Origin of the sequence: Micromonospora sp. RHAY321 (genome assembly GCF_023896955.1) — a bacterium.
Lineage (GTDB): Bacteria > Actinomycetota > Actinomycetes > Mycobacteriales > Micromonosporaceae > Micromonospora.
This window is the reverse complement of sequence record NZ_JAMHIW010000014.1, coordinates 1-113696: the sequence shown is the minus strand read 5'-3', so window position 1 is coordinate 113696 and position 113696 is coordinate 1. Positions and strand designations below refer to the sequence as shown.

Here is a 113696-nt window from a genome sequence, read left to right as displayed (position 1 = left end):
CACCTTGCTCGGGAAGTAGGCCTCGAGGTCCTGGCCGTTGCAGGTGATCTTGCCGGTGCCCGGGACGATACGGACCCGGACGATGGCCTCCTTGCGGCGGCCCACGGTCTGGATCGGCCGGTCACCACGAGGCGCGCGGGCGACGGGCGCCGGCGCCTCGGTGACCTCGGTGGCCTCGGTGGCCTCGGGGGCAACCTCGGTCGTCTCGGTGATGTCGGTCATGCTGCTTCCTTCGCCCGCGCTCACTGCGCGATCTGCTTGATCTCGAACGGCACCGGCTGCTGCGCGAGGTGCGGGTGCTCGGCGCCGGCGTAGACCTTCAGCTTCTTGATCAGCTGACGGCCGAGCTTGTTGTGCGGGAGCATCCCCTTCACAGCCAGCTCGATGGCCCGCTCGGGGCGCTTGGTCAGCAGCTCGTCGTAGCCGACCTGCTTCAGACCACCCGGGTAACCGGAGTGGCGGTAAGCGACCTTGGTCTGGCGCTTGTTGCCGGTCAGCGCAACCTTGCCCGCGTTCACGATGACGACGAAGTCGCCCGTGTCGACGTGCGGCGCGAAAGTCGGCTTGTGCTTACCACGCAGCAACGTGGCGGCGTGGGTGGCCAGGCGGCCCAGCACGACATCAGAGGCGTCGATGACGTGCCACTGACGCTCGATCTCACCCGGCTTCGGGCTGTACGTACGCACAGGTCTACCTTGTCTCGTCGTCGGTCTGGGGTCGCGCGCCGAGGTGACCAGATCTTGCAGGCCGGACCAGCGCGCACGAACGACCAAGCGTACCTGATAGGGCACGCCTCTGGATGTCGTACAACAGCAGGCAACGATACCCGGCGCCCCATCGGCAGGTCAAAACGGGGGTACGGCCGCGCGCGCCGGCAGCACCATCATGGCACAGGTCACACGCCGGCCAGCCGGGCCGGCCCCGGGCGGCGGTAGACGAACCAGGTCACCGCGAAACAGAGCGCGTACCACCCGATGAACGCGAGGTAGGCGGCGTCGGCGGTGCCGGAGGTGAGGAACGACTGGCGGAACGCGACGTTGACCAGGACCCCACCGGAGGCGCCCACCGCGCCCGCGATGCCGATGAGCGCGCCGGTCATCCGCCGCGCCCGGCGCGCGGCCGCCTCCAGGTCGGACCGGCCGTCGGCCACCGCGCTCGCCGCCCGGGCCCGGAAGATCGCCGGGATCATCTTGTACGTGGAGCCGTTGCCGACGCCGGAGAAGACGAACAGCGCGAGGAACCCGGTCAGGTAGAGCCCGAACGAGTGCTCCCGGGCCGCGTAGAGGACGACCCCCGCGCCGGCCGCCATCGCCACGAAGTTCCAGAAGGTCACCCGCGCCCCGCCCAGCCGGTCGGCGAGGTGCCCGCCCAGCGGCCGGATCAGTGAGCCGATCAGCGGGCCGAGGAACGTCAGCCAGGCGGCGTCGACCGGGGTGGGAAAGCGTTCGGCGAACTGGAGTTGGAGCACCTGGCCGAAGGCGAAGCCGAACCCGATGAACGACCCGAAGGTGCCGATGTACAGCAGCGACATGACCCAGGTGTGCGGGTCGCGGGCCGCCTCGCGCAGCGCACCGGGCTCGTTGCGGGCACCGGGGACGGTGTCCAGCCAGCGGGTCGCCGCCAGGGCGGCCAGCACGATCAGCGGCAGGTAGACCGCCGGCACCAGCCGGGGGTACGCGGCCCCGGCGGTGGCCAGCACCGCCAGCCCGACCAGCTGTACCGCCGGTACGCCCAGGTTGCCGCCGCCGGCGTTGAGCCCGAGGGCCCGACCCTTGAGCCGCTGTGGATAGAACAGGTTGATGTTCGCCATCGAGGAGGCGAAGTTGCCGCCGCCGACCCCGGTCAGGCACGCCAGCACCATCAGGGTCGCGTACGACACCCCCGGTTCGAGCAGTATCGCCATCGGCACGGTGGGCACCAGCAGCAGCAGGGCGCTGACGGTCGTCCACCGCCGTCCGCCGAAGCGGGCCACGGCCAGCGTGTACGGCAGTCGCAGCACCGCGCCCAGCGCGGCCGGCACGGCGGTGAGCAGGAACTTGCCGGCCGGGTCGATGCCGTACTCGGGACCGAGGAAGAGAACGGTCACGGACCAGAGGCTCCACACCGAGAAGCCGACGTGCTCGGCGAAGATCGAGACCCAGAGGTTGCGCCGGGCGATCGGCGCGCCGGTCGTCCGCCAGAAGTCGGGGTCCTCGGGGCGCCAGTCGTCGAGCTCGCGCCCGCGTCCGGCGGCGGCCGGCGGCGCGGTGGTGACTGCGGTGCTGGTGAGGGTGCTCACGGTGGCTCCTCCTCGTCGATGTGACCAGGGGGAACGCTAGGAACACCGGGTTACCGGGCAGTGCCCGTCGCGGGTCGGTGGGGAAACGGGGGCCGCACCGCGGCCCGGCGGCGGTGGTGAGGCTGGCGTGCGGACGGGGCTGGGCGGGCAGCGGCGGCGGCGCTCAGAGCTGCTGGAGGATGCGCAGCGCGCGGCCGACGCGGAGCATGGTGTCGGTGTCGGCGACGTCCACGCAGTCGGTGAACCACTTCTTCATCGGGGAGGAGAGCCGGTCGGGCATCACCACGTACCGGCCCATCGACACGGCGAGCGGAGAGTCGCGCAGCAGCGACTCCTCGACCACCTCCACCACGATCACGATGGGCACGTCGGTGGAGTTGTAGACGTCCGAGCTGATCACGAGTCCGAGGCGTTCCCGAGCGCCCTCGATGCGCCAGATCTCACCTCTACGCAGCACGCGGCCTGCCGCGGAAGAGCAGGTCGTCGACCATGCCCACCTCGCGGGCATCGGCGAGGGCGGCGGATTCCAGGTCCAGACCGGCGCGGCCCACGGCGGCGGCGTGCGCGGTGAAGACCTCGCGCAGTGCCTTCTCGCGGGCGGCCTGGTCCATCCACGCGGAGAGCGACAGCCCCTCGCGCTTGGCGAACCGCCTGGCCTCCTCGATCGTCTCGTCTGTGAACGACAGGGTCACCTTGGCAGTCATGCCGCTGAGACTACCCAGTGGTATGACTGTCAGTCATCCATGAATGCCGTCAGCCCACCGCAGGCGTCGAAAAGCACTCCGGTGATGTTTCCGGCACCCGGCCCGTCGCCACCGTCAGGCCCGGCCGCCGAGCACCGCGAAACGCCACTCCTTGAAGAAGCAGTCGACGTCGACCAGGCCGGCCTCGGTGAGCCACCGGCACTGGTCGGCCACGGTCGCCGGCCGGTCGTGTCGCATCCGCTCCCGGGCGGCCGCGATCTCGGCCGGGTCCGAGCCCAGCTCGGTGATCCGCGCGGTCCACACCTCGTCGTAGCGCCGGTCCAGGGCCGGCGTCGGGCCGGCGACCTGCTCGGCGTTGACGAACACCCCGCCGGGCGCCAGCGCGGCGGCCGCCCGCCGGTAGAGGGCACGCTTGCCGGCGTCGTCCAGGTGGTGGATCGCCAGCGCGCTGACCACCGCGTCGTACCGGCCGGCCGGCAGCGGGTCGGCCAGGTCGGCCCGCACCGTGCGGTGCGGCACGGACCGGGCGTTCAGCTCGTCGGCGGCGCGGGCGAGCATCGCCGGAGCGGCGTCCACAAGGGTCAGCCGCACCCCCGGCACGGCGGCGGCGAGCAGCAGCGAGAGCAGGCCGGTGCCGGCGCCCAGGTCCAGCACCTCCGGGGTACGACCGGCGGCGAGCGCGGCGCGCAGTGGTGGCGTGGCCACCTGCACGGCGGTGCCGTAGAAGGCGTCGAAGCAGGGCACCAGCCGTCGGCGGGCCTCGTCGTAGCTGCCGGCCACCGCGTCGAAGGCGTCCGCCACACTCATCGCACTCTCCCAATTGTTGAGACAGTTTTCTCATATTCTAGGCCAAGGTGCCGTCCCGCGACCGTTCCCCCTGCCCCGGTGCGGTGTGAGGCCCACTTGACAGGACCGAAACAGAAGGGACCCGGACCGGAAACCGCCCGACGGCACGCTTTCCCGACATGACAGACGGTGCGCGGTTGGCAACGCGACCGGGGCGTCCACCCCGGGAGGTCGCGACGCACTGCCCGTACTGCGCCCTGCAGTGCGGGATGGTGCTGCGCGAGGACGCCGGCGCGGTGACGGTGCTTCCCCGCCAGTTCCCCACCAACCGGGGCGGGCTCTGCCAGAAGGGCTGGACCGCCGCCGAGCTGCTCGACCACCCGGAGCGGCTGACCACCCCGTTGCTGCGCGACCCGCACACCGGCGAGCTGCGCCCCGCGACCTGGGACGCCGCGCTCGACCGGATCGTCACCGGCATCCGTGCCATCCAGCGCGAGTCCGGCCGGGACGCGGTCGCCGTGTTCGGCGGCGGTGGGCTGACCAACGAGAAGGCGTACACGCTGGGGAAGTTCGCCCGGATCGCGCTGCGCACCCGGCACATCGACTACAACGGACGGTTCTGCATGTCCTCCGCCGCGGCCGCCGGGCTGCGCGCCTTCGGCGTCGACCGCGGACTGCCGTTCCCCCTGGCCGACCTGGCCCGGGCCGACACCGTGCTGCTGGTCGGCGCCAACCCGGCGGAGACCATGCCACCGATGGTCCGCTGGCTGACCGAGCAGCGCCGCAACGGCGGCCGGCTCATCGTGGTCGACCCCCGGGCCACCGCCACCGCCCGCCAGGCCGACCTGCACCTGCAACCACTGCCGGGCACCGACCTCGCGGTCGCCAACGCGCTGCTGCACATCGCGCTGACCGAGGGTTGGATCGAGCAGGCGTACGTGGCCGAGCGGACCACCGGCTTCCCGGCGGTGCGGCGCAGCGTGGCGGCCTGGTGGCCGGCCCGCGCCGAACAGCTCTCCGGTGTGCCGGTGGCCGACCTGGAGGCGACTGCCCGGGCCCTCGGCACCGCCGGGCGGGCGGTCATCCTCACCGCTCGCGGGGCCGAACAGCACGCCAAGGGCGTGGACACCGTCACGGCGTACGTCAACCTCGCCCTCGCCCTGGGCCTGCCCGGCCGCCCCGGCTCCGGGTACGGCTGCCTCACCGGCCAGGGCAACGGCCAGGGTGGACGGGAGCACGGGCAGAAGGCCGACCAGCTGCCCGGGTACCGGCACATCGACGACCCCGTCGCGCGGGAGCACGTCGCCGGTGTCTGGGGCGTACCGGCCGACGAGCTGCCCGGTCCGGGCGTGCCGGCGTACCAGTTGCTCGACTCGCTCGGCACTCCGGACGGGCCACGGGCGCTGCTGGTGTTCGGCTCCAACCCGGTGGTGTCCGCGCCTCGGGCCGCCCGGGTCGAGGGCCGGCTGCGCGGGCTCGACCTGCTGGTCGTGGCCGACCTGTTGCTCTCCGAGACCGCCGCGCTGGCCGACGTGGTGCTGCCCACCGCGCAGTGGGCCGAGGAGGACGGCACGATGACCAATCTGGAGGGCCGGGTCCTGCGCCGCCGGGCGCTCCGCCAGCCCCCGCCGGGAGTCCGTACCGACCTGGCCATCCTCGCCGACCTGGCAACCCGGTTGGCCGCCGCCGAACCGGCCACGGGACCGGCCGCCGCGGACCCGGTCGCCACCGCTGCGGCCCGGTTCCCGACCGACCCGGCCGCCGTCTTCGCGGAGCTGCGGCGGGCCTCCGCCGGAGGGCCGGCGGACTACGCCGGGATCAGCTGGTCCCGGATCGACGACGCCGACGGCGTCTTCTGGCCCTGCCCCACCGAGGACGGGCCGGACACCCCCCGGCTCTTCACCGACCGGTTCGCCACCCCGGACGGACGGGCCCGGTTCCATCCGGTGGACCACCGCCCCGCCGCCGAGCCGGTCTGCGCCGACTACCCGCTGCACTTCACCACCGGCCGCGTGCTCGCCCAGTACCAGTCCGGCACCCAGACCCGCCGGGTGGACGCGCTGCGCCGGGCCGCCCCGGGCGCCTTCGTCGAGCTGCACCCCGACCTGGCCGCCCGGCTCGGCATCGACGACGGCGACCCGGTACGGGTCACCTCCCGGCGGGGTGACCTGCGGGCGCCGGCGCGGCTCAGCCCGACCATCCGGCCGGACACGGTCTTCGCGCCGTTCCACTGGTCGGGCCCCGCCCGGGCCAACTCCGTCACCAACGACGCCGTGGACCCGATTTCCGGCATGCCGGAGTTCAAGATCTGCGCCGTCCGGGTGGAGAAGGCATGACCGAGCGCGTGGTGATCATCGGCAACGGGATGGCGGGCGCCCGGCTCGCCACCGAGCTGCACGCCCACGGAGGCGACCGGAAGGTCACCGTGCTCGGGGCCGAACCGCACCGGGCGTACAACCGGATCATGCTCTCCACCCTGCTGGCCGGCCGGATCGGCGAGGCGGACGTGGAGCTGGCCGAGGCCGCCGGGCACGGCACCGACCTGCGTACGGGCGTGCCGGTCACCGGCATCGACCGGGTCGGCCGGGCGGTCCGGACCGTCGACGGCGACCGGATCGGCTACGACCACCTGGTGCTTGCCACCGGCAGCCGGGCGGCGGTGCCGCCGCTGCCCGGCCTGGACTCCGGAGAGCTGCCACACCGCGTGGTGCCGTTCCGGACCCTGGACGACTGCCGGCGGATCCTCGCGGTCGCCGACGGCGCGCGCAGCGCGCTGGTCCTCGGCGGCGGACTGCTCGGCCTGGAGGCCGCCCGTGGGCTGGCCACCAGAGGCCTGGCGACCACCGTGGTCCACCCCACCGGGCACCTGATGGAACGTCAGCTCGACCCGGCGGCCGGCGCGGTGCTCGCCGGCACGCTGGCCGGCCTCGGTGTCCGCATCCAGTTGGCCGTGCCGGCGACCGGCGTGGCCGCGGATTCCGCCGGCGTCCGCCTCGAGCTGGCCGACGGCCGCTCGCTCCACGCCGACCTGCTGGTGCTCTCCTGCGGAGTACGCCCCGACACCGCACTCGCCGCCGAAGCCGGCCTGGTCGTACGCCGTGGCGTCGTGGTGGACGACCGGCTGCGCACCAACGACCGGCGGATCTCCGCGATCGGCGACTGCGCGGAGCACGACGGCGTCCTCACCGGGCTGGTCGCGCCGGCCTGGGCCCAGGCACGGGTGCTGGCCGAGGTGCTCAGCGGAGCGGACCCGCTGGCCCGGTACCGTCCCCGGCCGTCGGTGACCCGGCTCAAGGCGGCCGGGATCGACCTGGCCGCGATGGGCGACGCCACCGACGGCGGGCCGGGCGAGGAGCTGACGTTCACCGACCCGACCCGGGGCACCTACGCCCGGCTGCGCATCCACGACGAGCGGCTGACCGGCGCGATCCTGCTCGGCGACAACCCGGCGGTCGGCACCGTGATCCAGCTCTTCGACCGGGGCCAGCCGGTCCCGGCGGACCGGCGGTCACTGCTGCTGGGCCGGGCATCGGGCGCCGCCGTCGCGGCGCCGGCGGCATCCCCCGCGCTGATGCCGGACGCGGCCACGGTCTGCCAGTGCAACAACGTGACCAAGGGTGCGTTGGTGACGTGCTGGCGCGCCGGCGCCCGGAGCGTCGACGCCGTCCTGGCGGCGACCCGGGCCGGCACCGGCTGCGGCGGCTGCCGGGACGCCGTCGCGGGGATCGTCGACTGGCTCTCCCAGGCAGACTCGGTGGAGGTGACGCGATGAACGGCGACCTGGTCGTCATCGGCAACGGCATGGTCGGGCAGCGTTTCGTGGACGCCCTCCGCGCCCGCGACCCGCACGGACGGTGGCGGGTGACGGTGCTCGCCGAGGAGGGTCGCCCGGCGTACGACCGGGTGCGGCTCTCGGCGTTCTTCGACGGCGTGGACGCGGACGCGTTGAACCTGCACACGCCGCACGAGGGGGTACGGCTGCGCCTCGGCGAACCGGCCACCGCGATCGACCGCGACCGGCGGGTGGTCAGCACGGCCACCGGCGAGCACCGGTACGACGCGCTGGTGCTCGCCACCGGGTCGTACCCGTTCGTGCCACCGGTGCCCGGCGCGGACCTGCCCGGGGTCTTCGTCTACCGCACGCTAGACGACCTGGCGGCGATCCGGGAGTACGCGCGGGGCCGGCGGGCCGGTGCGGTGATCGGCGGCGGGCTGCTCGGGCTGGAGGCGGCGAACGCGCTGCGGTTGCTCGGCCTGAGCACCGACGTGGTCGAGTTCGCGCCCCGGCTGATGCCGGTGCAGGTGGACCCGGCCGGCGGCGCGATGCTCCGCCGGTACGTCGAGGAGCTGGGCGTACGGACCCACCTCGGGGTCGCCACCACCGCGATCCGGCCCGGCCCCGACGGCGCCGTGGCCGCCCTGGAACTCTCCGACGGTCGCACCGTCGACGCGGAACTGGTGGTGGTGGCCGCCGGCATCCGGCCCCGGGACGAGCTGGCCCGGGCCGCCGGCCTGACACTGGGACCGCGTGGCGGGGTGCTGGTCGACGACACCTGCCGCAGCGCCGACGAGCGGATCTGGGCCGTCGGCGAGTGTGCGGCGGTGGACGGCACCTGCCACGGCCTGGTCGCTCCGGGATACGCGACGGCCGAGGTGGTGGCGGACCGCCTGGTCGGCGGCGCGGCGACCTTCCCGGGCGCGGACACCGCCACCAAGCTGAAACTGCTCGGCGTCGACGTGGCCTCGTTCGGCGACGCGCACGGCACGACCCCGGGCTGCCTGGACGTCACGTTCACCGACCCGGCCACCCGGGTCTACGCCAAGCTGGTCCTCTCCGACGACGCGCGCACCCTGCTCGGCGGGGTGCTGGTCGGCGACGCGAGCGCGTACCCGACGTTGCGGGCCAGCGTCGGTGGCCCCCTGCCGGCTGCCCCGCTGGCGCTGCTCGCGCCGGACGGCGGCGGCGCGGACGCGGGTGCCCTGCCCGCCACCGCCCAGGTGTGTTCGTGCAACGCGGTGACCCGGGGCGACGTGGACGCCGCCATCGCCGGTGGCTGCGCGGACGTGCCGTCGTTGAAGGCGTGCACCAGGGCCGGCACCAGTTGCGGTTCCTGTGTGCCGATGCTGAAGCAGCTCCTCGACGCGGCCGGGGTGGCGCAGTCCACCGCGCTCTGCGAGCACTTCGACGCCACCCGGCGCGAGCTGTTCGAGATCGTCCGGGTACGCCGCATCCGCACCTTCTCCCGGCTGGTCGCCGAACACGGCCGGGGGCGCGGCTGCGACATCTGCAAGCCGGTGGTCGCGTCGATCCTCGCCTCGTTGGGGGCCGGGCACGTGCTCGACGGCGAGCAGGCGTCGTTGCAGGACACCAACGACCACTTCCTGGCGAACCTGCAACGCGACGGCAGCTACTCGGTGGTGCCCCGGATCCCCGGTGGTGAGATCACCCCGGAGAAGCTGATCGTCATCGGCGAGGTGGCCCGGGACTTCAAGCTCTACACGAAGATCACGGGCGGCCAGCGGATCGACCTGTTCGGGGCCCGGGTGGAGCAGTTGCCGCAGATCTGGCGGCGGCTGGTCGACGCGGGCTTCGAGTCGGGCCACGCGTACGGCAAGGCGCTGCGCACGGTGAAGTCCTGCGTCGGCGAGACCTGGTGCCGGTACGGGGTGCAGGACTCGGTGGGCCTGGCCGTCGCCCTGGAACTGCGCTACCGGGGGTTGCGCGCCCCGCACAAGATCAAGTCCGCGGTCTCCGGGTGCGCCCGTGAGTGCGCCGAGGCGCGCAGCAAGGACTTCGGCATCATCGCCACCGAGACCGGCTGGAACCTGTACGTCGGCGGCAACGGCGGCTTCCGACCCCGGCACGCCGACCTGTTCGCCTCTGACCTGTCCACGGACGCGCTGATCCAACTGATCGACAGGTTCCTGATCTACTACATCCGCACGGCCGACCGGCTGCAACGAACCGCCGCCTGGATCGAGGCCATGGACGGCGGCCTCGACCACCTGCGCGCGGTGATCGTCGACGACTCGCTGGGGCTCTGCGCCGACCTCGACGCGGCGATGGCCCACCACGTCGGGTCGTACTCCGACGAGTGGCGGGACGTGCTGGACGACCCGGAGCGCCTGCGCCGGTTCACCTCGTTCGTCAACGCCCCGGACGTGCCCGACCCGTCGATCACCTTCGCGCTGGAGCGGGGCCAGCCGGTGCCGATACGCGGCGGCACGCCCACCGCGCGGGACGACGAGCGGAGCGGTCGGGAACGCGAGCCCGTCGAAGCCGGTCGGCGGCGGCAGCAGGTGGCGCTCGGCCTGCCGGAGGTGCGGCGGTGAACGGCACCCTGACCTGGACCCCGGTCTGCCGGCTCGACCGGCTGGAACCCGACCGGGGCGTCGCCGCCCTCGTCGACGGCGTGCAGGTGGCGCTCTTCCGGACCGCCGACGGGCTGTTCGCCATCGACAACCACGACCCCGTCAGCGGCGCGTACGTGCTGTCCCGGGGCATCGTGGGCAGCCGCGGCGACGTGCCGACGGTCGCCTCACCGCTGCACAAGCAGGTGTACGACCTGCGCACCGGGCGCTGCCTCGACCTGCCCGGAGTGTCGGTGACCCGGCACGCCGTGCGCTGCCGGGACGGGCTGGTCGAGGTGCGGCTGCGACAGGAGGACTGATGCGGGAGGAACTGGCCGGCTTCACCATCGGGGTGACCGCCGACCGGCGGCGCGACGAACTGGCCGCGCTGCTGCAGCGGCGGGGCGCCCGGGTGGTGCTCGCTCCGGCGCTGCGGATCGTGCCGCTGTCCGACGACACCGAGCTGCGCGAGGCGACCCGCGCCTGCCTGGACCAGCCGCCGGACATCCTGATGGCCAACACCGGCATCGGCATGCGCGGTTGGCTGGAGGCCGCCGAGGGCTGGGGGCTGGCCGAGTCGCTGCGCTCGGTGCTGGCCAGCTCGTACGTGGTGGCCAGGGGTCCCAAGGCGCGCGGCGCGATCCGGGCCGCCGGGCTGCACGACCAGTGGTCGCCGACCTCGGAGAGCTGCGACGAGGTGGTCGACCACCTGCGCCGGCGCGGCGTGGCCGGGCAGGTGATCGCCATGCAGCTGCACGGCGAGCGGCAGCCCGAGTGCACGCTGGCGCTGGAGGCGGCCGGCGCCACGGTGATCGAGGTGCCCGTCTACCGCTGGGCTCCCCCCACCGATCCCGCGCCGCTGCACCGGCTGGTCGACCTCATCGCCGGCCGGCTGGTGGACGCCGTGACGTTCACCTCGGCGCCGGCGGCCGAGGCGCTGCTGCGGGCGGCCGGGGACCGCACCGAGGCCGTGCTGTCCGCGTTCCGCGGCGACGTGCTGGCAAGCTGCGTCGGTCCGGTGACCGCCGAGCCGCTGCTACGGCGCGGAGTGCCGGTCAGCGCGCCGGGTCGGGCCCGACTGGGCGCGCTGGTACGGACCATCGTCGACGAGCTGCCGCGCCGGACGACGACACTCAAGGCCGGCGGTCACCTGCTCACCCTGCGCGGGCACGCCGCGGTGATCGACGGTGAGCTGCGCCCGCTCGCCCCCGCCCCGATGGCGGTGCTGCGGGCACTGGCCCAGTCCCCCGGCCGGGTGCTGTCCCGCACGGCGCTGCTGCGGACTTTGCCCCGGGGCGCCGACGAGCACGCGGTGGAGATGGCCGTGGCCCGCCTCCGGGCCGGCCTGCGCGCCCCCCGCGTGGTGCAGACCGTGGTCAAGCGCGGCTACCGGCTGCGGGTCGACTGACGGGTCGTGGCCGGCCGGTGCGTGCACCGGCCGGCCACCCGGATCAGCCGACCGGCGTGGGGAAGCCCCGACCGTGCTCGGCCTGGAGCCGGAGCATGGCGTGCTCGACCACCGTCACGAGCACCTGCTTGACCGAGTCCCGGTGCCGGGCGTCGGTCATCACCAGCGGCACCTGCGACGAGATGGCCAGCGCCTCGCGGATCTCCTCCAGCTCGTACTCCGGAGCGCCGTCGAACCGGTTCAGCGCCACCACGTACGGCAGGTTGCGGTTCTCGAAGTAGTCCAGCGGGGCGAACGCGTCGGTGATCCGGCGGGTGTCCACCAGCACGGCCGCACCCACCGCACCCCGGATGATCTCGTCCCACATGAACCAGAACCGGGTCTGGCCGGGTGTGCCGAAGAGGTACAGGATCAGGTCCTGGGCCATGGTGATACGGCCGAAGTCCATGGCGACCGTCGTGGTCTCCTTGCCCGGCACCTTGGACGGGTCGTCGATGCCGACACCGGCCGCGGTCATCACCGCCTCGGTGGTCAGCGGTGTGATCTCGGAGATCGAACCGACCAGGGTCGTCTTGCCGACGCCGAAGCCGCCCGCGACGACGATCTTCGCCGAGACGATTCCCCGGCTCTGCCGCCCCCCAGCGGGGTCATAGCCTGCGAAGTCCACTTAGCACCCTACCAAGCAGTTCCATCCGCTCCTCGAATCCCTCGGCGGGAGCAGCAGTGTGTAACGTCAGCAGGCTCTCGGCCACCATGTCGGCGACCAACACCCGGGCGACGCCCAGCGGCATCCGGGTGTACGCGGCGATCTCCGCCAGCGACTGTGCCCGGCCTTCGCAGACCGTGGCGATGCGGTGCTTGTCATGCCCGGCGAAGCGGGACTCGGCGACCTGGGTGGGAGAAGCCGTGAGGACCGCCTCGAGGGCGATGTCCTGCCGGGGTTCGGTACGACCACGGGTGACCGCGTACGGACGCACCAGAGCGCCGCGCGGGTCAGCGCGTCGTTGGTCCATCCCCGATCACCTCCTCGTCCCCTGCGGAGCCGGTCCACACCGCCTCCCGTCCCTGGTCCGGCGCGCGAACCGCGCGCCGTGTCTAGGTGCTACGAGCGCACCGCGTCGCGGGGCAGCGGCACCAGCGCGGCGCCCACCCGTTCGACCAGCAGCGCCATCTCGTAGCCCACCTGGCCCACGTCGCAGCTACGCGCCGCGAGCACGGCCATCGACGAGCCGTCGCTGATCGACATGAGGAAGAGGTAGCCGCTGTCCATCTCGATGACGGTCTGCAACACCCCGCCCGCGCTGAACATCCGGGCCGCGCCCTCGGTCAGGCTCACCACACCCGAAGTGATCGCGGCGAGCTGGTCGGCCCGGTCCCCCGGAAGATCCCGGGAGGAGGCGAGCAGCAGCCCGTCGGCGGACACCGCCACCACGTGGGCGATACCCGCCACGCTGTCGGCGAAGTTGGTGAGCAGCCAACCCATGTCCTGCATGGCAGCTGGCCTGTTCATCGGCTCTCCTTGGTCGAGGTGCTGTTCAGGTCCGTTCCGGCCGTCCGGCCGCGCTGCACGCCGCGGTGGTAGGCCGACAACAGGCCGCGTACTTCATCGGGGGTCCGCCGGCTGCGGTCCCGGCCACCCTTCGGTTCGATGCCGCCCGGCACGAGTTGCGCCTGCGGCACCCGCTTGGGCAGCCCGGAGCGGGTCGTCCCGGCGGGGGCCGGCTCGGCGGCCCTGCTGGCCCGGGACCAGCCCTCGTCGGCCGCCGTCCGCCAGGAGTTCGTGTCCGTGGCCGGCGCGGCGGGCGTGGCCGGGGCGGCGGGTGCACTCGGGGCGGCGGGTACGGGCGGCGCCGTCCGGGCCGGCGGCGGGGTGTACGACGGCGGCGCCGTGCCCGCCCCGCTCGTGCCGAACCCGTTGGTGCTCCCGGTGCTGCCCGACGTTCCGATGCCGTCGGCGTTGGAGCTGCCCGGAGTGCGGGTGGGCAGTGGCGGTCGGGCCGGCGCCTTGGCCGGCGCGGACGCCGCGGTCTGCTGACCGCTGTTGCCCGCACGCGCGTCGGTCGGGGCGGCGCTGGCGACGGGCGGGGGCCCGTCGAACTTCGGCCGGGTGAAGATCGCGGTGGCGTCGTCGCCGTGCGACCGGAACCAGACCGCCTCCATCTCCCGGAAGATCGGCGCCTCGGCGGGGAACTCGGGCCGGGTGCTGACCGGGGCGGCCGGCACCGTCGGCGCCGGTGGAGGCGCGACCGCGCCGGGGCCGGCGACCGGCCCGACCGGCAGCACCGGTGCGTTCCGCCCGTCGGTGGCGTCCGCCGAGCCGCGCCGGGGCAGCGGGTCGATGGTCGGGTAGGCCACCGTGGGGCTGCCCGTCGAGAGACCCGAGCCGGTGCCGAACGAGGGTCGGGCGGGCGGGACCGGGGCGGGCGGAGCCGCGGCGGGCGGCACCGTCGCGTGCGTACCGGTGAATCCGCCAGCCTGCACGGCCGGGGTGGTGTCGCGCGCGTCCAGCGGGGACTGCCACTGCGCCGGGGCCGGCGCGTTGGTCCGCCACTGGTCCGGCAGCGTTGCCGCCGCGGTGGTGGCGCCGGCGAACGGCTCGGCGTGGCCGATCGGGGTGAGCGGCGTCTGCTCGACCGCCATGGGCTGGCGCGGCCGGGTGAGCACCTGCTCGCGGCCCCGGTTGGCCGGCAGCACCACGGTCGCGGCGGGCAGCGTCACCTGGGCAACGGTGCCGCCCTCGACGTTGCGGCGCAACTCCACCCGGATGCCGTACCGGGAGGCGAGCCGGCTCACCACGGCCAGACCCATCAGCCGGAACGCGGCGACGTCCACGCTCGGTGGCGCGGCCAGCCGCCGGTTGAGCGAGTCGAGCTGCTCGTCGGTGAGGCCGAGCCCACGGTCCTCGATCTGGATGAGCACGTAGTCGCGGATCCGGCGACCGTCGGCGACCACGGTGGTGTTCGGTGGCGAGAACCGGGTGGCGTTGTCGAGCAGCTCGGCGACGAGCCGCACGACGTCGTTGACGGCGTGCGCGGCGACCGAGATGTCGGTGTCGACGGTGCCGAACTCGATGCGGTTGTAGAGCTCCACCTCGGACTGGGCGGCGCGCAGCACGTCCACCACCAGCGCGTCGTCGCGACGCGGTACGGCGGAGTCGGCGCCGGCCAGGACCAGCAGGTTCTCGTCGTTGCGGCGCATCCGGGTGGCGAGGTGGTCCAGCTCGAAGAGCTGCGCCAGCCGCTTCGGGTCCTCCTCGCCGCGCTCGATCGCGTCCAGCTCGCCGATCATCCGGTCGACCAGGGTCTGGCTGCGGCGGGCCAGGTTGAGGAACATCGCCGAGACGCTGGTCCGCAGCGCGGCCTGCTCGGCGGCGACACGCACCGCCTCCCGGTGTACGACGTTGAAGGCCAACGCCACCTGGCCGACCTCGTCGCGGTTGGTGAGCTGGATCGGGTCGCGGACCTGCCGGACGATCTCCTCGACCCCGCCGTCGCCCACGCTGCCCATGTTCTGCAGCCGCTTCACGGCGTCGGGCAGGTCGTGGTTGGCCACCGAGAGCGCGCCCTCACGCAGCCGGCGCAGCGAGTGGTTGAGCGAGCGGGCCAGCACCACGGCCAGCGACACGGCGATGAGCAGGGTCAGCAGCACCAGCACCGACTCGACCACGGCCTGCCGGATGACGTTCGTGCGTGCCGCGTCGGCCTGCTCCAGCAGCCGGTTCTGCAGTTGCACCTCGGCCCAGCGCATCAGGTCGTTGACCGCACCGATGGCGGCGGTGGCGTCCTGCACGCTGACCAGCGGGCGCTGCCCGACCGAGCGGGTGATGTCGGTGGCGACCCGGTCGGCCAGGCCGACCGCGTCACCGGAGACGGTGCTGTCGACCAGGGACCGCTGCGCCGGGTCGGCGGCGAGCGAGAAGGCGAGCAGGGCCTCCTGCTGGCTGGTCAGCGTCGCCACGAAGGACGAGAACTGCTCCGAGTCGAGCTGACCGGCGGACAGCGCCGTGAAGGCGACCGCCTGCTCCTCGGCGACGGACGCCTTGGCCCGCGCGAACGCGGCGACCGCACGGCGGCTGTCGGACAGGCGCTCCTCGCCGGGCAGCTGGGCCAGCCCGTCGCCGTACGCGACCAGGTCGGTCAGGATGACGCCGTAGCGCAGCACCGCCTCGGCGACGGCCATCTGCCGGCGGTCCAGCACCTCCTGACGGGTGCCGTCCAGCGTGGCGAGGTGGTCGTCGATGGCCGCCAGCCGGTCCCGCAGCGCCGCCGGCACCTCGCCGATCCGGCCCCGCTCGGCGCGGTACTCGTCGACCCGCTGCTGCGTCTGGCGGACCCGCAGGTTGTAGGCGTCGGCCGGCTGCTGCGGCGTGGCCAGGTAGGCCGCCGCGGCTATCCGCTCGGAATGGAGGTCCTGCGTCAGCGCGCTGACGTCGATGGAGAGCGCGGTGAGCGACCGTGCCCGGGTGGCGTCGAGGGCGCCCTCGCCGACCGAGATGAGCCGGACCGTGGCCAGTGCGATCACCGCCGCCACCGGGACGACCAGGATCAGCGCCAGCTTGGACCGGATCCGGGCGTCGCGCAGTCTCGGCAACCGTCGGCGCGTACGCCCGGCACTGTCGCCGAGCGCGGGCAGGGTCGTCGGTCCGGTGCTCACGACATCGCCTCCGTCGTTTCTTCCCCGCCTGACCCGCCGAACCATGCCGAGGGCGGAGGGGACCACGCGCGGCACGGCCGCGATTTCATCAGAGAAGACACTCTTTGGGAAGCCGCAGTGGGGCAGGAAACGGTCGGACGGCGCGCATCCCGTGATCCGGTCAACTGATACCTTCATTTCCGCAAGCCCCTGAACAGGGCATGTAACTCCAGAGTGGTCGCGCGTGTATGCAAAGTGAGCTTTTGCAAACATTGCGTTACCCCAGCATGTGGGATGGCCGTCCCGAAAATGCGACCAACGTCCGCGCTTGACCACAGCGCTGGCCATTGGCAAGGTTTTGCAGGCTTCGCGCACACCGTACGGCAGAGGAGATCCCGTCCTCCACTGAGGACGGATTAGCGGCGGTGACCGGGCAGCGCCCGCGCCCGCACCTGGAGGACTGAGTTGAGCCCCATCCGCTCCGCGACCATTGCGGCGCTCGCATCGGCCGTTGTGGCCACCACGCTCACCGGCTGCCAGTTCGGCGGGGACGACAAGGACACGAGTCCGATCGTGATCGCTGCGGACCTCGAACTCTCCGGCGCCGCCGCACCGGTGGGCCGGGCATACCAGAGGGCCCTGGATCTCAAGGTCGAGCAGTTGAACTCCTCCGGAGCACTGAACGACCGGAAGATCAAGCTGAAGGTGAAGGACAACCGTTCCGACGCCGCCGAGTCACTGCGCAACATCGCCGACTTCAGCAGCGATTCCCAAGTCAGCGCCATCATCATGGGCGGCTGTAACGAATGTGCGGTCGGCGCGGTCGGCACCATCAACGAGAAGCGGATTCCCACCATTGCGCTCGCCGCTTCCGGGGCCATCGCCAGCCCGGTCGCCGAACGGCGCTACGTGTTCAAGCTGGGCCCGAACGCCGCGGACAGCGCCGCCGCGCTCACCACCGAACTGCGCCGCAAGAACGTCCGCAAGGTGGGCCTGCTCTACAGCGACGACGACTACGGCCGGGAGGGCGCGCTCGCGCTCCGCCGCGAGCTGGACAAGACCTCCATCAAGGCGGTCGGTGAGGAGTCGGTGAAGACCACCGACACCGAGGTCGGCCAGCAGGTCACGCGACTGACCAAGCTCAAGCCCGACGCCCTGGTCATCTGGACCCCGCCGGAGCAGGCGACGCTCGCCGCGAACAGCGCCCAGCAGGCCGCCTTCCGTGGGTCGCTCTTCTTCGACGCGGGCGCGGCCGGCGACCTGTTCCTCGGTGCGGCGGCCCGGGCCACCGAGCGGGCCACGCTGATCTTCACCCAGACCATGGTGATCGACGACGTCATCGCCACCACGCCGGCGAAGGCGGCCCGGCGGCAGTGGTTCCAGGACTACACCGCACGCTTCGGCGGCTACAACGGGTCCTCCTCGTTCGCCGCCGACGCGGTCCAGCTGATCGCCGACGCCGAGCTGCGCGCCGGGGGTGCGGCCGGGCAGGTCGACCGCGACGGCATCCGGGACGTGCTGGAGACGTCCCAGATGGACGGACTCTCCGGCCCTATCCGGATGACGCCGGACAACCACTCCGGGCTGATGCCACAGGCGCTCACCACGCTGGTCGCCCGTAACGGCCGCTGGCGACTGGCCGGATAGCGCGAGGGTGTGGCCCGCCGTACCCGGCGGGCCACACCGCTCAGCGGCTGGTGGTCTCCCGCACCCAGGGCAGCGCGAGCCGCTCGACCAGGACCAGCGCCGAGTAGAGCAGGATGCTCACCAGCGCCACCAGCATGATCGCCGCCCAGGCGGTGGCGGTGTCGCCGACGCCGGCGTACTGGAGGATCACGTAGCCCAGGCCGCTCTCGCCGGCCTGGAACTCACCGATCACCGCGCCGATCGCGGCCAGCGGCATGGCCACCTTGAGCCCCACGAAGATCTGCGGCAGCGCGGCCGGGAAGCGCACCTTGCGGAACGCCTGCCAACGGGAGGCGTTCCAGGAGCGCACCAACTCGGCCAGGTCGGCCGGGGTGGTGGTCAGGCCGGTCGCGGTGGACAGCACGATCGGAAAGAAACAGAGCAGGAACACCATGGTCAGGATCGGCTTCTGACCCCAGCCGAGCGCCACCACCAGCAGCGGACCCAGGGTGATCTTGGGCACCGCGTTGATGGCGACCAGCAGCGGGGTGAACATCCGCTCCACCGTGCGGGAGCTGGCCAGGGAGAGTCCGATCAGGACACCGGCCGCCGCCGACAGGGCGAAGCCGATCAGGATCTCCAACAGGGTGTCCCAGGTGTGCTCCAGCATCCGGGCAGGCTTGTCGACGAACGCGGCGAGCACGTCGCCCGGCGGTGGCAGCGCGGCCGGGTGGACCAGCTCCAGCCGGGCGATCAGCCACCACGCCGCGAGGGCGACCAGGAGGCCGGCCACGGGCAGCAGCGCCGCCCCGGTCCCCGCGCGGAGGCCGACACCCCTACCCGCCCGCCCCGCCTCGGGGCCGGCGCCCGGGGCTGCGGGCACCCCCGCCACCGGCTCCGCTGACCGGACGTCGGTCATCTTGTCCTCCTCGATATCCGACGGCCGCGAGGGCCGACGAGCGACGGGGGTACGCCCCACCGGATCGGCGGAACGTACCCCCTGGTGACGACCGGACGATCAGGCCTTCGGCGCGAGGCTGAAGTCGATGATCTGCTCGGGGGTGACGTTCTGCTTCAGCGCGCCAGCGCCCTGCAGGATCGCGATGCTCTTGGCCACCCGGCCGCTGTCCAGGGTGCCGATGGCGGTGCCGGAGTTGCCGGAACGGACGTACGCGGCCATCAGGTCCAGCTCGGCGGCGGCCGCGACCGGGTTGGTGGCGTCGACGTTCTTCTTCAGGATGTCGGCGGCCTCCTTGGAGTTCGCCAGGCTGTACTCCAGGCCCTTGAGCAGCGCGGCGGTGAACCGCTTCACCATCTCGGGCTTCTCCTTGGCGATCTTCGCCGAGGTGATGAGCACGTTGCCGTAGAGGTCCTGCATCACGTTGCTGTACGGCAGCATGACGGCCTTCTTCTTGGCCACCGCCTCGATGGTCGGCTGACCCACGACGAACTGGCCGATGCCGTCCACCGAACCCGAAGCCAGCGTGCCGATGAGCGCCTGCGCCTCACCGTTGACCCAGGTCACCTTGCTGGCGTCCACACCGGCGAGCCGGGCGTACGTCGGGAAGAGGTTGCGGACCACGGACCCGGGGGTGTCGGCGAGCTTCTTGCCCTCCAGGTCCTTCGGGGAGGCGATGTTCTTGCCCTCGACGGTGGCGATGCCGGCCATGGTGCGCTGCTGGATCGCGGCCACCGCGATGAAGTCCTTCGCCTGGCCGTTGCCGAGCTGGAGAAGACCACCGGTGAGGTCGATCGGCCCGAAGTCGGCCTGGCCACCGACGACGGTCTGGATCACGCCGCCGGTGCCCTGGCCGGCCTTGATCTCGACGTCGAAGCCGGCCTCCTTGAAGAAGCCCTTCTCCTTCGCCACCCAGGCGTAGGAGTCACGGCCGAAGTTGCCGAAGGAGGTGAGGTAGGTCACCTTCTCCAACGCCCCGCCGTTGCCGCCCTTGGCGTCGTCGGCCGAGTCCGACCCGCTGCTGCAGGCGGAGACGAGGGCGAGGGCGGTGGCCAGCGCGGCCGTAGCGACCGTACGGGTCAGCCTTCTCATCAGTGCACCATGTCCTTTCCGACCGGGGCCGCTGGCCACCGGAGGGGGTTGTCGTGGCGGGACCGGAGGGAGGGGTGGAAGCCGGGCACCGCCGTCGTGAGGGGACTCTTCGCGGGCACAGCGTACGAGAAACCCACCTTTGCGACGCCAGGCGTATCGGGTTGCGGAACGGATACAACCTGACGACCGACCCCGGACGGTGCGTTACGCAGACGAGCCGGCTAGCCTTTGCCGGATTCCTGACCGTCCACTCAGCGGAGGTCCGCCCGAGATGATCCGACTGTCCGGGGTGTCCCGTACCTTCGAAGGCCGGTCCGGCCGGGTGGAGGCGCTGCGGGGCATCGACCTCGACGTCGCCGAGGGTGAGTTCGTCGCCGTGCTCGGGCGCTCGGGCTGCGGCAAGTCCACCCTGCTGCGGCTGATCGCCGGGCTCCTCCCGCTGAGTGCCGGCGAGATCACCGTGGCCGGTACGCCGATCACCCGGCCCCGCCGGGACATCGCCATGCTGTTCCAGAAGCCGGCGCTGCTGCCCTGGCGCACCGTGCTGGACAACGTCCTGCTCCCGGTGGAGATCTTCGGCTGGAGCCGCGCCAAGCACCGCGAACGGGCCCGGCAACTGCTCGACGTGGCCGGGCTGGCCGGCTTCGAGAAGCGGCTGCCGCACGAGCTGTCCGGCGGCATGCAGCAGCGGGTGTCGCTGTGCCGGTCGCTCATCGGCGAGCCCCGGGTGATGCTGATGGACGAGCCGTTCTCCGCGCTCGACGCGCTCACCCGTGAGGAACTCTCCGGCGAACTCCAGCGGGTGCACATGGAGAACAAGCCGACCATCGTCTTCGTCACCCACTCGATCGACGAGGCCGTGCTGCTCGCCGACCGGGTGGTCGTGCTGAGCCCCCGCCCCGGTCGGATCCGCAAGGTCGTCGAGGTGACCATCCCCCGGCCCCGCACTCTGGGCCGCAACGCCCACCTCGCCGACGTCGCCCAGGTCAGCGCCGACCTGCACGAGCTGTTGATGGAACGCGACCAGCCGGCCGCGGCCGCCGCGGAAGGACGATGACCATGCGGGTGTCGGTCTTCACCGAGCCACACCGGGGCGCCAGCTACGACGACCAGCTCCGGTTCGCCCGGCTCGTCGAGGCCGGCGGCTTCGAGGGGTTCCTCCGCGCCGACCACTACCAGTCGATGGGCGCCGACCCCGGCCTGCCCGGCCCCACGGACGCCTGGCTGACCCTCGCCGCGCTGGCCCGCGAGACCGAACGGATCCGGCTCGGCACCCTGGTGACGTCGGCCACCTTCCGTCTGCCCGGTCCGCTGGCGGTGATGGTCGCGCAGGTCGACCAGATGAGCGGCGGCCGGGTCGAACTGGGCATCGGCGCCGGCTGGTACGAGCGCGAGCACACCTCGTACGGCATCCCGTTCCCGGCCGTGGCCGAGCGCTTCGACCGGCTGGCCGAGCAGCTTGAGGTCATCACCGGGCTGTGGCGGACCCCGCCGGGCGAGACGTACAGCTACACCGGCGACCACTACCGGCTGGTGGACGCCCCGGCCCTGCCCAAGCCCGTGCAGGTGCCCGGACCGCCGATCATCGTGGGCGGGCGCGGGCCCAAGCGCACTCCGGAACTGGCCGCCCGGTACGCCGACGAGTTCAACATGCCGTTCAAGTCGGTGGAGCAGACCGCCGGGGCGTACGACCGGGTGCGCGAGGCGTGCGACCGCACCGGCCGGGCCGAGTCCGGGCGCGCTCCCCTGGTGCTCTCCGCCGGGATCGTGGTGGCCATCGGCCGGACCGACTCGGAGGCACAGCGGCGGGCCGCACCACTGCACGAGAAGAGCGCGCTGCCGCCGGAGGACCCGGTGGTCGGCTCGCCCGCGCAGCTCGTGCAGCGGATCGGCGAGTTCGCCGCGGTCGGCGCCACCCGGGTCCACCTGCGCCTGATCGACTTCGCTGACCTCGACCACCTTGAGCTGATCGCCGCCGAGGTGCTCCCGCAACTGGACGGAGAACGATGAGCGACGTGACCGACGGGATCGAACTCGGCCCGGTGGGCCAGGAGATCGTGTACGAGAACGACCGGGTCAGGGTCTGGCACATCCGGCTCGAACCGGGCGAGCGCCAGCCGCTGCACCGGCACGACCACCCCTATCTGGTGGTGGCGATCGAGGGCGCGAAGAACGTCGTACAGACGGTCGACGGCACCCGGATCGACGCCGACGAACCCACCGGCGGAGTGGTCTACCGGGACCCCGGAGCCGTACACATGCTGACCAATGTCGGGGACACGACTTACCTGGCTCGGCTGGTCGAACTCAAGTAGACCCGCCGACGGCGGGCCGCCACGCCGCGCGGCGCGCCGGTGGCGATCCGGTGTACCAGGTGCGTAACGTGCCGGACATGGCCTTTCGGACCTGGGGCAGACTGCTGCTCACGGCGCTCGGGGTGAGCGTGCTGGCCGGAGCCGGCCAGCTCGGCGTCGCGTACGGATTCGGCATCATCCGGCTCACCGGCGCCTTCACCGGTACGACCGTCAACCAGTGGCCGGCCCAGCTCGTCTGGGTGGGCTGGTTCGCCGCGAACGCCGCGGTGGCCGGCGCCGTCCTGACCGGACGCCTGGCCCGCCGGGACGGGCTGCCGGCCAGCACCGGACGGCAGTTGGCCGTCGGCGCCGCCGCCGCGCTCGGCGCCACCGTCGTCGCCCCGCTCTGCATGCAGCCAGCCCGGGCCGCCGAGTTGATCTCAATCGACCCGGTCTGGGCGGTCGGCATCTGCGCGGTGCTCGGCGCGCTGATCGGGGCCGGCGCGGCCATCGCCGTCCTGCTCCGACCCGAGCTGGGCTGGAACGTGGCGGCCATGGCCGGCATCGTGTGGGTGCTGGCGCTGGTCTCCGTCCTGCCGTCGCTCGGCACCACCGGCCCGCTGCCCACGGTGCGGCTCGGCGTGCTCGAACCGACCTGGCTCGACGACGGCGCGGCACAGCGGCTGGCGTTGCTCCTGCTGCCCATCGGGGCGCTGCTCGCCGGTGCGGCGACCGCCGGGCTGGCCCGCTGGCGGGGCCAGGTGCCGCTGATCAGCGGGGCCACCGGGGTCGCCGGCCCGGTGCTGGTGGCGTTCGCCTATCTGACCGCCGGCCCCGGCGACGCGGTCGACCGCTACCAGACCACCCCCTACTACGGCGCGCTGATCGCCGTCCTCGCCGGCGCGCTCGGCGCGGCCGCCGCCGCGCTGCTGCGCTGGCCGGTGCGTGCCCGCGCCACCGACGCGCAGCCGATCGAGCCCACCGACATCCTGCGCCCGCTGCCCGCCGGCCCAGTCCTGCCCGGCACCGAGTCGGTGGGCTCGGCGGACTCCGCCGAGCCGACCGCCGCCGCCGAGCCCACCGCCGCCACCGCGAAGCCGACCGCCGCAGCCGTGGAGCCCGCCGGGATCGGGCGCGCCCCGAGCGACGGCGACACGACCACCACCGTCCGCACCGTCCCGGCCCACTGGGACTGGCCGGCGACCACGGCGAGCGGCCAGCACGGCCCGAGCCCCGCCGACCCGACCGCCACCGAGGACGTCGCCGTTTCCCGACCGGCCGAGGGCCGGTCACCGCGCCGCACCGGTGGTCACACCCCGACCGCCCCCGCCGCCTGGCTGACCGAGCCGACCGGCGAGTTCACCGCCGCACGACACGGGACGAGCCCGAGCCGCGACGACGAGACGATTGCTTCCCCCGTCGTCGAGCCCGAGCCGACCGTTCCTGCCAGCCGCCCGGATGTCGCACCGACCGGCACCGAGTCGGCCCCGACCACCAGCGACGCCACCCTCCCGAGCGAGCCGACCCCGGTGTCGACCCCCGCCACGGCGACGCGCACCAGGGCCGACGGCCCGACGCGCAACGATGACGACGCAGCCAGCACCGCGGCGACGGCCACGAACGGCTCGGCCCAGCCAACCAGCACGGCCACGACCAGCACGGCCACGACCAGCACGGCCACGACCAGCGCCGCCACGGCCGGCGCGGCTGCAAGCGACACGGGCACGAGCGGCACGGCCCAGCCGACCAGCGCGGACCTGGCCGACACGGGGACGGCGAGCACGGGCACCACCAGCGCGGCCACGAGCGACGCGGGCGCGACCGCCACGCCGGCGCCCAAGCCGCGTCGCACCCGCAAGCCGAAGTCCACCCCGTCGGCCACGACCCCGGACGTCGCCGGCGGCACGAAGCCGACCGACCCGGAAGCTGCCGCTGACCCCGCTACGAAACCCGCCGCCAGCAAAGCGGGGAGGACGAGCGGCGACGCCCGGTCCGGCAAGGCGGGTGGCGTTTCCCGGCCCGGCAAGGAGACCCCCGATTCGGCATCCGGTCGGGGCACCCGGCCCACTCCGGTCGCCGGCACCGACCCCGCCGCCACCTCGGAGCCGCCCGCCACGGCCGAGCCGACGGCGACCTCGACGCCTGCAGGCGCGGCCACCGATGCCGCCAACACGACCGACACCGAGCGCTCCGACACCGGGCGTGGTCCCGTGGAGCCGCTGTTCCGGGCGGCGACCGCCAGCAAGCCGGAGAAGGACCGGTGGACGCCGGCCGCGCCGGCCTGGCCGGTCACCCCGGCGTGGACGGCTCCGGCCCAGACGAGTGACGCCGGGTCGACGGCCCCGGACGCCACGACCGGGCCGGAGGAGCCGACCGAGCGGACGCCCCGGCCCCGGCACCGGGCGCCGCTGCCCGACCTGAGCCGTGCCAGCAGCTGGGACGCCTTCAGGACCGCCCGCCCCGTCGGCTCGGCGGACCCGCAGGACAGCTCGCCGGCCGTCCCCCCGACGGCCTCGGCGGGCTCGGCCGCGGCCGTCGAGGACGCGGCCCCCGCCGACTCGTCGAGCCCGACGGCACCGGCGGGTCCCGCCACTCCAGCCGGCCGTCGCAGCGCGTCGGACCGGGCAGCCGCCCGGTGGCGACGCGCCACCGGCATGCCGGACCGGGCAGCCGAGGCTTCCGACCCCGGCACCCCCACGGGACCGGCCACCCCGACGTCGGCGTCTCCGGTGGCGCCGGAGCAGATCGGCCCGTCCGAGGCCGCCAGGGGCACCGGCGACGCGCCGAGCACCGATGCCGGACCGGCCGCGCCGACGCCCCCGGGCGACGCCGACCAGCCGGCGCGGCGAGGACGGCTCGGCGGACTGTTCCGCCGCAACCGGTCCCGCGCCGAGGAGGAGAGCGCGACGCCGTCGGACACGCCGGAGCCGCTGCCCGCGCAGGACGAGGAATTCGTCGACTGGGTCGCCGGCCTCGGCAAGCCGGTGGCGGACAACGAGCCTGAGCAGGAGAACGGCCGCCGCTCGCTGCGCTCCACCGGTCGCCACCACCGCGACTGACGCGTCCACCGACCGCCGCACCGGTTTGCCGGCCCGCCGCCTGTTCCAGCGGGCCGGCACACCGGGTGGGTGGTCAGGCCAGCGGCAGGTAGACCCGTCCGCCACCGGAGACGAACTCCTCCGACTTGTCCTTCATGCCGCGGGCCGCGTACTCCTTGAGCTCCTGGGTGATCTTCATGGAGCAGAACTTCGGGCCGCACATCGAGCAGAAGTGCGCCGTCTTCGCCGGCTCGGCGGGCAGCGTCGCGTCGTGGTACGAGCGCGCGGTCTCCGGGTCCAGCGACAGGTTGAACTGGTCCTCCCAGCGGAACTCGAACCGCGCCTTCGACAGCGCGTCATCCCAGTCCTGCGCGCCGGGGTGCCCCTTGGCCAGGTCCGCCGCGTGCGCCGCGATCTTGTACGCGATCACCCCCGCCTTCACGTCGTCCCGGTCCGGCAGGCCCAGGTGCTCCTTCGGGGTGACGTAGCAGAGCATGGCGGTGCCGAACATGCCGATCATCGCGGCGCCGATGGCCGAGGTGATGTGGTCGTACGCGGGCGCGATGTCGGTGGTCAGCGGGCCGAGCGTGTAGAACGGCGCCTCGTGGCACCACTCCTGCTGCAGATCCACGTTCTCCTTGATCTTGTGCATGGGCACGTGCCCCGGACCCTCGATCATCACCTGCACGTCGTGCTCCCAGGCGACCGTGGTCAGCTCGCCGAGAGTACGCAGCTCGGCGAACTGTGCCTCGTCGTTGGCGTCGGCGATCGAGCCGGGCCGCAGCCCGTCACCGAGGGAGAAGGTCACGTCGTAGCGGGCCAGGATCTCGCACAGCTCGGCGAAGTTCGTGTAGAGGAAGTTCTCCTCGTGGTGCGCCAGGCACCACGCCGCCATGATGGAGCCGCCTCGGGACACGATGCCGGTCACCCGGTCCACCGCCAGCGGCACGTACGGCAGCAGCACCCCGGCGTGCACCGTCATGTAGTCCACGCCCTGCTCGGCCTGCTCGACCACGGTGTCCCGGAACACCTCCCAGCTGAGCTTCACCGGGTCGCCGCCGACCTTCTCGAGGGCCTGGTAGATCGGCACCGTCCCGATGGGCACCGGCGAGTTCCGCACGATCGCCTCACGGGTCTCGTGGATGCGCTTGCCCGTCGACAGGTCCATGACGGTGTCCGCGCCCCAGCGGGTGGCCCAGGTCAGCTTCTCCACCTCCTCGGCGACCGACGAGCTGACCGCCGAGGTACCGATGTTGGCGTTCACCTTGACCAGGAACGCCTTGCCGATGATGGCCGGCTCACACTCGGGGTGGTTCACGTTGAGTGGCAGCACCGCCCGACCGGCGGCGATCTCCGACCGGACGAGCTCCGGGTCGACGTTCTCCCTGATCGCCACGAACTCCATCTCCGGCGTCACCACACCGGCCCGCGCGTACGCGAGCTGGGTCGGGCGACGCCCGGCAGCTCCGGCCAGCGGCGTGCCAGCGCCCCGCACCGGCGCGACGTCACCCCGCTCGGCGATCCACGGCCCGCGCAGCGGCGGCAGCCCCACCTCCGGGTCGGAGCCGGGACCGGACGTGTCGTAGAGCCGCACCGGCGGAAGGTCTCCGGTCAGCTCCACCTCCGCGAACGGCACCCGGACATCCGGCCGTGAACCCTCGACGTACACCTTGCCTCGTGCCTGCATGACAGCCTCCCTGGTGATCAAGCGGACCAGCCGAAGTGATCCAGCGGCCCGCGGCCCTCGCCCAGCTCCCAACCCCGCGCGCCGGTCAGCGCACGGAGCACGTACTCCTTGGCGGCCCCGACCGCCGCCGGCACCTCGTCGCCCAGCGCGAGCCGCACGGCGATCGCCGCCGAGAACGAGCACCCGGTGCCGTGGGTGTGCCGGGTGTCCACGCGAGGGGCGCGCAGCAGGGTGGTGACGCCGCCGCCGTGCAGGACGTCGACCGCCTCTCCCCCGTCCAGGTCACCGCCGGTGACGACCACGTGCTCCGGGCCGCCGGCCGCGAGGGCCTCGGCGGCCACGACCATCGCGGCCACGTCGTCCACCGGGCGTCCGGTGATGGCCGCGGCCTCCGCACAGTTCGGTGTCGCCACCCTGGCGTGCGGGAGCAGCCGCTCGACCGCACCGACCACGCCGAGCCGGTGACCGCTGGTGGCGACCAGCACCGGGTCGACGACGAGCTGGGGCAGCCGGCCCTCCCGGGCGGCCTCGGCCACCGCGTCGGCGACGGCGGGGGTGCCGAGCATCCCCGTCTTGACCGCGCGGACCGTGAAGTCGGCGAGCACGCTGTCCAACTGATCGGTGACCGTGCGCGGGGGCAGTGGCAGGACGGCGTCCACGCCCCGGGTGTTCTGCGCGGTGACGGCGGTGAGGACGCTGGTGCCGTACGCGCCGAGCGCCGCGAACACCTTGAGGTCGGCCTGGATGCCCGCGCCGCCGCCGGAGTCTGAGCCGGCGATGGTGAGCACTGTGCGCGGTGTCATCTTGCCTCTTTGGTTGCGGTTGAGGGCTGCGTCGTGGGGACCTCCGCGCCTCGGCGCCTGGTTTTCGTCATCGGGGTGACCGCCTCTTTGAAGGCTCCGGTCAGGGTGGCGGCTGCTTCGGTGGGGTCTTCGGCTCGCATGATTGCGCCGAGTACCGCCACTCCGACGGCTCCTGCCTGTACGCAGGCGGTGACCTGGTCCGGGGTTTCGATGCCGCCGAGCGCGAGGATGGGCACGCCGCTGGCCTCGATCAGCTTGTGCAGTCCGTCGGGTCCGAGGGGTGGGCCGTAGCCGGGCTTCGTTCTGGTCGGATAGACGGGAGAGAGGGTGGCGTAGTGCTCGGTGGTGAGTCGGTGCAGCTCGGCTTCGTTGTGGCAGGAGCGGCCGACCAGTGGATGGGTCGGTGGCGGGTACGGGCCGGCGGCCGGGAGGTGGACGGCGTCGCCGTCGAGCGGGTCGGGGCCGGCCACGATCAGGGTTCCGCCGACCTCGGTGAGGATCGCGCGCAGGCCGGCCGCGAGGGCGGAGCGCTCGGCGCGGGGCAGGTCCTTCTCCCGCAGCACCACCCAGCGCACTCCCCCGGCCACAGCCCTCGCCACGACCCGATCAAGCGGCCCTTTCGTCAGCAGCCGATCCGTCAGCACGGCGACGCCCGACGGCAGGGTCCGGGAACGACGGGCCGGCGGCGCAGGGGTCGGGGTCACAGGTCGGGTCTTCCCTCGTCAGGGGTGGAGGGGAGGGCGTGGAAGCGGCGGGCGATGCGGCCGGCGCCGGCGGCCAGGCGGCCGGCCTCGACGGCGTACCGCATGGCGGTCGCCATCGCCACCGGGTCGGCGGCCCGGGTGACCGCGCTGGCCAGCAGCACCGCGTCGCAGCCCAACTCCATGGCCAGGGCCGCGTCCGAGGCGGTGCCGATGCCGGCGTCGAGGATCACCGGCACGTCCACGGCCTGCCGGATCAGTCGAATGTGGTGCGGGTTGCCGATGCCGAGCCCCGAGCCGATCGGCGCGCCGGCCGGCATCACGGCGGCACAACCCACGTCGGCCAGCCGGCGCGCCAGCACGGGGTCGTCGCTGGTGTACGGCAGCACGGTGAAACCGTCGGCGACCAGCTCCTCGGCGGCGCGGAGCAGTTCCACCCCGTCGGGCAGCAGCGTCCGCTCGTCGCCGATCACCTCCAGCTTGATCCAGTCGGTGTCGAACGCGTCCCTGGCGAGCCGGGCCACCTTCACCGCCTCGGTGGCGGTGTGGCAGCCGGCGGTGTTCGGCAGCAGGCGTACCCCGCACCGGTCCAGCAGTTCCAGCAGCCCGCCCGCGGACCCGGGGGCGGTGTCGACGCGGCGCAGCGCCAGAGTGACCAGTTCGGTGCCCGACGCGCGGATCGCCTGCTCCAGCACGTGCAGGTTCGCGGCGCCGCCGGTGCCGAGGATCAGCCGCGAGGTGAACGTCGCCCCACCCAGCTCGAACGGCATCGCGCTCACCCGCCCTGCGCGGCGGTGAGCACCTCGACACGGTCACCGTCGCGCAGCATCGTGGCCGGCCAGCCCGCCCGGGGCACCACCTCGCCGTTGACCGCGACCGCCACCCCGCGCTGCTCGGGGGTGATGTCGCGGACCAGGTCGGCCACCGAAGCGCCACCCGGGACGTCGCGCCCGGCCCCGTTCACCGTCAGCTCCACCGGTCCTCCTCCATCGTCGAATCAGGCCTGTCGGCCCCGGCCGGCGCACCGGAACCGGCCGCGCCGACGGAAGCCGGGGCGTCGCTGTCGAATCGGTCGGGCCGGAAGGGCGCGAGCAGCGGATCGGGCACGCCGGTGGTCACCAGGCCGGCGATCAGGTCGGCGGTGACCGGGGTGAGCACGATGCCGTGCCGGTGGTGTCCGGTGGCAGCCAGCACGTCCGGCCGGCCGGGCAGCGGCCCGAGGATGGGCGCGTTGTCCGGGGTGCCCGGGCGCAGCCCGGCGACCGCCTCGACCAGGTCGTACTCCGCCAGCTCGGGGAGCAGGTCGACGCCCGCGCGGAGCAGCCGCTGCACGGCACCGGCGGTGACGGTGGTGTCCGACCGTTCCTCGACCGTCGCGCCGAGCACCACCTCCCCGTCGGCGCGGGGCACCAGGTAGACGGGCTCGCCGTCGGCGTACCCCCGGATCACGTGCCGGAAGCCCGGCGCGACGCCGCCGGGCGCGCGCAGCCGGAGGATCTGGCCCTTCACGGGCCGCACGGGCAGGCCGGTGAGGGCGGCGGCGCCGCAGCCGGCGGCGACCACGGTGACCCGGGCATCCACCTCGGAGAGGTGCCGGACGGGTTGCGGCACGAGCACCGCGCCGGCCCGCCGGGCGGCCGTGCGCAGCGCCGGCACCAGCAACCGGGGGTCGACCTGGTGGTCGGTGGGCGCGAGCGCGCCACCGCGCACCCGGGGCGCGAGCGCCGGCTCGTGGTCGCGCAGCTCGGTGGGGCGCAGCGGCGTCACCGGCAGGCCCAACTCCTGCTGGTACGCCCAGAGCCGCCGCGCCTCGGCCAGGTCGTCGCCGGTGAGCCCCACCATCAGGGTGCCGTCGGTCCGGTAGCCGAGCTCGGCGCCGGTGGCCTCGGTCAGCTCGGCGGCGAACGTCGGCCACAGCGCTGCGGACGCCAGCAGCAACGCGGTGAGCTGCCGTTCACCGAAGTACGCCTCGGCGACCGGGGAGAGCATGCCGGCCGCAACGGCCGACGCCCCGGAGCCGGAGGCTGGATCGTGCACGACCACCCGCAGCCCTCGGGCGGCGCACCGCCAGGCGACCGCCAGGCCGATCGGCCCCGCCCCCACCACCGCCACGTCCGGCCGGGCCCGGTCGTCCGATGACGTCGACGGGGACCGGCCGGTCAGCACGTCAGCGCCCGGAGCAGCTCGGTGGTGGCCCGGGCCGGGTCGGCGGCAGCGGAGACCGCGCCGACGACCGCCACCCCGTACGCCCCGGCGTCCCGCAGCGCGGCCACCCGGGCGGCGGTCACCCCGCCGATCGCGATGACGGGCACGTCGACGGCGCCGGTGACCGCGCGTACCCCTGCCGGACCGATCGGGTCGGGCAGCCCGGACTTGGTGTCGGTGGCGTGGCACGGCCCGACGCCCAGGTAGCTGGCTCCGGCGGTGACCGCCTCGATCGCCGTCTCCGGCGCGCGGGCGGTGGCTCCCAGCACGCCGGTGGGGCCGAGCACCCGGCGGGCGGCGGCGACCGGCAGGTCGTCGGCCCCGACGTGCCCGCCGGCGGCGCCCACTGCCAACGCCACGTGCAGCCGATCGTTGACCAGGCAGTTCGCCCCGTACGGCGCGCAGAGCGCCAGCACCCGGCGGGCCAGGTCGTACGCCTCGCGGTCGGTGGCGGAGTCCTCGACGCGGACCTGCACCACCAGGTCGGCGCCGGCTGCCGTGAGGGCGGCCCGGACCACGGTGAGCGGATCCCGCCCGGGTCGGGTGTCGGTGATCAGATGCAGTCGCCCAAGGGACGGCACGGCAACTCTCCTCCCTGCGCCGGCATTACCCGGATCAGGTTCGACGGTCGGGGGCTGTCAGCCCCCCTCTCAGCCCGGTACACCGGGCTCCCGTGGGTTACTTGCGTGTCACCGTACGACAGTTCCGCCGGTCTGCCAAGGCTGGGGTGGGCGGGACCGACGGGCCTCGATCCCGACGCGCGACGAGATCCGCTGGGCGCTTCATGCGGTCCTGTTCGGAATGTCGCCCCCCGTTGCAGAACCGTTACCCGCCGGCATCTTGCCGGACATTGATCCAGCAGAATTAATTTGTTCAGCGATTCGACAAAAATGCTGGCGTGGGCGCCCTGGCACGGCACCCGCACCAGCTCCATCTGGGACGGTCTTCGGCGAGCCGGCCCCCGCGATCCCTGTCCACCGAGACATAGGAGGCGGCGTGTCCCCATCTCGTCGTGCCCGAGTACCCATCACCGCGACCCTCATCTCCCTCGCCCTCGCCTCGACAACCCTGTTCGGAGCACCCGCACAGGCGGCACCGGCCGCCGGGCAGGTGCCCCCGCGAGACGCGCACGCCGCGACCCCGGTCAGCCAGGTGGTGCCGAAGGCACCCAGGGCCGCCGCTGACGATCCCTTCTCCGTCCTGGTCTTCTCCAAGACCGCCGGCTTCCGGCACGACTCCATCCCCACCGGCGTCGCCGCCATCCAGCAACTCGGCGCCGCCAACGGGTTCACTGTGGACAACTCGGAGGACGGCGGCGCGTTCACCGACGCCAACCTGGCCAAGTACAAGGCCGTGATCTGGCTCTCCACCACGGGCGACGTGCTGAACGCCGAGCAGCAGGCGGCATTCGAGCGCTACGTACGCGCCGGCGGCGGCTACGTCGGCATCCACGCCGCCTCGGACACCGAGTACAGCTGGGCCTGGTACGGCGACCTGGTCGGCGCGTACTTCGCCAACCACCCGGCCAACCAGCAGGCCACCGTCAAGGTGGAGGACCACGCCCACCCCTCCACCAGCGAACTGCCGGACCGCTGGTCCCGGTTCGACGAGTGGTACAACTACCAGACCAACCCTCGGCCGGACGTGCACGTGCTGGCCAGCCTGGACGAGAAGAGCTACACCCCCGGCGCCGGTGCGATGGGTGCCGACCACCCAATCGCCTGGTGCCAGGACTTCGACGGCGGTCGCTCCTGGTACACCGGCGGCGGGCACACCCGCGAGTCGTACGCGGAGCCGGAGTTCCTCAGCCACCTGCTCGGCGGCATCCGGACCGCCGCGGGCGTGGCCGACGCCGACTGCGGCGCCTCGAAGACCGCCAGCTTCGAGAAGGTGACGCTGGACAGCAACACCAGCAACCCGATGGAGCTGGACATCGCCCCGGACGGGCGGGTCTTCTACGTCGAGCGCGACGGCCGGGTGCAGATCGTCAAGCCGGACACCGGCAACACCGTCACGGCGGTCGACCTGGACGTCTTCACCGGCAACGAGGACGGTCTCATCGGCATCCGGCTCGACCCGGACTTCGCCACCAACAAGTGGGTCTACCTCTACTACGCCCCGAACGACGGCATCGCGCGCAACCTGCTGTCCCGGTTCACGGTGACCGGCGACACCATCGACCCGGCGAGCGAGAAGCAGGTGCTGCGGGTCGACACGCAGCGCAACACCTGCTGCCACGCCGGCGGCAGCATGGCCTTCGACGGCAACGGCAACCTCTACCTGGCCACCGGTGACAACACCAACCCGTTCGAGTCCAGCTCGTACGCGCCGCTCGACGAGCGGCCGGGCCGTCAGGACTTCGACGCGCAGCGCACCTCCGGCAACACCAACGACCTGCGCGGCAAGGTGATCCGGATCCACCCGGAGGACGACGGCACGTACACCGTCCCGGCCGGCAACCTCTTCCCGTCGGGCACCGAGAAGACCCGTCCCGAGATCTACGCCATGGGCTTCCGCAACCCGTTCCGGATCGGCATCGACCCGGGCAGCAACACCCTCTACGTCGCCGACTACGGGCCGGACGCCAACGCGGACAACCCGACCCGGGGCCCCCGCGGCCTGGTCGAGTGGAACATCGTCGGCACCCCGGGCAACTACGGCTGGCCGTACTGCACCGGCACCAACGAGGCGTACAACGACTTCACCTTCCCCTCCGGCCCGAGCGGTGCGAAGTTCGACTGCGCGGCGCCGGTGAACAACTCGCCCAACAACACGGGCCTGACCAACCTCCCGCCGGCCATCCCGGCCACCGTCGACTACGGCTACGCCGGTGACGCGCGGTACCCGGAGATCGGCGGCGGTGGCGCCCCCATGGGCGGCCCGGTCTACCGGTACGACGCGGACCTCGACTCCGACCGGAAGTGGCCGGCGTACTACGACGGCAAGGCGCTGCTGGGCGAGTGGAACCAGAACAAGATGTACACCATGCAGGTGACCGACGACGGCAAGTCGTTGGTGGACATCAATCAGCTGCTCACCGGCATGAGCATGATCCGGCCGATGGACTTCGAGTTCGGCCCGGACGGTGCGCTGTACCTGATCGAGTGGGGCAGCGGCTTCGGCGGCAACAACGACAACTCCGGCGTCTACCGGATCGACTACATCGCCGGCGACCGCGCACCGATCGCGGCGGCGAGCGCCACCCCGACCTCGGGTGCGGCACCGTTGACGGTCGCCTTCTCCAGCGCCGGCTCGCGGGACCCGGACGGTGGCACGCTCACCTACGCCTGGACCTTCGGCGACGGGCAGACCTCGACCGAGGCGAACCCGACGCACACCTACGCCACGGCGGGCAACTTCACCGCCCAGCTCACCGTGACCAACCCGAAGGGCCGTACCGCGGTCGCCAACGTACCTGTCACCGTGGGCAACACCGCACCGACGGTGACCATCGAGTTCCCGCCGGACGGCGGATTCTTCGAGTGGGGTGACCAGGTCCGTTACACGGTCAAGGTGACCGACCCGGAGGACGGGCAGATCGACTGCGACCGGGTGCAGCTCCAGGTGCTCCTCGGTCACGACGAGCACGCCCACCCGCTGGAGCAGCACACCGGCTGCACCGGCACCGTCCAGACGTCGCTGGCGTCTGGGCACGGCGCCGAGGCGAACGTCTTCGGGGTCTTCGAGGCCACGTACACCGACAAGGGTGGCAACGGCGGAGCCGGACCGCTCACCGGGCGGGCCATCGAGCAGTTGCAGCCCAAGCGCAAGCAGGCCGAGTTCTTCACCGCCACCGGGCGGGCGCCGGTCAGCACCGGCGGCGGGGATCCGGGCGTGCAGCGGGAGACCAGCGCCGACACCGCCGGTGGCGGCCAGAACATCGGGTTCATCGAGGACGGCGACTGGTGGTCGCTCGCCCCGGCGGACCTGACCAACATCACCGACATCCGGTTCCGGGCCGCCTCGGCCGTCTCCGGCGGCCGGATCGAGGTCCGCGTCGGAGCGGTCGACGGACCGGTGGTCGCCACGGCCACCGTGCCGGGCACCGGCGGGTGGCAGACGTACACGGACGTGACCGCGCCGGTGACCGGCGCCGGAAGCGGCACGCTGTACTTCGTCGCCCGGGACCCGAACGGCGGCGCGGGGTCGCTGCTCAACGTCAACTGGATGGACTTCCTCGGCCGAGGAGTCACCGAGAACGCTCCGCCGACGGTGAGCGCCACCGCCAGCCCGGCGACCGGCACCGCGCCGGTCACCGTCGCGTTCGACGGCACGGCCACCGACGCCGAGGGCGACACCCCGCTGACGTACGCCTGGGACTTCGGTGACGGCGGCACGGCGACCACTGTGGACGCCAGCCACACGTACACCAGCCCGGGCACGTTCACCGCGACCCTCACGGTGACCGACAGCAAGGGCGCCAAGTCGTACGCGACCGTGCCGGTACGGGTCGACGCTCCGGACACGTCCTGCTTCGGGGCGCGCTCGGACGACTTCAACGGCACGAGCCTCGACAAGGCACGGTGGACCAGCGTGGTCCGGGAGAACCAGCTCTACTCGGTCTCCGGGGGCGCGCTGCGGCTGCCCACCGCGGTGGGTGACCTCTACGGCGCCCGCAACGACGCCACCAACCTGGTGCTTCAGGCGGCTCCGACCGGCCCCTGGGAGATGACCACCAAGGTCACCCTGCCGGTGACGGCCAACTACCAGCAGGCTGGCCTGCTGGTGTACGGCGACGACGACAACTACGCCAAGCTGGACCTGCTGTACAACGGCAGCCGGCGGGTGGAGTTCATCCGGGAGACGGCCGGCACGCCTCGCAACGAGGCTGCCGACAGCGTCGCCGCGCCGGCGGGTGACACCGTGTACCTGCGGATCACCAGCGACGGGACGAACCTGACGGCGGCCGTCTCGGCCGACGGGCAGACCTTCACCCCGGCCGGCCGCTCGGCCGCGCTCGCTGGCATCACCAACCCGAGGATCGGGGTCTTCGCGCTCAACGGCGGCACCGAGGCACCGGTGGTCGACGCCGCCTTCGACTCGTTCCAGGTCACGCCGGACGCCCCGGCCGGCCCGGTCGACCCGTCGGACGAGTTCACCGGTGGCACGCTGGACAAGTGCCGCTGGAACGCGATCCTGCGGGAGGACCCGAACGGTTACCGGGTCACCGGTGGCGCGCTGCGGATCGACGTGCCCAACGGTGACATCTACGGCGGCGACAACACCGGGCCGAAGAACTTCATCCTCCAGACCGCGCCCTCGGGCGACTGGACCCTGGAGACGAAGGTCGACGGCAGCCTGCTGAACGAGCAGTACCAGCAGGCCGGCCTGATCGTGCAGGCCGACGACGACAACTACCTGAAGTTCGACTACATCGCGGACAACCAGGCCGGTCAGCCGGTGACGCGGCGGATCGAGTTCCGCAGCGAGATCGGCGGGGCGGTCCAGAACCCGCAGCCGGAGGCGGCGAACCTGACGGGTGCGGTGTGGTACCTGCGGCTGGCCCGCAGTGGCGACACCTTCACCGCGTCGTACTCGGCCGACGGGACGACCTGGACCGCGTTGACGGCGCTCACCAACGCCGCGGTCGGGGCCACCCCGAAGGTCGGGCTGTTCACCCTCGGTGCCAACCAGACCGCCTCGAAGACCGCCGGGTTCGACTACTTCCGGCTCAGCACCGAGGCGGCCGACACGACCGCGCCGGTGACCACGGCGGCGGTCTCCGGCACCCCGACCGACGGGTGGTACACGGGGCCGGTGACGGTCACCCTGACCGGCGCCGACGAGGCCGGCGGCAGTGGTTTGGCCGGCACGGCGTACCAGTTGGACGGGGCCACCACCTGGACGGACTACACCGCTCCGGTGGCGGTCAGCGGCGACGGCGAGCACGAGCTGCGGTTCCGCTCGACCGACGAGGCGGGCAACGTGGAGTCGACGAAGACCGTCACGGTCAAGATCGATGCCACCGCGCCGGTCACCTCGGCGTCGTTCGCTCCCGCGAACGACGCCGGCTGGCACGACGGGACGATCCCCGTCGTGCTGACCTCGACCGATGCCGGTTCCGGGGTCAAGGCGGTGGAGTGGTCGCTGGACGGTGGCGCGTGGACGCCGTACACGACGCCGGTCGAGGTGACCGGTGACGGGCAGCACGAGCTGCTGTTCCGGGCCACCGACAAGGCGGGCAACGCCGAGACGCTCAAGTCGGCGGTGCTGCGCATCGACGGCACCAAGCCGACGCTGCTGGTGTCCGGGATCGCCGACGGCCAGCTCTACGGGGACAGCCAGGACCTCCGGGTGTCCTGGCAGGCCGTCGACCCCACCTCGGGCATCGCGAGCGTGGTCGGCGACCTGGACGGCCGGCCGTACGCCAGCGGCACCCTGCAGGCCATGTACGAGCTGCCGCTCGGCCTGCACGAGCTGACCGTGACCGCGACCGACAAGGCGGGCAACACGACCACCTCGGAGGTCCGGTTCTTCGTCACCACCTCGTTCCGGGACATGCAGAACCTGCTGGACCGGTTCAAGGCGACGTCGCGGCTGTCGGCCAACGCGCACAAGCAGTTGACGGCGAAGCTCGACGCGGCTCGGAAGGCCGAGGCGTCGGGCAACGACACGAAGGCGGTCAAGCAGCTCACCGATTTCCGGACCCTCGCCACGAACGCCGCCCTGGTGTCCGAGGCCGAGATCCGGGACGTCCTCGTCCGGGACGCCGACGCCATGATCGTCCGGCTCGGCGGCGCGGCTAGCAAGGCCGGGGTGAAGGCGAACGACGGCGAGCCCGTCAAGGGCACCGGTCGGCTCGGTGGCGACGCCACCCGGCTCGCCCCCGGTCGCCAGCTCTGATCCGACGAGGCCCCTCCCCGACGCTCCGGCGCCGGGGAGGGGCCTCCCTCATCCGCAGTGAGGAGAGGTCCGTGACGCGTATCCGCAAGGGGTTCGCCGCCCTGCTCGTCGGACTGGCCCTGGTCCTGTCCGCCGCCGCGCCGGCCGCGGCGCACACCGGCAAGCTCAAGCTGACCGTGGCCGGCGACGGGGCCGACGGGGTGACCGTGCAGGCCACGTACGCCGACGGGCACCGGCTGGACAAGCCAGTGCGGTTGACCCTCACGGGCACCGGCCCGGAGGGGCGGCGGCTCGGCCCGGTCCAACTGGAACCGCAACCCGAGGGACAGGGCTTCTACAGCAGCGGCCCCGTGCTCTCCCCCGGCACGTGGCGGGTGACGGTGAAGGCCCCGGCGCCGAACGCCGGTCAGGCCGCCGCCGAGATCCAGGCACGGCCGGCGCAGTCACCTCCGGCGCCCGCACCGGTCGCCGTGACGGCACCGGCCCCGGCCGACCGGGCGGAGGGAAGCACGTGGTGGTGGCCGGTCGCACTGGCCGCCCTGGTGTTGACCGCGCTGGCGGTGGCGGTGCCCATGCTGTTCAGCCGACGCCGAACCAGTTGACCACCCGGGGCGCTGCGACGCCCCGCCACGACGGAGGGCCGGACCGTCCCGCACGGTCCGGCCCTCCGTCGTGTCCGGGCGACGGCCGGGGCGGCACAGCCGCCCGTCGACGCGGTCGTCAGAGGATGGCGCTCAGCGCCGCCAGGTCCTCGTCCGTGGGCTCCCAGGTGCCGGCGGCGGCGTTGTCGTGCACCTGCTCGGGCGTGGTGGCGCCCGCGATCACCGAGCTAACCGCCGGCTGGGCGGCCAGCCCACCGATCGCCACCTGGAGCATGGTCAACCCTCGCTCGGCCGCGTACGCCTCGATCGCCTCGATGGTGTCCCAGTCGGCGGCGGCGAAGCGCTCGGCGTACCGCCCGCCGCCGGAGAGTCGGCTGCCGGCCGGCGGCTGCGCGCCGCGCCGGTACTTGCCGGTGAGCAGGCCGTTGGCGAGCGGGAAGAACGGCAGCATGCCGAGCCCGAACCGCTCACACGCCGGGATCACCTCGGTCTCCACGGACCGCTGCAGCAGGTTGTAGTGGTTCTGCGCGCTGATGAACCGTGCCCGGCCGTTGGACGAGGCGACCCAGTCCGCGTCGGCGATCTGCCAGCCGGTGAAGTTGGAGTTGCCCAGGTAGCGCACCTTGCCGTCGCGGACCAGGTCGTCCAGGGCCGCCAGCGTCTCGTCGATCGGGGTGCCCGGGTCGGGCTCGTGCACCTGGTAGAGGTCGATGTAGTCGGTGCCGAGCCGGCGCAGCGACGCCTCGACCGCGCGGGCGATGTAGCGCCGCGATCCCCGGGCGCCGAAGTCCGGCCCGTTCAGGCCGTTCATGTCCATGCCGAACTTGGTGGCCACCACCACGTCGTCCCGGCGTCCCTTGAGCGCCTGCCCGAGCAGTTCCTCGGAGCCGCCCTGCGGCTCGCCGTAGATGTCGGCGGTGTCGAAGAGGGTGATCCCGGCGTCCAGGGCGGCGTCCACCACCGCCTGGGTGCCGTCGAGGTCGAGCTTGCGGCCGAAGTTGTTGCAGCCGATCCCGACGACGGACACCACGAGCCCGGAGTCGCCCAGCCGGCGATAGGTCATCTCAGTCACGAGATCCACCCTATGCCTGAGCAGGGACGGGCCACCTGTCAACTCCTGCCGTGCGCAGAGCGGCCCGTCCCTTCGCTCAGCCGACGTCCCAGACCGGCTCCGGTGTCTCCACCACCTCGCTGTCACCCCGGAACAGCACGAACCGGTCGAAGGAGCGCGTGAACCAACGGTCGTGGGTAACCGCGATCACGGTCCCCTCGAACGCGTTCAGGCCCGCCTCCAGCGCCTCGGCGCTGGCCAGGTCGAGGTTGTCGGTCGGCTCGTCCAGCAGCAGCAGGGTCGCCCCGGACAGCTCCAGCAGCAGCACCAGGAAACGGGCCTGCTGCCCGCCGGAGAGGGTGCCGAAGCGCTGGTCGCCCTGCGCGGCCAGCTCGTAGCGGCTGAGCACCCCCATCGCCGCGTGCCGGTCCATCCCGGTCCGGTGCTCGTCGCCCCGCCAGAGGATCTCGACCAGCGTCTTCGACATCAGCTCCGGACGGTCGTGGGTCTGGGAGAAGTGCCCGGGGCGCACGCGTGCGCCGAGTCGCGCCGTGCCGTCGTGCGCCACCGGCGCGAGCGCGCCCGCGCCGTCGACCGGCCCGTTGGCCGGGTCCGGGTCGGTGCCACCGCGGGCCAGCAGCCGCAGGAAGTGCGACTTGCCGGTGCCGTTGGCACCCAGCACCGCCACCCGGTCTCCGTACCAGATCTCCAGGTCGAAGGGGTAGGTCAGGCCGTCGAGCTCCAGCTGCTGGCAGACGACCGCGCGCTTGCCGGTCCGCCCGCCGGTCAGTCGCATCCGGATGTCCTGGTCCTTCGGCGGTACGGGCGGCGGCCCGGCCTCCTCGAACTTGCGCAGCCGGGTCTGCGCGGCCTGGTACCGCGAGGCCAGCCCGTCGTTGTACGCCGCCTTCTGCTTGTACATCAGCATCAGCTCGCGCAGCTTCTGATGTTCCTCGTCCCAGCGGCGGCGCAGCTCGTCGAGGCGGGCGTGCCGGGCCACCCGCGCCTCGTACCAGCTGGCGAAGCCACCCGGGTGCACCCAGGCGCTGCCGCCCTCCACGGCGACCACCCGGTCGGCGGTCTGGGCCAGCAGTTCGCGGTCGTGCGAGACGTAGAGCACCGACTTGGTCGACTCGCGCAGGCGCGCCTCCAGCCAGCGCTTGCCGGGCACGTCGAGGAAGTTGTCCGGCTCGTCGAGCAGCAGCACCTCGTCGGGGCCGCGCAGCAGCAGCTCCAGCGCGAAGCGCTTCTGCTGTCCACCGGAGAGGGTGCGGACCGGCCGGTCCCGGACACCGTCCCAGGGCTGGTCGAGCACGATGGTGGCGACGGTGTCGAAGAGCACCTCGGCGTCGTACCCGCCGGCCTCGCCCCAGGCGCCCAGCGCGTCGGCGTACGCCAGCTGGGCCTTGCCGGCGGCGGTGCTGTACTTGCCGCGGACCTCGGCCGCCCGCATGGCCGCCTCGGTCTCGCCGAGCCGGCGACCGGCCTCGCGCAGCGGCGGCGGGGCCAGCGACAGCGCCAGGTCGGCCAGCGTCGACTCGTCGCCGATCATGCCGATGAACTGGCGCATCACGCCCAGTCCGCCGGCCCGCGCGACGGCGCCGGTACGCACCGGCAGGTCGCCGGCGACCATCCGCAGCAACGTCGTCTTACCCGCGCCGTTCGGCCCGACAAGGGCGACCTTGCTGCCCTCACCGACCCGGAACGACACGTCGGCGAAGAGTTCCCGACCGTCGGGCAGGATGTGCCCGACCGCTGCCACGTCCACGTATCCCACGCCGGGATCCTGCCCCAGCGCGGGCCGGGGGGACATCCAATTACCGGGTGACCCGCAGCACCCGGAAGCCCTTCTGGCTGGCGCACCGCTCGACCTGCCAACCCTGGTCGATGAGCCACCGGTGCAGCGAGTCGCCGCCGAGGTGCCGGGCGACCACCAGCCAACCGACGCCGTCCGGGGCGAGCCGGGGCAGCCAGCGCAGCAGCAGGTCGTGCAGCCCGTCCTTGCCGATCCGGATCGGGGGGTTGGACCAGAGCTGGGCGAAGCGGATCTCGGCCGGCACGTCGTCCGGCGCGCTGACCCGGACCCGGTCGGCGGCGCCGACCCGGGCCGCGTTGGCCGCGGTCAGCTCGCGGGCGCGGGCGTTGACGTCGACCGCCCAGACGGTGCTCGACGGCGCCGCGTCGGCCAGCACGGAGGCGATCGGCCCGAACCCGCAGCCGAGGTCGAGCAGGTCGCCGGTGGTGTCGGCGGTGGGCAGCTCGGCCTTGCGCAGGAGCACGGCGGTGCCCGGGTCGAGTCGGCTGGCGGAGAAGACGCCGCCGGCCGAGGCGAGCCGGTAGTCGCGGCCGGCCACGGAGAACTCGACCTCGCGCGCCGGGGCATCGCTGGCGGGCTGAGCGGTGAAGTAGTGGTCGCCGGTCACGCCGGCAATTCTCGCACCGGCCCGGGCAGGCCACGACACGGCCCACGCACACATTTCCCGTTATTACCCCCTAAAGGGACAATGGCTCCTACTCTGGGCGACATGGTGTATCGGTACGAGTCCGATGAGGACGTCTTCGAGGAGTACCCGGAGCCCGGGTCCGACCTGGCCGTGCGCGGCGGCACGCCCCCGCCCGCCGGGCCCTCTCCGTCGCGCTTCCCCACCCCATCGCTGCGTCGACCGAACCAGATCGCGCTGCCGTCGTCCCAACCGCCGCCGGCCCGTGCCGACCTCCCGCCGGCCCGAGAAGACGTCCCGCCGGCTCGTGCCGACATCCCGCCCGCCGCGCCGCGCGACCAGGTCTACACCTCGGCGCAGCCGATCGAACCGACACCGGGGCGTACCGGCGGTCGACTCTGGCAGGTGCTGATCGGCGGCGCGGCCGTGCTGGTTCTGCTCGCGCTCTGCGGTCTGGGCGCCGCCGCGCTGCTGGCGGATCGCGACCCGCAGCCGCAGGCCACGCCCACCTTCCAGCCCAACGCCGCCGCGCCCACGCCCGACGAGCGGCAGGACCTCGACTCCCGGGACACCGACCAGGCTCCGCTCACCGCCAAGGAGGTCTTCCCCGGCAAGGAGCTGAAGCTCACCGACGGCCAGCCGGGCTACCAGGTCCTCAAGACGCACTCCAGCGGCAGTTGCGCCGTCGCCGCCACCGACGAGGTGGCCGACCTGCTGGTCCGGCTCGGCTGCAACCAGGTGGTCCGGGCCACCCTGCGGACCCCCGACGGCGACCACCTGGTCACCACCGGCTTGTTCAACCTCACCGACAAGGTCAGCGCGGAACGCGCCCGGGACCGGGTCCGGCAGATGCTCGACGAGCGGCAGGGCCGGTTCCGGGGCCTCGTCGGCAGCGAAGGCGACGGCAGTGACGTCATCGCCACCGCCCCGGCGCGGGTCGGGTGGCAGGTTCGCGGCCACTACCTGGCGTACGCGCTGGTGGTCCGCGCGGACGGCGCGGCGGTCAAGTCCGGGGACGCCAAGATCCGGGAGATCCTGTTCGACATGATCGAGCAGCACCTCAGCCGGGGTGTGCTGCAGAAGCGGGCCGACGGCGGCACGGCCGGGCAACCGACCGCGGGGCCGACGGAGAGCAGCGGAGCCCAGAGCGGCGACACCGGCGACGGTGGACTGCCGGGCAACTGACCGACCGTCGGCGACCAACGCTCGACCGGGACCGGCCGTCGGCGACCAGCCCTCGCCCGGACCCGGTCGGTGTGTCAGCCCTCGACCGGGACCCGTAGCCGGCGGGTGAGGTCGGCGCGGCGGGCGTACTCGGCCGGGTCGGCCGGGTAGCCGACCTCGACCAGGGTCAGCCCGTGCGCCGGGGCGACGGTCACCTCACTGGACCGCTCCTGCCGGGTGAGCAGGCTGCCCGGCCACTCCACCGGGCGGCGGCCGTCCCCGGCCACCAGCATCGCCCCCACGAGGCTGCGCACCATGGCCTGGCAGAACGCGTCCGCCTGCACGGTGGCGACCAGCACACCGTCCGGGTCGCGGCGCCAGTCCAGCCGGGTCACCTCGCGCAGGGTGGTCGCGTTCTCCTTGCGCCGGCAGTACGCGGCGAAGTCGTGCTCACCGACCAGGCCGGCCGCCGCGGCGTTCAGCGCGGCCAGATCCAGCGGTTTCGGCCAGGCCAGCACCTCGTGCCGGCGCAGCGGCTCGGCGCCGTACCGCGCGTCGGTGACCCGGTACTCGTAGCGCCGGAAGGTCGCCGAGAACCGGGCGTCGAAGTCGGCGGGCATCTCGGTCATCGCCCGCACCCGCACGTCGGTGGGGAGCAGCCGGGCCAGCCGGCGCAGCAGCCGCTCCTCGTGCTGCCGCCACACGTCGACGGGAAGGTCCAGGTGGCAGACCTGCCCGGTGGCGTGCACGCCGGCATCGGTCCGCCCGGCCACGGTCAACCCGGTGGCCGTACCGGCACCGAGCACCAGGTCCAGGGTCTCGACGAGCACCCCGGCGACGGTGCGCCGGGTCGGCTGGGCGGCCCAGCCGGAGAAGCCGGTGCCGTCGTACGAGACGTCCAGCCGCAGCCGGATCCGCTCGTCCACCTCGTACCTCCAGTTATGGGTCGAGCCCGACACCCCGATGGGGTGCCGGGCCCGACGTTGCCCTTGATCAGGCCTTGTTCTCGGTGGCCTCGTCGCTGTCCTCGCGGGCGGCGGCGGTGTCACCGGACGCCGACACCGGCGGCTCGGAGTCCTGGTCGGCCGGGGCCGACTGCGGGGTCTCCTCGTCGGGGGCGAGCGCCTCGACCTTGTCCTGCTGCGCGGCCTTGCGGGCGGCGGTCTTCTTGTTCGCCTTCGGCTCGGCGACCTGAAGCTCCTCCACCAGCTCGATGATGGCCATCGGAGCGTTGTCACCCTTGCGCGGACCGGTCTTCACGATCCGGGTGTAACCGCCGGGGCGGTTGGAGTAACGCGGAGCGATCTGGTCGAACAGGGCGTAGACGACGTCCTTGTCCTTGACGACACCCAGCACCCGCCGCCGCGAGGCGAGGTCACCGCGCTTGGCCTTGGTGATGAGCTGCTCGGCCAGCGGGCGCAGCCGCCGGGCCTTCGTCTCGGTGGTCTGGATCTTCCCGTGCTGGAACAGCGCGGTCGCCAGGTTGGCCAGCATCAGCCGCTCGTGCGAGGGGCTGCCGCCGAGGCGGGGGCCCTTGGTGGGCGTGGGCATTTTTGGTGCTCCTCAGTTGTGGCGGCAGCGCGGACTAGAGCTGCTCGGTCTCGCGGTAGTCGTCGGTGTCGTAGTCGGCCTCGCCGAAGGTGTCCACGACGTGCGCCGGGTCGAAGTTCGGAGCAGAGTCTTTCAGCCCCAGACCCATCCCGGCGAGCTTCATCTTGACCTCGTCGATCGACTTCTGACCGAAGTTGCGGATGTCGAGGAGGTCGGCCTCGGTACGCCCGATGAGCTCACCAACGGTGTTGATGCCCTCGCGCTTGAGGCAGTTGTAGGAGCGGACGGTGAGGTCCAGCTCCTCGATCGGCAGGGCGAGGTCCGCCGCCAGCTGGGCGTCCTGCGGGGACGGCCCGATGTCGATGCCCTCGGCGGTCTCGTCCAGCTCCCGGGCCAGCCCGAACAGCTCCACCAGCGTCGAACCGGCGGAGGCCAGCGCGGTCCGCGGGCCCATCGACGGCTTGGTCTCGACGTCGATGATCAGCCGGTCGAAGTCGGTCCGCTGCTCGACGCGGGTCGCCTCGACGCGGTAGGTCACCTTGAGCACCGGCGAGTAGATCGAGTCGACCGGGATACGGCCGATCTCGGCGCCGGACTGCTTGTTCTGCGCCGCCGTCACGTAGCCCCGGCCCCGCTCGACGGTCAGCTCCATGTCGAGCCGGCCCTTGCCGTTGAGGGTCGCGAGCTTCAGGTCCGGGTTGTGCACCGAGACGCCGGCCGGGGGCTGGATGTCACCCGCGGTCACGTCGCCCGGGCCCTGCTTGCGCAGGTACATGCTGACCGGCTCGTCGTGCTCGGAGCTGACGCACAGCTCCTTGATGTTCATGACGAGCTCGACCACGTCCTCCTTGACACCGGGGATCGTGGTGAACTCGTGCAGCACGCCGTCGATCTTGATCGAGGTGACCGCCGCACCCGGGATCGACGACAGCAGCGTGCGCCGCAGCGAGTTGCCGAGGGTGTAGCCGAAGCCCGGCTCCAGCGGCTCGATGGCGAACCGCGACCGGGTCTCGTTGATCGACTCCTCGGAGAGGGAGGGTCGCTGGCTGATGAGCATGTTTTCTCTTCTCTTCCGGGACGCCCGCTATTTGACGTCCACGACACAAACTGTTCCGGTGGCCCGCCCCGGAGGGCGGGCCACCGCAACGAGCTCCGACTACTTGGAGTAAAGCTCGACGATCAGCTGCTCCTGGACCTGCGTGTCGATGACCTGCCGGGCCGGGAGGGAGTGCACGAGCACCTTCATCTGGCTGGGAATGGCCTCCAGCCAGGCCGGCACAGCCCGCGAACCGGCCTGCGCCTGCGCAACGACGAACGGGGTGAGCTCCTTGCTCTTGCCCCGAACCTCGATGATGTCGTGCTCCTTGACCCGGTACGACGGGATGTCGACCTTCTTGCCGTTCACCGTGAAGTGACCGTGCTTGACCAGCTGGCGGGCCATGTCCCGCGAGTGGGCGTAGCCGGCCCGGTAGACGACGTTGTCCAGCCGCGACTCGAGGATCTGCAGGAGGACCTCACCGGTCTTGGCCTGCTTGCCGACGGCTTCCTCGTAGTAACCGCGGAACTGCTTCTCCAGCACGCCGTAGACACGACGGGCCTTCTGCTTCTCACGGAGCTGGAGCAGGTACTCCGTCTCCTTGGTGCGGCCGCGGCCGTGCTGCCCGGGCGGGAACGGCCGGGACTCGAACGGGCACTTCGGACCATCGCACTTGCTGCCCTTGAGGAACAGCTTCATCTTCTCCCGCCGGCAACGGCGGCAGTCAGCACCGGTGTAACGAGCCATCTCTCTCTACCTCTCAGACCCGGCGACGCTTCGGCGGACGGCACCCGTTGTGCGGCTGCGGGGTGACGTCGGCGATCTGCCCGACCTCGAGGCCCACGGCCTGCAGCGAACGGATGGCGGTCTCCCGGCCGGAGCCGGGGCCCTTGACGAACACGTCGACCTTGCGCATGCCGTGCTCCATGGCCCGACGCGCGGCGGCCTCGGCGGCCAGCTGCGCGGCGAACGGAGTCGACTTGCGGGAGCCCTTGAAGCCCACCTGGCCCGCGGAGGCCCAGGAGATGACCGCACCGGTCGGGTCCGTGATGGACACGATGGTGTTGTTGAACGTGCTCTTGATGTGCGCCTGCCCGTGGGCGACGTTCTTGCGTTCCTTGCGCCGGACCTTCTTGACAGCGGCTCCGGCACGAGCCTTCGGTGGCATAAGTCTGTGCGCTCCTAGTTGACTTTCCGGATCGGGCTGCGGCCTGGCCTACCTCGGCGGCGGCCGCCCCGTCATCCGGTTAAGAACTACTTCTTGCCGGGCTTCTTCTTGCCGGCGACGGTCCGCTTCGGGCCCTTGCGGGTCCGGGCGTTGGTCTTGGTCCGCTGCCCACGCACGGGCAGGCCCCGGCGGTGCCGGATGCCGGCGTAGCAGCCGATCTCGACCTTGCGGCGGATGTCAGCGGCGACCTCGCGGCGCAGGTCGCCTTCAACCTTGTAGTTGCCCTCGATGTGGTCGCGGAGCTGTACGAGCTCCTCGTCCGTGAGGTCCCGAGCGCGCTTGTCCGGCGAGATGCCGGTGGCGGCGAGTGTCTCCAGGGCGCGGGTACGACCGACCCCGAAGATGTAGGTGAGCGCGATCTCCATCCGCTTCTCGCGGGGGAGATCCACGCCGACTAGACGTGCCATGTGCGGGCGTACTCCTCGTGATGTGTGGCGGAGGTGTGGACCCGTCCCACCCCGCTACCGGCCGTCCCGTCTTTCCGACGCTGTCAGCGCCGGCGACCGGGATCGGTCGCTGCCCGAGCGGGCCCCGGCCTCCGACCGGGGGTCAGCCACGCAGAGGTACGTCTCGCGTACCGCTCGTGGCTGGGACGAGCATGTGTGATGTGTGTGTCGCTGGGGATCTGCCCAGGTCAACGCCGCCCGGCCGTGTCCGGCCGGATGGACTGAATCAGCCCTGGCGCTGCTTGTGGCGCGGGTCGCTGCAGATGACCATGACCCGGCCGTGCCGGCGGATAACCCGGCACTTGTTGCAGATCCTCTTGACGCTCGGCTTGACCTTCACGGTTGCCTTACTTCCCATCTGGCCCGGGAACGCGCAGGGCGCGAGACCGGACGTCGAAGACGGACACGGGACTTCCCGGCCGCCGTCAGGACTACTTGTAGCGGTAGACGATGCGCCCGCGGGTCAGGTCGTACGGCGAGAGTTCGACGACGACCCGGTCCTCCGGCAGGATGCGGATGTAGTGCTGCCGCATCTTGCCGCTGATGTGAGCCAGCACCTTGTGGCCGTTCGCGAGCTCCACCCGGAACATAGCGTTCGGCAGGGGCTCGATGACCCGACCCTCGATCTCAATGGCTCCGTCTTTTTTCGGCATGTCCTCCGCTGTCCTGACGTCGATTGCTCCGGGCGGCCCACAACGCCTTACACGGGAAACTGACCAAGAATCAGAAGCCCGCGCCAGCCGCGGCTCCAGCTCCCACCGAAGCGCAGGGTGGGCATGCCGGAGTGGACGCTGTGCGCCGATCTGAAAGTGTACGCCCGCCCGCGGGCGCCCGCCAAACCGGCCACCCACCGCACCGTCGTGTCGGCCGCAGGTCGCCCGTCCGAGTGCCCGATGATCTTCACGAGACCGTCGCCGGCCGGGCCGGCAGGGCCGACTCCCCCCGTCCGGCGAGTCAACCGGCCGGTCGCGGGTCGTCCCGTTCGTCCGGTTCACCAGCGCGCAACTCACGCCGCCGGGCCCGCTTCGCCCGCCTGCGCTCCCGCCGGCGTTCGCGCTCGATCGCCTGGCGCCGCGGCTCTCCCCCGGTCAGCCCTGTGATCGTGCGCACCGCCAGCACGGCCCCCCACGGCCCGGCCACCCAGGCCGGCCAGAAGTAGAGCAGGTCCTGGCTGAGGAGCGAGGTCACCGCCCAGATGGTCACCACGATGGCGATCACCTTCAGGTACGGCAGCCACACCTCGGCCAGCCAGCGGGCGGTGACACCGCCGGCCGCCGGAACGGGCTGGCCGCCCAGACCGCCGGCCAGCGGCGTGCCCGGAGCGGTGACCGGCGCCAGCGACGAGCGCTCCGGGGGCGCCACCGGGGGCAGGTCGGTGAGCAGGGCGTCCAACTCGGCGTAGGTGCGGGCGGAGTAGGCCCGCTGCAACCGCTCGTCGTACTCGTGCAGGTCCAGCCGTCCCTCGCCGAGGGCCACCCGCAACCGGTCGGCAACCGCCTCGCGGTCCGCGTCCGCGGCTCGCATCCCGTCGCGCCCGTCCATGCCGGCAAGCATGCCACCGACATGCCAACGGCGTCGCACCCGCTCGTCGCGCCCTGATCCCGTCAGGCCGCCCCAGCGTCAGGCCGGGGTGGGTCAGGGGGCGGTCGAGGCGGCGGGCTGGCGTGCGGTGACCAGGTCGCCGAGTCGGCCCCGTCCCCCGTCGAACGCGGTGAGCACCCAGACGCCGTCGGGGAGCAGCGCCATCGAGTGCTCGACGTGCGCCGCCACCGACCCGTCCCGGGTGACCACCGTCCAGCCGTCGGACAGCTCGACCGTACGCGGCGACGCCATGGTGATCATGGGCTCGATGGCCAGTGCCATGCCGGGGACCAGCCGTGGGCCCTTGCCGGGCCGGCCGTGGTTGAGCACGTGCGGGTCCTGGTGCATCTCGGTGCCGATGCCGTGCCCGCCGTAGCCGTCGACGATGCCGTACCGGCCACCCTTGCGGACCGCGGTCTCCACGGCGTGGGAGATGTCGGTGAGCCGTCCCCGGCCACTGGCCGCGCCGCGTGCGGCGGCGGCGATGCCGGCCCACATCGCGTCCTCCGCCACCTCGGCCATCTTGAGCAGCGCGGGGTCGACGTCGCCGACGCCGACGGTGATCGCGGCGTCGCCGTGCCAGCCGTTCACCACCGCGCCGCAGTCGATCGAGATCAGGTCACCGTCCCGGAGCACCTGCCCTGGCGACGGGATGGCGTGCACGACCTGCTCGTTGACCGAGGAGCAGATCGACGCCGGGAAGCCGTGGTAGCCCTTGAACGACGGGACGCCACCCGCCTCGCGGATGGTCGACTCGGCGATGGCGTCCAGATCGGCGGTGCTCACGCCGGGCGCCACCGCCTCGCGCATCCGGCGCAACGCCTCTGCCACCACCAGCCCGGCGGCCCGCATCTTCTCGATCTGGTCAGGGGTCTTCAGCTGGATGTCCAGCTGGGGACGACGCATGGAGCCAATACCTTTCGTTGCCGAACAGCGGGGCACGTCGCACGTACCCCGCTGTTCGCACTCTATCCGCCGTGGGCCGGACCTCAGCCGCCGTACGACCGCAGCGCGTCGATGGCCCGGGTGGTGACGTCCTCCACCGGGCCGGTGGCGTCGATCCCGACCAGCTTGCCCTGGGCGCCGTAGTAGTCGACCAGGGGCGCGGTCTTCTCGCTGTACTCGCGCAGCCGGGTGGCGATGGTCTCGGGCTTGTCGTCGTCGCGCTGGAACAGCTCGGCGCCGCACCGGTCACAGATGCCGGGCCGGGTCGTGGCGTCGAACTCGACGTGCCAGATCTTGCCGCAGCCCCGACAGGTGCGCCGGCCCGAGAGCCGCCGGATCACCTCGTCGTCGTCGACCACCAGCTCCAGGACCAGATCCAGCGCGGTGCCCAGGTCGGCGAGGAGCTTGTCCAGCGCGGCGGCCTGCGGAGTGGTCCGCGGGAAACCGTCGAGCAGAAACCCCTCGCTGGCGTCGGGCTCGGCCAGCCGGTCCCGGACCATGTTGATGGTCACCTCGTCCGGGACCAGCTCGCCCGCGTCCATGTACCGCTTCGCCTCGATGCCGAGCGGCGTGCCCTGGGTGACGTTCGACCGGAAGATGTCTCCGGTCGAGATCTTCGGAACCGACAGGTGGGCAGCGATGAACTCGGCCTGTGTGCCCTTGCCCGCGCCCGGCGGGCCAACCAGAACGAGTCTCATCTACCGCAGGAACCCTTCGTAGTTCCGCTGCATGAGTTGGCTCTCGATCTGCTTCACGGTCTCCAGACCGACGCCGACCATGATGAGCACAGCGGTGCCGCCGAACGGGAAGTTCTGGTACTGCTGGTTGTCCAGCCAGATGAAGAAGAAGTTCGGCAGGATCGAGATGACGCCGAGGTAGAGCGCGCCCGGCAGGGTGATCCGGCTGAGGATGAAGTCCAGGTAGTCGGCCGTCGGCTTGCCCGGGCGGATGCCCGGCACGAACCCGCCGTACTTCTTCATGTTGTCCGCGACCTCGGTCGGGTTGAACGTGATCGAGACGTAGAAGTACGTGAAGAAGATGATCATCAGGAAGTAGACCGTGATGTAGATCGGGCTACTCGGGTTGACCAGGTTGTTCTGGATCCACGCCTGGGTCTTGCCCGGGTCGGTCTGGTCGAAGAACTGCAGGGCCAACTGCGGCAGGTAGAGCAGCGACGAGCCGAAGATGACCGGGATCACACCCGCCTGGTTGACCTTCAGCGGGATGTAGGTCGAGGTGCCGCCGTACATCCGGCGGCCGATCATCCGCTTGGCGTACTGCACCGGGATGCGGCGCTGCGCCTGCTCGATGAACGTGACCGCGGTGATGACCACCAGGACCAGCGCGATGACCAGGGCGAACATGTCCCAGCCCTTGCTGGTCTTGATCTGCCAGCCCTCGCTGGGCAGCCGCGCGGCGATCGAGGTGAAGATCAGGACGGACATGCCGTTGCCGACGCCCCGGTCGGTGATGAGCTCACCGAGCCACATGACCATGCCGGTGCCGGCGGTCATGGTCATCACCAGGATGGCCAGGGTCAGCCAGTCCGGGATGCCGGTGCCCCGGGGGATGATCGGGAACTCGTCGCAGCGGTTCTGGAAGAGCTGCCCCGAGCGGGCCAACGCCACGAACGCCGAGGCCTGCAGCACGCCGAGACCCAGGGTCAGGTAGCGGGTGTACTGCGTGATCTTGGCCTGGCCTGCCTGGCCCTCCTTGCGGAGCTGCTCCAGGCGCGGGATCACGACGGTGAGCAGCTGCAGGATGATCGACGCGGTGATGTAGGGCATGATGCCCAGCGCGAAGACCGAGAGCTGTAGCAGCGCTCCGCCGGAGAAGAGGTTGAGCAGGTTCAGCACACCCGTCGACTCACCCTGGAGGGTGTCGAGGCACTTCTGCACGTTGCCGTACGAGACGCCCGGACTGGGGAGCGTGGCACCCAGCCGGTAGACCGCGATGATGCCTACTGTGAACAGCAGCTTCTTGCGCAGGTCAGGCGTACGGAACGCACTGAGAAAGGCGGACAGCAACTTCTTCCTCCTGCGCGAGGCGGGCCGCCGGTGATCCCTGGCGGGTCGGGGTGGATCCCGGGCGAGCGCCCGGAATCCATGGCTGGGATGGGACTCTAACAGCCCTATCCCGGTCCGGGCAGATGTGCCCGGCTACATAAACCGATTCCGATATTACCGGGCGCATATCGCCCCAGGCAGACCATGGCGCCCGCCAGTTGCTCACAACTGGACGGGCGCCATGGGTCGTACGCCTTACAGCTCGGTGGTGGAGCCACCGGCAGCGGCGATCTTCTCCTTGGCCGACGCGCTGAACGCGTGCGCCGACACCTGGAGCGCCACCCCACCGAGATCCCCGGTGCCGAGGACCTTGACCGGGTGGCCCTTGCGGACCGCACCGGCCTCGACCAGCTCGAGCGGGCCAACCTGGCCGCCGTTCGGGAACAGCTCGGCGAGCCGGTCCAGGTTGACCACCTGGAAGACCACCTTGAACTTGTTCTTGAAGCCCTTCATCTTCGGCAGGCGCATGTGGATGGGCATCTGCCCACCCTCGAACGCCGCCGAGATGTTCTTGCGGGCCTTGGAACCCTTGGTACCGCGACCAGCGGTCTTGCCCTTGGAACCCTCACCGCGACCCACACGGGTCTTCGCGGTCTTGGAACCGGGCGCCGGGCGCAGGTGGTGCACCTTGATCGTCATTACTCGACCTCCTCGACCTTCACGAGGTGGTTCACAGTGAAGATCATGCCACGGATCTCGGGCCGGTCCTCCTTGACCACCACGTCGTTGATCCGCTTGAGGCCGAGCGAACGCAGCGAGTCACGCTGGTTCTGCTTGGTCCCGATACCGGATCGGACCTGGGTGACCTTCAGACGTGCCATCAGTGCGCCACCCCCGCACGCGACGCCAGCATGGCGGCCGGCGCGACGTCCTCCACCGGCAGGCCACGACGCGCAGCGACCTGCTCGGGGGACTCAAGCCCCTTCAGGGCCGCCACGGTGGCGTGCACGATGTTGATCGGGTTCGACGAGCCGAGGCTCTTCGAGAGCACGTCGTGGATCCCGGCGCACTCCAGAACGGCGCGCACCGGACCACCGGCGATGACACCCGTACCGGCCGAGGCCGGCTTGAGCAGCACCACGCCAGCGGCGTCCTCACCCGTCACCGGGTGCGGGATCGACTGGCCGATCCGCGGGACCTTGAAGAAGTGCTTCTTGGCCTCCTCGACACCCTTGGCGATGGCCGCGGGCACCTCCTTGGCCTTTCCGTAGCCCACGCCGACCGTGCCGTCGCCGTCGCCCACGATCACCAGGGCGGTGAAGCTGAAGCGACGACCACCCTTCACGACCTTGGCGACGCGGTTGATCGCGACGACCCGCTCAAGGTGCGGGGTCTTCTCGACGGGCGCGTTTCCGCGGCCGCCCTCACGGCGGTTGTCGCGGCGACCACCCTCGTTGCCACCGGACCCGCCGCCACGGCGCTGTTGACCTGGCATCAGCAGCCTTCCTTATCTCTCGTGACGGGGTTGTTAGAACTCGAGCCCGGCTTCGCGGGCAGCATCGGCAAGCGCGGCGACACGCCCCGCGTACCGGTTGCCACCGCGGTCGAAGACGACCTTGGAGACGCCGGCGGCCTTGGCCCGCTCGGCGAGCAGCGCGCCCACCTTGCCGGCGAGGGCGCTCTTGTCGCCCTCGGCACCGCGCAGCGAGGCGTCCAGGGTCGACGCCGACGCCAGGGTGTGACCCTTGGTGTCGTCGACGATCTGGGCGACCATGTGCCGCAGCGAACGGGTGACGACCAGGCGCGGACGCTCGGCCGTACCGCTGACGTTCTTGCGGACGCGGAAATGCCGACGCGCACGCCCGACGGCGCGCTTGGCGGCGACACCGCGGCGGCGCTTGAGCAGCGTGGCGCTCACTTCTTACCTGCCTTTCCGGCCTTGCGGCGGATGACCTCGCCCTGGTACTTCACGCCCTTGCCCTTGTAGGGCTCCGGCGGACGGATCTTCCGGATGTTGGCGGCGACCTCACCGACCTGCTGCTTGTCGATGCCGGCCACGTGGAACAGGGTCGGCCGCTCCACCGTGAAGGTGATGCCCGCCGGGGCGGGGACGACCACCGGGTGCGAGAACCCGAGCGCGAACTCGAGGTCCGAACCCTTGGCGGTGACCCGGTAACCGGTGCCGGCGATCTCCAGGCTCTTGCGGTAGCCCTCGGTGACCCCGACGATCATGTTGGCAACCAGCGTACGGCTCAGGCCGTGCAGTTCCTTGGCCTTGCGCTCGTCGTTCGGGCGGTTGACGCTCAGCTGCCCGTCCTCGGCCCGCTCGATCGTGATCGGCTCGGCGAGGGTGTGCTGGAGCTGGCCCTTGGGGCCCTTGACCTTGACGGTCTGCCCGTCGATCGTGATGTCGACGCCGGCTGGTACCGGGATCGACTTACGTCCAATTCGCGACATTTCTACCTGTCTCCCGTTACCAGACGAAGGCGAGGACTTCCCCGCCAACACTCCGCTTGCGGGCCTGCCGGTCGGTCAGCAGCCCCTGGGACGTCGAAATGATCGCCACGCCCAGCCCACCGAGCACCCGCGGGAGCCCGTCCGACTTGGCGTACACCCGGAGACCGGGCTTGGACACGCGCTTGATGCCGGCCAGGCTCCGCTCGCGGTTCTGGCCGTACTTCAGCTCGACGACCAGTCGCTTGCCGACGGCGCCCTCCTCGGGCTCCTCGACCGACCAGGTGGCGATGTAACCCTCGGCCTTCAGGACCTCGGCGATGTTCGCCTTGATCTTGGAGTAGGGCATCTTCACCTGATCGTGGTACGCCTGGTTGGCGTTACGCAGACGCGTGAGCATGTCTGCGATCGGGTCGGTCATCGTCATGGATTTCGTCAGCCTTTCTCGCCGGGGTTCCCGGGGCATCAGCCCCGGGCCTACGGCGAAGAGCAATACCTAATCGGTGCAGGAGTTCCCGGCCGACAGCCGGGACGCGGTCGCCCTTACCAGGAAGCCTTGGACACGCCCGGCAGCTCACCGCGGTGGGCCATCTCCCGGATGCACACCCGGCAGAGACCGAACTTGCGGTAGACCGCCTTCGGACGCCCGCACCGCTGGCAGCGGGTGTACGCGCGAACCGAGAACTTCGGCTTCGCGGCCGCCTTGATGATCAGCGCCTTCTTGGCCATCTCAGTTCTCCTTGAACGGGAAGCCCAGAAGCTTGAGCAGCGCCCGGCCCTCGTCGTCAGTCGTGGCGGTGGTGACCACCGTGATGTCCATGCCCCGCTGGCGATCGATCCGGTCCTGGTCGATCTCGTGGAACACCGACTGTTCGGTCAGACCGAACGTGTAGTTGCCGTGCCCGTCGAGCTTGCGCCCGTCCAGACCGCGGAAGTCGCGGATACGCGGCAGCGCGATGGACAGCAGCCGGTCCAGGAACTCCCACATCCGGTCGCCGCGAAGGGTCACCTTCGCACCGATCGGCATGCCCTCGCGGAGCTTGAACTGCGCGATGGACTTGGTCGCCCGCCGCACCTGCGGCTTCTGGCCGGTGATCGTGGCGAGGTCGCGGACCGCGCCGTCGATCAGCTTGGCGTCGCGAGCAGCCTCGCCGACACCCATGTTGACGACGATCTTGACCAGCCGCGGCACCTGCATGGGGTTGCCGTAGCTGTGCTGCTCGCGCAGCTGGGCCACGATCTCGTTGCGGTACCGCTCCTTGAGGCGCGGCATGGTCTTTTCGGTAGCCGTGGTCATCACAGGTCCTTACCGGTGCTACGCGCGATGCGGACCTTCTGGCCGTTGTCGTCGATCCGGTAACCGACGCGGGTCGGCTTGCCGTCGGAGTCCAGGACCTGCACGTTCGAGACGTGGATCGGGGCCTCCTGGGTGACGATGCCGCCGGTCTTGGCGCCACGCTGGGTGGTGCTGATGCGGGTGTGCTTCTTGACCCGGTTCACGCCCTCGACCAGGACCTTGTCCTGCCGCGGGAAGGCCGCAATGACCTTGCCCTTGGCACCCTTGTCCTTGCCGGCGATGACGACGACCGTGTCGCCCTTCTTGACCTTCACGGTCACAACACCTCCGGCGCGAGGGAAATAATCTTCATGAACCGCTTGTCCCGCAGCTCCCGACCCACCGGGCCGAAGATGCGGGTTCCGCGCGGGTCCCCACCGTCCTTGATGATGACGGCGGCGTTCTCGTCGAAGCGGATGTACGAGCCGTCCGGCCGCCGCTTCTCCTTCGCGGTGCGGACGATGACCGCCTTGACGACGTCGCCCTTCTTGACACCGGCACCCGGGATCGCGTCCTTGACGGTGGCCACGATGACGTCGCCGATGCTCGCGTAGCGCCGACCGGAGCCACCGAGAACCCGGATGCACAGGATCTCCCGAGCACCCGTGTTGTCGGCGACGCGCAGTCGCGACTCCTGCTGAATCACGTCTATCTCCTATGTCTGCCGGTTCTCCGGCCGCCGTCGCGGCCGGCCGGAGCCTGGCGGAACCAACGCCCGACGCAACGCCGGGCGAGCTCGAGCCTTCGCTACTTGGCCTTTTCCTGGATCTCCACGATCCGCCAACGCTTGGTGGCGCTCAGCGGCCGGGTCTCCATGATCAGGACCCGGTCGCCGATGCCGGCGGCGTTCTGCTCGTCGTGCACCTTCAGCTTGCGGGTACGGCGCATGATCTTGCCGTACAGCGCGTGCCTGACCCGGTCCTCGACCTCGACCACGACGGTCTTGTCCATCTTGTCGCTCACCACCAGGCCCTCACGGACCTTGCGGCGAGCCCGCACGGCGGCGGTCGTGTTCTCGTCGGTCATGATGCAGTCACCTCAGTCGGCGCGGCCGAGAGCCCCAGCTCACGCTCACGCATGATCGTGTAGATCCGGGCGATCTCCCGACGGATGACCTGCAGCCGCCGGTTGTTGTCCAGCTGCCCGGTTGCGGCCTGCACGCGGAGGTTGAACAGCTCCGCCTTGGCCTCCCGCAGCTTCGTGACCAGCTCCTCTTCGGAGAGCTCACGCAGCTCGGTCGCCTTAACGCCCGCTGCCATCAGGATTCACCCACTTCGCGCGTAACAATGCGGCACTTCATCGGGAGCTTGTGGATCGCGCGACGCATCGCCTCTCGCGCAATCTGCTCGTTGGGGAAGGACATCTCGAAGAGAACCCGCCCCGGCTTGACGTTCGCGACCCACCACTCGGGCGAGCCCTTACCGGAACCCATCCGGGTCTCGGCGGGCTTCTTGGTGAGGGCCTGGTCCGGGAAGATCGTGATCCAGACCTTGCCACCACGCTTGATGTGGCGGGTCATCGCGATACGTGCCGACTCGATCTGGCGGTTGGTCACGTACGCCGGCTCGAGAGCCTGGATCCCGAACTCGCCGAACACCACCCGGTTACCACCCTTGGACGCGCCACTGCGGTCCGGGTGGTGCGGCTTGCGGAAGCCCTTCGGGGGCTTGCGCGGCATCAGCATCTGTCAGCCCTCCTGCTGCGTTTCTGCCGGAGTCGTGGCGGCCGCGGCGACAGCGGAGCTGTCGATCGGCTCGCCAGCCGGCGTCTCGGCCTGCTGCGCGATGGTGGTCGCGGCGGCCCGGCCGGCCTCGGTGCCACCGGCAGTCGTGCCGGACGAACCGGACCGACCACGGCGCGGCCGCTCCGGGCGGTCTCCACGCTCACCACGACGCGGACGGGACGGACCCGCCTCGGCCGGAGCCTCCCGGCCCGGAACCGCGTCGCCCTTGTAGATCCAGACCTTCACGCCGATCCGGCCGAAGGTGGTACGGGCCTCGAAGAAGCCGTACTCGATGTTGGCCCGCAGCGTGTGCAGCGGAACCCGGCCCTCGCGGTAGAACTCGGTCCGGCTCATCTCGGCGCCGCCGAGACGACCCGAGACCTGCACCCGGATGCCCTTGCAGACCGGGTTCTTCATCGCGGACTGCATGGCCTTGCGCATCGCCCGACGGAAGCTGACCCGGCTGGACAGCTGCTCGGCCACGCCCTGCGCGACGAGCTGCGCGTCCGACTCGGGGTTCTTCACCTCGATGATGTTCAGCTGCACCTGCTTGCCGGTGAGCTTCTCGAGCTCGCCGCGGATCCGGTCGGCCTCCGCACCCTTACGGCCGATGACGATGCCCGGCCGAGCGGTGTGGATGTCGACGCGGACCCGGTCGCGGGTGCGCTCGATGTCGACCTTGGAAATGCCGGCGCGCTCCAGGCCCTTGGACATCATCCGGCGGATCTTGACATCCTCGCCGATGTAGTCCTTGTAGAGCTTGTCCGCGAACCAGCGGGACTTCCAGTCGGTCGAGATGCCGAGCCGGAACCCAGTGGGGTGAACCTTCTGACCCATTACTCGGCGTCCTCCGTCTTGCTCTGCGCTTCGGCCGGTGCGGCCTCCGTAGCCGGGGCGGCCTTCTTCGCCGCGGCCTTCCTCGGCGCTGCCGGCGCGACCGCCTCGACCGCCACGGTGATGTGGCAGGTGCGCTTGCGGATCCGGTACGCCCGGCCCTGCGCCCGCGGCTGGAACCGCTTCATCGTCGGGCCCTCGTCCACGAACGCCTCGCTCACGAGCAACGCGTCGGGGTCCAGCCGCTCGTTGTTCTCCGCGTTGGCGATCGCGCTAGCGAGCACCTTGTACACCTGCTCGCTCGCAGCCTGCGGCGCGAACTGCAGCACCGTGAGAGCCTCCTTCGCGGGCAGGCCGCGGACGAGGTTGACCACCCGGCGCGCCTTCATCGGCGAGATGCGCACGTGCCGCGCAACCGCCCGCGCGCCCGGAAGCACCGGAGCGTCGCCCTTTCCTGGCATCGCTGTAACCCCTTGTTCCCTCTATCCGTATGCCCGCGGCGTCAGCGCCGACGGCTCTTCCGGTCGTCCTTCTCGTGACCCTTGAACGTGCGGGTCAGCGCGAACTCGCCGAGCTTGTGCCCGACCATCGCCTCGGTCACGAACACCGGGACGTGCTTGCGTCCGTCGTGCACCGCGATCGTGTGCCCGAGCATCTCCGGGATGATCGTCGAGCGCCGCGACCAGGTCTTGATCACGTTCTTCGAGCCCTTGTCGTTCTGGACTTCCACCTTCTTGAGCAGGTGGTCGTCGACGAACGGGCCCTTCTTCAGGCTGCGAGGCATGTCTTAACTCCCTCAGCCGCGCTTACGCGTGGCGTAGCGACGGCGGACGATCAGCTTGTCACTCGGCTGGCCCTTACGGCGGGTGCGGCCCTCGGGCTTACCCTGCGGGTTGACCGGGTGGCGACCACCGGAGGTCTTACCCTCACCACCACCGTGCGGGTGGTCGACCGGGTTCATGGCGACACCACGGACGGTCGGGCGCTTGCCCTTCCACCGCATACGGCCGGCCTTGCCCCAGTTGATGTTCGACTGGTCGGCGTTGCCGATCTCGCCGACGCTCGCGCGGCAGCGCACGTCCACCCGCCGGATCTCGCCGGACGGCATACGCAGGGTCGCGTACGCGCCCTCACGGCCGAGCAGCTGGATGCCGACGCCGGCGGACCGGGCCAGCTTGGCCCCGCCACCCGGACGCAGCTCCACGTTGTGGATCGTGGTACCGACCGGGATGTTGCGCAGCGGCAGGTTGTTGCCGGGCTTGATGTCGGCGCCCGGACCGGACTCGACGCGGTCGCCCTGCTTCATGTCCTTCGGCGCGAGGATGTACCGCTTCTCGCCGTCGGCGTAGTGCAGCAGCGCGATGCGCGCCGTGCGGTTCGGGTCGTACTCGATGTGAGCGACCTTCGCCGGCACGCCGTCCTTGTCGACCCGCTTGAAGTCGATCAGACGGTACTGGCGCTTGTGACCGCCACCGTGGTGCCGCGTGGTGATCCGGCCGTGGGCGTTACGCCCGCCCTTCTTCGGCAGCGGAGCCAGCAGCGACTTCTCCGGCGTGGACCGGGTGATCTCGGCGAAGTCGGCGACACTCGAGCCACGTCGGCCCGGCGTCGTCGGCTTGTACTTACGGATAGCCATTGTCTACACCCCTCAGCTGACCGGGCCGCCGAAGGCCTCGATACGGTCACCGTCAGCCAGCTTCACGATCGCCCGCTTGGTCGCCTTGCGCTGACCGAAGCCGGTCTTGGTGCGCTTGCGCTTGCCCTGGCGGTTGAGCGTGTTGACCGTCAGGACGCGGACGTTGAAGATCTGCTGGATAGCGATCTTGATCTCGGTCTTGTTCGCGTCCGGGTGCACCAGGAAGGTGTACCAGTTCCGGTTCAGCTCGCTGTAGCTCTTCTCCGAGACGACCGGCGCCACGATGATGTCGCGCGGGTCGGCGATCGTGCTCACTTGCCACCCTCCTCGGTGGTCTCGGCGGGCACGCCCAGGAACTCGTCCAGGGCGTCCTTGGTGAAGACCACGTCGTCGGCCACCAGCACGTCGTACGTGTTCAGCTGGCCGGACTCGATCAGGTGCACGCGCGGCTCGTTGCGCAGCGACACCCAGTTCAGCTCGTCGGTGCTGCTCAGCACGACCAGGACCCGACGGGCCTCGGTGAGCTTGGTCAGCGTGGCCAGGGCCGCCTTGGTCGACGGCTTCTCGCCCGAGACGAACGCCTCGACGACGTGCACCTGCCCGGCGCGGGCCCGGTCGGAGAGGGCACCCCGCAGAGCGGCGGCCTTCATCTTCTTCGGGGTCCGCTGGCTGTAGTCGCGCGGCACGGGACCGTGCACCACGCCACCGCCGGCGAACTGCGGCGCGCGGATCGAGCCCTGCCGGGCGCGACCGGTGCCCTTCTGCTTGTACGGCTTCTTGCCGCCGCCGGCGACCTCGCCGCGGGTCTTGGTCTTGTGCGTGCCCTGTCGGGCCGCCGCGAGCTGGGCCACCACGACCTGGTGCATCAGCGCGACGTTGGCCTGCACGTCGAAGATGTCAGCCGGCAGCTCGACGGAGCCGCTGGTGCTGCCTTCGACGGTGCGCACGTCAACGGTGGTCACTTGGCCGCACCGCCCTTCTTCACCTTGCTCTTGGCCGCGGTACGGACCAGAACCAGCGCGCCCTTGGGACCAGGAATGGCACCACGGACGAGCAGGAGGTTGTTCTCGGTGTCGACCGCCTGGACGGTGAGGTTCTGCACGGTGTACCGCACGCCACCCATCCGGCCGGCCATCCGGGTGCCCTTGAAGACACGACCCGGAGTGGCGCAGGCGCCGATGGAACCGGGCGAGCGGTGCTTGCGCTCGACACCGTGGCTGGCGCGCAGGCCGTGGAAGCCGTGCCGCTTCATCGGGCCGGCGTAGCCCTTGCCCTTGGTCTTGCCGGTGACGTCGATCGTGACGCCCGCCGGGAACTCCTCGACCGTGACCTCCTGGCCGAGCGAGTACTCGCCAGCGTCGGTGGTGCGCAGCTCAACGATGTGCCGGCGCGGCGCCACGTCCGCCTTCGCGTAGTGCCCGCTGATCGGCTTCTTGACCTTGCGCGGGTCGATGTTGCCGTACGCCAGCTGGACCGCGGAGTAACCGTCCTTCTCGGCGCTACGAACCTGACTGATGACGCACGGGCCGGCCTCGACCACGGTCACGGGAACAACACGGTTGTTGTCCCAGACCTGGGTCATGCCGAGCTTGGCGCCCAGGATCCCCTTGACTTGCCTGTCCATTTGTCCGGTCCCTACAGCTTGATCTCGATGTCGACGCCAGCCGGCAGGTCGAGGCGCATGAGCGAGTCGACCGTCTTCGGGGTCGGGTCGATGATGTCGATCAGCCGCTTGTGCGTGCGCATCTCGAAGTGCTCGCGCGAGTCCTTGTACTTGTGCGGCGAGCGGATAACGCAGAAACGGTTGATCTCCGTGGGCAGCGGCACCGGGCCCGCGACCTGCGCCCCGGTGCGCGTCACCGTCTCGACGATCTTCCGAGCCGAGGAGTCGACGACCTCGTGGTCATAGGCCTTGAGCCGGATGCGGATCTTCTGTCCCGCCATGGTGGCTTCTGTTCCTTCTCTCGATGCCGCTGTGTTGCGGGCGCCTGTACCGGCTGGCACAGGCCCACTTCGCCGACCCCCGCGGTCGGGCGTGTCGCGCCCTCGGGCCGGGCTCCGCCCCGGGACTCCGGAGCGGTGCTGACCGCGCGGTGGGTCAAGGCGCCGATCGCAGTAACGCGACCTGAACGCCGTGCGAGGGTGGTTGGCGACTGGGCCGCCAACCACCCCACGCTCGACTGTCCGTCACCCGGAGGTTCAGCGAAAGCCGAACACAGGCGACGAACTGTCGTTACGCAACCTGACTAGTATGCCGCACGACCGGCGGCGGGTCTAATCGGGGTTACCTAGCTCACTTGATGATCTTGGTGACGAACCCGGCGCCGACGGTGCGGCCACCCTCGCGGATCGCGAACTTGAGGTTCTCCTCCATGGCGATGGGCTGGATCAGCTTCACCGTCATGGTGGTGTTGTCACCCGGCATGACCATCTCGGTGCCCTCGGGGAGGGTGACGACACCGGTGACGTCCGTGGTCCGGAAGTAGAACTGCGGACGGTAGTTCTGGAAGAACGGGGTGTGCCGGCCGCCCTCCTCCTTGGAGAGGATGTAGACCGTCGCCTCGAACTCCGTGTGCGGGGTCGTGGTGCCCGGCTTGACGACCACCATGCCGCGCTCGACGTCCTCGCGCTTGATGCCACGCAGCAGCAGACCGACGTTCTCGCCCGCGCGGGCCTCGTCGAGCAGCTTGCGGAACATCTCGATACCGGTGCAGACCGTCTTCTGCGACTTCTCGCGGATACCGACGATCTCCACCTCCTCGTTCGGCTTGAGGATGCCGCGCTCGGCGCGACCGGTGACGACGGTGCCACGACCGGTGATCGTGAAGACGTCCTCGATCGGCATGAGGAACGGCTTCTCGGTCTCGCGCTCCGGCTGCGGGATCGCGGTGTCGACCGCGGTCATCAGGTCCAGGAGCTTGCCGGTCCACTCGGGGTCACCCTCGAGGGCCTTCAGCGCCGAAACCCGAACGACCGGCAGGTCGTCACCCGGGTACTCCTGCGAGGAGAGCAGCTCGCGCACCTCGAGCTCGACGAGCTCCAGGAGCTCCTCGTCGTCGACCATGTCGCTCTTGTTGAGCGCCACGACGATGTACGGCACACCGACCTGACGGGCCAGCAGCACGTGCTCGCGGGTCTGCGGCATCGGGCCGTCGGTCGCCGCGACCACCAGGATCGCGCCGTCCATCTGCGCGGCACCGGTGATCATGTTCTTGATGTAGTCCGCGTGGCCGGGGCAGTCGACGTGCGCGTAGTGCCGCGCCTCGGTCTGGTACTCGACGTGCGCGATCGAGATCGTGATGCCGCGGGCCTTCTCCTCCGGCGCCTTGTCGATCTCGTCGAACGGCGTGTAAGGGTTCAGGTCCGGGAACTGGTCGTGCAGGACCTTGGTGATGGCCGCCGTCAGCGTCGTCTTACCGTGGTCGATGTGACCAATGGTGCCGATGTTGACGTGCGGCTTAGTCCGCTCGAACTTCGCCTTCGCCACTGGTGTCCTCCTGTGGACTTCTTGGTTCGTACGCCCGGCGCGCCGGTCGGCGCTTAGGACTCTGTCGACAGCCTTTCCGGCCGAACGGCCGGAGAGCTTTTGTGGGTTCTGCGGCGATGAAGCCTACAGGCCCGGTCTCACGCAACCCGATCGTGGTGGCCGCGGGCGGGCGAACCTGCCCGCGACCAACCACGAATCACCTGCTCAGGGACGTTACTCGCCCGTTGCCTTGGCGATGATCTCCTTCGCGACGCTCTGCGGAACCTCGGCGTAGGAGTCGAACTGCATGCTGTAGCTAGCCCGGCCCTGGGTCTTCGACCGCAGGTCGCCGACGTAGCCGAACATCTCCGACAACGGCACCAGAGCCTTGACGATGCGGGCGCCACTGCGCTCCTCCATCGCCTGGATCAGGCCGCGGCGGGAGTTGAGGTCGCCGATGACGTCACCCATGTTCTCCTCAGGAGTGGTGACCTCAACGGCCATCATCGGCTCGAGCAACGCCGGGTCGGCCTTGCGGGCCGCGTCCTTCATCACCATCGAGCCGGCGATCTTGAATGCCATTTCCGACGAGTCGACCTCGTGGTACTGACCGTCCAGCAGGGTCAGCTTCACACCGACCAGCGGGAAGCCGGCGAGGATGCCGTACTGCATGGCGTCCTGCGCACCCGCGTCCACCGACGGGATGAACTCCCGGGGGATGCGGCCACCGCTGACGGCGTTCGCGAACTCGTAGGTCGGCGAGTCGTTGTCCAGCGGCAGCGGCTCGACGCTCACGATGACCCGCGCGTACTGGCCGGAACCACCGGTCTGCTTCTTGTGGGTGTACTCGACCTTGTCCACCTTGCGGCGGATGGTCTCGCGGTACGCCACCTGCGGCTTACCGATGTTGGCCTCGACGTTGAACTCGCGGCGCATCCGGTCGACCAGGATGTCCAGGTGCAGCTCGCCCATGCCGGAGATGACCGTCTGACCGGTCTCCTCGTCCAGCTTGACGCGGAAGGTCGGGTCCTCCTCGGCCAGCCGCTGGATGGCGGTGCTGAGCTTCTCCTGGTCGGCCTTGGTCTTCGGCTCGATGGCGACCTCGATGACCGGCTCCGGGAAGGTCATCGACTCCAGGATGACCGGGTTCGCCGGGTCGGACAGCGTGTCACCGGTGGTGGTCTGCTTGAGACCCTGCACCGCGATGATGTCGCCAGCCTGGGCCGAGCTGCGCTCTTCCCGCTTGTTGGCGTGCATCTGGTAGATCTTGCCGATGCGCTCCTTGCGGTCCTTGGTGGAGTTGACCACCTGGGTGCCGGTCTCGACCACGCCGGAGTAGACCCGGACGTAGGTGAGCTTGCCAAGGTGCTTGTCGGTCTGGATCTTGAAGGCCAGGCCGGAGAAGGGCTCCGACTTGGACGGCTTGCGCAGCAGCGGGGTCTCGCCGTCGGTGGCCGTACCCTCGATCGCCGGAACGTCCAGCGGCGACGGCAGGAAGTCGACCACGGCGTCGAGCATCGGCTGGACGCCCTTGTTCTTGAACGCCGAGCCGCACAGCACCGGGTTGGCCTTGCCGGCGATGGTGGCACGCCGGATGGCGGCCTTGATCTCCTCGGGGGAGACCTCCTCGCCTTCCAGGTACTTCTCCATCACCGCGTCGTCGACGTCGGCCAGGGTCTCCATCAGCTTCTCGCGCCACTCGGCCGCGGAGTCGGCCAGGTCGGCCGGGATCTCCTCGATCGCGTAGTCCTCACCCTTCTGGGTCTCCCCACGCCAGGTGAGAGCGCGCATGCCGATCAGGTCGACGACGCCGATGTGGTCACCCTCGAGCCCGATCGGGATCTGGAGCACCAGCGGGGTGGCGTTGAGCCGGTCGATCATCATCTGCACGCAGCGGAAGAAGTCGGCGCCGGTCCGGTCGAGCTTGTTGACGAAGCACATCCGCGGGACGTTGTACTTGTCGGCCTGCCGCCAGACGTTCTCCGTCTGCGGCTCCACGCCGGCGACACCGTCGTAGACCGCGACCGCACCGTCCAGCACCCGCAGCGACCGCTCGACCTCGACCGTGAAGTCGACGTGGCCGGGCGTGTCGATGATCTGGATCGTGTGGCCCTTCCACTCACACTTGGTAGCAGCGGAGGTGATGGTGATGCCACGCTCCTGCTCCTGCTCCATCCAGTCCATGACGGCAGCGCCCTCGTGGACCTCACCGATCTTGTACGTGATGCCGGTGTAGAACAGGATCCGCTCGGTGGTCGTGGTCTTACCGGCATCGATGTGCGCCATGATGCCGATGTTGCGTACGTTGGCGAGCGCGTCTGCGGCGGCCACTTCAATCCCTACTTATCGTCGTCTCGACTCAACTGGTTGCGGTTCCGGCGCCCCGGAGGGCGCCGGAACCAGGGTGTTACCAGCGGTAGTGCGCGAAGGCCTTGTTGGACTCGGCCATCTTGTGCGTGTCCTCGCGCCGCTTGACGGCGGCACCGAGGCCGTTGCTCGCGTCCAGCAGCTCGTTCATCAGCCGCTCGACCATGGTCTTCTCACGCCGGGCGCGGGAGTAGGTGACCAGCCAACGCAGGCCCAGCGTGGTCGCCCGGGTGGGGCGAACCTCGACCGGAACCTGGTAGGTGGCGCCACCGACACGACGGCTGCGCACCTCGAGGGTCGGCTTGACGTTGTCCATCGCCCGCTTGAGGGTGACGACCGGGTCGGTGCCGGACTTCTCGCGGCAGCCCTCGAGGGCCGCGTACACGATGGTCTCGGCGAGCTGACGCTTGCCGCGCAGCAGGATCTTGTTCACCAGCTGGGTGACCAGCGGCGAGTTGTACACCGGGTCAGCGACCAGTGGCCGCCGCGGAGCGGGTCCCTTACGCGGCATGTCAGCTCTTCTCCTTCTTCGCGCCGTAACGGCTGCGCGCCTGCTTGCGGTTGCGGACACCCTGGGTGTCCAGCGAGCCGCGGACGATCTTGTAACGCACGCCGGGGAGGTCCTTCACCCGGCCGCCGCGAACGAGCACGATCGAGTGCTCCTGCAGGTTGTGACCGACGCCCGGGATGTAGGCCGTCACCTCGATCTGGCTGCTGAGCTTCACACGAGCGACCTTGCGCAGCGCCGAGTTCGGCTTCTTGGGGGTGGTGGTGTACACGCGGGTGCACACGCCGCGCCGCTGAGGGGAACCCTTCAGCGCCGGGGTCTTGGTCTTGCTCGTCTTCGCCTGGCGGCCCTTTCGGACCAGCTGCTGGATCGTGGGCACCGGGTTTCTCCGCTCCCTTCGGCCGCAGTCCTGCGGCCGCGCCGTCTGCTCGTTAGCCGGCCTGATGACCGGCTCTCCTACATTCCGACCAGGGCCACCTTGCGGAGGTCCCGGCACCCGCGGTCGGGCGTGTCGCCCAGCTCACGGTCCCGGTGCGGACGCTTTCGCAGGCGTACCGGGTTCTGTCACCGGCACGCGGGTCGCCCCGCCCCGGATCTCTGGCTTGTCGTGTCGCCGTCCGGACTCCGGATCCAGCGCACGCACGAGTTGCCCGGGCATGCCCGGGCACAAGGGGAAAGAGTACCTACCACAGCCGCCCAGGTCAAAACGGAATGGCCTGGCGAAGTCTCACACTCGCCAGCCGGATCTCGTCCTGCCCCGTCGCCCGCGATGGGCACCTACGAACACAAGTGTACCGGCTTCCCCGCCGGACCACCCGTCGCCCCCATGCAGGGCGACCGGGGCCGCCTCGCCACCTGCGTCGACCCCGCCCGGCCGGACACGACAGGTGACCAGCCTCACGCCAGGGAGATCAGCAGCGCGAGGCCCAGGCCCAGCAGGCTGAGCAGCGCTCCCGCCGCACCGCAGCTGATCCCCGCCACCGCCAGGCCCCGGCCGGTGAAGAGGACCGCGGGTGGTGGGGCCGGCCGGCGGATCTGCCGCCGGGCGAGCAGGCCGGCGACGATCGCCGCAACCCCGGCCAGGACGCCGAGCACGGCGAACGCCCCGGACGCCCAGGCCCCGCCGTTGGTCGCGAAGGCCACGCCGAAGCAGATCACCAACAGCGCGACCAGGATCGACGCGATCCCGGCCACCAGCGCCCCGACCGCCAGCCCGGAGGTCACCGGTGGCACGTCCAGGTACACCACGCCGAACGGCGTGCCAGGCACCTGATCCACCCGCTTCGGCGGCCGCCGCTGATCGTCGGTGGGCGGCGGCACCGGCGCCGGGCCCCAGGCGGGGGCGTGACCCACCGGCGGCTGTCCCCAGCCCGCCGGTACGCCGTACCCACCCGCCGGGCCGGATGACGGCTGGCCCCAGCCGTGCGGCGACGACGTGGGCGTCCCGGAGACCGGGTACGGCTGGCCGGGACCGGACGGGGTGGCGCCGCCCCAACCGGACTGCGGCGCGGAAGGTGGCGGCGCGCCCCAGCCGGACTGCGGTGCCGGAGTTTGCGGTGTGCCCCAACCAGGCTGCGGCGCGGAGGGCGGTGGCGTGCCCCAGCCGGGCGTGGCCGGGGCCGGGGCACCCCACTGGGGTGAGGAAGCCTGCTGCTCACTCGGGTCGGGAAGGGCCGCGGGCTGCGCGCTCGGGTCGGGCCGTGCCCAGCCGCTCGGCTCGGACGCCCCCGGGGCCGGGTCCGGCGCGCCAGGATGCCCGGCCGGTTCGTCCGGGGGCCGCGCCGGTTCCGTCACGAGGTCCTCCTGTCGACAGGGCCGTCACCGCCACGCGGCGGACACCGGCCAGGCTACCGCCGGGCACGCCGCCGCCCGCGCCGGGCGCGGCTGCGGGCGACTCAGTCCATGTTCGAGGGGTAGTCGTGGCCGAACGGCGAGCCGGCAAGCCGGACCACGCCGATCACCACCACGGTCACCACGCTGACCGCGACCAGCACCAGACCGGCCCAGGCCATCCGCTCCCCCCGTCGCAGCCAGGCGCCGCCGGTCAGGAAACCCCCCGAGGCGTACGCCTCCCGGCGCGCCTGCCGGGCCAACTGGAGCGCCACGGTGGCGGGCACGACTCCCCCGATGAACAGGCCGGTCAGCAGGCCGAGCAGCCCCAGCGCGAAGACCGCCCGCGCCTTCGTGGCGCGGGCGGGGTCGGGATCCAGCGGGTGACGCAGGCCCTGCTGCGCCACGGACACCTGCCCGGGTGCGGTCGTCATGCCTCCATCATGCCGAACCCGGCCCGCGGGTGGGCCGGTCCGGACGCGACGAGGCCCCCGGCAGGTGCCGGGGGCCTCGTCGTGCGGTTGTGCTTAGCGGTACGACCCGAAGTCGAAGTCGTCCAGCGGCACGGCCTGCCCGCTGGCCGGCCCGAACCCGTAGTCGGTCTCCGGGTAACCGGTCATGGAGTAGACCTTGGCCTTGGCCTCCTCGGTCGGCTCCACCCGGACGTTGCGGTACTTGCTGATACCGGTACCGGCCGGGATGAGCTTTCCGATGATCACGTTCTCCTTGAGGCCGACCAACGAGTCGCTGCGCGAGTTGATCGCAGCGTCGGTCAGCACCCGGGTGGTCTCCTGGAAGGAGGCCGCCGAGAGCCAGGAGTCGGTGGCCAGCGAGGCCTTGGTGATACCCATCAGCACCGGACGGCCGGCGGCGGGCTCGCCGCCCTCCGAGACGAGCCGGCGGTTCTCCGACTCGAACAGCGCCCGGTCGACCAGCACACCCGGCAGGAACTCGGTCGAGCCGGAGTCGATGACCGTCACCCGCTTGAGCATCTGGCGGATGATGATCTCGATGTGCTTGTCGTGGATGAGCACACCCTGCGAGCGGTAGACCTCCTGGACCTCCTGGGTCAGGTGGACCTGGACCGCGCGCGGGCCGAGGATCCGCAGCAGCTCGTGCGGGTCGATGGTGCCCTCGGTGAGCTTCTCGCCGACCTCGACGTGACCGCCGTCGTGGGTCCGCAGCCGGACCCGCTTGGAGATCTTGTCGTAGACGATCTCCTCGCTGCCGTCGTCCGGAACCACGATGATCTTCCGCGAGCGCTCGCCGTCCTCGATCCGGATCCGACCCGGGGTGTCGGCGATGGGCGCCTTACCCTTCGGGACCCGGGCCTCGAAGATTTCCTGGACACGCGGCAGACCCTGGGTGATGTCCTCACCCGCGACACCACCGGTGTGGAAGGTACGCATCGTCAGCTGCGTACCCGGCTCACCGATCGACTGGGCGGCGATGATGCCGACCGCCTCGCCGACGTCAACGGTCTTGCCGGTCGGCAGCGAACGCCCGTAGCAGGCACCGCAGACGCCCAGCTTCGACTCGCAGGTGAGCACGCTGCGCACCCGGACCGTCTCCACGCCGGCGGCGACGATCTTGTCGACCCCGATGGAGTTGATGTCCTGACCCCGCTCGGCGACCACGGTGCCGTCCGGCCCCTTGATGTCGTCGGCCAGGGTACGGGCGTGCACGCTGGTCTCGGCGTGCTCGTGCACGACCAGCTTGCCGCCCTCCAGGCGCTCGCCGATCTGCATCGGGATCGCCCGGTCGGTGCCGCAGTCCTCCTCGCGGATGATCACGTCCTGCGAGACGTCCACCAGACGACGGGTCAGGTAACCCGAGTCGGCGGTCCGCAGCGCGGTGTCGGCGAGACCCTTACGGGCACCGTGCGTGGAGATGAAGTACTCCAGCACGGACAGACCCTCCCGGTAGCTGGCCTTGATCGGCCGCGGGATGATCTCGCCCTTCGGGTTGGCCACCAGACCACGGATCGCCGCGATCTGCCGGAGCTGCAGCAGGTTACCGCGGGCACCCGAGTTGATCATCTTCCACAGTGGGTTCTCCTGCGGAAGCGCGGTGTCCATCTCCTTGGCGACCTCGTTGGTCGCCTTGGTCCAGATCTCGATGAGCTCGCCGCGACGCTCCTCGGCGGTCATCAGACCACGCTGGTACTGCTTGTCGATCCGGTCGGCTTCCTTCTCGTACTTGGCCAGGATCTCCGCCTTGCGCGGAGGAGCGATGACGTCCTCCATGCCGATGGTGACGCCCGACCAGGTCGCCCAGTGGAAACCGGCCTCCTTGAGCCCGTCCAGGGTGGCGGCCAACGCCACCTTGGGGAAGCGCTCGGCGAGGTCGTTGACGATCGCCGAAAGCTGACCCTTGCGGATCTCGTAGTTCACGAAGCGGTAGCCCTGCGGCAGCGTCTCGTTGAACAGGACCCGACCCAGGGTCGTGTCCACGGTCAGCGGGTCACCCTCGACCCAGCCCTCCGGAGCGGTCCACGGCTCGGCACCGGCCCCGTTGTCGACACCGACCACGCCACGCAGCCGGATCCGCACCGGCGCCTGCAGGTGCAGCTCGCCGTTGTCGAACGCCATCCGCGCCTCGGCGTCCGAGCTGAACGCCCGGCCCTCGCCCTTCTCACCAGGGGTGAAGTGGGTGAGGTGGTAGAGGCCGATGACCATGTCCTGGGTGGGCATGGTGACCGGCTTGCCGTCGGCCGGCTTGAGGATGTTGTTCGACGACAGCATCAGGATCCGCGCCTCGGCCTGGGCCTCGGCGGACAGCGGCACGTGCACCGCCATCTGGTCACCGTCGAAGTCGGCGTTGAACGCCGTGCAGACGAGCGGGTGGATCTGGATCGCCTTGCCCTCGACCAGCTGCGGCTCGAAGGCCTGGATGCCCAGGCGGTGCAGGGTCGGCGCCCGGTTGAGCAGCACCGGGTGCTCGCCGATGACCTCTTCCAGCACGTCCCACACGACCGGGCGCTGACGCTCGACCATCCGCTTGGCGGACTTGATGTTCTGCGCGTGGTTGAGGTCGACCAGCCGCTTCATCACGAAGGGCTTGAACAGCTCCAGCGCCATCTGCTTGGGCAGACCACACTGGTGCAGCTTCAGCTTCGGGCCGACCACGATGACCGAACGGCCGGAGTAGTCGACGCGCTTGCCGAGCAGGTTCTGCCGGAACCGGCCCTGCTTGCCCTTGAGCATGTCGGACAGCGACTTGAGCGGACGGTTACCCGGACCGGTGACCGGCCGGCCGCGGCGGCCGTTGTCGAACAGCGCGTCGACGGCCTCCTGGAGCATCCGCTTCTCGTTGTTGACGATGATCTCGGGCGCGCCGAGGTCGATCAGTCGCTTGAGGCGGTTGTTCCGGTTGATCACGCGGCGGTACAGGTCGTTCAGGTCCGAGGTCGCGAAGCGGCCACCGTCGAGCTGCACCATCGGGCGCAGGTCCGGCGGGATGACCGGGACGCAGTCCAGCACCATGCCGAGCGGCGAGTTGCGGGTGTTCAGGAACGCCGCCACGACCTTGAGCCGCTTGAGCGCCCGGATCTTCCGCTGGCCCTTGCCGGACCGGATGGTCTCCCGCAGGCTCTCGGCCTCGGCGTCGAGGTCCATGTTCTGGACCAGCGCCTTGATCGCCTCGGCGCCCATGGAACCGGTGAAGTACTCACCGAACCGGTCGCGCAGCTCGCGGTAGAGCAGCTCGTCGGTGACCAGCTGCTTCGGCTCCAGCTTGCGGAAGGTGTCCAGCACCTCGTCCAGGCGGTCGATCTCGCGCTGGGCCCGGTCGCGGATCTGGCGCATCTCGCGCTCTCCGCCCTCCTTGACCTTGCGCCGGACGTCCGCCTTGGCACCCTCGGCCTCCAGCTCGGCCAGGTCGGCCTCGAGCTTGGCGGCCCGCTTCTCGATCTCCGAGTCGCGGCTGTTCTCGGACTGCCGCTTCTCGGCCAGGATCTCGTTCTCGATCGTCGAGAGGTCACGGTGACGCGACTCCGCGTCCACGCTCGTCACGACGTACGAGGCGAAGTAGATGATCTTTTCGAGGTCCTTGGGGGCGAGGTCCAGCAGGTAACCCAGCCGGCTCGGCACGCCCTTGAAGTACCAGATGTGGGTCACCGGAGCGGCCAGCTCGATGTGACCCATCCGCTCACGACGGACCTTGGAGCGAGTCACCTCGACGCCGCAGCGCTCGCAGATGATGCCCTTGAACCGGACCCGCTTGTACTTACCGCAGTAGCACTCCCAGTCCCGCTGCGGACCGAAGATCTTCTCGCAGAAGAGCCCGTCCTTCTCCGGCTTCAGGGTGCGGTAGTTGATCGTCTCAGGCTTCTTGACCTCGCCGTGCGACCACTGACGGATGTCGTCGGCGGTGGCGAGACCAATGCGCAGCTCGTCGAAGAAGTTGACGTCGAGCACTATGTCCCCTATGTCGTCGTCTGTACTGCTAATTCTCGGGCGAGGTCGGGGGCCGGCAAGCCGGCCCCCGACCGCTCACCTCAGACCTCTTCGACCGAGCTCGGCTCGCGCCGGGACAGGTCGATGCCCAGCTCCTCGGCGGCCCGGAACACCTCGTCGTCGGTCTCGCGCATCTCCAGGGCCACGCCGTCGCTGGACAGCACCTCAACGTTGAGGCACAGCGACTGCAGCTCCTTGAGCAGCACCTTGAACGACTCCGGGATGCCCGGCTCCGGGATGTTCTCGCCCTTGACGATGGCCTCGTAGACCTTCACGCGGCCGAGCACGTCGTCGGACTTGATCGTGAGCAGCTCCTGCAGGGCGTACGCGGCGCCGTACGCCTGCATCGCCCAGCACTCCATCTCACCGAAGCGCTGACCACCGAACTGCGCCTTACCACCCAGCGGCTGCTGCGTGATCATCGAGTACGGGCCGGTCGACCGTGCGTGGATCTTGTCGTCGACCAGGTGGTTGAGCTTCAGGATGTAGATGTAGCCGACCGCGATCGGGTCCGGCAGCGGCTCGCCGGAGCGACCGTCGAACAGCTGCGCCTTGCCGCTGGCGCCGATCAGCTGGTTGCCGTCCCGGTTGGGCAGGGTCGACGAGAGCAGACCAGCGATCTCCTCCTCGCGGGCGCCGTCGAAGACCGGGGTGGCCACGTTCGTGTCCCCCTCGGACTCGTGCGCGTCGATCGAACGCAGCTGCTTCTTCCAGGACGCGTCGTCGCCCTCGACCTTCCAACCGGTCTTGGCCACCCACCCGAGGTGGGTCTCCAGCACCTGGCCGATGTTCATCCGGCTCGGCACACCCAGCGGGTTGAGCACGATGTCGACGGGCGTGCCGTCCTCAAGGAACGGCATGTCCTCGATCGGCAGGATCTTGGAGATGACGCCCTTGTTACCGTGCCGGCCGGCGAGCTTGTCGCCGTCCTGGATCTTCCGCTTCTGGGCGACGTACACCCGGACCAGCTCGTTGACGCCCGGGGGCAGCTCGTCGCCGTCCTCGCGGGAGAAGGTACGCACACCGATGACCGTGCCGGTCTCGCCGTGCGGCACCTTCAGCGAGGTGTCCCGGACCTCACGCGCCTTCTCACCGAAGATCGCGCGAAGCAGCCGCTCCTCCGGGGTCAGCTCGGTCTCGCCCTTCGGCGTGACCTTGCCGACCAGGATGTCGCCGGGGACGACCTCGGCACCGATCCGGATGATCCCGCGCTCGTCGAGGTCGGCGAGCATTTCCTCGCTGACGTTCGGGATGTCGCGGGTGATCTCCTCCGGGCCGAGCTTGGTGTCCCGGGCGTCGACCTCGTGCTCCTCGATGTGGATCGAGGTGAGCACGTCCTGCTGCACGAGGCGCTGCGACAGGATGATCGCGTCCTCGTAGTTGTGGCCTTCCCAGCACATGAACGCCACGAGCAGGTTGCGCCCGAGCGCCATCTCGCCCTCGTCGGTGCAGGGACCGTCGGCGATGACCTGACCGGCCTCGACGCGGTCGCCCTCGAAGACGACCGGCTTCTGGTTGACGCAGGAGCCGGCGTTGGAGCGGCGGAACTTGTGCAGCAGGTACGTCCGGCGGTGGCCGTCGTCCTGGTGGATGGTGACGTAGTCGGCGCAGAGATCCTCGATCACACCGCCGACCTCGGCGACCACCACGTCGCCAGCGTCGACCGCGGCCCGGTACTCCATGCCCGTACCCACCAGCGGCGCCTCGGCCTTGACCAGCGGCACTGCCTGGCGCTGCATGTTCGCGCCCATCAGTGCCCGGTTGGCGTCGTCGTGCTCGAGGAACGGGATCATGGCGGTCGCGACCGAGGTCATCTGCCGCGGCGACACGTCCATGTAGTCGACGGCACCGGGGACGACGTCCTCGGTCTCGCCGCCCTTACGACGACACAGGACCCGCTCCTCGGCGAAGGTGCCGTCGGCGCGCAGCGGCGCGTTGGCCTGAGCCTTGACGAACCGGTCCTCCTCGTCCGCGGTCAGGTAGTCGATCTGGTCGGTGACCCGACCCTCGATGACCTTCCGGTACGGCGTCTCGATGAAGCCGAACGGGTTGACCCGGGCGAAGGTGGACAGCGCGCCGATGAGGCCGATGTTCGGGCCTTCCGGCGTCTCGATCGGGCACATCCGGCCGTAGTGGGACGGGTGCACGTCGCGGACCTCGAAGCCGGCCCGCTCCCGGGACAGACCACCCGGGCCGAGCGCGCTCAGCCGGCGCCGGTGGGTCAGGCCCGCCAGCGGGTTGGTCTGGTCCATGAACTGGGACAGCTGCGACGTCCCGAAGAACTCCTTGATCGCCGCCACCACCGGGCGGATGTTGATCAGGGTCTGCGGGGTGATCGCCTCGACGTCCTGCGTGGTCATCCGCTCGCGGACGACCCGCTCCATCCGGGACAGGCCGACCCGAACCTGGTTCTGGATCAGCTCGCCCACGGTGCGCAGGCGCCGGTTGCCGAAGTGGTCGATGTCGTCGGCCTCGTAGCCCTCCTCACCGGCGTGCAGCCGGCAGAGGTACTCCACGGTGGCGACGATGTCGTCCTCGGTCAGCGTGCCGGTGGTGATCGGCACGTCGACTTCGAGCTTCTTGTTGAACTTGTAGCGCCCGACCTTGGCGACGTCGTACCTCTTCGGGTTGAAGAAGAGGTTGTCGAGCAGGGTCTGGGCGTTCTCGCGCGTCGGCGGCTCGCCAGGGCGGAGCTTGCGGTAGATATCGAGCAGGGCCTCGTCCTGGCCGGCGATGTGGTCCTTCTCGAGCGTGGTCATCATCAGCTCGGACCAACCGAACCGCTCACGGATCCGCTCGGCCGACCATCCGACGGCCTTGAGCAGGACGGTGACGGCCTGCCGGCGCTTGCGGTCGATGCGTACGCCGACCGTGTCGCGCTTGTCGATGTCGAACTCCAGCCAGGCACCCCGGCTCGGGATGACCTTGACGCTGGAGAGGTCGCGGTCGGAGGTCTTGTCCGGCTGCTTGTCGAAGTACACGCCCGGGGACCGGACGAGCTGGCTGACCACGACGCGCTCGGTGCCGTTGATGACGAAGGTGCCCTTGGGCGTCATCATCGGGAAGTCACCCATGAACACCGTCTGGCTCTTGATCTCGCCAGTGGTGTTGTTGGTGAACTCCGCGGTCACGAAGAGCGGAGCGCAGTAGGTCAGGTCCTTCTCCTTGCACTCCTCGATCGAGGCCTTGACCTCGTCGAAGCGCGGCGCCGAGAAGGAGAGCGACATGGTGCCGGAGAAGTCCTCAATGGGACTGATCTCTTCAAGGATCTCCGCGAGACCCGAGCGTGCGTGCGGGTCGTCCGCCGACCGGCCCTGCCAAGCCTCGTTGCCGACGAGCCAGTCGAAGGACTCGTTCTGAATGGCGAGGAGGTTGGGGACCTCGAGGTGTTCGGTGATCCTGCCGAATGAAACTCGGCGGGGAGCGAATGCGCTCGACGTACGACTGGTCTTCGCAGGGCGGGAAGCTGCCAAGATGCGTCCTTCCGAGGACCGGTGCTGCAGAACGGCTGGTACGCGTGCACTCCAATGACCCCACCAGAAATATCCGTAAACGGACATTTCCGAGCAGGGGTCAAGTCGGAAGGCAGCGCAAACTAGCAGTGTAGCCGAGAGGCTAACCGCTGTCCAGCCCACCCCGCAGGTCGTTTGCGGAACGCGCCTCGGCCCCCGAAAACCGGGGTCTGCCGGGCCGCTCGGAACGCAACGTTCCCGCTGGGCCGCTCGGGTTGCTGCGGCCGATGGTGCCGCCGCTGTCATTACCCACGTCGTGGCCGTCGCAAGCGCGGTGTCTTGCTGGTGTCAGCGTGCCTGGCAGCCCGGGGCCGCGTCAAGGGCCGGTATCCGGGTCGTCCCTTCTTTCCCACCGGAGAGCGACCCACCAGGCTCGTCCGGAGCCTCGACGACGGTCCTCCGCGCCCAGCTCAGGACGGCCGTCACCGGATCCACCAACACGGCGGGCGGCGATCCGTGTCGGATCACCGCCCGCCGCGACGCGATCGTGTCGCCGCTCGACGAGCAGGGCACGCGCTGGTGGAGCGTCAGGTCACTTGAGGGTGACCTTGGCGCCCTCGCCCTCGAGCTTGGCCTTGGCCTTCTCGGCGGTCTCCTTGTTGACCTTCTCCAGGATGGCCTTCGGCGCGGACTCAACCGCGTCCTTGGCCTCCTTGAGGCCCAGGCCGGTCAGCTCACGCACGACCTTGATGACCTGGATCTTCTTGCCACCGTCAGCCTCGAGGACGACGTCGAACTCGTCCTTCTCCGGCTCGGCCTCGGCGGCGGCCGGAGCCCCACCCGCGGCGGCAACGGCAACCGGAGCAGCGGCGGTGACCTCGAAGGTGTCCTCGAACTGCTTCACGAACTCGGAGAGCTCGATCAGCGTCATCTCCTTGAACGCGTCGAGCAGCTCGTCGGTGCTGAGCTTCGCCATGTCTGGCGTCCTTTCCTGAAACTAATAAGTAAGAACTGGTGCGCTCGGACGGCCTCAGGCCGCCTCGGCGCTCTCCTTCTCGCGCTTGTCCTGCAGGGCAGCCGCCAGACGGGCGGTCTTCGACAACGGAGCCTGGAACAGGGCCGCGGCCTTGCTCAGGTTGCCCTTCATCGCGCCGGCCAGCTTGGCCAGCAGCACCTCGCGGGACTCCAGGTCAGCGAGCTTCGTGACCTCGGCCGCGGAAATGGCCTTGCCCTCGAAGACACCGCCCTTGATGACGAGCTTCGGGTTGGCCTTCGCGAAGTCGCGAAGCCCCTTCGCCGCCTCGACGACGTCGCCCGAAACGAAAGTCAGCGCGGTAGGACCGGTGAACAGCTCGTCGAGGCCGTTGATGCCCGCGTCCGTCGCAGCACGCTTCGCCAGCGTGTTCTTCGCGACCGTGTAGCTGGTCTCGGCGCCGAGTGAGCGCCGCAGCTGGGTGAGCTGGGAAACCGTCAGACCGCGGTACTCGGTCAGCACGGTGGCGCCCGCGTTGCGGAAGCTCTCGGTCAGCTCAGCGACGGCCGTGGCCTTGTCGGCCCGGATCGGCTTGTCCGCCATGTCCCTCCTCTCTCGTTACTCGAGGCTGGTCCCCGTCACGGCCGAAGCCGGAGCGGGGGCGGAGGCAGCACGACAACGAAAAAGCCCCGGCGCAGGGCGCACGGGGCGAGGGCCGGCGGATCGTCACGGTCGGCGGACCATGCTCACTGCCGAGTTACGCTTGCCGCCCTACGCGGGTCGCCCGTTGTCGCGGGACCTTCGACCGTGCCGAAGCACAGTGACCAGCGGTCTCTGGGTGGTTCCTCATCCATGAGAACACGGATGACGTTTGAAGAGTACGCGACCCCGTGACCAGCACCAAATCGCCCGCTGTGAGCCAGGCCACCAACGGACGGCCGCGACCCCTCAGCCCTGGGCCCGCCGCCGCCACAGATAGCCGCCGAACGCGGCGGCGCTCCAGGCCACCGCCCAGGCCGTGAGGCCGAGCAGGGTGAGTGCGGCCGCGTCGCCCGCGGTGGTCCGGGCCGTGGCCATGATCGGCGGAGCCAGCCAGGGGACCACCGAGCCGGCCAGGCCGAGAACCACCGCGCCGACGCCCCCGAGGGCCAGGACCGCGACGCCGTACCCCGCGCCGCCCACGGACGCCCGGCTGGCCAGAGCACCGAGGGCCACCGCCGCCGGTACGGCCAGCAGATGCGCCCACACCCCCAGCGCCACGCCCACCGGCACCGACCGGTCCGACGGGTCGACCGGGCCGGTGACCCCGCCGACCAGCCACGGGAAGACCAGCGCGACGGCCACCGCGACCAGCGCCGCCACGCCGGCGGCGAGCAGCCCGGCCAACCGCTCCCGGGCCACCCCGACCGCCACCTGGGCCAGCCGGCGCTGCACGTCCGGTTCGACGTCAAGCAGGATCTTGGTCTGCCAGGCGAGCACCGGGAAGAGCACCACCGCGGAGACGCCGTACGCCTCGGCCGGCTGGGCCCGGCCGCCGCCGTACAGGGTGCCGAGCACGACCAGACCGGCGAGCAGCGGTGCCAGCGCCCGCCCCGTTCGCAGGAAACCAGCCAGCCGCAGCCGGATCAGGGCGCTCACCGGGTCTCCCCCGCCGCTTGTTCGACGACCGCACCGGCGCCGTCGACGGCCTGCGGCTTGTTCGACGACGCGTCGGGGCGTACCCGAAGGACCTGATGGCCATCGGCGCGCAACCGGGCGACGGTGCCGGCGACCCGCGCGGCCGGCACCGCGACCTCGACCACAGCGATCGCCTCGTCCGGTGCCGACGTCTCCTCGGTCACCGTGCCGTCGGCCACCGTCCAGCGGCGCGCGCCCGGCAGCCGGACCGTCTCGCCGCGGTGGTCACTGACCAGGACCGCGCCGCCGGCGGTCAGCACCTCGTCGATCAACTCGGGAACCAGCTCGCGGGTGGTGGCGTCCAGGCCCTCCCACGGCTCGTCGAGCACCAGCAGGCCCGGCGGACGCAGCATCGCCTGGGCGAGGCCCACCTTCTGCGCGGTGCCCTTGGACAGCTCCGGCAGGCGAACCGCGCGGAACGCGGCCAGCCCGAGCCGGTCGGTCCAGCCCGTCACGGCCTCATCGGCCGCCGGACCGTCCAGGCCGGCCACCCGGGCCATCCCGGTCAGGTAGCGGGCCACGGTGAAGGGTTGGTCGGCCGGGAAACGCTCCGGCACCCAGCCCACCCGCCCCGGCCGGTCGGCGACCCGGCCCCGGCCCGGTCGCAGCACCCCGCCGGCCACCTGGAGCAGCGTCGACTTGCCCACCCCGTTGCGGCCCAGCACGACCGCCACCTCGCCCGGACCGATCCGCACGTCCACGCCCCGCAGCACCCACGGCCCACGCCGGTGGTACCGCAACCAGACGTTCTCCAGCCGCATGCGGTCGAGCCTGCCACACCTCAGACGCGCCGGGGCGCCGCCACAGTCGTGGCGGCGCCCCGGTGGAGCGGAGTGTCGGCTCAGGCCTCGGCCGACTCCTCGGTGAGGTTCTTGACCAGGTTCGGGTCGACCGGCACGCCGGGGCCCATCGTCGTGGTCAGGATGACCTTGCGGAGGTACTTGCCCTTCGCCGCGGACGGCTTGGCACGCAGCACCTCGTCGAGCACCGCGGCGTAGTTGTCCACCAGCTGGCTCTCCGAGAAGGAGGCCTTGCCGATGATCAGGTGCAGGTTGGAGTGCTTGTCCACCCGGAAGGTGATCTTGCCGCCCTTGATGTCCTGCACCGCCTTGGTGACGTCCATGGTCACCGTGCCGGTCTTCGGGTTCGGCATGAGACCGCGCGGGCCCAGGATCCGCGCGATCCGGCCGATCTTGGCCATCTGGTCCGGCGTGGCGATCGCCGCGTCGAAGTCGAGCCAACCACCCTGGATCCGGGCGACCAGCTCGTCGGTGCCCACCTCGTCCGCACCCGCCGCGGCAGCCTCGTCGGCCTTCGCGCCAGCGGCGAACACGATCACGCGGGCGGTCTTACCGGTGCCGTGCGGCAGGTTGACCGTGCCGCGGACCATCTGGTCCGCCTTGCGGGGGTCGACGCCGAGGCGCATGGCGACCTCGACCGTGGCGTCGAACTTGACGTTGGTGGTCTCCTTGGCCAGCTTCACGGCCTCGGCGGGGGTGTAGAGCTTCGACCGGTCGATGACGTCGGCGGCCTTGCGGTAGCTCTTGCTGCGCTGCATTGCTGATTACTCCTGTGGTCTCTGGCGGGCCGCTCGGCGCGAGCCCTCCCACGGTTGGGTCGAAGGCCGGGGCCGACGTCAGTCGTTGACGGTGATGCCCATCGACCGGGCGGTGCCGGCGATGATCTTCTCGGCCTGGTCCAGGTCGTTGGCGTTGAGGTCGGCCATCTTCTTCTCGGCGATCTCACGCAGCTGGGCGCGGCTGACCGAGCCGACCTTCTCGCTCTGCGGAACGCCCGAGCCCTTCTGCACACCGGCAGCCTTGATCAGCAGCCGGGCGGCGGGCGGGGTCTTCAGCACGAAGGTGAAGGACCGGTCCTCGTACACGCTGATCTCGGCGGGGACGATGTCGCCCCGCTGGGACTCGGTCTGCGCGTTGTAGGACTTGCAGAACTCCATGATGTTCACGCCGTGCTGGCCGAGCGCGGGGCCGACCGGCGGCGCCGGCGTGGCCTGGCCCGCCGGCAGCTGAAGCGTGAACGTCTTGACGAGCTTCTTCTTCGGAGGCATGTCACTTCCTGGGGCTTGGAGCTGGGAAAATGCGGCTGACGCCGTTCTCGAGGCGCGCACGGTCAGCGCGATGCGACAGCGGCGACGTTCAAGAGTAGCGCAGGCCGCAGCCCACTCGTCCGCCGAGGTCGAGCGGGAGGGCGTACGCCGACGTCGGCGGCGGGCCGAGCCCGCCGCCGACGACCGGTCAGATCTTGGCGACCTGGTTGAAGTTGAGCTCCACCGGAGTCTCCCGGCCGAAGATCGACACCAGCACCTTGAGCTTCTGCTGGTCGGCGTTGATCTCGCTGATCGTCGCCGGCAGCGACGCGAACGCGCCGTCGGTGACGGTGACCGAGTCGCCCACCTCGAAGTCGAGGACCTTGATCTCGGGCTTCGCCTTCTTCTGCTCGGTCTCGACGGCCGGCGCCAGCCACTTCAGCACCTCGTCGAGGGAGAGCGGCGCGGGCCGGTCGGCCCGGTCGGTCGCGCCGACGAAGCCGGTCACGCCCGGGGTGTTGCGGACACACGAGTAGGACTCGGCGGTCAGCTCCATCCGGACCAGGATGTAGCCCGGGAAGACCTTGGCCTGGATCTGGGACCGCTTGCCGTTCTTGACCTCGACTTCTTCCCGGGTCGGCACCTCGACCTGGTAGATGAAGTCCTCCATGTCGAGGCTCGTGATCCGGGTCTCGAGGTTGGTCTTGACCTTGTTCTCGTAGCCAGCGTAGGAGTGCACCACGTACCAGTCGCCCGGCGCGTAGCGCAGCTTCTGCCTCAGCTCGGCGACCGGGTCGTACTCCTCGTCCGGCGCGGGCTCGCTCGTTGGGAACTCCGGCTCGCTGGCGGCCTCAACCGACTCGTCACCAGCCGCCGTCGCGACCGTGGACTGCTCGTCCACCGGTCCGGCGGTCTCGTCGTACTCAGGCACGCTCGCTCACTTCCGTCACTATCGGCTCTGGAGGCAGCCGGTCAGCTGGAGTTGCCGAAGACAAACAGCACGACCCTCGCGAAGCCGTAATCCAGCACACCCACGATCGTCAGCATCACCGCGACGAACGTCACCACCACCGCGGTGTAGGTCAGCAACTCCTTGCGCGTCGGCCAGATGACCTTACGCAGTTCGGCCACGACCTCGCGGAAAAACCGGGCGATGCGGCCGAACACGCCCACCCGACCGGTTTCCGACCGGGTGGTCGGGCGGCTGTCCGCCGACTCCGCCCGGGCACGGGACCGCGTCGCGGTGCCCCCCCGGGAGACCGGCTCGTCCGCGCTGGTGGCGTCGTCGTCGGCTACCTCGTCGACGACCTCGTCGTCCAGACGATCGTCGCCGGCGTCCTCGCCGCGCCGCTTGTTGTCGGCCACTTCGCCCTCCGTCGCGGGAATCTCGGGTCGCACGCCGGGCGGCGTACGCGGCGCTGGTCACGCCGGCCGGACCAACCGTCCCGCGACGGGCCGCGGCCGGTGGATCAACCGGAGGGCCCGATGCCTCGGAACCACCCCGCCAATGCCACCACCACGGGCCGGACGCCACCAACTCGGCGGCGCGACCCACGGGAACGGTCAGGCCTGAGGCGCAGGGGTGACAGGACTTGAACCTGCAGCCTGCGGTTTTGGAGACCGCTGCTCTGCCAATTGAGCTACACCCCTGTGCGGCAACACTCGCCCCACGCGGCCACAGACGACCGAGCAGGGGTCACTTGCCCCACGGCGGACCAGTGTACGGGTACCCGCCCGACTTTCCCAACCGGTCTCCCCGCCACGCGCGGCGGGGAGGATTCAGCGTGTCGTGCGGATGGTCGCGCGTGCCTGCGCGAGCACCTTCTCGCCCAGGCACGTCGCGGTCACGTCGAGCCGGGTGAGGCCGTCCTCGGTCACCTCGCGGACCACGGCGGTGACCTCGATCTCGGTCCCCTGGTCGTCGTCGGGCACCACGACCGGCCGGGTGAACCGGACGCCGTACTCGACCACCGCGTCGGGCGCACCGGCCCACTCGGTGACCGCGCGCCCGACCAGCGCCATGGTGAACATGCCGTGTGCGATCACCCCGGGCAGGCCCACCTTGGTGGCGAACCGGTCGCTCCAGTGGATCGGGTTGAAGTCCCCCGAGGCGCCGGCGTAGCGGACCAGGTCCGCGCGGGTCACCTGGAACGTCTTGGCTGGCAGCTCCATCTCACGCCTCCCCGCGTACGACGATCTTGGACCAGACGGCGACGACGGGCTCGCCGGCGACGGTCCTGACGTCGGTGCGGGTGGTCAGGAAGCCGTGCCCACCCCGGTTGCTGACGTCCTCGATGGTGCTGGCACAGACCAGCTCGTCACCGGCGACCACCGGCCGGGTGTACGCGAACCGCTGATCGCCGTGCACCACGCGGCTGTAGTCGACACCGAGCGCCGGGTCCTCGGCGATCTGGCGGCTCGCGGCCATCGTGATGACCACCGGGAAGGTCGGCGGAGCGACCACGTCCGGGTGCCCCAACGCCCGCGCGGCCGCCGGGTCGTGGTGAGCCGGGTCGGTGGCGCCGATGGCGGTGGCGAACTCCCGGATCTTTTCTCGGCCCACCTGGTAGGGGGCGGTCGGCGGATACGTCCGGCCGACGAAGGAAGGGTCCAGAGACATGCCGCGAACCTACACGGACAACGCAATCGCCGATCTGCTCGGTCGGCGGCGGTTAAGCCGTGCCAGGCCGGTCAGATCGGCGATCGGAAAGCTTCGACAAAGGGCCGGCGGTGGAGCCGGCCGCAGGTCAGCGGGTCTCGCGGTGGACCGTGTGCCGACCGTCGCGCGGGCAGAACTTCTTCAGCTCGATGCGGTCGGGGTCGTTACGACGGTTCTTGCGCGTGATGTAGTTGCGCTCCTTGCACTCCACACACGCCAAAGTGATCTTCGGCCGGACATCGGTAGCCTTCGCCACGGCGGAGTGCCTTCCTCGCTAACGGAAACAACTACGACGCGTCAGCCTAGTCGCTGACTGCGCGGACATGCAAAGTGGGCGCCAGTGGCGCCCATCCCCACGACCACCGAACTGAAGCCCGGAAGACGAGAGTAGCGGTGGCCGGACTTGAACCGGCGACACAGCGATTATGAGCCGCTTGCTCTACCATCTGAGCTACACCGCCGCGGTGGGTCCAGCTGAACCCTCGAGCCCCCTTACGGAATCGAACCGTAGACCTTCTCCTTACCATGGAGACGCTCTGCCGACTGAGCTAAGGGGGCCTGCGCGATCTCCCCGTGGGGCGCGCAGAAGTAAGAGTACACGGCCGGGCTCGGCAGGTGAAATCGGATCCCCGGTGATCGTCTAGGCCCAGCTCAGGGCACGACACGAAGGCGCGGAAGCTCCGAACCGGAGATCGTTTCGGGGTCGGCCTGGGCGCCGAACCACGCGGCCAGCCGCTCGTACGGCAGGGGCCGGCTGAACAGGAAGCCCTGACCGATCTCGCAGCCGATGTCCTGGAGCAGCTCCAGGGTCAGCTCGCTCTCCACGCCCTCGGCGACCACGGCCAGGCCGAACTGCTGGGACAGGGTCACCACCGCGTTGACGATCGCCAGGTCCCCCGGGTCGGTCGCCATGCCCTGCACGAAGGAGCGGTCCACCTTCACCTCGTGCACCGGCAGCCGCCGCAGGTGCGCCAGCGACGAGTCACCGGTGCCGAAGTCGTCCACCGACAGCCGGACGCCGAGATCGCGTAGCCGGTGCAGGGTCGGAATGGGCCGGTCGGTGCCGTCCAGCACCCCCGCCTCGGTGATCTCCAGGGTGAGGCTCTGCGCCGGCACCCCGTACTCGGTCAGCAGCTCCTGCACCCGGTCAGGGAAGTGCTGGTCGGTGAGCGTCCGCGCGGACAGGTTGACGGCGACGGGCAGCGGATGGTCGGCCTGGGCCCAGTCCCGGCTGCGCCGCAGCCCCTCTCGGAGCACCACCTCGGTGAGCCGGCTCAACTGGCCGGTGTGCTCCGCCACCGCGACGAAGTCCTCCGGGGCGACCGTGCCGTGCGTCGGGTGCTCCCACCGGGCCAGACACTCGACACCGACCAGCCGACGCTCCCGCAGCGTCACCTTGGGCTGGAAGTAGACCTCCAGCTCGTCCTGGTCCAACGCCCGGCGCAGATCGCCGGCGAGGCCCAACCGGCGCAGTGACCGGGACTCCAGCGCCGGGTTGAACAGCTGCACGCTGCCCGGCACCGACTTGGCGGCCGTGGCGGCCAGGTCGACCCGGAGCAGCAGGGTCGCCGCGTCGCTGCCGTGATCCGGGTGTACGGCCACCCCGACGGCAGTGTCCACATCGAGGGTGAGCGCGTCGAAGACCATCTCGTCGCGGATCTGGTCGCGCAACTGGCCGGCCAACTCCAGCGCCGCGTCGGCGCTCTCCAACCGCAGCGTCACCAGGAACTCGTCGCCGCCGACCCGGCCCACCAGGGCCGACGACGGCGCGCTGGCCCGCAACCGGTTGGCGACCTCGGCGAGGACCTTGTCCCCGGCCGCGTGGCCGAGGGACTCGTTGACCTGGCGCAACCCGTCCACGTCGAACAGCAGCAGCGCCACCACCTCGCCAGGCGCGGCGATCTTGACCGACTCGTCCAGCGCCCCGGTGATGCGGCGGCGGTTGGGCAGCCGGGTCAGCGCGTCGTGGTACGCGTCGTGCCGCAGCCGGTCGACCAGCCGGGAATTCTCGAGCGCGACCGCCGCGTGCGCGGCCACGGTCTCGAAGATGGGGATGTCGCCGGGGGCGAAGTGGCCGATGTCGCTGAGCCGGTTCGCCACCTCCAGGGTGCCGATAACCGCCTGCCCGGAGCGCAACGGCACCACGATCACGTCTTTGATCTGGCGGGCGCTGATCTCGCCGCGAAGGGCGCTCTCGTCGCCCAGCAGACGCCCCATCGACAACGTCTTCGCCAGGTCCCGCGCCCGCTCCCGCAGGATCGCCGGGGTCGGCGCGACGTCGAGCAGCCCCGGCGTGTCCACCCGGGCCGTCAACAGCACCTCCGGGTGCCGGCCCTGGGCGGGCAGCCAGAGGGTGGCGGACTCCGCCTGCATGAGGGCACGGACACGGTCGAGCAGGACGTCGGCGAGGGAACCGTCAGCGCCGCTGGTCGTGATCAGCCGGGCCAGGTCGTACATCCCGGTCAGGGTGCGGTGCTGCCGGAAGAACTGGGCGTAGGACCGGTAGACCAGGGCGAGGGCGGCGAAGAGTGCCGCCAGCAGCAACGCGGACCACCAGGTCGCCTCCAGCGCGATCAGGACGAGCAGACCGACCGAGGCGTTGATCGAGGTGGTGAGGAACACCGACGGGGTGGTCCGCAGAGCCTCCCGGCCCGCCTGCCAGCCCTGTAGCAGCACGTGCACGCCGACGACGGAGACGAGACTGACCAGGGTGATGGTGTTGACCGTGAGGAAGAGGCTGCCCCACGTCCCCGGGCCCACACCCTGCAGCGGTGGCAGTTGCAGAAGGAGCAGGCTGGCCAGCGACGTGGCCGCCGCGGCCTTCGCGACGTTGAACCAGAACTTCGCCGGCGGGAAGCGCTGCGAGGCGCTCCAGATCAGCGAGGCGAGCGTGTAGATCAGGACCACGGTCAGTGGTGGCAGGAAGAACAGCGCCACCACGAGCGGGATCTCGGTGAGCGTCACACCGACGGACTGGCGACGGACGACGAAGTTCAGCACCGGAATGCTGATGCCGGTCATCGCCAGGAAAATCAGGAACGCCAGCCCCCAGTCCCCGTACGGAGGACGGTCGGAGATGACGCTGATGGCGGTGCAGCAGAGGATGGCGACCAGGGCCAGCGGGCCGGTGATTAACCAGGCGTGGTCCGTGGACTTCCGTCGTTGGTCACGCCTGGCCATACCGCTCCCTCTGAAAGACGTCGCCCGTCGGTACTGCCCTCACGGGCGACGACCGCGAGTTACCGGGAGGCGTCCACGCCCCAGACGACGTCACCCAAACCCGCACCCCAAACGACGTCGGTGAGCTGAGCGTTACCTGCGCCGGAGAGGTAGTCGGTGCCGAGCAGTCCTCCGAGGACAGCGGCGAGCACGAGGAGCGAGCCAAGCAGTCGGCCCAGTCTTCGACCAGACATGTTTGCTCCTGTCGGGGAAGTGTCACAGGGATGGTGGAGGTTCCACGATCGTGCCACACGGTCGGTACGCAGAAAAGCGGTGAGTGTTGGACCGGTCCGAGCGTTGCGAAGGTTGCGCCCTTCGGCCCAGTGCCCCTCGACGTGCCGGGCCAGATCAGGGGTCCTTCCTGCGACATCAGCGGTTCACCCAGCGCTTGATGCGACCTTCAGCACAATTCACCCACGCCGCTCGGACGTCCTCCGAGCCGATCCCGCCCAGTCACCCTGCGTGACGAACTTGATGGTCTGGAAGCGCGCCGACACGAGCCCAGACATCGACCACCATACCCGGTTATCGCATCCGCACAAGAAGGCGGACGCGACAAGTCGGGCCGAGATGCGCGGTGGCGGAGGGCTACGGTTCCGAGGTGATCAATGACGCGGGCTCGCGGCCGGGAGTCGCGGCGGCGCGGCGGCTGGCCGCTCTCGGCTGTTGCCGGATCGACAGCGGGCTGACCGACCCGGAGTTCGACCGCATCGAGCGCGAACACGGCTTCGAGTTCGCCGACGACCACCGCGCCTTCCTGGCCGCCGGGCTTCCGGTGTGGCAGCCGTACGAGGAGGGCCAGACGTGGGAGCACCCCTGGCCGGACTGGCGCAACGCGGATCCGGAAGCGCTTCGCGAGCACCTGGCCTGGCCGGTCGACTGCCTGCTCTGGGACGTCCAGCACGGGCACTGGCGACAGGAGTGGGGCGACCTTCCCGAGACGCCGGAGGAGGCAGTCGCGGTGGCGCGGCTACGGCTTGCCGACGTCCCGGCGATGGTTCCGGTGTACGCACACCGGTTCCTTCCCGCCGGGCGGGGAACCGCCGCGCACCCGGTCTTGTCGATGCGCGGGTGGGACACCATCTACTACGGCACTGACCTGCTCGACTACATCGAGCAGGAGTTCCAGGAACCACGCCCCGACCGGGCCGACGACTGGAACCCGCAGGCCACCGTCCCGTTCTGGCGCGACTACCTCAGGGCACCGGACGAGTGAGCTCGGCCGGCATCCGAGGGCAGGGGTTGGTGATTCCACCGGCCTTCGACCCGCGCGGCGGCGCACTGGCAGGCTGGTCACCCACGAACGGAGCGGACTCAGGGCTAGCGCAGCGGCCGGAAAGCGGCCCGCACCTCGGTGGAGAAGATCTCCGGCTGCTCCCAGGCGGCGAAGTGGCCGCCCATGTCGGCCTCGCTGAAGTACGCCAGGTTGGGGTAGACCGCCTCGGCCCAGCTGCGGGGGGCAGCCCAGATCTCGTCGGGGAACGTCGTGAAGGCGACGGGGACCGAGACCGGCGGAGGAGTCTGGCCGGCGGCAGCGGCGGCGGCCTGGGTCCGTCCGGCTTCCCAGTACCAACGGGCGGACGAGGCGCCGGTGCCCGTCAACCAGTACAGCGTGATGTTGTCGACGATGTTGTCCCGGCTGAGATTGCCCACGGGCGTGCCGTCGACGAACGCGCGGGACATCTTGTAGTAGCTGTCGGTGTCGTGGTCGAGCATCCAGGCCGCCAGCCCGACGGGTGAATCCAGCAGCGAGTAGCCGATCGTCTGCGGTCGGGTGGACTGCTCCAGGAAGTAGCCGAAGCCGTCCTTCATGAACGTGTTGAGCGCGTCGTGCGCGGCGCGCTCCTGCTCGGACCCCGCCGGCAGCTTGTCCTTGATACCGATCGCCCCGGCGAGCAGGTTGAGGTGGATGCCGAGCAGCCCCTCGGGGGCCTGGCGGCCCATCGCGTCCGTGACGGAAGCACCCACATCGCCCCCCTGGGCGACGTAGCGCGTGTACTCGAGGCGGCGCATCAGCTCCGCCCACGCGCGTGCCATGCGGGCGGAGTCCCAGCCGACCTCGGTCGGCTCGCCGGAGAAGCCGTAGCCGGGCAACGAGGGCAGCACCAGGTGGAAGGCGTCCTCCGCCCGTCCGCCGTGCCCGGTCGGGTCGGTGAGCGGGCCGACGACCCCGAGCAGCTCGACGACCGAGCCCGGCCAGCCGTGCGTCATGATCAGCGGCAGGGCGTCCTCGTGCTGCGACCGCACGTGGATGAAGTGGATCTCGACGTCGTCGATGACGGTCGTGTACTGCGGCAGGGCGTTCAGCTTCGCCTCGACCGCGCGCCAGTCGTGATCGGTGCTCCAGTAGCGGCCAGCTCCTGGACCGTCGCCAACTGCACGCCCTGGGAGCGATCGTTGACCAGCTCCCGGGTTGGCCAGCGGGTCGCCGCGATCCGGCGACGCATGTCGGCGATCACTTCTTCCGGTGTGTCGAGCCGGAAGGGTCGGATTTCGTTGTCGCTGGACATGTTCTCCACCTGCCGGATCGGGTCGACCAGCGCAGCGGCGCCGGCGGGGCTGGCACGCGCCCAGTTTCGCACCGGCCCGGCGACCGGCGGACCGGAACGCGGTTTCAGGCCTGGGTCCGGTCCGAACGCGACCGCGGACCCCGACCAGGGAAATTGCACCGTTCAAGGTGGCGGATTTCGGGGCCGTGCAGCGCCGTCGGGCCGAACGGGCCAACCGCGGTTGGTCGGTTTCGGGTCGCGCCGCGCGGGAACGAGGCTGCCATGTCCGAGCCCATGGAGGAGCGTGCGAAAGATGCGGTGCGCGACGTCCATCGGGCCGCCATCCGGCACCAGGACGACAGTCTGCACCAGTCGGCGGTGGAGATCAGCCGCATGGCGGGCGAACTGGGGCACGACCCGGGCCCGATCGAGGATTGGCGGCCCTGCCCGGTGTGCGGGGCAGAGCCGGGGGCGAGCTGCATCCGGGTGCCGGGGCACGACATGGTCGACGGAGCGCACCCCGAGCGGACTACGGAGTAGGACGCGGAGAGGGGAGCGACCGCCAGCCCTGGACTCACGAAAACGGCCCCGGAGTGCGTTTCCGCAGCTCACGAGGCCGTTTGTGCACCTGGTGGCGGGTAGAGGATTCGAACCTCTGTAGCTTTCGCGACGGATCTACAGTTTTGCCCGTTATCAAGGTCATCGATGAAAGTCCGGGCACGTCAGGGCCGCTTTACCCTCCCGTTGGACGGCTCGGCCTCCCCCGCGTGCCCGTTGCGTGCCCCTCCGGAATGATCTTTGTTCTTCCGTGCCCGGTCGAGGAAGGCGGCCACCTCGGCATCCCGGCCATCGACAGCTCGGGCGTAATGGCGAGTCGTGACGCTGGCGTTGGAGTGACCCAGCCGGCGGGCGGCGACCAGGACGCCATGAGAATCAGCCTAGCCCTTGGCGGTGTTGCCCTTGGCGGTGTGCGTTGCCGAATTCCGCTCTATCAGATCAAGGCGGCCCGCAAGCGGGCCGCGCCGGCCCGGCCCCGGCCTGCTGGCGACCTCCGGCCGGCATCGGCCGGGCCGACCGCCCACGCTGACGGGACATAGGAGCACCAGAGGGCGAGGCGGAACGATCGCCGGACAGGTCAGCCACGTTTGAGGGCTGGGGCGATCGGCTGCCGCGCAGCGCAGCTGCTTGCCCTCGAATTCCTCCCGGTCCCGGTCCGATCCCATCGACGGGAAGCACCAGGGCGTACTTCATCCCCCGGATGCCCGATCCTCTACGCCACCCGCCCAGCGTCAAGGGCGCTGCGCGTCGGCAAGCCGATGGCCTACGGCCACCCTTGACCCCGACCGAGCGCCGCAGTTTTGGCACCGGTCGGGGGATGGCAGCAGAGCGGCGACGAGCCGAGTGCCGACGCTTGGGGCTCGCCTCCTACTGTCCCAACGTGGGATACGACATCGGCTTCCTCATGCCAGGCCAAGACGATGACCGCTTGAGCGACGAGCTGCCGCTGCTCCAACTCACGAACGAACAGGAGGCTGCCTGGCGGCGGATCGTCGCGCGGGCACAGCAGGAGATCGGCGCAGCCGGCGAAGATCGATACCCGACGCACCTTGAGTTGTGGCTCCAAAACCCCGCCATGCAGCTCTGCTACGCCGGCAACTCCGCGTCCATCGAAATCCCCTACCGATACACAGCGACCGCAGCCAGCGCGCATGCTGCCATCGCTACCGCGTACGCCCTCGCCCGCATCGTGGAGGCCGAGACAGGGATGCGCGGCCTCGATTACGAGGTGAACCAAGCAATCCAGGACAACGACCTGCCGCGGGCGGTGGCCCGGTACCGGGGCATCGGACAACACGTTCGCGATCTGGTGACGGGGCAAGGTCCGGACAGCAGATCATCGGACCGTCATGGGCCGTCCACGGGCCAGTAGCCACGGGGCTCAGCGGTCACGAGCGGGCACGAGACGCAACCGGGCTCCCCGTCCCGACCTGGCGTTTCGGGCATCGCGACCCCTTGATCGCGCTCTTCCAAACTGGCGGGGCCTCACGACCTCTATTCGCGCCCGACCCCGGTGCACCCGATCACGCGCGGCTGGGCCAAGGCTAGAAACAGCATGAACGCATAGGGCGGATCTTTCACTGTCACCCTGCCCAGCCGTACGAGTTCCGTCCCGCAGTCCCGAAGTCGCTCCACGGCCTCCTGCAGCCCGATTGTCGGTTGGCCTGTTCGCCGGGTGTGCCGCTCGCGGCGCCGATAGATCGCCTCCAGGTGCGATGCCGGAATTCCGTCATCCCAGATGACAAACTCAGCGCCCTGGAGCAACGCCCGCCGGCACGCGCGATGCGCTGGTACGTCATCAACAAGGGCGCTCAGAAGTTCGTCTCGCGTCACCAACTAGCTCCCGTCTGGGCCGCGCCGCAGCTCCAGGACGTGCCCGCTACGTGCCCGATCGGCCGGAGGATGAGGGACAGCAGGGGTCAACCGTCGCACGAGACGACGAAGGCCCCCAACCTGCGTTTCCGCAGCTCAGAGGCCTTGTCATTGCCTGGTGGCGGGTAGAGGATTCGAACCTCTGTAGCTTTCGCGACGGATTTACAGTCCGCTCCCATTGGCCGCTCGGGCAACCCGCCAGGGCACCCCACCGCGTCGCAACGCGGCGGCGGAAGCAAGGATAGCGGCTCACCCCGGCACCGGTGCAACCGGGTACGGTCAGGGGGTCGTGCCGCTGGTCGGCGGCCGACGGAGGGCCCAGACCGCCGGACAGCAGGAGTGGAAGCACATGGCAGCGAACCCGTCGTTCGACATCGTGAGCAAGGTTGACCGCCAGGAGGTCGACAACGCCCTCCGCCAGGCGGAGAAGGAGCTCTCGACGCGGTTCGACTTCCGCGGCACCGGTGCGGAGATCTCCTGGTCGGGTGAGGAGGCGATCGGCCTCCAGGCTGAGACCGAGGAGCGGGTGCGCGCCGCGCTGGACGTGTTCAAGGAGAAGCTGGTCAAGCGGAACATCTCGCTGAAGTCGCTGGACGCCGGCGAGCCGCGTCCGTCGGGCAAGATCTTCAAGATTGACTGCAAGGTCATCCAGGGCATCGAGGCGGACAAGGCCAAGGCGATCAGCAAGAAGATCCGCGACGAGGGCCCCAAGGGCGTGCAGGCTCAGATCCAGGGCGACCAACTGCGGGTCACCGGCAAGAAGAGGGACGACCTCCAGGCGGTCATCTCGCTGCTTAAGGGTGAGGACTTCGGCGTCGCCCTCCAGTTCAACAACTACAGGTAAGCCGTCGCCCTCGTGCCGGACCAGAAGGTTCGTCACGCCTTGTGACCTGGGCAGGCGCAGTGGCCACGGCTCAGCGTTGGTCACTACGGCCGGGCGTTCGACGGTCTGGCGGCACTGGTCATCTTCGCTGGCTTACCACTGCCACCCTTTCTTCCCTACCAACTGGGTAGACTTTGCGGGATACTCCCCGGATGGCCGAGGTGGCGGATGTCGGGGCCGATGGATTGCGCCCGTCGAATGTCGGCGGGTGGGCGCCTGAGCGCGACGTTGTGCCCCTGCGGCGAGCGGTCCGAGCCTGGTTCTTGATCTCGTTGCAGACTTTCGGTGGCCCGGCTGGGCAGATCGCGGTGATGCAGCGGCACCTGGTTGACGATCGGCGGTGGATCGGTCAGCGACGGTTCCTGCATGCGTTGAACTACTGCATGCTGCTGCCCGGGCCGGAGGCGCAGCAGCTCGCCATCTACGTGGGATGGCTGCTCAACGGCATGCGCGGTGGGTTGATCGCGGGCACTTTGTTCGTGCTGCCGGGCCTGGTCGCGCTGCTGGCACTGTCCGCGCTGTACGTCGGGTTCGGTGCGACCCCGATCGTGACGGCGCTGTTCGCTGGGCTCGCCCCGGCCGTGGTGGCGATCGTGGCCCAGGCGGTGTGGCGGGTCGGTAGCCGCGCTATGGGCAACCGCGCGCTGCTCGGGTTCGCCCTGGCGGCGTTCGTGGCCTTGGCGGTCTTCGGTGTGCCGTTCCCGGTTGTCGTCGCCCTGGCCGCATTGGCCGGCTGGGCAGTCCATCGGTGGCGTCCGACGTACCTCACGGCGGCCGTACATGGTGCTGGCGGGAACGATGGACCTGCGCCGTTGATCCCGGACGACGCGCTGCACCATGGTCGACCGACGGGCCGACGGGCCGCAATCGTCCTTGCGGTGGGGTTGTTCGCCTGGCTCGTTCCGGTGGCCGCGGTGGCGGCGCTGACCGGTGTCGGCAGTGTCTTCACGCAGCAGAGCCTGTTCTTCTCCGGCACTGCGGTGGTGACGTTCGGCGGCGCGTACGCGGTGCTCGCCTTCGTCGCCCAGCGGGCGGTGGAGGACTACGGCTGGTTGACCGCCGGGGACATGGTTCGCGGTCTGGCGTTGGCCGAGACCACGCCGGGTCCGCTGGTCATGGTTGTGCAGTTCGTGGCGTTCCTGGGCGCGTATCACAACCCGGGCACCCTCAACCCATGGGTTGCGGGTGTGGTCGGCTCGCTGCTGACGACCTGGGTGACGTTCGTGCCGTGTTTCCTGTTCGTGCTGCTTGGCGCGCCCTACGTGGAGCGACTGCGCGACAACCACACTCTGTCCGCCGCGCTGACGGGGATCACCGCCGCCGTGGTCGGAGTCGTCGCCAATCTCGGCCTGTACTTCGCCGCGCACACGCTGTTCGCCCGACAACACCTCGTGACCACCGGCCCTCTGCACGTGGAGCTGCCCGACCTGGGCAGTTGGCGCCCCGTGCCGCTGGCCATCGCCGCTGTCGCGGCGGTTCTGGTCTTCGGCCTCCGCTGGTCGGTTCTGCGCGTCCTGGCGGTCAGCGCGGCTCTGGGCCTCGCTGCCGGTCTGCTGGGTCTTCCCGTGTCCTGACCCGGTTCACCCAGCGCGCCGCTTCGGGAACGAGGTCGTGGTGCCGGGGTCACGGCGGGAACTGAACGGGACGACCGAACGACCAATGGAGGACGTGCAGGCTTGGGCGTGCGGTGGTCGGCGGAGGAGAGGCTGGGCGGATGCTTGCTACGGCGCGACGGGGTGCGATCGTGGGTGCTGTGGTGACGGCCACGATGCTGGCGCTTCCAGGGGCAGCGTGGGCTCACGGTGTCGGCGGATCAAGCGAAACCATCGGCGGATTCGTGTGGCTGGGCACAAAGCACATGCTCGCCGGTTGGGATCACCTGCTCTTCGTCGGCGGCATCCTGCTTCTTGCCGGTGAGATCCGACGGGCAGCCAAGCTGATCTCCCTGTTCGCGCTCGGGCACAGCGTCACGCTGTTCACCGCGACGGTCGCCGACTGGCACGTCAACCCGGTCCCTGTCGATATCGTGGTCGCGCTGAGCCTGGTCTTCCTCGGTCTGGTCGGCCTGCGGGGCAGGCCGAAGAGCTGGACCTGGTTCGGCGGGGTCGTGCTCGCCTTCGGCCTCGTTCATGGGCTTGGCCTAGCCACCCGGTTGCAGGACGTGGGCCTGCCCTCGGACGGACTGATTCCTCGGGTGCTGGCCTTCAACCTGGGGGTCGAGATCGGGCAGCTGATCGCGGTGGTGGCCATGTTCATGATCGGTGACGTGCTGCGCCACTACATTCCCCGCCTGCGCGATGTGCGCCTGTCCCACGGCGTGCTGGTCGCGGCTGGCGTGGTCGCGGCGGCGGTGCTGGCTGTCACCTCCGGCGGCGAGGCACTGCGACCGATGCAGGCCGGCGCTCAGGAGCAGGGCAGCTGCGAGGTCCGCAACCGTACGGAGACGTTCCCGTTCGGCAGCTCTCACCCGATGAAGGACTTCTTCGAGCCTGGCGAGACTGTGCCAGCCACCTCGTTCGGGCACGTCATCGGCGACGGCTTCGTGATCGTCAACTACCGACCGGATCTGCCCACCGACCAGCTCGCCCAACTGCGTGCTTTCGTCACCGACCCCACCGCCGGTCGCGTTGTCGGCGGTCCCGCCCCCGGTCAGACCGAGGCGGTCAAGGCAGTCCACGCGTACGGCACCGCTGCCTGCGACACGGTCGACGTCGACGCCGTCCGGCAGTTCACCCGCGACTGGTTCGCCGACCCGCGCTCCAAGCCTGTCGACTAGGTCTCCGCGCTCACGTTCAGTCGTGCTCCGGTAAGCCGGTCACCCGGTGCGACGCGGCGTGCAGGACCTCGGTCACCAGCCGACGGACGTGGCCGCCTCGGACGCCATAGACAGCGCGACGGCCCTCCCGTCGCATCGTCACCAGCCCGGCCAACCGCAGCTTGCCCAGGTGCTGCGACACCGCCGGCCGCGCCACTCCCAGCGCAGTCACCAGCGCTGTCACGTTGTGCTCGCCCTCGACGAGCATCCACATCAACCGCAGCCGTGTTCCGTCGCTCAGCATCCGCAACATCTCCGTCGCCGCCTCCACCTGATTATCGGCAGGGAGTCGTTGTTGCAGGTCATTCGCATCTGCAACGTTGTCGCGTGCGTACATGAGCACATATTATCGCCGTCGGCAGACGGCCCGGATCGTCCGTGCCGCACGGGGTAGGGGGAACCGGTGGACGACCAAGAGCACGGACACGACCACGACCACCATCCCGGCGGCGGTCACCTCGCCTCCTGGTGGCATCGGCTGCGCCACGTGTTGATGCCGCACTCGCACGACTCACGCGCGAAAGTCGATCCCGCCCTTGAATCCTCCCGTGAAGGGCTACGCGCCCTCTGGATCTCCCTGGTCGGTCTCGGGATCACGGCTGTCGCCCAGGCGGTCATCGTCGTGCTGTCCGGATCGGTGGCTCTACTCGGTGACACCCTGCACAACGTCGCTGACGCTCTGACCGCCGTACCGTTGGGGATCGCCTTCCTGCTCGGCCGCCGGGCCGCGACCCGCGCCTACACCTACGGCTACGGCCGTGCCGAAGACATCGCCGGCATCATCATCGTCGTCGTGATCGCCGCCTCCGCCGTCGCCGCCGCCTGGACCGCCGGTACGCGGCTGCTACACCCGGCCGAGGTGACACACCTGCCCTGGGTGGCCGCCGCCGGCCTTGTCGGGTTCATCGGCAACGAGCTGGTAGCCCGCTACCGCATCCGTGTAGGCCGGCGCATCGGCTCCGCCGCCCTGGTCGCCGACGGCCTACACGCCCGCACCGACGGCTACACCTCCCTCGCGGTCCTCGCCGCCGCCGGTGGCGCCGCCCTCGGTTGGCACTGGGCCGACCCTGTCGTCGGTCTGGTCATCGCCGTCGCCATCGCCTTCGTCCTGAAGGACGCCGCCCGCGAGGTGTACCGACGCCTCATGGACGCCGTGGACCCCGCCATCGTCGACCAGGCCGAGACGACGCTCCGCACCATCGACGGCGTGCGGGACGTCGCCGCGGTGCGGATGCGCTGGATCGGCCACCGCCTGCACGCCGAAGCCGAGTTGGTCGTCGACGCTCGCCTCAGCCTCGTCGCCGCCCACGAGATCGCCGCCGACGCCGAGCATCAACTCACCCACGCCGTACCCAGGCTGACGAGTGCCACCGTGCACACCGACCCCGACAGCCACCCCGGCGGGCATCACCACACGGACCTTTCCCACCAGCGCCGCCAGCGCCCGAGCTGACTCTCTCCCAGATCCCCGCGACCACCTTCACCGGCGGATGGGGAGGTCCGCTTCGACCAGCCTGGCCTAGCCGGACAGCGCGGGCCACCGCGACCTCCTATGGTGGTACGTATGTTCGATACGGCGCTCGTCAATCTCTACACGTCCGACATCGAAGCGGGGATCCGCTTCTACCGGGACCTGCTGGGGTTCACGGAGACGTTCCGGACTCCCACCGAGGGGGTCCCGGAGCACGTGGAGCTTCGGCTCGGCGGCTTCACCGTCGGCCTCGGCACGGTCGAGGCGGCCAGGAGAGCCCACGGTGTGACGGCGGAGCCGGGCAGGCCAGCCATGGCGCTGGTGGTGTGGACACACGACGTCGACGCGGCCTTCGAGAGGCTGGTTGCCGCTGGTGTGTCTGCGATCCAACCGCCACACGACGCCGGCAACGGTAACCGCAACGCCCTGCTGCGCGACCCGGACGGCAACCTCGTGGAGATCGTCGCCAAGGTCGGGTAACGCGGCCGGGACCGCGACGTGGAGCGGCGCCGCGGCCCGGATTCCGGCCTACCGGCCCGGGCCGCCGGCGAGCTCGCTGAGGTGGAGGCGCGGCTGGCCGACCTCACGGCCGGCCGGGACACGCTGCGGGCGGAGATCGGACTCGGGCTCCTGGATGTCGGGGCATCCTCGTCAGCGGGACACCCCGACATCACGGACGTCGAGTCGATCAAGCCAGGCTGCGGCGCGCGGACGGCTCAGACCGTGACGGGTTCGTCGGTGCGTACCGACGCGGTTTCCGCGCGGGCGATGGGCCCGGAGGGAAGCGCGGCGACCACGGCCCCGACGGCGACCGACGCCCCGGCGAACAGGAACGCCCACGGCACGCCGCCGGCGTGGTCCACGATCAGGCCGGCCACGGCGCCGCCGGCGGCGCTCGCCGCCACCGACATGGTGACCACCCAGGTGTACGCCTCGTTCAGCATGCCGGCCGGCGCGATCCGCCCGACGAGGGTGTTCTCCAGGGTGAGTGCGGGCGCGATGGTGGCCCCACCGATGACCAGCGCGATGCCCAGCGCCAGCGGCGTGGGCATCACCGCGAACACCGCGAAGGTGCCGGCGAGCGCGGCGAGCAGCATGGCGAACTGCCGGGTCATGTTCGGCGACGGCCTGCGGACACCGAACCAGAAGCCGCCGACCGCGCTGCCGATCCCCCAGACCGCCAGCAGGATCCCGGCGAGGCTCTCCGGGTCGTCGGTGGTGTAGCCACCGGCGTACGCCGGGACGATCACTCCGGCGGCGCCGAACGCGACGCCGAGGCTGGACACGCAGACCAGCAGGGCCGGGAAGCCGCCGACCCGCAGCGGGCCGAGCCCTCGGGCGTGGTGTTCGCGCGGGTGCGGGCGCCAGTCGCGCATCACCCGGCCGAGGGCCACGGCGGTGGTGCCGGCCAGGGTGACCACGGCCGCCCCGATCAACGCGGCGGCAGCGTCGGCGAACAGCACGAAGCCGGCGACGAGCAGCGGGCCGAGCACGAAGACGATCTCGAACAGGGAGGTCTCCGCGGCCAGCGCGGTGTTGCGCAGGTGGTACCGGTTGGACCCGGGGCCGGTCAGGTCGTTCCACGCGCCACGGATGGCGGCGGTGAGCGGTGGGTAGGTGGCGCCGGCGATGCCGGCGGCCAGGTAGATGACGGGAAGGGCGTCGTCGCCCGAACGGCTGGCCAGCAGCAGCCCGATGAGCGCCAGCGGGTGCGCCACGGCGGTGACCAGCAGCACCGGGCTCGGGCCGACCCGGTCGGCGATCCGCCCGGCCACCGGGCTGAGCGCCGCACCTGCGACGGCGTAGATGCCGCCCGCGACGGCGGCGAGCGCGTACCGCCCGGTGACCTGCTCGACCACCAGCAGCAGCGCCAATGGCGTCATGCCGATCCCGAGCCGCCCGATGATGCCGGTGACCAGCAGCATCGGCGCCCCGGGAATCCGCCAGACACCCAGATACTGGCGCAGTGCGGCCACCGTGAACCTCCCGAGGATGTAATGAGCGTGAGCCTCTTTGACCCTAACGCCACAGGGTCGGTGGGCAGTATCGGATATCTCCCGACACAGCGCTCCGCCCGTACCCGGATGCGACCGGGTACGGGCGGAGGCGGATATCAGCGGGTCAGCGCTGGAACTGCACCGGACCCGCGTTGGCGGCCATCTGCTCCAGCCGGGCGACCCGGTCCTCCATCTTCGGGTGAGTGGAGAAGAGCGCGGCCATGCCGCCGCCCCGGAACGGGTTGGCGATCATGAGGTGCGCGGTGCTGGTGAGCTGGCCCTGGGCCGGCAGCGGGCGTCGCCGTGCCACCGCGTCGATCTTGCGCAGTGCGCTGGCCAGGGCCAGCGGGTCACGGCTCAGCTCGGCACCCGAGGCGTCCGCCTGGAACTCCCGGCTCCGGCTGATCGCCAGCTGGATGATGCTGGCCGCGATCGGGCCCAGGATCAGGGTGAGCAGCAGCACAGCCGGGTTCGGCCGGTCCTCGTCGTCCCCGCCACCCAGCGGGATGAAGAAGGCGAGGTTCGCCAGCAGGGTGATGATGCTGGCCAGGCCGGCCGCCACGCTGGAGATCAGGATGTCCCGGTTGTAGACGTGTGACAGCTCGTGCCCGATCACACCGCGCAGCTCGCGGTAGTCGAGGATCTCGGTGATGCCCTGCGTCACACAGACGGCCGCGTGCTCCGGGTTACGACCCGTCGCGAACGCGTTGGGCTGCGCGGTCGGGCTCACGTAGAGCCGTGGCATCGGCTTCTGAGCCTCAGCCGCCAACTCCCGCACCATCCGGTACAGCTCGGGGAACTGAGCCTCGCTGACCGGTTGCGCCCGCATCGAGCGCAGCGCGAGCTTGTCGGAGTAGAAGTAGGAAATGCCGTTCATGACCAGCGACACGAGGACGGCGATGACCAGTCCGCCACTGCCGCCGAACCAGTAGCCCACCGCGAGGATCAGCGAGGTGAGCAGGCCCAGCAGGGCGGCGGTCTTGAGACGGTTGTGGTGCACGATCACTCCTTCGGTGCACGGATCGCCGGGATCCGCTGACCGGTGTAACAACCCCGTACCCGCCAACCATCCGTCTCAACGCTGAGAGTTGACTGAGACCTGCCGGTGCGGGTCGGCCGGGTCAGCGGCCGGCCAGGTCGAGCACCAACTGCGGGGCGACACCGAGCACCACGGCGGCCACCGTGGCCACCGCCAGCACCACGGCCACCACACCCACCAGGGGTACGGCCACCGCGCCGCCCGACAGCGTCGGGGCCGGCGTGGGCGTCGCCGCCGGTGCCCAGAGGCCGGCGGTCACCCGCAGGTAGTACGCGAGGCCGATCACCGCGTTCACCGCCACCACCAGCGCCAGCCAGGCGGCGCCGCCGTCCAGCAGCGCCCGGACCACGGTCACCTTCGCGAAGAGCCCCGCCAGCCCGGGCGGCAGACCCGCCAGGCCCACCAGGGCGAGGCCGAGCGCCGCACCCCGCCACGGGTGCCGCCTGGCCGCCCCCCGCAGGTCGTCGAGCGTGCCGCCGTCCGCACCCGCCGGGCGCAACGCGGTCACCCCGGCGAACGCGGCCAGCTCCAGGACCACGAAGAAGACGGCGTACGCCACCGCTGCGGCGTACGCGGCGTCGCGGGCCTCACCGGTGCGGCCGGCGGCCAGCGCCAGGGCACCCAGCGGAGCGAGGATGTAACCGGCCTGCGCGACCGAGGACCAGGCCAGCAGCCGGACGGTACGCCGCTGGCGCAGGGCGACCAGGTTGCCGACGGTCATGGTCAGCACCGCCAGCAGGGCGAGCACCGGACCGGTCTGGTCCGCAGGCAGCGCCCGCTGCACCACGGCGAGCAGCGCCACCACCCCGCCCAGCTTCGACGCCGTCGACAGGTACGCGGCCACCGGCAACGGTGCGCCGTCGTAGGTGGCCGGCGCCCACGCGTGGAACGGCACCGCCGCCACCTTGAACGCCAGCCCGACCAGCACCAGTGCCACCGCCGCGACGGTCAGCGGCAGGTTCCGCAGCTCCGGTCGCTCGGCGAGCACCGCGCCCAGCCGGTCCAGATGCAGCCCGCCGGTCACCGCGTACAGCAGCGCGGCGCCGAGCAGGGTCAGCGTGGTGGCCACGACGCTGACCACGAAGAAGGTGACCGCCGCCTCGGCGCTGGCCAGGCTCCCCCGGCGCAGGCCCACCAGCACGTACAGCGGCAGGGTCAGCGTCTCCAGGGCGACGATCAGGGTGATCAGGTCGCCGGCCGCGCCGAGCACCACGCCGCCGGTCATCGAGCAGGCGAGCAGGAAGCAGTACTCACCCACCGGCGACCGCCCCGCCCGCAGCGCGGGCACGGACAGCCCGAGCACGCCCAGCGTGAGCAGCGCCACCACCGCGCCGACCAGGGCCGCTCGACCTCCGAAGATCCAGGAGCAGTCGGCGCCGACGCAGAAGGTCCGCCGCTCCGCGCCTGCGCCCACCAGGGCGGCGCCGACCGCGGTGCCGAGGGCACCGAGCGCGGCCACCACGAGCGTGGCGCGCGGCCGCGCCAGCAGCAGGTCCGTGATCAGCACGAGCACGGCGGTGCCGGCGGCCAGGTACGCCGGAAGCAGCGCCACGCTGTCCACGCTCTGCACGGCGTTCACGGGAAGACCACCCCCACGAGGGCGTCGACCGGGCCTTCGGCGACACCGAGGACGAGCGCCGGGGCCAACCCGATGGCCAGCGCGAGCAGGACCAGCGGCACCCACGCGGTCAGCTCCGCACCGGCCAGGCCGGGGCCGACCCGGCCGACCGCTGTGCTCGGCCGGCCGTGCGTGACCTGGCGCAGCAGCCGCAGGAAGTACGCGGCGGTGAGCGCGCCGCCGACGGCGGCCAGCACCCCGAGGGTGGTCCAGAGCGGGCCGCCCACCTGGACGGCCGCGATCACCGCGAACGCCTCACCCCAGAAGCCGGCCAACCCCGGCAGGCCGAGCGACGCGATCGCCGCGAACGCGAGCAGCCCGGCCAGCCGGGGTGCGGTCTCCCGCAACCCGGACAGCTCGGCGAGACTGCCCGTGCCGGTACGGTCCTTCACCGCGCCCGCCAGGAAGAACAGCAGGCCGGTGATCACCCCGTGGGCGACGTTGCCGATCAGCGCCGCCTGGATGCCGGTGGTCGTCAGCGTGGCGACGCCCAGCAGCACGAAACCCATGTGCCCCACGCTGGAGTACGCGATCAGCCGCTTGACCTCGGTCTGAGCGAGACAGACCAGCGAGCCGACCAGGATGGCGGCGACGGCCAGCACGCCGAGCACCGGCGCCGCCCAGCGGGCGCCCTCCGGCGCCACCCCCACCGCCACCCGGATCAGGCCGTACGTGCCCATCTTGAGCAGCACCCCGGCCAGCACGACACTGCCGACCGTGGGGGCCTGGGTGTGCGCGTCGGGCAGCCAGGAGTGCAGCGGCCAGAGCGGGCTCTTCACGGCGAACGCGATCGCGAGCAGGGTGAACGCCGCGAGTTGGGTACCCCGGGACAGGCCGGCCCCACCGGTCAACGCCACCACGTCGGCGGTACCGGCGGCGGCGACCACGACGTACACGCCGACCAGCAGCAGCACCGAGCCGAACAGGGTGTAGAGCGCGAACTTGCGGGCCGCCCGACGTCGGTCGGCGCCACCCCAGCCGGCGATGATCGCGTACATCGGCAGCAGGACGACCTCGAAGAAGAGGAAGAACAGCACCAGGTCCAGGGCGAGGAACGTGCCCAGGATGCCCACCTCGACCACCAGCAGCAACGCGACCAGCGCGCGACCGCTGCCGCCCTCCGGCACCCGCCACAGCGAGTAGCCGCAGCACAGCAGGGTGAGCAGCGCGGTCAGCACCACCAGCGGCCACGAGATACCGTCGACGCCCAGGTGGAAGCGCAGCTCCAGGCCCGGCACCCAGGGCAAATCAAGCTCGTGCCAGGGGCGCACGGCCGGCGCGCCGGCCGACCAGGCGAACCAGCTCCGGTCACCGAACACCAGCGGCACCGCGGCCACCAGGGTCAGCGCCGCCGCGACCGTGCCGACCAGCCGGGCCGCCCGGTCCCGGGGCGTCGCGGCCACCGCGACCGCACCGAGCGCCGGCACCGCCAGGACGGCCACCAGCAGCACCTGCCCGAAACTCATCGAACCGCCTCTGTTCGCGACTGCGGGGCTCGCAAAACCGGCTCACTCCTCGCGCTCACCGGACTCCTCCGATCAGTGCGGCGGCCAGCCCGATCAGCAGCGCACCCGCCAGCACACCGGCGGCCGCGCGGGGCAGCGCCGCCCGGTGCAGTGCGGCCAGCCCGGCACCCAGACCGGACGCGGCCCGCCCGCTGCCCTCGACCGCTCCGTCCACCACCACCTCGTCGCCGGTGCGCGCGACCCGGGCGAGCGCCCGGACGGGGCGTACGACCAGGGTGTGCTGGACGTCGTCGAGCCGGAACGCGCGGGCGAAGACCGGCCGCAGCGGACCCAGCGCGGCCGCCGGGTCGGCGGCCCGGTCCCGACGCCAACCCAGCAGCACCAGCCCCGCCCCGACGAGCAGCAGCGCCAACGGCAGCAGCAGCCCCGGCCCGAGGTGGACCAGGGCGTCCTCCGCGCCTGCCACCGGCACGGTGGCGAACCGCAGGCGGTCGGCGAACGCCCCGAGGAACCCGGCCAGGCCGAGCAGCGCGGCCGGCACGGCCAGGAGCAGCACCGGCCAGCGCAGCAGCGCCGGCGGGTCGTGCGGTCGGACCAGCGGCAGCCGGGGTTCGCCGAAGAAGGCCCGCAGCAGCAGCCGACCCGCGTACCAGGCGGTGATGGCCACACCGGCGAGCCCGGCCAGCCAGACCAGCCAGCCCACCCACGACGGCGCCGGGCCCGTTCCCTCCCGCGCGGCCGCCTCGGCCACCGCGAGCACGCCGTCCTTGCTCCAGAAGCCGGCCAGCGGCGGCACCCCGGCCAGCGCGCCCAGGCCCACCACCGTGCACCAGAAGGTCACCGGCATGGTGCGGCGCAGCCCGCCCATCTCCGACATCAGGGTGGTGCCCACCGCGTGGATGACCGCGCCGGCGGCGAGGAACAGCAGAGCCTTGAACGCGGCGTGGGTGAGCAGGTGGAACAGTGCCGCCGACGGCGAGCCGACCGCCAGCGCACCCGTCATGTAGCCGATCTGGGAGACCGTCGACCAGGCCAGCACCCGCTTGATGTCGTCCTGCGCGGTGGCGGCGAGGGCGCCGAGCAGCAGGGTGATCGAGCCGATCACCCCGAGCACGGTCAGCGTCACCGGCGCGGCCGTGAACAGCGGGTAGAGGCGGGTCACCGCGTACACGCCGGCGGCGACCATCGTCGCGGCATGGATCAGCGCGGAGATCGGCGTCGGGCCGGCCATCGCGTCGGGCAGCCAGGTGTGCAGCGGGAACTGGGCGCTCTTGCCGGCCACCCCGGCGAGCAGCAGCAGACCGGCGGCGGTCAGTGTCGCGGTGGAGTGGTCGTGGGCGAGCACGTCGGCGATCCGGAAGCTGCCCGTCGACACCCCGAGCAGCGCGATGCCGAGCAGGAAACCGACGTCACCGACCCGGGTCACCAGGAACGCCTTCATCGCGGCGGCGGGCGCGCCGGGCAGCCGGCGGTCGTGGGCGATGAGCAGGTACGAGCAGAGGCCCATCACCTCCCAGCCGACCAGCAGCATGAGCAGGTCACCGGCGACCACCACCAGCAGCATCGCGGCGGTGAAGAGGCTGATCTGCGCGGCGTACGGCGGGTAGCGGTGGTCGACGTCGAGGTCGTCGTGCGGGCCGCGCCGCAGGTAGCCGATCGAGTAGACCTGCACGGCCAGGGCCACCGCGGTGACCGCCACCGCGACCAGCGCGGCGGCGCCGTCCAGCCGGACCCCGAGGGTCACCGTCAACCCACCGAGGTCGACCCAGGTGGTCGACGTCTCCCGGGGCCGGTCGACCGTGACCAGCAGCGCGACGGCCAGCGCCAGCGCGCCGGCCGCGCCGGTCACCCCGAGCGCGACGGCCACCCGCCGGGCCCGGTCACCGCCCTCCGCATTCGTGGTGGGATGGCGCGGGGCAGGCGGCAGCAGCAGGCCGAGCAGCCCGGCAACCAGCGGTACGGCGGGCAGCAGCGCCCCCAGCAGCCCGGTCACCGGCCCGCCTCCCGGTCCGGGCCGGCGCTGGCGGCGACGGCTGGCCGCGGTGACTCGGCGGGCTCGGTCAGCGGCACCTCGTCCACCGCCACGCTGGCGCGCAGCCGGTAGAGCTGGAGAACGATTGCCAGCCCGACCCCGATCTCGGCGGCGGCGAGGACGATGACGAAGAGCGCGAAGACCTGGCCGGAGTGCGGCAGCACGGAACGCACGGTGGTGTCCGCGGTGACCAGGATCAGGTTCACCGCGTTGAGCATCAACTCGACCGCCATCAGCACCAGCACGGCGTTGCGACGGCGCAGTACGCCGTAGACGCCGAGGCCGAACAGCAGCGCGGCGGTGACGTACGGGATGACCGGCCTCACCGGCGACCCCCGGTCTCCACGTCGACCCCACCCGGCGCCGCGGTGCGGTCCGCTGCCGGAGCGGGCCGTCCGATGTCGGGCCGGGACAGCACCACCGCACCCACCAGGGCGGACAGCAGCAGCACGGAGAGCACCTCGAACGGCAGGACCCAGGACCGGAAGATCTGCTCCCCCAGCCGTTCCGCGGTGCCCGCCTCGGCCAGCGCCACCGTGCTCCACCGGTACGCGTCGACCAGCAGGACGGTCAGCCCCAGCCCGGCGCCGCCACCGATCAGCGCGGCCGGCCAGCCGGGGCGGTCCAGGTCGTCGGAGGCGCCGATCGGCGCGCGGGTCAGCATCACCGCGAACAGCAGCAGCACCACCACCGCGCCCACGTAGATCAGGACCTGCACCCAGGCCACCAGCTCGGCGCCGAGCACCAGATAGTCGCCGGCCAGCGCGCCCAGGCAGACCACCAGGTAGAGGCCGGCCCGGACCAGGTGTTTCGTGGTGACCACCAGCACGCCCGAGCCGACCGCCACGGCGCCGAGGGCGATCAGCAGCAGATCCGCGCCTGTCACCGGGCCGCCCTCGCAGCGGCCGGCCCGCGTCGCGCCGTCACGACGCCGGACCCGGGTCGGCGCCGGGCTCGGGGCGTACCACCGGCGGGGTGGGTCGTGCGGCCGCGACCTTGCGCGCGGCCGCGGTCTCCTCCTTGGCCGGCTCGCCGTTCGGGTCGTGCGCGGGCGGCGGCGGGACGGTGGCCATCCACTGGCCGAGGTGGTCCTTGTCGTGCAGCAGATCCTTGATGTCGTACTCGGCGTACTCGAACTCCGGCGACCAGTAGAGCGCGTCGAACGGGCAGACCTCGATGCAGATGCCGCAGTACATGCAGAGCGAGAAGTCGATGTCGAACTTGTCGAGCACGTTGCGTTGGCGGGGGCGGGCGGCGCCGGGCACCGCCACCTCCTCCTTGTGCGAGTCGATGTAGATGCACCAGTCCGGACACTCGCGGGCGCAGAGCATGCAGACCGTGCAGTTCTCCTCCGACAGCGCGATCACGCCGCGCGAGCGGGGTGGCAGCTCGGGGGCGACGTCGGGGTACTGCTGGGTGGTCGAGCGGCTGGTCATCGTCTTGAGGGTGACCGCCAGCCCCTTCACCAGGCCCGCGCCGGGCATGCCGCGCTCGCTGGCGCCGCCGGCCGGGCCGCCGTGCTCGCTGGGGTCGCTCATGTGGACCATCCTGCCCTGTGGCCCCGACGCGCGCGACCACCACCCGTGGGTCCGCGACGCCACCCTGGTCGCGGGGAGAACGGACCGCCCGTCGGACTACGCCCCGGGCCTGCCGACGGCCGCCGGGGGCAACATCTCGACGCCGAGCTGCTGCAGCAGCTGGAACAGCTCGTTGCAGCTCCAGACCTCGACGATCCGGCCCGCCCCGTCGAAGCGCAGGAACGTCGCCCCGGAGTAGCTGACCACCTGACCGGTCGGCGGCACCGGCCCGAACTGCCCGGCCTGGGTGCCGGCCGCCCGCCAGTGCACGGCCACCCGCTCGCCGGCGGCCACCACGTCCACGACCTTGTAGCGCAGGTCCGGGAAGGCGGCCCGCCGCTCGCGGTGCCAGGCCAGCGTGGCCTCCGGCCCGGTGCCGCCCAGGCCGGGGCACTCCTCGGCGACCAGCTCGTACGCCGACTCCTCCCGGCGGGCGTTCCACACGTCGGCGATGAAGCGTCGGGCCGCCGCCTCCACATCCGTCATCCCGGCAGGTTAGCCGGCACCGGCCCGACCGCGACCGGGCCGGTGCCGCAGCGCCCGGGTCGCAAGGTCGTGGCGCCCGGGTTGCTCGCAGGCGCGCAGCGCGGACCGGAATCCGCGACGATGGGAACGAGACGGCGACCGGACCGGAGGGGTGACGTGGGCGAGGAAACAGGCGGCAAGTACGTCGAGCCGGGTGGCGAGTTCACCCGGGACCAGCGGTACATCGCCACCCGGATCACCGAGGACGGGCGGGACGGATACCCGGTCGAGCCGGGTCGGTACCGGCTGGCGGTCAGCCGGGCCTGCCCGTGGGCCAACCGTCTGATCATCGTGCGGCGGCTGCTCGGCCTGGAGGACGCCATCTCGATGGCCGTGGCCGGCCCGACGCACGACGCCCGGAGCTGGACCTTCGACCTCGACCCGGGCGGCCGGGACCCGGTGCTCGGCATCGAGCGCATCCAGGAGGCGTACTTCAAGCGGTTCCCCGGCTACGAGCGGGGCATCACCGTGCCGGCGATCGTCGACGTGCCGACCGGGCAGGTGGTCACCAACGACTACGCGCAGATGAGCCTCGACCTGTCCACGCAGTGGGGCGCGTACCACCGTGAGGGCGCGCCGCAGCTCTACCCCGAGCACCTGCGGGAGCAGATCGACGAGGTCAACGCCGTGGTGTTCCGAGACGTCAACAACGGCGTCTACCGGTGCGGGTTCGCGGGCAGCCAGGAGGCGTACGACAAGGCGTACCACCAGCTCTTCGACCGGCTGGACTGGTTGACCGAGCGGCTGACCGACCAGCGGTACCTGGTCGGCGACACCATCACCGAGGCTGACGTGCGGCTCTTCACCACGCTGGTCCGCTTCGACCCGGTCTACCACGGCCACTTCAAGTGCAACCGGCAGAAGCTGAGCGAGATGCCGGTGCTCTGGGCGTACGCGCGGGACCTGTTCCAGACGCCCGGGTTCGGCGACACGATCGACTTCGACCACATCAAGCGGCACTACTACGAGGTGCACCGGGACATCAACCCGACCGGGATCGTCCCGCTCGGCCCCGACCTGTCCAACTGGATCACCCCGCACGGCCGCGAAGCACTGGGCGGCCGCCCGTTCGGCGACGGCACGCCACCCCCACCCCCGGCCGAGCCCGTAAACCCCGCACACACCCCGCTGCGCTGAGCCCTCTCACCCCGCCGATCTTGCACTTTCTGACGTGGATATGCCCCACTTGACCCCATTCGCGGGGGCAGAAGGTGCAAGATCGGCGCGGGAGTGGGGGCAGGGGCGGGGCACGGCCTCCGTTACAGGGCTATGCGCACGGCTGCCGTGAGGACCAGTTGCGCGAGGGAGGCCGGCACCAGCACCAGCCAGCAGAGCCGCTGGAGCTGGTCCTCGCGCAGCCGGGGGTAGGACACCCGGAGCCAGATGATCACGAAGGCCACGGCGAAGACCTTGAGCAGGGTCCAGAGCCAACCCAGCTGGTCGTCGGCGAACGGCCCCTGCCAGCCGCCGAGGAACAGCACCGTGGTCAGCGCGGCGATCACCACGATGCCGACGTACTCGGCGAGCAGGAAGAACGCGAAGCGCAGGCCCGTGTACTCGGTCATGTACCCGAAGACCAGCTCCGAGTCGGCCACCGGCATGTCGAACGGCGGCCGGCGGATCTCGGCCAGCCCGGCGACGAAGAAGATGATCATTGCGGGCGCCTGCCAGAGCAGCCACCACGGCTGCCAGGCCTCGACGATGCCCGAGAGGCTGAGCGTGCCCGCCGCCATCGCCACCGACGCCGCGGCCAGCACCAGCGGCAGCTCGTAGCCGAGCAACTGGGCGGCCCCGCGCAGCCCACCGAGCAGGCTGTACTTGTTGGCCGACGCCCAGGCCGACATGAGCACCGCCACCACCCCGACGCCGACCACGGCCAGCACGAAGAACAGGCCGATGTCCAGCGGTTGCCCGACCAGGTCGTTCGGGCCGAGCGGGATGACCAGCAGCACCAGCAGGTAGGGCACCAGCGCCACCGCCGGCGCCAACCGGAACACCGCCCGGTCCGCCTCACGCGGGGTGATGTCCTCCTTCTGCACGAACTTGACGCCGTCCGCCACGAGCTGCGCCCAGCCGTGGAAGCCGCCCGCGTACATCGGGCCGAGCCGGCCCTGCATGTGCGCCATCACCTTGTGCTCGGCCTGCCCGACCAGCAGCGGCAGGGTGAGGAACGCGACCAGCACACCGCCCACCCGCAGCACCAGCTCCACCCAGAGCGGCATCAGGCCGTACCCCCGTCGTCGTCGGTGCGGCCGCCCCGCGTCGGCGGGTCGGCGGCCGGGCCGGAAGCCGGCTGGTCGGGCGCCGCCGGGCCGTCGGCGGTGCCGGCGGGCCGGGGAGTACGCGCCGGACGGGCCCCCGGAGCGGGCCGCGCGGGTCGGTCACCGGCCGGCCGGGCCGGGGTGCCGCCACGCGGACCCTCCCCCACGCCACCCGCGCCGGCCGGGGTGGGCGTCGTCCCCCACTCGCCCGGCGCCGGCACGCCCGGCGGGCGGATCGGTCGTCGGCCGCCGCCGGCCTCGGACTCGCCCGGTTCCTTCGCGCCCGGCCAGGGCTTGGCCACCCGGGAGGCGAGCACGAACTCCTTGCGCAGCGGATGGCCCTCGAACTCCGGCGGCAGCAGGAGCGGGCGCAGCTCCCCGTGACCGGCGAAGCCGATGCCGAACATTTCGTGCGTCTCGCGCTCGTGCCAGGCGGCACCCGGGAAGACGTCGACCACCGAGGCCACCGTGGGCGCGCCGCGGGGCAGCCGGGTGCGCAGCAGCACGCCGTGCCGCAACCGGGTCGACCAGAGGTGCGCCACCACGTCGAAGCCGTCGGCCAGCTCGTCGACGGCGGAGAGCCAGTCGAAGAAGTCGCAGGCCAGCTCGGTGTCGTCACGGGCCGCGCGCACCGCGTCCGGCCAACTCGCCGGCGGCACGTCGACGGTGGCCCGGGCGAACCGCTGCCCGCCGGAGACCGACGGGGTCGCCTCGACCGGCGCGAGCAGCGCGACCAGCCGAGCGCCGACCTCTTCGGGAGTCATGCCGCTGATCCTATGGCGTCTCCCCCGCGCGGGCCCGGCCCGCGTCGGTCCACCACCGGCACCCGACGATCTGCCGGCTTTGGGGGCGGCACGGCGGTCGGCGGGGAAAGATGAGGGCGTGCGCGCTGTCACTGTGGAACCTGGAGTCGCCAACTCGCTGAGCCTCGTCGAGGATCAGCCGGAGCCGGCGCCCGAGGAGGGCGCCCTCCTGGTCCAGGCGCTGGCGGTGGGGATCTGCGGCACCGACCACGAGATCGTGGCCGGGGAGTACGGCGAGGCGCCGCCCGGCGAGACCCGCCTGATCATCGGGCACGAGTCGTTGGGCCGGGTGCTGGAAGACCCGAGCGGCACCTTCCAACACGGTGACCTGGTGGCCGGGATCGTCCGGCATCCCGACCCGGTGCCCTGCCCCAACTGCGCGGTCGGCGAGTGGGACATGTGCCGCAACGGGCAGTTCACCGAACACGGCATCAAGTCACTGCCGGGGTTCGCCCGCGATCGCTGGCGGATCGAACCCGAGTTCGCCGTCCGGCTCGACCCGGCACTGGCGCGGGTCGGCATGCTGCTGGAGCCGACCAGCGTGGTCGCGAAGGCGTGGGACCACATCGAGCGGATCGGGCACCGCGCCGAGTGGCAGCCACAGACCGTCCTGGTGACCGGGGCGGGGCCCATCGGGCTGCTGGCCGCGCTGCTCGCCGCCCAGCGTGGGCTCGCCGTCCACGTCCTCGATCGTGCGACGTCGGGGCCGAAGCCGGAGCTGGTGGCCGCGCTCGGCGCGTCGTACCACACGGTGCCGGTCAACGACCTGCCCTTCGAGCCGGACGTGGTGATCGAGTGCACCGGCGCGCCGACGGTGGTCCTCGACGTGATGTGCAAGGCGGCCCCGACCGGGATCGTCTGCCTGGCCGGGGTGTCCAGCGGTGGCCGGAGCATCGACTTCGACGCCGGTGCGCTCAACCGGGCGCTGGTGCTGGAGAACAACGTGGTGTTCGGCTCGGTGAACGCCAACCGGCGGCACTGGACCATGGCCGCGCAGGCGCTCAGCCGCGCCGACCAGTCCTGGCTCGAGTCGCTGCTCACCCGGCGGGTGCCGGTGGAGCGGTACGAGGAGGCGTACACGGCTGGGCCGGGCGACATCAAGGTGGTGCTGGAGTTCGACTCCTGAGCGGTGGGTTGGCCGGTCAGATGCCGGGCAGCCGGCCGTTGCGGAACAGGTCCACGAAGAGCTGGTGGTCCTGCCGGGCGCGCACCCCGTACGCGTGCGCGAAGTCCACCAGGTGGCTGACGAAGCCCGACTCGTCGGCGCCCACCACGGCGACGATCGCCTCCTCCGTGGAGTAGTCCACCAGGTCGTGGCTGGACTCGTCGTCGGCGACCGAGTGCATCCGGGCCACCGCCCGGCCGAGGTCGACGAGCACCCCGGTCAGCTCCTCCGGCTCGTTGACGTCGGACCAGTCCAGGTCGGCGGCGTACGGGGAGACCTCCGCGACGAGCTGCCCGGCGCCGTCCAGCTCGGTGAAGCCCAGCCAAGGGTCGGCGTGCGCCTGCAACGCCCGCTGCGACTCGGCGGTCCGGTGGCCCTGGTGCTGGAAGTAGCCCCGGACCGACTCGTCGGTGACGTACCGCGCCACGGCCGGCACCTGCGCCTGCTTCATGTAGATGACGACGTCGTTCTCCAGGGCCTGGGTGTGCCCCTCCAGCAGCAGGTTGTACGACGGCAGCCCGGCCGAGCCGATGCCCACCCCCTTGCGCAGCACCACGTCCTTGATCTGCGCCGCCACCGGGCGCGGCCGTGCCGAGGTGGTGGGCAGGGTGGTCAGGTAACCCTGGAAGGCGGCGAGGACCTGGTCCCGGGTGGCCTCGTCGATCTCGAAGACCCCGTCGCCCACGGAGAAGCGCCGCTCGTAGTTGTCGATCGTCGTCTGGGTGGCGAGCAGGTCGACCCGGGTGTTGAGGCGGGCCTGCTGGAGCACCCGGCGCAGCACCCCGTCGGCGTTTTCCAGGGTGATCGAGCCGATCGCGTCGTCCCCACCGGCGGCGATCGCCCGCAACTCGGTGAGGTACGAGCGGGCGAAGCCGGCCACCAGGTCGCCGATCACCGTGTCGGAGAGCGCCTTGCCGTAGCCGAGCAGCGCCACGCTGGCCGCGAACCGCCGCAGATCCCAGGTGAACGGGCCGACGTACGCCTCGTCGAAGTCGTTGACGTTGAACACGAGCTGCCCGGAGGCGTTCATGTAGGTGCCGAAGTTCTCCGCGTGCAGGTCACCGTGGATCCACACCCGGCTGGTCCGCTCGTCCAGGAACCGGTCGTCGGCAAAGTCGCCGCGCTGGTCGGCGTAGAAGAGCGCGGCGCTGCCCCGGTAGAACGCGAACGGCGACGCCGCCATCTTGCGGAACTTGCGGCGGAAGGCCGCCGGGTCGATCGCCATCGACGCGCCGAACTCTTCGGTGAGCACGTCGAGGATGTGGGCGGACCGCGGGTCCACGGAGTTGCTCATGGTGCGCAGGCTAGCCCGACGCCACCACCCGGGGCGTCAGACGACCGAATGGCCCGTCGGGGCCGACGGGACGGAACGCGTGCCGGGTCAGCCGACGCCGGGTGGGCGTACCGGGGGCGCGGTGAGCGAGTCGACGGAGCGCGGGGCGGAGGCTTCGCGGGGCGCGGTGTCCAGCGGTGAGGCGAGCAGATCCGGGCGGGGCACCCCGCCGACGCCGGACTGCTCGGCGGCGATCTTCTCCTGCAGGCGCAGGATGCCGTGCAGCAGCGCCTCCGGCCGGGGCGGGCAGCCGGGCACGTAGACGTCGACCGGGATGAGCTGGTCGACCCCCTTGGTCACCGAGTACGAATCCCAGTAGGGGCCACCGCAGTTGGAGCACGCGCCGAACGAGATGACGTACTTCGGCTCCGGCATCTGGTCGTAGAGCCGCTTGATCGCCGGGGCCATCTTGTCGGTCACCGTGCCGGAGACCACCATCAGGTCGGCTTGCCGGGGGCCGTGGGCGAACGGGATGACGCCGAGCCGGATGAAGTCGTGCCGGCCCATGCTCGTGGCGATGAACTCGATCGCGCAGCAGGCCAGACCGAAGTTGAAGACCCAGAGCGAGTAGCGGCGCCCCCAGTTCAGCACGAACCGGATCGGCTCTCCGAGCACTGCCGGTAGCTGCACGGCCCCTCCCTCCTGTCACCCACTGGACAGTCAACCACAGGGTCCGGCTGCAACCCGGAGGGCGGTTGACAGCTTCTACAGGGGTACGGCGCGCCGACGACGGCCGCGCCAACGGGGACCCACGGGAGGAACCAGGATGAACACTCGTACCGGACAGCGGGCAGTCGTGCTGCTCGGCTCGGCGCTGGCCGTACTGACCGCGATGCCGGCCACCGCCGCGCTGGCGTCCACCCACGCGCCGGCCTCGGTCTCGGCGGGCCGGCTGGTCCTGGAACCGACCGACGGCGGTTACCGGGGCACCCTGCCGGTGACCATCACCAACCGCAGTCGAGCCGCCGAGTACTACAGCATCCAGGTCACCGAGCCGGTCGCCGGTTCCTTCGACGGGCTACAGCCCACCGGCGCCTGCTTCAACGGCGGCCTCGTGGAGAACCGGCGGGTGATGGTGTGCGGGGTGGACGGGCCGGACCTGGAGCCGGGCGAGCGGCGCAGGCTGGGCGTCACCTTCGAGGTACTGACCGCGCACCGGTCGTACGCCATGATCGCCGGGGGCGGCCGGGTCGAGGTCGTGCCGGGTCACACGCAGCAGGTGGCCGACGGCGAGAACTTCAGCGCCCGGTTCCGGGGCACCGACGGATCGCTGGACCACCCGCGGCCGTACGTCCAGGACACCGTGGCGAGGGCCTCGCTGACCTCCGACACGGCCGCGCTGACCCTGACCAGGCAGGCCGACGGGACGTACGCGGGCCGGCTGCCGGTGACCGTGCGCTACGCCGGCGACGCCCCCCACGACTACCTGGCGGTGCGGGCGGTCCTGCCCGCCGGGGTGGAGATCGCCGGCACCGATCCGCAGGACTCGCCGAGCTTCGGCGAGTGGTTCGACGTGCCGGGCGGACGGATGGGTGTCGGCGAGGAGCGCACCTTCGCCGTCCTGTTCCGCGCGCCGGCCGACACCACCGCCGGTGACCTCGGAACCGTCGGGCTCACCGTGAGCACCCGGTACGGGGCCGACGAGGTGGCCGAAGCGTCGCCGGCCGACAACAGCCTCCAGGTCACGCTGAGCGCCA

Annotated in this window: 114 protein-coding genes, 5 tRNA genes, 1 pseudogene and 1 riboswitch (1 of these 121 running past the window's edge); of the genes and pseudogenes, 24 read left to right on the top strand and 96 right to left on the bottom strand. The window is 71.1% G+C overall.

Annotation, left to right across the window (positions count from 1 at the left end; all coding sequences use genetic code 11):
• From rpsI to M8C17_RS24490, 6 genes are all read right to left on the bottom strand, one after another.
• Positions 1 to 222: the start of a 30S ribosomal protein S9 gene (gene rpsI, locus M8C17_RS24515; protein ID WP_252418905.1), read on the bottom strand. 264 nt of this gene lie to the left of the window's left edge; only the first 222 of its 486 coding nucleotides appear in the window; the start codon lies at positions 220 to 222; its stop codon lies off the left edge, out of view.
• A gap of 20 nt (positions 223 to 242) precedes the next feature.
• Positions 243 to 686, bottom strand: a complete 444-nt coding sequence (gene rplM, locus M8C17_RS24510) for a 50S ribosomal protein L13 (RefSeq protein WP_007465158.1) — start codon at positions 684 to 686, stop codon at positions 243 to 245.
• A 209-nt stretch (positions 687 to 895) separates the two neighbouring features.
• The gene (locus M8C17_RS24505) at positions 896 to 2278 is read right to left on the bottom strand and encodes a NarK/NasA family nitrate transporter (protein WP_252418904.1); all 1383 of its coding nucleotides are present in this window, start codon (positions 2276 to 2278) and stop codon (positions 896 to 898) included.
• A gap of 163 nt (positions 2279 to 2441) precedes the next feature.
• Positions 2442 to 2786, bottom strand: coding sequence for a hypothetical protein (locus tag M8C17_RS24500; RefSeq protein WP_252418903.1), 345 nt, complete (start codon positions 2784 to 2786; stop codon positions 2442 to 2444).
• On the bottom strand, positions 2725 to 2982 hold the full coding sequence (locus tag M8C17_RS24495) for a DUF6364 family protein (protein WP_252418902.1): 258 nt from the start codon (positions 2980 to 2982) through the stop codon (positions 2725 to 2727). The genes M8C17_RS24500 and M8C17_RS24495 overlap by 62 nt, the downstream gene beginning before the upstream one ends.
• 114 nt (positions 2983 to 3096) lie before the next feature.
• Positions 3097 to 3789 carry a class I SAM-dependent methyltransferase gene (locus M8C17_RS24490; protein WP_252418901.1) on the bottom strand — a complete coding sequence of 231 codons (693 nt, stop codon included), beginning with the start codon at positions 3787 to 3789 and terminating at the stop codon, positions 3097 to 3099.
• Between the two features lie 158 nt (positions 3790 to 3947).
• On the opposite strand from M8C17_RS24490, the gene M8C17_RS24485 reads away from it, so the two are divergent.
• From M8C17_RS24485 to M8C17_RS24465, 5 genes are read left to right on the top strand one after another with little or no spacing between them, the layout of a single operon-like run.
• Positions 3948 to 6104 (top strand): molybdopterin oxidoreductase family protein, encoded by a 2157-nt coding sequence (locus M8C17_RS24485; RefSeq protein WP_256483237.1) that lies wholly within the window; start codon positions 3948 to 3950, stop codon positions 6102 to 6104.
• A complete protein-coding gene (locus M8C17_RS24480; protein ID WP_252418900.1) occupies positions 6101 to 7540 on the top strand; it encodes an FAD-dependent oxidoreductase in 1440 nt (479 codons plus the stop codon). The genes M8C17_RS24485 and M8C17_RS24480 overlap by 4 nt, the downstream gene beginning before the upstream one ends.
• The gene (gene nirB, locus M8C17_RS24475) at positions 7537 to 10101 is read left to right on the top strand and encodes a nitrite reductase large subunit NirB (protein WP_252418899.1); all 2565 of its coding nucleotides are present in this window, start codon (positions 7537 to 7539) and stop codon (positions 10099 to 10101) included. Before M8C17_RS24480 ends, nirB begins: the two co-directional genes overlap by 4 nt.
• Positions 10098 to 10439 carry a nitrite reductase small subunit NirD gene (gene nirD, locus M8C17_RS24470; protein ID WP_252418898.1) on the top strand — a complete coding sequence of 114 codons (342 nt, stop codon included), beginning with the start codon at positions 10098 to 10100 and terminating at the stop codon, positions 10437 to 10439. The genes nirB and nirD overlap by 4 nt, the downstream gene beginning before the upstream one ends.
• Complete coding sequence (locus M8C17_RS24465) at positions 10439 to 11527, top strand: uroporphyrinogen-III synthase (protein WP_252418897.1); 1089 nt, start codon at positions 10439 to 10441, stop codon at positions 11525 to 11527. Before nirD ends, M8C17_RS24465 begins: the two co-directional genes overlap by 1 nt.
• Positions 11528 to 11570: 43 nt before the next feature.
• On the opposite strand, the gene M8C17_RS24460 is transcribed toward M8C17_RS24465, so the two are convergent.
• The 4 genes from M8C17_RS24460 to M8C17_RS24445 form a co-directional block, all read right to left on the bottom strand.
• A complete protein-coding gene (locus M8C17_RS24460) occupies positions 11571 to 12194 on the bottom strand; it encodes an ATP/GTP-binding protein (RefSeq protein WP_252418896.1) in 624 nt (207 codons plus the stop codon).
• Positions 12175 to 12540 carry a DUF742 domain-containing protein gene (locus M8C17_RS24455; protein WP_007465174.1) on the bottom strand — a complete coding sequence of 122 codons (366 nt, stop codon included), beginning with the start codon at positions 12538 to 12540 and terminating at the stop codon, positions 12175 to 12177. The genes M8C17_RS24460 and M8C17_RS24455 overlap by 20 nt, the downstream gene beginning before the upstream one ends.
• Positions 12541 to 12629: 89 nt before the next feature.
• Complete coding sequence (locus M8C17_RS24450) at positions 12630 to 13037, bottom strand: roadblock/LC7 domain-containing protein (protein WP_007465177.1); 408 nt, start codon at positions 13035 to 13037, stop codon at positions 12630 to 12632.
• Entirely contained in the window at positions 13034 to 16180 is a 3147-nt protein-coding gene (locus M8C17_RS24445) for a nitrate- and nitrite sensing domain-containing protein (RefSeq protein ID WP_252418895.1), read from the bottom strand. Before M8C17_RS24445 ends, M8C17_RS24450 begins: the two co-directional genes overlap by 4 nt.
• Before the next feature lie 444 nt (positions 16181 to 16624).
• Here M8C17_RS24445 and M8C17_RS24440 point away from each other — a divergent pair, with 444 nt between their 5' ends.
• Positions 16625 to 17806, top strand: coding sequence for an ABC transporter substrate-binding protein (locus tag M8C17_RS24440; protein ID WP_252418894.1), 1182 nt, complete (start codon positions 16625 to 16627; stop codon positions 17804 to 17806).
• A 40-nt stretch (positions 17807 to 17846) separates the two neighbouring features.
• Here the strand turns inward: M8C17_RS24440 and M8C17_RS24435 are convergent, their stop codons facing one another.
• Both M8C17_RS24435 and M8C17_RS24430 read right to left on the bottom strand, forming a co-directional pair.
• Positions 17847 to 18704, bottom strand: a complete 858-nt coding sequence (locus M8C17_RS24435; protein WP_252418893.1) for an ABC transporter permease — start codon at positions 18702 to 18704, stop codon at positions 17847 to 17849.
• 99 nt (positions 18705 to 18803) lie between these two features.
• Positions 18804 to 19835, bottom strand: a complete 1032-nt coding sequence (locus tag M8C17_RS24430; RefSeq protein WP_252418892.1) for an ABC transporter substrate-binding protein — start codon at positions 19833 to 19835, stop codon at positions 18804 to 18806.
• 271 nt (positions 19836 to 20106) lie between these two features.
• Between M8C17_RS24430 and M8C17_RS24425 the strand changes: the two genes are divergently transcribed.
• The 4 genes from M8C17_RS24425 to M8C17_RS24410 all read left to right on the top strand — a co-directional run bounded on the left by M8C17_RS24425 (position 20107) and on the right by M8C17_RS24410 (position 25188).
• Positions 20107 to 20892 (top strand): ABC transporter ATP-binding protein, encoded by a 786-nt coding sequence (locus M8C17_RS24425; protein WP_252418891.1) that lies wholly within the window; start codon positions 20107 to 20109, stop codon positions 20890 to 20892.
• Positions 20893 to 20894: 2 nt separating this feature from the next.
• Entirely contained in the window at positions 20895 to 21845 is a 951-nt protein-coding gene (locus M8C17_RS24420) for an LLM class F420-dependent oxidoreductase (RefSeq protein WP_252418953.1), read from the top strand.
• The gene (locus M8C17_RS24415; protein WP_252418890.1) at positions 21842 to 22150 is read left to right on the top strand and encodes a cupin; all 309 of its coding nucleotides are present in this window, start codon (positions 21842 to 21844) and stop codon (positions 22148 to 22150) included. Before M8C17_RS24420 ends, M8C17_RS24415 begins: the two co-directional genes overlap by 4 nt.
• Before the next feature lie 77 nt (positions 22151 to 22227).
• Positions 22228 to 25188 (top strand): hypothetical protein, encoded by a 2961-nt coding sequence (locus tag M8C17_RS24410; protein ID WP_252418889.1) that lies wholly within the window; start codon positions 22228 to 22230, stop codon positions 25186 to 25188.
• Between the two features lie 73 nt (positions 25189 to 25261).
• Here the strand turns inward: M8C17_RS24410 and thiC are convergent, their stop codons facing one another.
• The 7 genes from thiC to thiE form a co-directional block, all read right to left on the bottom strand.
• Positions 25262 to 26854 carry a phosphomethylpyrimidine synthase ThiC gene (gene thiC / locus M8C17_RS24405; protein WP_252418888.1) on the bottom strand — a complete coding sequence of 531 codons (1593 nt, stop codon included), beginning with the start codon at positions 26852 to 26854 and terminating at the stop codon, positions 25262 to 25264.
• 17 nt (positions 26855 to 26871) lie between these two features.
• Entirely contained in the window at positions 26872 to 27657 is a 786-nt protein-coding gene (gene thiD, locus M8C17_RS24400) for a bifunctional hydroxymethylpyrimidine kinase/phosphomethylpyrimidine kinase (protein ID WP_252418887.1), read from the bottom strand.
• Positions 27654 to 28319, bottom strand: a complete 666-nt coding sequence (locus tag M8C17_RS24395) for a thiamine phosphate synthase (RefSeq protein ID WP_256483257.1) — start codon at positions 28317 to 28319, stop codon at positions 27654 to 27656. Before M8C17_RS24395 ends, thiD begins: the two co-directional genes overlap by 4 nt.
• A gap of 38 nt (positions 28320 to 28357) precedes the next feature.
• Positions 28358 to 29137, bottom strand: a complete 780-nt coding sequence (locus M8C17_RS24390; RefSeq protein ID WP_308209585.1) for a thiazole synthase — start codon at positions 29135 to 29137, stop codon at positions 28358 to 28360.
• Positions 29134 to 29334, bottom strand: coding sequence for a sulfur carrier protein ThiS (thiS, locus tag M8C17_RS24385; protein WP_252418884.1), 201 nt, complete (start codon positions 29332 to 29334; stop codon positions 29134 to 29136). The genes M8C17_RS24390 and thiS overlap by 4 nt, the downstream gene beginning before the upstream one ends.
• The gene (gene thiO, locus M8C17_RS24380) at positions 29325 to 30521 is read right to left on the bottom strand and encodes a glycine oxidase ThiO (protein WP_256483255.1); all 1197 of its coding nucleotides are present in this window, start codon (positions 30519 to 30521) and stop codon (positions 29325 to 29327) included. Before thiO ends, thiS begins: the two co-directional genes overlap by 10 nt.
• Entirely contained in the window at positions 30518 to 31144 is a 627-nt protein-coding gene (gene thiE / locus M8C17_RS24375; RefSeq protein ID WP_252418882.1) for a thiamine phosphate synthase, read from the bottom strand. The genes thiO and thiE overlap by 4 nt, the downstream gene beginning before the upstream one ends.
• Positions 31139 to 31248: riboswitch (TPP riboswitch) on the bottom strand. It overlaps the preceding gene by 6 nt.
• Positions 31249 to 31559: 311 nt before the next feature.
• Between thiE and M8C17_RS24370 the strand changes: the two genes are divergently transcribed.
• On the top strand, positions 31560 to 37406 hold the full coding sequence (locus M8C17_RS24370; protein WP_252418881.1) for a ThuA domain-containing protein: 5847 nt from the start codon (positions 31560 to 31562) through the stop codon (positions 37404 to 37406).
• Positions 37407 to 37477: 71 nt separating this feature from the next.
• A complete protein-coding gene (locus M8C17_RS24365; protein WP_252418880.1) occupies positions 37478 to 38008 on the top strand; it encodes a hypothetical protein in 531 nt (176 codons plus the stop codon).
• Between the two features lie 118 nt (positions 38009 to 38126).
• Here the strand turns inward: M8C17_RS24365 and M8C17_RS24360 are convergent, their stop codons facing one another.
• The 3 genes from M8C17_RS24360 to M8C17_RS24350 all read right to left on the bottom strand — a co-directional run bounded on the left by M8C17_RS24360 (position 38127) and on the right by M8C17_RS24350 (position 41482).
• The gene (locus M8C17_RS24360) at positions 38127 to 39089 is read right to left on the bottom strand and encodes an aldo/keto reductase (protein WP_252418879.1); all 963 of its coding nucleotides are present in this window, start codon (positions 39087 to 39089) and stop codon (positions 38127 to 38129) included.
• Between the two features lie 67 nt (positions 39090 to 39156).
• The gene (locus M8C17_RS24355) at positions 39157 to 40836 is read right to left on the bottom strand and encodes an ABC-F family ATP-binding cassette domain-containing protein (protein WP_252418878.1); all 1680 of its coding nucleotides are present in this window, start codon (positions 40834 to 40836) and stop codon (positions 39157 to 39159) included.
• Between the two features lie 40 nt (positions 40837 to 40876).
• Positions 40877 to 41482, bottom strand: a complete 606-nt coding sequence (locus tag M8C17_RS24350) for a class I SAM-dependent methyltransferase (protein ID WP_252418877.1) — start codon at positions 41480 to 41482, stop codon at positions 40877 to 40879.
• 102 nt (positions 41483 to 41584) lie between these two features.
• On the opposite strand from M8C17_RS24350, the gene M8C17_RS24345 reads away from it, so the two are divergent.
• Positions 41585 to 42685 (top strand): hypothetical protein, encoded by a 1101-nt coding sequence (locus M8C17_RS24345; RefSeq protein WP_252418876.1) that lies wholly within the window; start codon positions 41585 to 41587, stop codon positions 42683 to 42685.
• 74 nt (positions 42686 to 42759) lie between these two features.
• Here M8C17_RS24345 and truA read toward each other — a convergent pair whose 3' ends face one another.
• The 57 genes from truA to M8C17_RS24060 all read right to left on the bottom strand — a co-directional run bounded on the left by truA (position 42760) and on the right by M8C17_RS24060 (position 86289).
• Positions 42760 to 43590: a tRNA pseudouridine(38-40) synthase TruA gene (gene truA, locus M8C17_RS24340; protein WP_252418875.1), complete on the bottom strand. Its 831-nt coding sequence runs from the start codon at positions 43588 to 43590 to the stop codon at positions 42760 to 42762.
• A gap of 67 nt (positions 43591 to 43657) precedes the next feature.
• Positions 43658 to 44215: a 50S ribosomal protein L17 gene (gene rplQ / locus M8C17_RS24335; protein ID WP_252418874.1), complete on the bottom strand. Its 558-nt coding sequence runs from the start codon at positions 44213 to 44215 to the stop codon at positions 43658 to 43660.
• A gap of 34 nt (positions 44216 to 44249) precedes the next feature.
• Positions 44250 to 45272: a DNA-directed RNA polymerase subunit alpha gene (locus M8C17_RS24330; protein WP_089018953.1), complete on the bottom strand. Its 1023-nt coding sequence runs from the start codon at positions 45270 to 45272 to the stop codon at positions 44250 to 44252.
• 99 nt (positions 45273 to 45371) lie between these two features.
• Positions 45372 to 45998: a 30S ribosomal protein S4 gene (gene rpsD / locus M8C17_RS24325; RefSeq protein ID WP_179781028.1), complete on the bottom strand. Its 627-nt coding sequence runs from the start codon at positions 45996 to 45998 to the stop codon at positions 45372 to 45374.
• A gap of 13 nt (positions 45999 to 46011) precedes the next feature.
• Positions 46012 to 46419, bottom strand: coding sequence for a 30S ribosomal protein S11 (gene rpsK / locus M8C17_RS24320; RefSeq protein ID WP_030329919.1), 408 nt, complete (start codon positions 46417 to 46419; stop codon positions 46012 to 46014).
• Positions 46420 to 46505: 86 nt separating this feature from the next.
• A complete protein-coding gene (gene rpsM / locus M8C17_RS24315) occupies positions 46506 to 46886 on the bottom strand; it encodes a 30S ribosomal protein S13 (RefSeq protein ID WP_007465236.1) in 381 nt (126 codons plus the stop codon).
• A 265-nt stretch (positions 46887 to 47151) separates the two neighbouring features.
• A complete protein-coding gene (gene rpmJ / locus M8C17_RS24310) occupies positions 47152 to 47265 on the bottom strand; it encodes a 50S ribosomal protein L36 (RefSeq protein ID WP_043965539.1) in 114 nt (37 codons plus the stop codon).
• A gap of 91 nt (positions 47266 to 47356) precedes the next feature.
• Entirely contained in the window at positions 47357 to 47578 is a 222-nt protein-coding gene (gene infA / locus M8C17_RS24305) for a translation initiation factor IF-1 (RefSeq protein WP_007073013.1), read from the bottom strand.
• 301 nt (positions 47579 to 47879) lie between these two features.
• Positions 47880 to 48467 (bottom strand): DUF1707 domain-containing protein, encoded by a 588-nt coding sequence (locus M8C17_RS24300; protein ID WP_252418873.1) that lies wholly within the window; start codon positions 48465 to 48467, stop codon positions 47880 to 47882.
• Between the two features lie 93 nt (positions 48468 to 48560).
• On the bottom strand, positions 48561 to 49412 hold the full coding sequence (gene map, locus M8C17_RS24295) for a type I methionyl aminopeptidase (protein ID WP_252418872.1): 852 nt from the start codon (positions 49410 to 49412) through the stop codon (positions 48561 to 48563).
• Positions 49413 to 49495: 83 nt separating this feature from the next.
• Positions 49496 to 50149, bottom strand: a complete 654-nt coding sequence (locus tag M8C17_RS24290; protein WP_030329911.1) for an adenylate kinase — start codon at positions 50147 to 50149, stop codon at positions 49496 to 49498.
• On the bottom strand, positions 50150 to 51478 hold the full coding sequence (secY, locus tag M8C17_RS24285; RefSeq protein WP_252418871.1) for a preprotein translocase subunit SecY: 1329 nt from the start codon (positions 51476 to 51478) through the stop codon (positions 50150 to 50152).
• 234 nt (positions 51479 to 51712) lie between these two features.
• Positions 51713 to 52156 (bottom strand): 50S ribosomal protein L15, encoded by a 444-nt coding sequence (rplO, locus tag M8C17_RS24280; RefSeq protein ID WP_252418870.1) that lies wholly within the window; start codon positions 52154 to 52156, stop codon positions 51713 to 51715.
• On the bottom strand, positions 52156 to 52338 hold the full coding sequence (rpmD, locus tag M8C17_RS24275) for a 50S ribosomal protein L30 (RefSeq protein ID WP_074314584.1): 183 nt from the start codon (positions 52336 to 52338) through the stop codon (positions 52156 to 52158). Before rpmD ends, rplO begins: the two co-directional genes overlap by 1 nt.
• A complete protein-coding gene (gene rpsE / locus M8C17_RS24270) occupies positions 52338 to 52952 on the bottom strand; it encodes a 30S ribosomal protein S5 (protein WP_074314587.1) in 615 nt (204 codons plus the stop codon). Before rpsE ends, rpmD begins: the two co-directional genes overlap by 1 nt.
• 33 nt (positions 52953 to 52985) lie before the next feature.
• Positions 52986 to 53375, bottom strand: a complete 390-nt coding sequence (gene rplR / locus M8C17_RS24265; RefSeq protein ID WP_030329901.1) for a 50S ribosomal protein L18 — start codon at positions 53373 to 53375, stop codon at positions 52986 to 52988.
• Positions 53372 to 53914 (bottom strand): 50S ribosomal protein L6, encoded by a 543-nt coding sequence (gene rplF / locus M8C17_RS24260; RefSeq protein WP_124860508.1) that lies wholly within the window; start codon positions 53912 to 53914, stop codon positions 53372 to 53374. The genes rplR and rplF overlap by 4 nt, the downstream gene beginning before the upstream one ends.
• Positions 53915 to 53930: 16 nt before the next feature.
• On the bottom strand, positions 53931 to 54338 hold the full coding sequence (gene rpsH, locus M8C17_RS24255; RefSeq protein WP_007465270.1) for a 30S ribosomal protein S8: 408 nt from the start codon (positions 54336 to 54338) through the stop codon (positions 53931 to 53933).
• 116 nt (positions 54339 to 54454) lie between these two features.
• Positions 54455 to 54640 (bottom strand): type Z 30S ribosomal protein S14, encoded by a 186-nt coding sequence (locus M8C17_RS24250; protein ID WP_007465272.1) that lies wholly within the window; start codon positions 54638 to 54640, stop codon positions 54455 to 54457.
• A gap of 1 nt (position 54641) precedes the next feature.
• Positions 54642 to 55208 carry a 50S ribosomal protein L5 gene (rplE, locus tag M8C17_RS24245; RefSeq protein WP_074314595.1) on the bottom strand — a complete coding sequence of 189 codons (567 nt, stop codon included), beginning with the start codon at positions 55206 to 55208 and terminating at the stop codon, positions 54642 to 54644.
• Positions 55208 to 55528, bottom strand: coding sequence for a 50S ribosomal protein L24 (gene rplX / locus M8C17_RS24240; protein ID WP_204942100.1), 321 nt, complete (start codon positions 55526 to 55528; stop codon positions 55208 to 55210). Before rplX ends, rplE begins: the two co-directional genes overlap by 1 nt.
• Positions 55525 to 55893: a 50S ribosomal protein L14 gene (gene rplN, locus M8C17_RS24235; protein ID WP_015619002.1), complete on the bottom strand. Its 369-nt coding sequence runs from the start codon at positions 55891 to 55893 to the stop codon at positions 55525 to 55527. Before rplN ends, rplX begins: the two co-directional genes overlap by 4 nt.
• 101 nt (positions 55894 to 55994) lie before the next feature.
• A complete protein-coding gene (rpsQ, locus tag M8C17_RS24230) occupies positions 55995 to 56273 on the bottom strand; it encodes a 30S ribosomal protein S17 (RefSeq protein WP_252418869.1) in 279 nt (92 codons plus the stop codon).
• Positions 56270 to 56506, bottom strand: a complete 237-nt coding sequence (gene rpmC, locus M8C17_RS24225) for a 50S ribosomal protein L29 (protein ID WP_007465283.1) — start codon at positions 56504 to 56506, stop codon at positions 56270 to 56272. The genes rpsQ and rpmC overlap by 4 nt, the downstream gene beginning before the upstream one ends.
• Entirely contained in the window at positions 56506 to 56931 is a 426-nt protein-coding gene (gene rplP, locus M8C17_RS24220) for a 50S ribosomal protein L16 (RefSeq protein WP_007465292.1), read from the bottom strand. Before rplP ends, rpmC begins: the two co-directional genes overlap by 1 nt.
• A gap of 3 nt (positions 56932 to 56934) precedes the next feature.
• Positions 56935 to 57807, bottom strand: coding sequence for a 30S ribosomal protein S3 (gene rpsC, locus M8C17_RS24215; protein WP_109817184.1), 873 nt, complete (start codon positions 57805 to 57807; stop codon positions 56935 to 56937).
• A complete protein-coding gene (rplV, locus tag M8C17_RS24210) occupies positions 57807 to 58265 on the bottom strand; it encodes a 50S ribosomal protein L22 (RefSeq protein WP_007465297.1) in 459 nt (152 codons plus the stop codon). The genes rpsC and rplV overlap by 1 nt, the downstream gene beginning before the upstream one ends.
• A 41-nt stretch (positions 58266 to 58306) precedes the next feature.
• A complete protein-coding gene (rpsS, locus tag M8C17_RS24205; protein WP_007465299.1) occupies positions 58307 to 58588 on the bottom strand; it encodes a 30S ribosomal protein S19 in 282 nt (93 codons plus the stop codon).
• A 12-nt stretch (positions 58589 to 58600) separates the two neighbouring features.
• On the bottom strand, positions 58601 to 59440 hold the full coding sequence (rplB, locus tag M8C17_RS24200) for a 50S ribosomal protein L2 (protein WP_252418868.1): 840 nt from the start codon (positions 59438 to 59440) through the stop codon (positions 58601 to 58603).
• Positions 59441 to 59452: 12 nt separating this feature from the next.
• Positions 59453 to 59755 carry a 50S ribosomal protein L23 gene (rplW, locus tag M8C17_RS24195; RefSeq protein WP_007465304.1) on the bottom strand — a complete coding sequence of 101 codons (303 nt, stop codon included), beginning with the start codon at positions 59753 to 59755 and terminating at the stop codon, positions 59453 to 59455.
• On the bottom strand, positions 59752 to 60402 hold the full coding sequence (gene rplD / locus M8C17_RS24190; protein ID WP_053653946.1) for a 50S ribosomal protein L4: 651 nt from the start codon (positions 60400 to 60402) through the stop codon (positions 59752 to 59754). The genes rplW and rplD overlap by 4 nt, the downstream gene beginning before the upstream one ends.
• On the bottom strand, positions 60399 to 61064 hold the full coding sequence (gene rplC / locus M8C17_RS24185; RefSeq protein ID WP_252418867.1) for a 50S ribosomal protein L3: 666 nt from the start codon (positions 61062 to 61064) through the stop codon (positions 60399 to 60401). Before rplC ends, rplD begins: the two co-directional genes overlap by 4 nt.
• A gap of 11 nt (positions 61065 to 61075) precedes the next feature.
• The gene (gene rpsJ / locus M8C17_RS24180) at positions 61076 to 61384 is read right to left on the bottom strand and encodes a 30S ribosomal protein S10 (RefSeq protein ID WP_007073037.1); all 309 of its coding nucleotides are present in this window, start codon (positions 61382 to 61384) and stop codon (positions 61076 to 61078) included.
• A 349-nt stretch (positions 61385 to 61733) separates the two neighbouring features.
• Positions 61734 to 62927, bottom strand: a complete 1194-nt coding sequence (tuf, locus tag M8C17_RS24175; protein WP_252418866.1) for an elongation factor Tu — start codon at positions 62925 to 62927, stop codon at positions 61734 to 61736.
• A 213-nt stretch (positions 62928 to 63140) separates the two neighbouring features.
• Positions 63141 to 65237 carry an elongation factor G gene (fusA, locus tag M8C17_RS24170; protein ID WP_308209584.1) on the bottom strand — a complete coding sequence of 699 codons (2097 nt, stop codon included), beginning with the start codon at positions 65235 to 65237 and terminating at the stop codon, positions 63141 to 63143.
• Positions 65238 to 65313: 76 nt separating this feature from the next.
• Positions 65314 to 65784, bottom strand: coding sequence for a 30S ribosomal protein S7 (gene rpsG / locus M8C17_RS24165; RefSeq protein ID WP_030489583.1), 471 nt, complete (start codon positions 65782 to 65784; stop codon positions 65314 to 65316).
• Position 65785: 1 nt separating this feature from the next.
• Entirely contained in the window at positions 65786 to 66160 is a 375-nt protein-coding gene (gene rpsL / locus M8C17_RS24160; protein WP_014440718.1) for a 30S ribosomal protein S12, read from the bottom strand.
• 518 nt (positions 66161 to 66678) lie between these two features.
• A complete protein-coding gene (locus M8C17_RS24155) occupies positions 66679 to 67059 on the bottom strand; it encodes a phage holin family protein (RefSeq protein ID WP_252418951.1) in 381 nt (126 codons plus the stop codon).
• A gap of 617 nt (positions 67060 to 67676) precedes the next feature.
• Positions 67677 to 68045, bottom strand: coding sequence for a hypothetical protein (locus M8C17_RS24150; protein ID WP_252418865.1), 369 nt, complete (start codon positions 68043 to 68045; stop codon positions 67677 to 67679).
• 93 nt (positions 68046 to 68138) lie between these two features.
• Positions 68139 to 72029 (bottom strand): DNA-directed RNA polymerase subunit beta', encoded by a 3891-nt coding sequence (locus M8C17_RS24145; RefSeq protein WP_252418864.1) that lies wholly within the window; start codon positions 72027 to 72029, stop codon positions 68139 to 68141.
• Between the two features lie 80 nt (positions 72030 to 72109).
• Positions 72110 to 75541 (bottom strand): DNA-directed RNA polymerase subunit beta, encoded by a 3432-nt coding sequence (locus M8C17_RS24140; protein ID WP_252418863.1) that lies wholly within the window; start codon positions 75539 to 75541, stop codon positions 72110 to 72112.
• A 571-nt stretch (positions 75542 to 76112) separates the two neighbouring features.
• Positions 76113 to 76496, bottom strand: a complete 384-nt coding sequence (gene rplL / locus M8C17_RS24135; protein ID WP_007465324.1) for a 50S ribosomal protein L7/L12 — start codon at positions 76494 to 76496, stop codon at positions 76113 to 76115.
• A gap of 54 nt (positions 76497 to 76550) precedes the next feature.
• Positions 76551 to 77096 (bottom strand): 50S ribosomal protein L10, encoded by a 546-nt coding sequence (rplJ, locus tag M8C17_RS24130; RefSeq protein WP_074314622.1) that lies wholly within the window; start codon positions 77094 to 77096, stop codon positions 76551 to 76553.
• 345 nt (positions 77097 to 77441) lie between these two features.
• Positions 77442 to 78131 (bottom strand): hypothetical protein, encoded by a 690-nt coding sequence (locus M8C17_RS24125; protein WP_252418862.1) that lies wholly within the window; start codon positions 78129 to 78131, stop codon positions 77442 to 77444.
• Positions 78128 to 78931, bottom strand: a complete 804-nt coding sequence (locus M8C17_RS24120) for an ATP-binding cassette domain-containing protein (protein ID WP_252418861.1) — start codon at positions 78929 to 78931, stop codon at positions 78128 to 78130. Before M8C17_RS24120 ends, M8C17_RS24125 begins: the two co-directional genes overlap by 4 nt.
• An 80-nt stretch (positions 78932 to 79011) precedes the next feature.
• A complete protein-coding gene (rplA, locus tag M8C17_RS24115; protein ID WP_074314628.1) occupies positions 79012 to 79728 on the bottom strand; it encodes a 50S ribosomal protein L1 in 717 nt (238 codons plus the stop codon).
• 78 nt (positions 79729 to 79806) lie between these two features.
• Positions 79807 to 80238, bottom strand: a complete 432-nt coding sequence (gene rplK, locus M8C17_RS24110) for a 50S ribosomal protein L11 (protein ID WP_053653970.1) — start codon at positions 80236 to 80238, stop codon at positions 79807 to 79809.
• Between the two features lie 187 nt (positions 80239 to 80425).
• The gene (gene nusG, locus M8C17_RS24105; RefSeq protein WP_252418860.1) at positions 80426 to 81148 is read right to left on the bottom strand and encodes a transcription termination/antitermination protein NusG; all 723 of its coding nucleotides are present in this window, start codon (positions 81146 to 81148) and stop codon (positions 80426 to 80428) included.
• A 41-nt stretch (positions 81149 to 81189) separates the two neighbouring features.
• The gene (secE, locus tag M8C17_RS24100; RefSeq protein ID WP_252418859.1) at positions 81190 to 81582 is read right to left on the bottom strand and encodes a preprotein translocase subunit SecE; all 393 of its coding nucleotides are present in this window, start codon (positions 81580 to 81582) and stop codon (positions 81190 to 81192) included.
• Positions 81583 to 81794: 212 nt separating this feature from the next.
• Positions 81795 to 81867 (bottom strand) — tRNA-Trp (locus M8C17_RS24095).
• Positions 81868 to 81996: 129 nt separating this feature from the next.
• Complete coding sequence (locus tag M8C17_RS24090; RefSeq protein WP_252418858.1) at positions 81997 to 82389, bottom strand: MaoC family dehydratase; 393 nt, start codon at positions 82387 to 82389, stop codon at positions 81997 to 81999.
• 1 nt (position 82390) lies between these two features.
• On the bottom strand, positions 82391 to 82837 hold the full coding sequence (locus tag M8C17_RS24085) for a MaoC family dehydratase N-terminal domain-containing protein (protein WP_252418857.1): 447 nt from the start codon (positions 82835 to 82837) through the stop codon (positions 82391 to 82393).
• A 127-nt stretch (positions 82838 to 82964) separates the two neighbouring features.
• On the bottom strand, positions 82965 to 83132 hold the full coding sequence (gene rpmG / locus M8C17_RS24080; RefSeq protein ID WP_007073056.1) for a 50S ribosomal protein L33: 168 nt from the start codon (positions 83130 to 83132) through the stop codon (positions 82965 to 82967).
• A gap of 132 nt (positions 83133 to 83264) precedes the next feature.
• Positions 83265 to 83337, bottom strand: a tRNA-Met gene (locus tag M8C17_RS24075).
• Between the two features lie 24 nt (positions 83338 to 83361).
• Positions 83362 to 83434 (bottom strand) — tRNA-Thr (locus M8C17_RS24070).
• Positions 83435 to 83527: 93 nt separating this feature from the next.
• The gene (locus tag M8C17_RS24065) at positions 83528 to 86056 is read right to left on the bottom strand and encodes a bifunctional diguanylate cyclase/phosphodiesterase (protein WP_252418856.1); all 2529 of its coding nucleotides are present in this window, start codon (positions 86054 to 86056) and stop codon (positions 83528 to 83530) included.
• 59 nt (positions 86057 to 86115) lie between these two features.
• Positions 86116 to 86289 (bottom strand): hypothetical protein, encoded by a 174-nt coding sequence (locus M8C17_RS24060; RefSeq protein WP_252418855.1) that lies wholly within the window; start codon positions 86287 to 86289, stop codon positions 86116 to 86118.
• A 407-nt stretch (positions 86290 to 86696) separates the two neighbouring features.
• On the opposite strand from M8C17_RS24060, the gene M8C17_RS24055 reads away from it, so the two are divergent.
• Complete coding sequence (locus tag M8C17_RS24055) at positions 86697 to 87311, top strand: hypothetical protein (RefSeq protein ID WP_252418854.1); 615 nt, start codon at positions 86697 to 86699, stop codon at positions 87309 to 87311.
• Positions 87312 to 87415: 104 nt separating this feature from the next.
• Here M8C17_RS24055 and M8C17_RS24050 read toward each other — a convergent pair.
• Positions 87416 to 88605: pseudogene (locus M8C17_RS24050) on the bottom strand (epoxide hydrolase family protein).
• 261 nt (positions 88606 to 88866) lie between these two features.
• On the opposite strand from M8C17_RS24050, the gene M8C17_RS24045 reads away from it, so the two are divergent.
• The gene (locus tag M8C17_RS24045) at positions 88867 to 89124 is read left to right on the top strand and encodes a hypothetical protein (protein WP_252418853.1); all 258 of its coding nucleotides are present in this window, start codon (positions 88867 to 88869) and stop codon (positions 89122 to 89124) included.
• A gap of 89 nt (positions 89125 to 89213) precedes the next feature.
• On the opposite strand, the gene M8C17_RS24040 is transcribed toward M8C17_RS24045, so the two are convergent.
• Positions 89214 to 89326: transfer RNA gene (locus M8C17_RS24040), tRNA-OTHER, on the bottom strand.
• A gap of 696 nt (positions 89327 to 90022) precedes the next feature.
• Here M8C17_RS24040 and M8C17_RS24035 point away from each other — a divergent pair.
• The gene (locus M8C17_RS24035) at positions 90023 to 90514 is read left to right on the top strand and encodes a hypothetical protein (RefSeq protein ID WP_252418852.1); all 492 of its coding nucleotides are present in this window, start codon (positions 90023 to 90025) and stop codon (positions 90512 to 90514) included.
• Between the two features lie 616 nt (positions 90515 to 91130).
• Here the strand turns inward: M8C17_RS24035 and M8C17_RS24030 are convergent.
• Positions 91131 to 91214 (bottom strand) — tRNA-Tyr (locus M8C17_RS24030).
• A 149-nt stretch (positions 91215 to 91363) separates the two neighbouring features.
• Between M8C17_RS24030 and M8C17_RS24025 the strand changes: the two genes are divergently transcribed.
• The 3 genes from M8C17_RS24025 (at position 91364) to M8C17_RS24015 (ending at position 94673) form a co-directional block, all read left to right on the top strand.
• On the top strand, positions 91364 to 91858 hold the full coding sequence (locus M8C17_RS24025; RefSeq protein ID WP_252418850.1) for a YajQ family cyclic di-GMP-binding protein: 495 nt from the start codon (positions 91364 to 91366) through the stop codon (positions 91856 to 91858).
• A gap of 191 nt (positions 91859 to 92049) precedes the next feature.
• The gene (gene chrA / locus M8C17_RS24020) at positions 92050 to 93471 is read left to right on the top strand and encodes a chromate efflux transporter (RefSeq protein ID WP_374558994.1); all 1422 of its coding nucleotides are present in this window, start codon (positions 92050 to 92052) and stop codon (positions 93469 to 93471) included.
• 140 nt (positions 93472 to 93611) lie between these two features.
• A complete protein-coding gene (locus M8C17_RS24015; RefSeq protein WP_308209583.1) occupies positions 93612 to 94673 on the top strand; it encodes a HupE/UreJ family protein in 1062 nt (353 codons plus the stop codon).
• A 16-nt stretch (positions 94674 to 94689) separates the two neighbouring features.
• On the opposite strand, the gene M8C17_RS24010 is transcribed toward M8C17_RS24015, so the two are convergent.
• A complete protein-coding gene (locus tag M8C17_RS24010; protein WP_252418849.1) occupies positions 94690 to 95049 on the bottom strand; it encodes a metalloregulator ArsR/SmtB family transcription factor in 360 nt (119 codons plus the stop codon).
• Positions 95050 to 95115: 66 nt separating this feature from the next.
• Here M8C17_RS24010 and M8C17_RS24005 point away from each other — a divergent pair, with 66 nt between their 5' ends.
• Entirely contained in the window at positions 95116 to 96165 is a 1050-nt protein-coding gene (locus M8C17_RS24005) for a cation diffusion facilitator family transporter (protein WP_374558991.1), read from the top strand.
• A 111-nt stretch (positions 96166 to 96276) separates the two neighbouring features.
• Positions 96277 to 96663: a glyoxalase/bleomycin resistance/extradiol dioxygenase family protein gene (locus M8C17_RS24000; protein WP_252418847.1), complete on the top strand. Its 387-nt coding sequence runs from the start codon at positions 96277 to 96279 to the stop codon at positions 96661 to 96663.
• 236 nt (positions 96664 to 96899) lie between these two features.
• Here M8C17_RS24000 and M8C17_RS23995 read toward each other — a convergent pair whose 3' ends face one another.
• From M8C17_RS23995 to M8C17_RS23955, 9 genes are all read right to left on the bottom strand, one after another.
• Complete coding sequence (locus M8C17_RS23995; RefSeq protein WP_252418845.1) at positions 96900 to 98159, bottom strand: MFS transporter; 1260 nt, start codon at positions 98157 to 98159, stop codon at positions 96900 to 96902.
• Between the two features lie 145 nt (positions 98160 to 98304).
• Positions 98305 to 99180, bottom strand: a complete 876-nt coding sequence (gene htpX / locus M8C17_RS23990; protein ID WP_252418844.1) for a zinc metalloprotease HtpX — start codon at positions 99178 to 99180, stop codon at positions 98305 to 98307.
• Positions 99181 to 99301: 121 nt separating this feature from the next.
• Positions 99302 to 100798 carry a proton-conducting transporter membrane subunit gene (locus tag M8C17_RS23985; RefSeq protein WP_252418842.1) on the bottom strand — a complete coding sequence of 499 codons (1497 nt, stop codon included), beginning with the start codon at positions 100796 to 100798 and terminating at the stop codon, positions 99302 to 99304.
• Complete coding sequence (locus tag M8C17_RS23980; RefSeq protein ID WP_252418841.1) at positions 100795 to 102303, bottom strand: NuoM family protein; 1509 nt, start codon at positions 102301 to 102303, stop codon at positions 100795 to 100797. Before M8C17_RS23980 ends, M8C17_RS23985 begins: the two co-directional genes overlap by 4 nt.
• Positions 102304 to 102358: 55 nt before the next feature.
• Positions 102359 to 104296 carry an NADH-quinone oxidoreductase subunit L gene (locus M8C17_RS23975; protein WP_252418840.1) on the bottom strand — a complete coding sequence of 646 codons (1938 nt, stop codon included), beginning with the start codon at positions 104294 to 104296 and terminating at the stop codon, positions 102359 to 102361.
• Positions 104293 to 104661 (bottom strand): NADH-quinone oxidoreductase subunit NuoK, encoded by a 369-nt coding sequence (gene nuoK / locus M8C17_RS23970; RefSeq protein WP_252418839.1) that lies wholly within the window; start codon positions 104659 to 104661, stop codon positions 104293 to 104295. The genes M8C17_RS23975 and nuoK overlap by 4 nt, the downstream gene beginning before the upstream one ends.
• A complete protein-coding gene (locus tag M8C17_RS23965; protein WP_252418838.1) occupies positions 104658 to 105221 on the bottom strand; it encodes an NADH-quinone oxidoreductase subunit J in 564 nt (187 codons plus the stop codon). The genes nuoK and M8C17_RS23965 overlap by 4 nt, the downstream gene beginning before the upstream one ends.
• A 37-nt stretch (positions 105222 to 105258) precedes the next feature.
• The gene (locus M8C17_RS23960; protein ID WP_252418837.1) at positions 105259 to 105882 is read right to left on the bottom strand and encodes an NADH-quinone oxidoreductase subunit I; all 624 of its coding nucleotides are present in this window, start codon (positions 105880 to 105882) and stop codon (positions 105259 to 105261) included.
• 87 nt (positions 105883 to 105969) lie between these two features.
• Complete coding sequence (locus tag M8C17_RS23955) at positions 105970 to 106398, bottom strand: ester cyclase (RefSeq protein ID WP_252418836.1); 429 nt, start codon at positions 106396 to 106398, stop codon at positions 105970 to 105972.
• Positions 106399 to 106518: 120 nt separating this feature from the next.
• On the opposite strand from M8C17_RS23955, the gene M8C17_RS23950 reads away from it, so the two are divergent.
• Positions 106519 to 107574, top strand: a complete 1056-nt coding sequence (locus M8C17_RS23950) for a glutathione S-transferase family protein (protein ID WP_252418835.1) — start codon at positions 106519 to 106521, stop codon at positions 107572 to 107574.
• A gap of 122 nt (positions 107575 to 107696) precedes the next feature.
• On the opposite strand, the gene M8C17_RS23945 is transcribed toward M8C17_RS23950, so the two are convergent.
• Positions 107697 to 108659, bottom strand: coding sequence for a complex I subunit 1 family protein (locus M8C17_RS23945; protein ID WP_210917475.1), 963 nt, complete (start codon positions 108657 to 108659; stop codon positions 107697 to 107699).
• On the bottom strand, positions 108659 to 109462 hold the full coding sequence (locus tag M8C17_RS23940) for an NADH-quinone oxidoreductase subunit C (protein ID WP_252418834.1): 804 nt from the start codon (positions 109460 to 109462) through the stop codon (positions 108659 to 108661). The genes M8C17_RS23945 and M8C17_RS23940 overlap by 1 nt, the downstream gene beginning before the upstream one ends.
• 118 nt (positions 109463 to 109580) lie before the next feature.
• Here M8C17_RS23940 and M8C17_RS23935 point away from each other — a divergent pair, with 118 nt between their 5' ends.
• Positions 109581 to 110627 carry a glucose 1-dehydrogenase gene (locus M8C17_RS23935; protein ID WP_252418833.1) on the top strand — a complete coding sequence of 349 codons (1047 nt, stop codon included), beginning with the start codon at positions 109581 to 109583 and terminating at the stop codon, positions 110625 to 110627.
• 16 nt (positions 110628 to 110643) lie between these two features.
• On the opposite strand, the gene M8C17_RS23930 is transcribed toward M8C17_RS23935, so the two are convergent.
• Entirely contained in the window at positions 110644 to 111960 is a 1317-nt protein-coding gene (locus M8C17_RS23930) for a DUF2252 domain-containing protein (protein ID WP_252418832.1), read from the bottom strand.
• A gap of 87 nt (positions 111961 to 112047) precedes the next feature.
• Positions 112048 to 112629 carry an NADH-quinone oxidoreductase subunit B gene (locus M8C17_RS23925; RefSeq protein ID WP_252418831.1) on the bottom strand — a complete coding sequence of 194 codons (582 nt, stop codon included), beginning with the start codon at positions 112627 to 112629 and terminating at the stop codon, positions 112048 to 112050.
• 136 nt (positions 112630 to 112765) lie between these two features.
• Between M8C17_RS23925 and M8C17_RS23920 the strand changes: the two genes are divergently transcribed.
• Positions 112766 to 113696 (top strand): hypothetical protein (locus tag M8C17_RS23920; RefSeq protein ID WP_252418830.1); only part of this gene is annotated, 931 nt, incomplete at its 3' end.

Excerpts from the sequence above, each read along its gene's own strand:
- M8C17_RS24485 (WP_256483237.1), top strand. The coding sequence starts at position 3,948 with ATGACAGACGGTGCGCGGTTGGCAACGCGACCGGGGCGTCCACCCCGG.
- rplP (WP_007465292.1), bottom strand. The coding sequence starts at position 56,931 with ATGCTGATGCCGCGCAAGCCCCCGAAGGGCTTCCGCAAGCCGCACCAC.
- M8C17_RS24120 (WP_252418861.1), bottom strand. The coding sequence starts at position 78,931 with ATGCGGCTGGAGAACGTCTGGTTGCGGTACCACCGGCGTGGGCCGTGG.
- M8C17_RS24455 (WP_007465174.1), bottom strand. The coding sequence starts at position 12,540 with ATGGACCAACGACGCGCTGACCCGCGCGGCGCTCTGGTGCGTCCGTAC.
- rplC (WP_252418867.1), bottom strand. The coding sequence starts at position 61,064 with ATGGACAGGCAAGTCAAGGGGATCCTGGGCGCCAAGCTCGGCATGACC.
- map (WP_252418872.1), bottom strand. The coding sequence starts at position 49,412 with ATGCGTCGTCCCCAGCTGGACATCCAGCTGAAGACCCCTGACCAGATC.
- rpsS (WP_007465299.1), bottom strand. The coding sequence starts at position 58,588 with ATGCCTCGCAGCCTGAAGAAGGGCCCGTTCGTCGACGACCACCTGCTC.
- rplK (WP_053653970.1), bottom strand. The coding sequence starts at position 80,238 with ATGCCTCCGAAGAAGAAGCTCGTCAAGACGTTCACGCTTCAGCTGCCG.
- rplV (WP_007465297.1), bottom strand. The coding sequence starts at position 58,265 with ATGCCAGGAAAGGGCGACGCTCCGGTGCTTCCGGGCGCGCGGGCGGTT.
- rpmC (WP_007465283.1), bottom strand. The coding sequence starts at position 56,506 with ATGGCAGCGGGCGTTAAGGCGACCGAGCTGCGTGAGCTCTCCGAAGAG.
- M8C17_RS23940 (WP_252418834.1), bottom strand. The coding sequence starts at position 109,462 with ATGACTCCCGAAGAGGTCGGCGCTCGGCTGGTCGCGCTGCTCGCGCCG.
- M8C17_RS24250 (WP_007465272.1), bottom strand. The coding sequence starts at position 54,640 with ATGGCCAAGAAGGCGCTGATCATCAAGGCGGCCGCGAAGCCGAAGTTC.
- M8C17_RS24450 (WP_007465177.1), bottom strand. The coding sequence starts at position 13,037 with ATGAACAGGCCAGCTGCCATGCAGGACATGGGTTGGCTGCTCACCAAC.
- rplF (WP_124860508.1), bottom strand. The coding sequence starts at position 53,914 with ATGTCGCGAATTGGACGTAAGTCGATCCCGGTACCAGCCGGCGTCGAC.
- rpsE (WP_074314587.1), bottom strand. The coding sequence starts at position 52,952 with ATGCCAGGTCAACAGCGCCGTGGCGGCGGGTCCGGTGGCAACGAGGGT.
- rpsM (WP_007465236.1), bottom strand. The coding sequence starts at position 46,886 with ATGGCACGTCTAGTCGGCGTGGATCTCCCCCGCGAGAAGCGGATGGAG.
- M8C17_RS24430 (WP_252418892.1), bottom strand. The coding sequence starts at position 19,835 with ATGAGAAGGCTGACCCGTACGGTCGCTACGGCCGCGCTGGCCACCGCC.
- M8C17_RS24045 (WP_252418853.1), top strand. The coding sequence starts at position 88,867 with ATGTCCGAGCCCATGGAGGAGCGTGCGAAAGATGCGGTGCGCGACGTC.
- M8C17_RS24435 (WP_252418893.1), bottom strand. The coding sequence starts at position 18,704 with ATGACCGACGTCCGGTCAGCGGAGCCGGTGGCGGGGGTGCCCGCAGCC.
- rpsK (WP_030329919.1), bottom strand. The coding sequence starts at position 46,419 with ATGCCACCGAAGGCTCGTGCCGGAGCCGCTGTCAAGAAGGTCCGGCGC.
- thiC (WP_252418888.1), bottom strand. The coding sequence starts at position 26,854 with ATGCAGGCACGAGGCAAGGTGTACGTCGAGGGTTCACGGCCGGATGTC.
- rplA (WP_074314628.1), bottom strand. The coding sequence starts at position 79,728 with ATGCAGCGCAGCAAGAGCTACCGCAAGGCCGCCGACGTCATCGACCGG.
- M8C17_RS24495 (WP_252418902.1), bottom strand. The coding sequence starts at position 2,982 with ATGACTGCCAAGGTGACCCTGTCGTTCACAGACGAGACGATCGAGGAG.
- M8C17_RS24420 (WP_252418953.1), top strand. The coding sequence starts at position 20,895 with ATGCGGGTGTCGGTCTTCACCGAGCCACACCGGGGCGCCAGCTACGAC.
- M8C17_RS23930 (WP_252418832.1), bottom strand. The coding sequence starts at position 111,960 with ATGAGCAACTCCGTGGACCCGCGGTCCGCCCACATCCTCGACGTGCTC.
- M8C17_RS24290 (WP_030329911.1), bottom strand. The coding sequence starts at position 50,149 with ATGAGACTCGTTCTGGTTGGCCCGCCGGGCGCGGGCAAGGGCACACAG.
- rpmD (WP_074314584.1), bottom strand. The coding sequence starts at position 52,338 with ATGGCACGTCTGAAGGTCACCCAGGTCCGATCCGGTATCGGGACCAAG.
- M8C17_RS24090 (WP_252418858.1), bottom strand. The coding sequence starts at position 82,389 with ATGGAGCTGCCAGCCAAGACGTTCCAGGTGACCCGCGCGGACCTGGTC.
- M8C17_RS24465 (WP_252418897.1), top strand. The coding sequence starts at position 10,439 with ATGCGGGAGGAACTGGCCGGCTTCACCATCGGGGTGACCGCCGACCGG.
- infA (WP_007073013.1), bottom strand. The coding sequence starts at position 47,578 with ATGCCGAAAAAAGACGGAGCCATTGAGATCGAGGGTCGGGTCATCGAG.
- nirB (WP_252418899.1), top strand. The coding sequence starts at position 7,537 with ATGAACGGCGACCTGGTCGTCATCGGCAACGGCATGGTCGGGCAGCGT.
- rplO (WP_252418870.1), bottom strand. The coding sequence starts at position 52,156 with ATGACGATCAAGGTGCACCACCTGCGCCCGGCGCCCGGTTCCAAGACC.
- rpsH (WP_007465270.1), bottom strand. The coding sequence starts at position 54,338 with ATGACGATGACCGACCCGATCGCAGACATGCTCACGCGTCTGCGTAAC.
- M8C17_RS24025 (WP_252418850.1), top strand. The coding sequence starts at position 91,364 with ATGGCAGCGAACCCGTCGTTCGACATCGTGAGCAAGGTTGACCGCCAG.
- M8C17_RS24425 (WP_252418891.1), top strand. The coding sequence starts at position 20,107 with ATGATCCGACTGTCCGGGGTGTCCCGTACCTTCGAAGGCCGGTCCGGC.
- M8C17_RS24480 (WP_252418900.1), top strand. The coding sequence starts at position 6,101 with ATGACCGAGCGCGTGGTGATCATCGGCAACGGGATGGCGGGCGCCCGG.
- M8C17_RS24065 (WP_252418856.1), bottom strand. The coding sequence starts at position 86,056 with ATGGCCAGGCGTGACCAACGACGGAAGTCCACGGACCACGCCTGGTTA.
- rpsD (WP_179781028.1), bottom strand. The coding sequence starts at position 45,998 with ATGGCTCGTTACACCGGTGCTGACTGCCGCCGTTGCCGGCGGGAGAAG.
- M8C17_RS24490 (WP_252418901.1), bottom strand. The coding sequence starts at position 3,789 with ATGAGTGTGGCGGACGCCTTCGACGCGGTGGCCGGCAGCTACGACGAG.
- M8C17_RS24000 (WP_252418847.1), top strand. The coding sequence starts at position 96,277 with ATGTTCGATACGGCGCTCGTCAATCTCTACACGTCCGACATCGAAGCG.
- M8C17_RS24415 (WP_252418890.1), top strand. The coding sequence starts at position 21,842 with ATGAGCGACGTGACCGACGGGATCGAACTCGGCCCGGTGGGCCAGGAG.
- M8C17_RS23960 (WP_252418837.1), bottom strand. The coding sequence starts at position 105,882 with ATGGTCCACATGAGCGACCCCAGCGAGCACGGCGGCCCGGCCGGCGGC.
- M8C17_RS24150 (WP_252418865.1), bottom strand. The coding sequence starts at position 68,045 with ATGACGACCGCACCCGGGCAGGTGTCCGTGGCGCAGCAGGGCCTGCGT.
- M8C17_RS24015 (WP_308209583.1), top strand. The coding sequence starts at position 93,612 with ATGCTTGCTACGGCGCGACGGGGTGCGATCGTGGGTGCTGTGGTGACG.
- rpsJ (WP_007073037.1), bottom strand. The coding sequence starts at position 61,384 with ATGGCGGGACAGAAGATCCGCATCCGGCTCAAGGCCTATGACCACGAG.
- M8C17_RS24010 (WP_252418849.1), bottom strand. The coding sequence starts at position 95,049 with ATGTACGCACGCGACAACGTTGCAGATGCGAATGACCTGCAACAACGA.
- thiD (WP_252418887.1), bottom strand. The coding sequence starts at position 27,657 with ATGACACCGCGCACAGTGCTCACCATCGCCGGCTCAGACTCCGGCGGC.
- rpsG (WP_030489583.1), bottom strand. The coding sequence starts at position 65,784 with ATGCCGCGTAAGGGACCCGCTCCGCGGCGGCCACTGGTCGCTGACCCG.
- chrA (WP_374558994.1), top strand. The coding sequence starts at position 92,050 with ATGGCCGAGGTGGCGGATGTCGGGGCCGATGGATTGCGCCCGTCGAAT.
- rpsQ (WP_252418869.1), bottom strand. The coding sequence starts at position 56,273 with ATGACCGACGAGAACACGACCGCCGCCGTGCGGGCTCGCCGCAAGGTC.
- rplQ (WP_252418874.1), bottom strand. The coding sequence starts at position 44,215 with ATGCCCACGCCCACCAAGGGCCCCCGCCTCGGCGGCAGCCCCTCGCAC.
- M8C17_RS24345 (WP_252418876.1), top strand. The coding sequence starts at position 41,585 with ATGGTGTATCGGTACGAGTCCGATGAGGACGTCTTCGAGGAGTACCCG.
- rpsC (WP_109817184.1), bottom strand. The coding sequence starts at position 57,807 with ATGGGTCAGAAGGTTCACCCCACTGGGTTCCGGCTCGGCATCTCGACC.
- M8C17_RS24060 (WP_252418855.1), bottom strand. The coding sequence starts at position 86,289 with ATGTCTGGTCGAAGACTGGGCCGACTGCTTGGCTCGCTCCTCGTGCTC.
- M8C17_RS24300 (WP_252418873.1), bottom strand. The coding sequence starts at position 48,467 with ATGGACGGGCGCGACGGGATGCGAGCCGCGGACGCGGACCGCGAGGCG.
- rplB (WP_252418868.1), bottom strand. The coding sequence starts at position 59,440 with ATGGCTATCCGTAAGTACAAGCCGACGACGCCGGGCCGACGTGGCTCG.
- M8C17_RS24330 (WP_089018953.1), bottom strand. The coding sequence starts at position 45,272 with ATGCTCATCAGCCAGCGACCCTCCCTCTCCGAGGAGTCGATCAACGAG.
- M8C17_RS23980 (WP_252418841.1), bottom strand. The coding sequence starts at position 102,303 with ATGAGTTTCGGGCAGGTGCTGCTGGTGGCCGTCCTGGCGGTGCCGGCG.
- rplE (WP_074314595.1), bottom strand. The coding sequence starts at position 55,208 with ATGACCACGGCTACCGAAAAGACCATGCCGCGCCTCAAGGAGCGGTAC.
- rplL (WP_007465324.1), bottom strand. The coding sequence starts at position 76,496 with ATGGCGAAGCTCAGCACCGACGAGCTGCTCGACGCGTTCAAGGAGATG.
- rplJ (WP_074314622.1), bottom strand. The coding sequence starts at position 77,096 with ATGGCGGACAAGCCGATCCGGGCCGACAAGGCCACGGCCGTCGCTGAG.
- M8C17_RS24410 (WP_252418889.1), top strand. The coding sequence starts at position 22,228 with ATGGCCTTTCGGACCTGGGGCAGACTGCTGCTCACGGCGCTCGGGGTG.
- M8C17_RS24500 (WP_252418903.1), bottom strand. The coding sequence starts at position 2,786 with ATGCCCGCGAGGTGGGCATGGTCGACGACCTGCTCTTCCGCGGCAGGC.
- M8C17_RS24085 (WP_252418857.1), bottom strand. The coding sequence starts at position 82,837 with ATGTCTCTGGACCCTTCCTTCGTCGGCCGGACGTATCCGCCGACCGCC.
- M8C17_RS23955 (WP_252418836.1), bottom strand. The coding sequence starts at position 106,398 with ATGACGGATGTGGAGGCGGCGGCCCGACGCTTCATCGCCGACGTGTGG.
- M8C17_RS23945 (WP_210917475.1), bottom strand. The coding sequence starts at position 108,659 with ATGCCGCTCTGGGTGGAGCTGGTGCTGCGGGTGGGCGGTGTGCTGGTC.
- M8C17_RS23950 (WP_252418835.1), top strand. The coding sequence starts at position 106,519 with ATGGGAACGAGACGGCGACCGGACCGGAGGGGTGACGTGGGCGAGGAA.